General features: G+C 60.5%; 74 protein-coding genes and 5 pseudogenes. 43 read left to right on the top strand and 36 right to left on the bottom strand.

What is annotated here, in order from left to right:
- Together NKJ28_RS26275 and NKJ28_RS26270 are read left to right on the top strand one after the other, a co-directional pair.
- Positions 1-109 (top strand): annotated as a pseudogene (locus tag NKJ28_RS26275) (S-(hydroxymethyl)glutathione synthase); the annotation flags it as partial.
- A 716-nt stretch (positions 110-825) separates the two neighbouring features.
- Complete coding sequence (locus tag NKJ28_RS26270; protein WP_023679211.1) at positions 826-1,509, top strand: response regulator; 684 nt, start codon at positions 826-828, stop codon at positions 1,507-1,509.
- 278 nt (positions 1,510-1,787) lie between these two features.
- Here the strand turns inward: NKJ28_RS26270 and NKJ28_RS26265 are convergent, their stop codons facing one another.
- Both NKJ28_RS26265 and NKJ28_RS26260 read right to left on the bottom strand, forming a co-directional pair.
- The gene (locus NKJ28_RS26265) at positions 1,788-3,128 is read right to left on the bottom strand and encodes an ATP-binding response regulator (RefSeq protein ID WP_352637531.1); all 1,341 of its coding nucleotides are present in this window, start codon (positions 3,126-3,128) and stop codon (positions 1,788-1,790) included.
- A gap of 10 nt (positions 3,129-3,138) precedes the next feature.
- Complete coding sequence (locus tag NKJ28_RS26260; protein WP_352637530.1) at positions 3,139-4,278, bottom strand: FIST N-terminal domain-containing protein; 1,140 nt, start codon at positions 4,276-4,278, stop codon at positions 3,139-3,141.
- A gap of 1,512 nt (positions 4,279-5,790) precedes the next feature.
- Between NKJ28_RS26260 and NKJ28_RS26255 the strand changes: the two genes are divergently transcribed.
- Entirely contained in the window at positions 5,791-6,036 is a 246-nt protein-coding gene (locus NKJ28_RS26255) for a type II toxin-antitoxin system Phd/YefM family antitoxin (protein ID WP_352637528.1), read from the top strand.
- Positions 6,033-6,413 (top strand): type II toxin-antitoxin system VapC family toxin, encoded by a 381-nt coding sequence (locus NKJ28_RS26250; protein WP_352637527.1) that lies wholly within the window; start codon positions 6,033-6,035, stop codon positions 6,411-6,413. Before NKJ28_RS26255 ends, NKJ28_RS26250 begins: the two co-directional genes overlap by 4 nt.
- Positions 6,414-6,450: 37 nt before the next feature.
- Here NKJ28_RS26250 and NKJ28_RS26245 read toward each other — a convergent pair whose 3' ends face one another.
- The 9 genes and pseudogenes from NKJ28_RS26245 to NKJ28_RS26205 all read right to left on the bottom strand — a co-directional run bounded on the left by NKJ28_RS26245 (position 6,451) and on the right by NKJ28_RS26205 (position 15,679).
- Positions 6,451-7,281: a BtpA/SgcQ family protein gene (locus NKJ28_RS26245; RefSeq protein WP_352637525.1), complete on the bottom strand. Its 831-nt coding sequence runs from the start codon at positions 7,279-7,281 to the stop codon at positions 6,451-6,453.
- Positions 7,278-8,186, bottom strand: a complete 909-nt coding sequence (locus tag NKJ28_RS26240) for a ribokinase (RefSeq protein ID WP_352637524.1) — start codon at positions 8,184-8,186, stop codon at positions 7,278-7,280. Before NKJ28_RS26240 ends, NKJ28_RS26245 begins: the two co-directional genes overlap by 4 nt.
- Before the next feature lie 3 nt (positions 8,187-8,189).
- Positions 8,190-8,960 (bottom strand): glutamine amidotransferase, encoded by a 771-nt coding sequence (locus NKJ28_RS26235; protein ID WP_352637523.1) that lies wholly within the window; start codon positions 8,958-8,960, stop codon positions 8,190-8,192.
- A gap of 27 nt (positions 8,961-8,987) precedes the next feature.
- A complete protein-coding gene (locus NKJ28_RS26230) occupies positions 8,988-10,076 on the bottom strand; it encodes a phosphotriesterase family protein (protein ID WP_352637522.1) in 1,089 nt (362 codons plus the stop codon).
- A gap of 4 nt (positions 10,077-10,080) precedes the next feature.
- Complete coding sequence (locus tag NKJ28_RS26225) at positions 10,081-11,085, bottom strand: ABC transporter permease (protein WP_352474303.1); 1,005 nt, start codon at positions 11,083-11,085, stop codon at positions 10,081-10,083.
- Positions 11,082-11,874 (bottom strand): annotated as a pseudogene (locus NKJ28_RS26220) (ATP-binding cassette domain-containing protein). The gene NKJ28_RS26225 and the pseudogene NKJ28_RS26220 overlap by 4 nt, the downstream one beginning before the upstream one ends.
- 73 nt (positions 11,875-11,947) lie before the next feature.
- Positions 11,948-12,886: an ABC transporter substrate-binding protein gene (locus tag NKJ28_RS26215; protein ID WP_352622884.1), complete on the bottom strand. Its 939-nt coding sequence runs from the start codon at positions 12,884-12,886 to the stop codon at positions 11,948-11,950.
- A 116-nt stretch (positions 12,887-13,002) separates the two neighbouring features.
- Positions 13,003-13,614 (bottom strand): cupin domain-containing protein, encoded by a 612-nt coding sequence (locus tag NKJ28_RS26210; RefSeq protein ID WP_352458693.1) that lies wholly within the window; start codon positions 13,612-13,614, stop codon positions 13,003-13,005.
- A 1,690-nt stretch (positions 13,615-15,304) separates the two neighbouring features.
- Positions 15,305-15,679: an NAD-binding protein gene (locus tag NKJ28_RS26205; RefSeq protein ID WP_352637521.1), complete on the bottom strand. Its 375-nt coding sequence runs from the start codon at positions 15,677-15,679 to the stop codon at positions 15,305-15,307.
- 42 nt (positions 15,680-15,721) lie between these two features.
- On the opposite strand from NKJ28_RS26205, the gene NKJ28_RS26200 reads away from it, so the two are divergent.
- Positions 15,722-16,381 carry a L,D-transpeptidase gene (locus NKJ28_RS26200; protein WP_352637520.1) on the top strand — a complete coding sequence of 220 codons (660 nt, stop codon included), beginning with the start codon at positions 15,722-15,724 and terminating at the stop codon, positions 16,379-16,381.
- A 10-nt stretch (positions 16,382-16,391) separates the two neighbouring features.
- Complete coding sequence (locus NKJ28_RS26195) at positions 16,392-16,904, top strand: OmpA family protein (protein ID WP_352595029.1); 513 nt, start codon at positions 16,392-16,394, stop codon at positions 16,902-16,904.
- A 504-nt stretch (positions 16,905-17,408) separates the two neighbouring features.
- Here the strand turns inward: NKJ28_RS26195 and NKJ28_RS26190 are convergent.
- On the bottom strand, positions 17,409-19,085 hold the full coding sequence (locus tag NKJ28_RS26190) for a winged helix-turn-helix domain-containing tetratricopeptide repeat protein (protein WP_352637519.1): 1,677 nt from the start codon (positions 19,083-19,085) through the stop codon (positions 17,409-17,411).
- An 88-nt stretch (positions 19,086-19,173) separates the two neighbouring features.
- Here NKJ28_RS26190 and NKJ28_RS26185 point away from each other — a divergent pair, with 88 nt between their 5' ends.
- On the top strand, positions 19,174-19,482 hold the full coding sequence (locus NKJ28_RS26185; protein ID WP_352637518.1) for a hypothetical protein: 309 nt from the start codon (positions 19,174-19,176) through the stop codon (positions 19,480-19,482).
- Positions 19,483-19,503: 21 nt separating this feature from the next.
- Positions 19,504-19,665: pseudogene (locus NKJ28_RS33050) on the top strand (IS91 family transposase); the annotation flags it as partial.
- A 294-nt stretch (positions 19,666-19,959) separates the two neighbouring features.
- Here the strand turns inward: NKJ28_RS33050 and NKJ28_RS26180 are convergent.
- Positions 19,960-20,187 carry a hypothetical protein gene (locus NKJ28_RS26180; protein ID WP_352637517.1) on the bottom strand — a complete coding sequence of 76 codons (228 nt, stop codon included), beginning with the start codon at positions 20,185-20,187 and terminating at the stop codon, positions 19,960-19,962.
- Positions 20,188-20,411: 224 nt separating this feature from the next.
- Between NKJ28_RS26180 and NKJ28_RS26175 the strand changes: the two genes are divergently transcribed.
- On the top strand, positions 20,412-21,998 hold the full coding sequence (locus NKJ28_RS26175) for a serine hydrolase (protein WP_352637516.1): 1,587 nt from the start codon (positions 20,412-20,414) through the stop codon (positions 21,996-21,998).
- A 276-nt stretch (positions 21,999-22,274) separates the two neighbouring features.
- Here NKJ28_RS26175 and NKJ28_RS26170 read toward each other — a convergent pair whose 3' ends face one another.
- Genes NKJ28_RS26170 through NKJ28_RS26155 form a run of 4 tightly spaced genes read right to left on the bottom strand, consistent with a single transcriptional unit; the run spans position 22,275 to position 26,841 of the window.
- Positions 22,275-23,474: a mandelate racemase/muconate lactonizing enzyme family protein gene (locus NKJ28_RS26170; protein WP_352637515.1), complete on the bottom strand. Its 1,200-nt coding sequence runs from the start codon at positions 23,472-23,474 to the stop codon at positions 22,275-22,277.
- 17 nt (positions 23,475-23,491) lie between these two features.
- Positions 23,492-24,853 (bottom strand): mandelate racemase/muconate lactonizing enzyme family protein, encoded by a 1,362-nt coding sequence (locus tag NKJ28_RS26165; RefSeq protein WP_352637514.1) that lies wholly within the window; start codon positions 24,851-24,853, stop codon positions 23,492-23,494.
- A 56-nt stretch (positions 24,854-24,909) separates the two neighbouring features.
- Entirely contained in the window at positions 24,910-26,076 is a 1,167-nt protein-coding gene (locus tag NKJ28_RS26160; protein ID WP_352637513.1) for a mandelate racemase/muconate lactonizing enzyme family protein, read from the bottom strand.
- Between the two features lie 54 nt (positions 26,077-26,130).
- Positions 26,131-26,841 (bottom strand): GntR family transcriptional regulator, encoded by a 711-nt coding sequence (locus NKJ28_RS26155; RefSeq protein ID WP_352637512.1) that lies wholly within the window; start codon positions 26,839-26,841, stop codon positions 26,131-26,133.
- 208 nt (positions 26,842-27,049) lie between these two features.
- Here NKJ28_RS26155 and NKJ28_RS26150 point away from each other — a divergent pair, with 208 nt between their 5' ends.
- The 6 genes from NKJ28_RS26150 (at position 27,050) to NKJ28_RS26125 (ending at position 33,530) form a co-directional block, all read left to right on the top strand.
- Positions 27,050-28,528, top strand: a complete 1,479-nt coding sequence (locus NKJ28_RS26150; protein ID WP_352618771.1) for an ABC transporter substrate-binding protein — start codon at positions 27,050-27,052, stop codon at positions 28,526-28,528.
- Positions 28,529-28,606: 78 nt separating this feature from the next.
- Positions 28,607-29,566, top strand: coding sequence for a carbohydrate ABC transporter permease (locus tag NKJ28_RS26145; protein ID WP_352637511.1), 960 nt, complete (start codon positions 28,607-28,609; stop codon positions 29,564-29,566).
- Positions 29,563-30,453 (top strand): carbohydrate ABC transporter permease, encoded by an 891-nt coding sequence (locus tag NKJ28_RS26140; RefSeq protein WP_023679256.1) that lies wholly within the window; start codon positions 29,563-29,565, stop codon positions 30,451-30,453. Before NKJ28_RS26145 ends, NKJ28_RS26140 begins: the two co-directional genes overlap by 4 nt.
- A 10-nt stretch (positions 30,454-30,463) precedes the next feature.
- Entirely contained in the window at positions 30,464-31,561 is a 1,098-nt protein-coding gene (locus NKJ28_RS26135) for an ABC transporter ATP-binding protein (RefSeq protein WP_352637510.1), read from the top strand.
- Between the two features lie 33 nt (positions 31,562-31,594).
- Entirely contained in the window at positions 31,595-32,758 is a 1,164-nt protein-coding gene (locus NKJ28_RS26130) for a mandelate racemase/muconate lactonizing enzyme family protein (protein ID WP_352623767.1), read from the top strand.
- Between the two features lie 22 nt (positions 32,759-32,780).
- Positions 32,781-33,530: a ribonuclease activity regulator RraA gene (locus tag NKJ28_RS26125; RefSeq protein ID WP_352637508.1), complete on the top strand. Its 750-nt coding sequence runs from the start codon at positions 32,781-32,783 to the stop codon at positions 33,528-33,530.
- On the opposite strand, the gene NKJ28_RS26120 is transcribed toward NKJ28_RS26125, so the two are convergent.
- From NKJ28_RS26120 to NKJ28_RS26110, 3 genes are read right to left on the bottom strand one after another with little or no spacing between them, the layout of a single operon-like run.
- Positions 33,531-34,352 carry an alpha/beta hydrolase gene (locus NKJ28_RS26120; protein ID WP_352637507.1) on the bottom strand — a complete coding sequence of 274 codons (822 nt, stop codon included), beginning with the start codon at positions 34,350-34,352 and terminating at the stop codon, positions 33,531-33,533.
- Between the two features lie 8 nt (positions 34,353-34,360).
- Entirely contained in the window at positions 34,361-35,848 is a 1,488-nt protein-coding gene (locus tag NKJ28_RS26115) for an NAD-dependent succinate-semialdehyde dehydrogenase (protein ID WP_352637506.1), read from the bottom strand.
- A gap of 17 nt (positions 35,849-35,865) precedes the next feature.
- Positions 35,866-37,089, bottom strand: a complete 1,224-nt coding sequence (locus NKJ28_RS26110) for an iron-containing alcohol dehydrogenase (RefSeq protein WP_352637505.1) — start codon at positions 37,087-37,089, stop codon at positions 35,866-35,868.
- Positions 37,090-37,412: 323 nt separating this feature from the next.
- Here NKJ28_RS26110 and NKJ28_RS26105 point away from each other — a divergent pair, with 323 nt between their 5' ends.
- The 4 genes from NKJ28_RS26105 to NKJ28_RS26090 all read left to right on the top strand — a co-directional run bounded on the left by NKJ28_RS26105 (position 37,413) and on the right by NKJ28_RS26090 (position 39,861).
- Positions 37,413-38,114, top strand: coding sequence for a GntR family transcriptional regulator (locus tag NKJ28_RS26105; RefSeq protein ID WP_352637503.1), 702 nt, complete (start codon positions 37,413-37,415; stop codon positions 38,112-38,114).
- Positions 38,115-38,265: 151 nt separating this feature from the next.
- On the top strand, positions 38,266-38,859 hold the full coding sequence (locus tag NKJ28_RS26100) for a DJ-1/PfpI family protein (RefSeq protein ID WP_352493019.1): 594 nt from the start codon (positions 38,266-38,268) through the stop codon (positions 38,857-38,859).
- A 340-nt stretch (positions 38,860-39,199) separates the two neighbouring features.
- On the top strand, positions 39,200-39,427 hold the full coding sequence (locus NKJ28_RS26095; RefSeq protein WP_023679266.1) for a hypothetical protein: 228 nt from the start codon (positions 39,200-39,202) through the stop codon (positions 39,425-39,427).
- Positions 39,424-39,861 carry a TA system VapC family ribonuclease toxin gene (locus NKJ28_RS26090; RefSeq protein WP_352637502.1) on the top strand — a complete coding sequence of 146 codons (438 nt, stop codon included), beginning with the start codon at positions 39,424-39,426 and terminating at the stop codon, positions 39,859-39,861. The genes NKJ28_RS26095 and NKJ28_RS26090 overlap by 4 nt, the downstream gene beginning before the upstream one ends.
- A 683-nt stretch (positions 39,862-40,544) precedes the next feature.
- Here the strand turns inward: NKJ28_RS26090 and NKJ28_RS26085 are convergent.
- Positions 40,545-41,672: an NAD(P)/FAD-dependent oxidoreductase gene (locus tag NKJ28_RS26085; RefSeq protein ID WP_352637501.1), complete on the bottom strand. Its 1,128-nt coding sequence runs from the start codon at positions 41,670-41,672 to the stop codon at positions 40,545-40,547.
- Positions 41,673-41,736: 64 nt separating this feature from the next.
- Entirely contained in the window at positions 41,737-42,738 is a 1,002-nt protein-coding gene (locus NKJ28_RS26080) for an SIS domain-containing protein (RefSeq protein ID WP_352637500.1), read from the bottom strand.
- Between the two features lie 102 nt (positions 42,739-42,840).
- Here NKJ28_RS26080 and NKJ28_RS26075 point away from each other — a divergent pair, with 102 nt between their 5' ends.
- The 4 genes from NKJ28_RS26075 (at position 42,841) to NKJ28_RS26060 (ending at position 47,531) form a co-directional block, all read left to right on the top strand.
- Positions 42,841-43,707 (top strand): PfkB family carbohydrate kinase, encoded by an 867-nt coding sequence (locus NKJ28_RS26075; RefSeq protein WP_352637499.1) that lies wholly within the window; start codon positions 42,841-42,843, stop codon positions 43,705-43,707.
- Positions 43,708-43,870: 163 nt separating this feature from the next.
- A complete protein-coding gene (locus NKJ28_RS26070; RefSeq protein ID WP_352637498.1) occupies positions 43,871-44,707 on the top strand; it encodes an ABC transporter substrate-binding protein in 837 nt (278 codons plus the stop codon).
- Between the two features lie 76 nt (positions 44,708-44,783).
- Positions 44,784-46,313 carry an amino acid ABC transporter permease/ATP-binding protein gene (locus NKJ28_RS26065; RefSeq protein ID WP_352623045.1) on the top strand — a complete coding sequence of 510 codons (1,530 nt, stop codon included), beginning with the start codon at positions 44,784-44,786 and terminating at the stop codon, positions 46,311-46,313.
- Between the two features lie 108 nt (positions 46,314-46,421).
- Positions 46,422-47,531, top strand: coding sequence for a LacI family DNA-binding transcriptional regulator (locus NKJ28_RS26060; RefSeq protein WP_352569955.1), 1,110 nt, complete (start codon positions 46,422-46,424; stop codon positions 47,529-47,531).
- Positions 47,532-48,248: 717 nt separating this feature from the next.
- Here NKJ28_RS26060 and NKJ28_RS26055 read toward each other — a convergent pair.
- From NKJ28_RS26055 to NKJ28_RS26045, 3 genes and pseudogenes are all read right to left on the bottom strand, one after another.
- A pseudogene (locus NKJ28_RS26055) lies at positions 48,249-49,127 on the bottom strand (metallophosphoesterase); the annotation flags it as partial.
- Between the two features lie 245 nt (positions 49,128-49,372).
- Positions 49,373-49,771: an ISAzo13-like element transposase-related protein gene (locus NKJ28_RS26050; RefSeq protein ID WP_352637495.1), complete on the bottom strand. Its 399-nt coding sequence runs from the start codon at positions 49,769-49,771 to the stop codon at positions 49,373-49,375.
- A gap of 345 nt (positions 49,772-50,116) precedes the next feature.
- On the bottom strand, positions 50,117-51,673 hold the full coding sequence (locus tag NKJ28_RS26045; RefSeq protein WP_352637494.1) for a family 16 glycosylhydrolase: 1,557 nt from the start codon (positions 51,671-51,673) through the stop codon (positions 50,117-50,119).
- Between the two features lie 1,607 nt (positions 51,674-53,280).
- On the opposite strand from NKJ28_RS26045, the gene NKJ28_RS26040 reads away from it, so the two are divergent.
- A complete protein-coding gene (locus NKJ28_RS26040; RefSeq protein WP_352637493.1) occupies positions 53,281-54,009 on the top strand; it encodes a class I SAM-dependent methyltransferase in 729 nt (242 codons plus the stop codon).
- A 128-nt stretch (positions 54,010-54,137) separates the two neighbouring features.
- Here NKJ28_RS26040 and NKJ28_RS26035 read toward each other — a convergent pair whose 3' ends face one another.
- The 5 genes from NKJ28_RS26035 to NKJ28_RS26015 are packed head-to-tail and all read right to left on the bottom strand — an operon-like array spanning position 54,138 to position 59,616.
- Positions 54,138-55,019, bottom strand: a complete 882-nt coding sequence (locus tag NKJ28_RS26035) for an NAD-dependent epimerase/dehydratase family protein (RefSeq protein ID WP_352623047.1) — start codon at positions 55,017-55,019, stop codon at positions 54,138-54,140.
- Between the two features lie 6 nt (positions 55,020-55,025).
- Positions 55,026-56,642, bottom strand: coding sequence for a Rossmann-fold NAD(P)-binding domain-containing protein (locus NKJ28_RS26030; protein ID WP_352637492.1), 1,617 nt, complete (start codon positions 56,640-56,642; stop codon positions 55,026-55,028).
- Positions 56,643-57,821 (bottom strand): glycosyltransferase family 2 protein, encoded by a 1,179-nt coding sequence (locus tag NKJ28_RS26025; protein WP_352637490.1) that lies wholly within the window; start codon positions 57,819-57,821, stop codon positions 56,643-56,645.
- Entirely contained in the window at positions 57,809-58,330 is a 522-nt protein-coding gene (locus tag NKJ28_RS26020) for a glycosyltransferase family 2 protein (RefSeq protein WP_352637489.1), read from the bottom strand. The genes NKJ28_RS26025 and NKJ28_RS26020 overlap by 13 nt, the downstream gene beginning before the upstream one ends.
- Positions 58,327-59,616: a glycoside hydrolase 5 family protein gene (locus NKJ28_RS26015; protein WP_352637488.1), complete on the bottom strand. Its 1,290-nt coding sequence runs from the start codon at positions 59,614-59,616 to the stop codon at positions 58,327-58,329. Before NKJ28_RS26015 ends, NKJ28_RS26020 begins: the two co-directional genes overlap by 4 nt.
- A gap of 358 nt (positions 59,617-59,974) precedes the next feature.
- Here NKJ28_RS26015 and NKJ28_RS26010 point away from each other — a divergent pair, with 358 nt between their 5' ends.
- The 11 genes from NKJ28_RS26010 to NKJ28_RS25960 all read left to right on the top strand — a co-directional run bounded on the left by NKJ28_RS26010 (position 59,975) and on the right by NKJ28_RS25960 (position 72,745).
- Positions 59,975-61,612 carry a glucosamine inositolphosphorylceramide transferase family protein gene (locus NKJ28_RS26010; protein ID WP_352637486.1) on the top strand — a complete coding sequence of 546 codons (1,638 nt, stop codon included), beginning with the start codon at positions 59,975-59,977 and terminating at the stop codon, positions 61,610-61,612.
- Between the two features lie 704 nt (positions 61,613-62,316).
- Positions 62,317-63,135 (top strand): glycosyltransferase family 2 protein, encoded by an 819-nt coding sequence (locus NKJ28_RS26005; protein ID WP_352637484.1) that lies wholly within the window; start codon positions 62,317-62,319, stop codon positions 63,133-63,135.
- On the top strand, positions 63,123-64,268 hold the full coding sequence (locus tag NKJ28_RS26000) for a glycosyltransferase family 4 protein (protein WP_352637483.1): 1,146 nt from the start codon (positions 63,123-63,125) through the stop codon (positions 64,266-64,268). The genes NKJ28_RS26005 and NKJ28_RS26000 overlap by 13 nt, the downstream gene beginning before the upstream one ends.
- Entirely contained in the window at positions 64,268-66,244 is a 1,977-nt protein-coding gene (locus tag NKJ28_RS25995) for a putative glycosyltransferase family protein (RefSeq protein WP_352637482.1), read from the top strand. The genes NKJ28_RS26000 and NKJ28_RS25995 overlap by 1 nt, the downstream gene beginning before the upstream one ends.
- Positions 66,245-66,344: 100 nt before the next feature.
- Positions 66,345-66,989 (top strand): hypothetical protein, encoded by a 645-nt coding sequence (locus tag NKJ28_RS25990; protein ID WP_352569942.1) that lies wholly within the window; start codon positions 66,345-66,347, stop codon positions 66,987-66,989.
- Between the two features lie 14 nt (positions 66,990-67,003).
- Positions 67,004-68,281 carry a glycosyltransferase family 4 protein gene (locus tag NKJ28_RS25985; protein ID WP_352637481.1) on the top strand — a complete coding sequence of 426 codons (1,278 nt, stop codon included), beginning with the start codon at positions 67,004-67,006 and terminating at the stop codon, positions 68,279-68,281.
- On the top strand, positions 68,272-69,606 hold the full coding sequence (locus NKJ28_RS25980) for a lipopolysaccharide biosynthesis protein (protein ID WP_352454210.1): 1,335 nt from the start codon (positions 68,272-68,274) through the stop codon (positions 69,604-69,606). Before NKJ28_RS25985 ends, NKJ28_RS25980 begins: the two co-directional genes overlap by 10 nt.
- A gap of 13 nt (positions 69,607-69,619) precedes the next feature.
- Complete coding sequence (locus NKJ28_RS25975) at positions 69,620-69,910, top strand: hypothetical protein (protein ID WP_352637480.1); 291 nt, start codon at positions 69,620-69,622, stop codon at positions 69,908-69,910.
- A gap of 41 nt (positions 69,911-69,951) precedes the next feature.
- Positions 69,952-71,133, top strand: a complete 1,182-nt coding sequence (locus tag NKJ28_RS25970) for a GNAT family N-acetyltransferase (protein ID WP_352637479.1) — start codon at positions 69,952-69,954, stop codon at positions 71,131-71,133.
- 93 nt (positions 71,134-71,226) lie between these two features.
- A complete protein-coding gene (locus NKJ28_RS25965; protein ID WP_352637478.1) occupies positions 71,227-71,505 on the top strand; it encodes a hypothetical protein in 279 nt (92 codons plus the stop codon).
- A gap of 70 nt (positions 71,506-71,575) precedes the next feature.
- Positions 71,576-72,745, top strand: coding sequence for an FAD-dependent oxidoreductase (locus NKJ28_RS25960; RefSeq protein WP_352637477.1), 1,170 nt, complete (start codon positions 71,576-71,578; stop codon positions 72,743-72,745).
- A gap of 127 nt (positions 72,746-72,872) precedes the next feature.
- Here the strand turns inward: NKJ28_RS25960 and NKJ28_RS25955 are convergent.
- Both NKJ28_RS25955 and NKJ28_RS25950 read right to left on the bottom strand, forming a co-directional pair.
- Positions 72,873-73,109, bottom strand: a pseudogene (locus NKJ28_RS25955) (class I SAM-dependent methyltransferase); the annotation flags it as partial.
- 494 nt (positions 73,110-73,603) lie between these two features.
- On the bottom strand, positions 73,604-75,595 hold the full coding sequence (locus NKJ28_RS25950) for a polysaccharide biosynthesis/export family protein (protein WP_352637476.1): 1,992 nt from the start codon (positions 75,593-75,595) through the stop codon (positions 73,604-73,606).
- A 945-nt stretch (positions 75,596-76,540) separates the two neighbouring features.
- Here NKJ28_RS25950 and NKJ28_RS25945 point away from each other — a divergent pair.
- The gene (locus tag NKJ28_RS25945; RefSeq protein ID WP_352637474.1) at positions 76,541-77,359 is read left to right on the top strand and encodes a LuxR C-terminal-related transcriptional regulator; all 819 of its coding nucleotides are present in this window, start codon (positions 76,541-76,543) and stop codon (positions 77,357-77,359) included.
- A 336-nt stretch (positions 77,360-77,695) separates the two neighbouring features.
- A complete protein-coding gene (locus NKJ28_RS25940; protein WP_352591386.1) occupies positions 77,696-77,962 on the top strand; it encodes a hypothetical protein in 267 nt (88 codons plus the stop codon).
- Between the two features lie 114 nt (positions 77,963-78,076).
- Here NKJ28_RS25940 and NKJ28_RS25935 read toward each other — a convergent pair whose 3' ends face one another.
- The 4 genes from NKJ28_RS25935 to NKJ28_RS25920 form a co-directional block, all read right to left on the bottom strand.
- Positions 78,077-78,835 (bottom strand): LuxR C-terminal-related transcriptional regulator, encoded by a 759-nt coding sequence (locus NKJ28_RS25935; RefSeq protein WP_352623058.1) that lies wholly within the window; start codon positions 78,833-78,835, stop codon positions 78,077-78,079.
- A 546-nt stretch (positions 78,836-79,381) separates the two neighbouring features.
- Entirely contained in the window at positions 79,382-80,038 is a 657-nt protein-coding gene (locus tag NKJ28_RS25930; RefSeq protein WP_352637473.1) for a Crp/Fnr family transcriptional regulator, read from the bottom strand.
- 309 nt (positions 80,039-80,347) lie between these two features.
- Positions 80,348-81,325: an FAD-binding oxidoreductase gene (locus NKJ28_RS25925; RefSeq protein WP_352637472.1), complete on the bottom strand. Its 978-nt coding sequence runs from the start codon at positions 81,323-81,325 to the stop codon at positions 80,348-80,350.
- A 190-nt stretch (positions 81,326-81,515) separates the two neighbouring features.
- A complete protein-coding gene (locus NKJ28_RS25920; protein WP_352637471.1) occupies positions 81,516-82,373 on the bottom strand; it encodes a LysR family transcriptional regulator in 858 nt (285 codons plus the stop codon).
- A 133-nt stretch (positions 82,374-82,506) separates the two neighbouring features.
- On the opposite strand from NKJ28_RS25920, the gene NKJ28_RS25915 reads away from it, so the two are divergent.
- The 6 genes from NKJ28_RS25915 (at position 82,507) to NKJ28_RS25890 (ending at position 89,321) form a co-directional block, all read left to right on the top strand.
- Complete coding sequence (locus NKJ28_RS25915; protein ID WP_352637470.1) at positions 82,507-83,589, top strand: amidohydrolase family protein; 1,083 nt, start codon at positions 82,507-82,509, stop codon at positions 83,587-83,589.
- An 11-nt stretch (positions 83,590-83,600) separates the two neighbouring features.
- Positions 83,601-83,954: a Rieske (2Fe-2S) protein gene (locus tag NKJ28_RS25910; protein WP_352637469.1), complete on the top strand. Its 354-nt coding sequence runs from the start codon at positions 83,601-83,603 to the stop codon at positions 83,952-83,954.
- Between the two features lie 113 nt (positions 83,955-84,067).
- Complete coding sequence (locus NKJ28_RS25905; RefSeq protein ID WP_352637467.1) at positions 84,068-85,675, top strand: ABC transporter substrate-binding protein; 1,608 nt, start codon at positions 84,068-84,070, stop codon at positions 85,673-85,675.
- A 100-nt stretch (positions 85,676-85,775) separates the two neighbouring features.
- Positions 85,776-86,822, top strand: coding sequence for an ABC transporter permease (locus NKJ28_RS25900; RefSeq protein ID WP_352637466.1), 1,047 nt, complete (start codon positions 85,776-85,778; stop codon positions 86,820-86,822).
- Positions 86,819-87,703 (top strand): ABC transporter permease, encoded by an 885-nt coding sequence (locus NKJ28_RS25895; RefSeq protein WP_352449149.1) that lies wholly within the window; start codon positions 86,819-86,821, stop codon positions 87,701-87,703. The genes NKJ28_RS25900 and NKJ28_RS25895 overlap by 4 nt, the downstream gene beginning before the upstream one ends.
- Complete coding sequence (locus NKJ28_RS25890) at positions 87,693-89,321, top strand: ABC transporter ATP-binding protein (RefSeq protein WP_352637463.1); 1,629 nt, start codon at positions 87,693-87,695, stop codon at positions 89,319-89,321. Before NKJ28_RS25895 ends, NKJ28_RS25890 begins: the two co-directional genes overlap by 11 nt.
- Positions 89,322-89,555 lie beyond the last annotated feature (234 nt).

Below are 89,555 nucleotides of genomic sequence, written 5' to 3'. Positions count from 1 at the left end.
GTCACAGCTGAAGTCGATCGGGCTCGAACCTTATGATTGCCTCAATCCAGGACTGATGGACTATATCGCCACCTGGACGGCCAAGAGATCCGGCGCGTTGCCGGCCTAACGACTGATCAGACACTATCCTTTGGGGCCGGACGAAATCGCCCGGTCCCAGGCGTTGGAACGAACGCAGGCGAGCGCGTAGACGGACACGCTTCGTAAGTCATTGCCGACGTGCTGTCAGCCTCGGGGGGCGTTGGGCCCAACGGGAATACGCTGAAATTGGTCCAACCGGATCGCATAGCTTCAAGATCAGCGACTGCGATCAGTTGGTTCTGGCTTGGCGCGGCCCAGATCGTGGACTAGCTTGGATATGGCGGGCAAAGTCGCGCCCAAAGCGCGATGGCGGCAAGGTGTTACCAGTACGGCATCGAGCGCCTTGAACGGCAGCACCATCAGCTTGCTGCGTTTGTCCAGGAAACCAGCCCGTATACCAGCGCGACCCCAGACCAGCCGATACCATCGGTGCGGCCGCGAACAAGGCGGGCGTCGGGGAAGCGTCGTGTGGCGGCCGGCAACAATGCGAAAGCCGGCGGTCACTAGCTGTCACGCGAAGCCGGAAGTCGGTCACGACCTGTCTCTGTTTCAATGGATCTGTCGCTGGCACATTCGGCCGATTTGCCACCGGGCAAGACATTGCATTTCAGAACGGCCACATCTGCCGCATGGCGCCGCGGAAATCATGGGCACATTCTGCTTTAGCCGGCCAAGATGGCAATGTACTATTTGCCAATAAGCTGGCCATGGTTGCAGGACTATTCTCGGCCAGACCAAACCGAAATGAAGCTGATGACCGATCGCGCCAGGTTCCTGATCATTGACGACCATCCGCTGTTTCGCGAGGCGCTGCATAGCGCCGTGCAGATGGCCTATCCGGAGGTCGACACGGTGGAGGCGCGCTCGATTGCCGAGGCGCTCGAGCTTCTGACGGATGCCAAGCCGTTCGACTTGGCGCTGCTCGATCTCAGCATGCCCGACGTGCATGGGTTTGACGGGCTGCTGCAGCTCAGGACGCGTTATCCGCGCCTGCCGGTGGTCATCGTCTCCGGCTATGAGGAACCGAAGATCATTTCCGAGGCGCTGTCCTACGGTGCGGCCGGCTTCATCCCGAAATCGGCGCGCAAGAGCGACCTTGCCGCCGCCATCCGCTCGGTGATGGAAGGCGCGATCTATGTTCCCGAGACTTATGAAGGCCGGCCGCGCGACGCCGACAGCACCGACCGCGCCGAGATGGTGCAGCGCCTGGCTACGCTGACGCCGCAGCAGCTCAAAGTGCTGCAGATGCTGCGCCAGGGCCTGCTCAACAAGCAGATCGCCTACGAGCTGCAGGTCGGCGAGACCACGGTCAAGGCGCACGTCTCCGAAATCCTGCGCAAGCTCAACGTCTACAGCCGCACCCAGGCGGTGATCGAGGTCTCAAAGCTCGACAATGCCGAGCTGTTTCGCGATCCGGCGGGGTTTTGAGAGGGCTCGCTAAAAAGCGCACTGTCACCGTAGTCGACCGCACTCGTGTCACCGCAATCGGACTAGTCTAGCGACGGCTCTCACGTTCCTGACACCAGCTAAGCAATCCGCGCCTCTCTAGTCAGATCAAATTCACGCGGCGATTGCTCTGCAGCAGTTAGCCGCTTTCCCTCGTCTACTTTAGCGCGAAGAAGTGAATCTGCTTCATATGAATTACCGCCTAGGCACAAGTAATGGCTGGAATTCGGTGACCCGTGTGCTGGGAAGATACGACCAGTTCAAGCCAGCAGATGCGCCAGCAGCGCCCTTAGCTGCGCTGGCTTCAACGGTTTGCGCATCAGTTCGATGCCGGCAGCGCGGGCGGCGTTGGCGACTGTCTCCGAACCATCGGCGGTGACGATCAGCGCCGGCACGGCGCGGCCGAGATAATCACGGACCTCGGCGATTGTGGTGGTGCCGAGGTCGCCGCCGTCGAGATGCTGGTCGGCTATGACAATATCTGGCAACCAGTCGGTATCGCCAAGCATGTCGAGCGCGTCACCGGTCGAGGTGGCGGGGCGCACCAGGCATTGCCAGCGCTCGAGCAGGGAGGTCATCGCCTGCAGCACGTCGATGTCGTTCTCGACCAGCAGCACCCTTGTGCCGAACAGACCGTAGCCGCGCGGCCGCTCCATGTCGACGGTGCTGGCGATTGGATCGGCCGTGTCGCCGATCCCGACCGGAACGTCGATATGGAAAATCGTGCCATGTCCGACCTTCGACGAAAACGTGACGGGATGGCCGAGTGCCGCGGCGATGCGGCGCACGATGGCCAGCCCCAACCCCAGCCCGCCGGCGGCAAGCCCGGCATCCGTCGGGATCACGCCCCGATGGAATTCCTCGAATACCGCCTCGCGCTGGTCGTCGGGGATGCCGCAGCCGGTATCGGCGACGTCGATACGGATCGTGTCGCCGCGATGCCTGGTGCCGACCAACACGCCGCCCGAGCGGGTATAGCGCAGTGCATTGGACAGGATGTTCTGCAGGATGCGGCGCAGCAAGGTTCGGTCCGAACGAACGAGCGCATTGACCGGCCGGAACTTCAGCGTCAGCCCCTTCATCTCCGCGACCGGCTGAAAATCCGAGCGCAGAGACGAAAACAGCGTCTCCAGGCTGACATCGGTGATGTCGGGCTGCACGACGCCGGCATCGAGCTTGGAAATGTCGAGCAAGGTGCGGAGCAGGTCCTCCATCGTCTCCAGCGATCGCTCGACCTGGCGGACCAGCTTTCTGCCTTCCTCGCTGGTCTGTACTTCGGCTAGCGCCGAGACCGACAGATGCGCGGCGTTCAGCGGCTGCAGCACGTCATGGCTGGCGGCCGCCAGGAACCTGGTCTTGGATAGGTTCGCCAGCTCGGCGTTTTCCTTGGCCGCGTTCAAGTCTATGTTCGACTGCTCCAGCCGGCGCAAGGTCGAATGCAGCTCTTCGGTGCGGCTGCGCACCCGGCTCTCGAGCGAAATGGCGGTCTGGAACAGCGAAAACGCATTGCCTTGCTGGTCCATGGAACGCTCTACGCGGCTGATCAGCGCGGCGTTGATCTTCTTCAGCCTTTCCAGGTCGTCGATGTTCCTGAGCGGCATCCCGGATTTCCTACTCCGCCGCTTCGGCCGCATTGCGTTCACCGAAGGCGATGCCGGTGAAGGTCTGGTTCAGATGCATCGAACGGTACTGTTCGCCATAGGTGCCGAAGCCGAGGACGTTGTTGACCTTGTAGAGTTCCGAAATCTCGCGATAGACCTGCCGATTGCGCGCGTCGAGCCGGCGCAGCACGCAGTCGAAACCGAGTATCAGGTCAATGCCGCCAAGCCTTTCGCTGACGTCGCTGAGCGCGGCGCGGGTCGCCTCGACCATGTCCTTAGGCTGGGCGACGGCAAGCACGACACCATCGTCGATGGCGCAGAAGAACGACAGCGAGCCGTCCGCGTGCATCTTCTGGATTGAACGGCAGTAAAATTCGCCGCCGACTTTCACCACCACCGGGTGCGAGGCAAAACTCAGTGGCGTCAGCATCTGCGCGACGACGCCGACCGAGGCGGCATATTCCTCGGCGGCAATGGTGGCGTTGAATTCGCGCACGATGCGGTGGTCGGGATCTGATGCCGTAACCACCAGCTTCTCGTCGGTGGGAACGAAATTGTCGGTCTTGAACACGTGGAAAGGAATTTCCGTGGTGATCAGCACGATGATGGCGCTGTCGGAGGTCACTTTGCCGTTCGAGATCAGCCGCGTTGTCTCGAATTTCAAATCATCGCCAGCCGACCCGCCGATCAGTGGGATGTCGTCGAGCCCCCAATGGATGGCGGAGGTCACCGCTTCTTCGGCATAAGACAGGCCGTCGATCAAGCAGAGCGCGAAAGTGGTGTCGGCTCGCTCGTGCCCGAGGCGCTCGTGTAACGAACGCCTCAGCGCCTCGACTTCGCCGGTAATCCCGTCCATGCCCGATGAGGACAGATTTTCGACCATGGTGCTGGCTGCCGAAAACGATGCGGAGGGAAGCAGCATAGCCAGGATCTGGCCTTCCTCCAGCCCTTTGGGCGTTATCTCACCGGCCGTCGAGCAGCCGGCATAGTGGAGCGCCGGCGCGTGGGTCTTCAGCGCTTCCGACAGGGCGACGGCCTCTATGAGGCTCTGCGAGAAAAACAGGAGGGCAAACCCGGCGTCAATGGCCGCTGCTTCCGCTGCCACCGCCCGGGCGAACGCATCCGCGTCAGATTCGTCGGTCGTGAGCACCGAAAGGCCGCATGCATAGCGCGTCCGTGACTTGGCCAGCGGCTTCCTCCTCCATTTCCTCCGACGCTTTTTTTGTGCGCGTCTGGCGCGCTGGCGTCGAGGTCATTGTTGTTGTGAAGCGGTGCTTTGGCAATGAGCCAACACGATGGATTTGAAGTTTCTGCCGTTTGACGGCGTCCGCGCAGCCGCTCACAGACGGAAGGCCGCATCGCACCGCCATCGCGCTCGCTTCGTTACGCCGTTTCCTGCCTTTGCGTGACAACTGGCTCATCCAGCGGGCAGTGCAAGTAAAGCGCCACATCACGACTGAATCCCTCAAAGAGGTGCGAAACTTCGTAGGAGCAAGGTCTTCGCGAGTGCCGAGCAGGGGATATTTGTCACCACCGCCTCTCGTTCTCGAAAGTAGCGCGAGCGCTACCGAGGAAGGCCCGAGAGACGAAGTCAAAGCTGCACACCTGGAGCTGATCGACGGAGAGCAGTTGCTTGAGATGCTTTACACAACCAACGCGCTGAAGCCTGCCCTGCCTCCGCCGCAGGTCAAACTCGACCAGGAATGGCGGGACGTCCATGGCCCGGGCCATTCTCGCACTCCACTTTTTACTGATTACATGAGCGGATAACCCCGTGGGGGGAGCCGCAGACGCGCTCGGCCGAAAGTGTCTAGCATTTGGTCTGAGATCGATCGGGTCGAAGCCAATTTCCGCCTACCGCGCTTCACGCTATTGCAAGACATTCAAATTTGAGCTTCCGCACTCATGCTTTGTCGAGAGTATCTCCGTAGGTTTTAGTCGTTCTGAATCGCCATCGGCGACGATGACGACGAAATAGGAGAACGCAATGGCTCGCAATCACGTTGAACGTCTTGGAGAGTTTAGGGAAATCTTGGTCGCGACTCGACGCGAAGGAGTCCGTAACGTGCACCATACTCGCGACGCAATGCGGGCAAGTGGCTTTCAGATCGGGGACAGCGACGGCTCCAGCTACGGAGCCCAGCTGAAGGTGCTCCAAGAGGAAATTGAGGCAGTCGATCGCGCCATCGAAGACGAGAAGCGGTTGGCCCTGGCACTCGAGAGCGCGGCTCAATCCCGCCGACCGACTAAACCGAGAATCGTGAAGGGAACATAGAGTCCGGCAAGGCCCTTGGCGCCCGTCGCGTCGATCGCCTTCGCTACAGTGTCGGGCTCGTTGCCGCCGTGGTCCAGCGCCCTAAAAGCGGACGTTTCGCTTTCGTGCCCTAGCGCAACGTAGAGCATTTGCTCGGTAAAAATCGCTCCTGTGAACTCCGACGTCGCATGACGGACCAACAGGTTCGGCCAACATCGGGTGAGACGCAGTCCCAACAAACATGCAGTTCAGACAATCGATTACGCGTTTTTGTTGAAGTCGTGCCATGCGGCCGATCCGAAAGGATCAGCCGCATCCGGCATCCTTCACCTTCACTGACTGAAACACGCTTGAAAATCGGGGGCCCCATGTAGACTAAGTTGCATGGACTAAGTCATGAGGCCCGCAATGCGCACCGTCAATATCCACGAGGCCAAGACGCATCTGTCGCGTCTTGTCGACAGGGCGGCCAAAGGCGAATCTTTCATTATTGCCAAATTCGGCAAGCCGATGGTCAAGGTCGTTGCCATAGACGCACCTGCCGCCGGCGAAATGCGTCGGGTGGGGTTTATGGCCGGGCAGTTTTCAGTTCCGGACGATTTTGATCGCATGGCCGATGACGAAATCGAGAAGCTGTTTGGCGGCGATGCATGAAACTTCTTCTCGATACCCATCTTCTGCTCTGGGCGGCGGGCGAGCCCGAAAGGCTCCCGCCCGCAGCCCTCGCTGAGATCGAGAATGCCGATAACCACTTGACGTTCAGCGCCGCAACTCCCTGGGAGATTGCCATTAAACGCGGTCTGGGCCGCCTTGACTTGAAGGTCGATGCGTCTTTCCGTCGGGGCATGATCGACAATGGCTATGATAAGCTGCCAATCACCGGCGAGCATGCCATTGCAGTGGACGGGCTTCCACCCATCCACAAGGACCCCTTCGATCGGATCCTCATTGCTCAATCGATTGTGGAAGGCATTACTTTGACCGTCGACGATCGGGTCGCGCGGTATCCTGCGCCCGTCCGTCGTCTCTGATCAAGCTGGACCGCAAGCCCCTTGGTAGGGTAGTCAGCTATCGCTTCAGACCACCCATGAAAGCCTTTACTCGAGCAGAGTCGACTTGGTTCCACCAGACGCCGTCCTGCTTCAGCGCGCTGGCGATGATGACCCCGTCAACAATGGCAAGGATATCATTGGCGTTATCCGGGGTGACACCGCTGCCGACCAGCGTCGGCAGGCCGGCGGCCTGCTTGATCATACTTATGTAGCCCAAATCCGCGGCGTGACCGGTGCGCTGGCCAGTGGCGATGATGGCGTCGGCGTCGAAGAAGACCAGGTCCTTGACCAATTCCTCCACCGGGCGGTCGGCGACGATGGCGTGTGCGCCGTGCTTGACGTGGGCATCGGCGAAAATGCGGATGCCGTTGGCGCGCAGCCTGGCGCGGTAGCGCGCCGCGCGGCCCGACTCGCCTTCGACAAAACCCTCATTGGCGACATAGGCGTTCGCCCATTGATTGACGCGGACGAAACCGGCGCCGGCAGCGCTGGCGATCGCCAACGCCGGGATCGCGGCATTGGCCAGCACATTGATGCCGATCGGCCTGCCGAGTTCGCGGCGGATGCGGTCGGAAACGACCGCCATATAGGCCGCCGTCTCCGGCCCGATATCATCAGGCTTGGCGAAGGGGATGTCGCCATGGTTCTCGACGATGACGCCGTCGCAGCCGCCGTCGAGATAGGCCTTGGCGTCATCGAGCCCGCGCTGGTAGATCGCCTCGATAGCCTCGCCGTCATAGCGCGGCGCGCCGGGCAGCGGCGCCAGATGAACGACGCCGATCACCACCTTTGTGCGGCCGAAAAGGTCCACGAGCGCGTCGCCGCCAGATTGGCCGAGCTGGGTCATGAGAGCTCCATTTGATCGATGAGCGCCGCCATCTCGGAGGCGGAAGGACAGGATGCCAGCGTGCCCGGCCGTGTCACGGCGATTGCGGCGGCGGCGAGCGCCAGCTTCAGCGCCGAGATGACCGGCATGCCCCGGGCAAGCCCACCGGCCAGACAGCCGCAGAACACATCGCCCGCGCCGCTGGTGTCGAGCGCTTCGACTCGCGGCGCGGGCAAGCGAAGCGGTTCCGTCCGGCCCGGGCCAAGCAAGAGACAGCCTCCGGCACCGAGGGTGATTACGACGGTGCCTGCGCCTTTGGCCACCAGCGCGCCAGCGGCTGCTGTTATGTCATCCCGGCCGGTCAATATTTGCGCTTCGGATTGGTTGACGACCAGAATCTCCGCCAGGCCGAGATCGGGCAGCGAGGCCGTGTCGATCGGGCTGGCGTTGAGAACGGTGCGCGCACCGTTTCCCTTTGCTGCTCTGAGGCAGGAATTGGTCACGGCAGTCCGTAAATTTCCCTGGCAGACGAGGATGTCGCCGGGAGCTATCCAGCGGACAAGTGCTGTCTGCGCCACCGGATCGAAGGCTTCGCTGCAGGCGACGCCGCTGACGATGAAATTCTCTCCGCCTTTATCGACGACGATGGTCGAGCGGTCGCTCGGCAGCTCGAATTCGCTCACCTCAAGGTCTGACAGCTCGCTGTCGAGGCGGCTCCTCATCCACGCGCCAGCGGGGTCCTTGCCGAGCGCCGTCCAGAACGTCACCTCTGCACCAGTCCGTGCTGCTGCGACCGCCTGGTTGGCGCCCTTGCCGCCGAGCCCGTCGGCATAGCTCACGGCATTCAAAGTCTCGCCCGCGTCAGGGAAGCGGCCGACGCGAAACACGGTATCGACGCAGGCATTGCCGACGACGTGGACATGCATGGCTCAGCTCTCACCTGTCGCCCAGCCCAGCATCTGTTCGAACAGGGTCTTGTAGCTTGGCCAGGCGATGAATTGCGGCGGCAGCCAATGCGGCCCGACATCGGATGTCCAGGCCACGGTGCGGCCCTTGCCGTAACCGCCGGTGACAAGCAGCGGCAGCGAGCCATAATCCGACGACACGCTGGCCAGGACCTCGGCCCCATCCTTCAGCGTCACCTCGTTAAAACCGAGCAGGATCGGCCAGTCCGAACCGAGACCCCTGAGGATGGGATGGCTCGACCCTGGTTTCGGCACCGGCGCAAAGCCTTCGGGAACCTCGACGCGGTCGTCGTAGGCCAGGCAATTCACCGGCAGCACGTCCTCGACCGGCGTCTTGCGGTAGCGCGCGCCGCCATTGATGCCCTGGAAGCTGTAGTAACCGCCGAACATCAATAGACCGCCGCCGCCGCTGACGTAATCGCGGAGCAGGCGCAGGCGGTTCGGCGTCGGCTTGGAGTGGACCCAGGTGTCGGGATGCAGCAGCAGCGTGTTGGCGCCGATGTCGGAGAGCACGACCGCGTCATAGGCCGACAGCGCCTCCATGGTCTGTGGAAAGCCGCGCTGCGCCTCATGCGCCGGCATGAACGTGACGTCGAAGTCGGTCGCCTTCAATGCGCCCAGCAACTCGTCTGCGCCGGTGTGGTAGGTAACGGTCGGAAACTGGTCGAAACCCTTGATATGGGTCGCGGTCGACACCCAGGATTCGCCGGCAAGCAGGATCTTCTTCTTGGACATTTGAACTCCAGTGTAATTCCAGGCCGCTTAGAGCCGCGCGAATACGCTTTTCGGATTGGCGATCAGCATGCGGTCGATGGCCGGCTGCTCGACGCCGTGGCGTTTTAGGCGCGGTATAAAATGCTTCAGGATATAGCCATAGCCGAAGCCGCCGAAGCGCGTCAGCATGATCTTGAGGAACACATCCTGCGACAACAGCAGGCGGTCGCCGAAGCCCGCCTCGACAAGGGCGGCGATGGCGCGTGCATTCTCCTCGTCGGAGGGCGATTGCGCGTCCTGGTCGGCGTAATAATAGTCCATGCCGATCATGTCGTATTCGAGGAACGCGCCGCGCCGGGCGAGGCTTTTCTGGTAGTCGGGATCGTCGTGGCTCGGGTTCATGTGGCAGAGCACGGTGTGGCGAAGATCGGCGCCTTCGGCCTCGACGATATCGAGCACCTCGTGCGCCAGCCGCTCCCAGCCAGGCAGATGGATCGACAGCGGCACGCCGGTGATGCGCGAGGCGCGCGCCGAAGCTCGCAGCGACTTGCGTTCCTCGGCGGTGAAATCCTTGCTGACGCCGACTTCGCCGATCAGCCCGGCCATGATCGGCGGCTGCGTCTCGCCGCCGCCGACATCGTTGACGATGAACTCGGTCACGGCGTCCACATCCATCGCCTTCAGCCATTCGGGATGGGTGTGCTCGAGATAGAAGCCGGTGCCCATGACGATCTTCAGGCCGGACATGCGGCTGATGCGAGCGAGCTTTTCGGGGGCGCGGCCGATGCCGATATTGGTGGCATCGACGACGGTGTGGCCGCCCAACGCGCGATAGCGCTGCAGCTCAGACAGCGCCAGGTCGGCGTCGTCGAGCGAGACGTTGTCGCGGTTGACGTATGGGTTCATGCGCAACTCGCCGATGATCTCGATGTTCACCGGCTGCTCGGCGATCGCCATGTCATCGGGATGGCAGGGGCATTTCCAGCTGCGCGCGCCGTCGAGCAAGATGTGCTCGTGCATCAGCGTAATGCCCATCTCCTCGACCGGAACCGGGCCGAGCACGGTCATCACATGGCCGGTTTCGACCCCGATCGCCAGCCGCTGGCCGGGCCCTGCGTTATCGAACAGACCGCTCATCGGCTCAACGGCTCCGCACGGCGCCGCGGAACAGGCGGAAGTTCAGCCAGATGGCGATCAGGATGATCGTTCCGGTGACAATCGGCGTCAGGAAAGGCGACAGATGCGCCAGGATCAGGCCGTTGCCGATGACGGCCACGGTCAGCGCGCCGAGCACCGTGCCGATGATCGTTCCGCGGCCGCCGAACAGGCTGGTGCCGCCGAGCACGACGGCGGCAATGACTTCCAGCTCGAAACCCTGTCCGGCATTCGAAGATCCCGATCCAAGCCGGGCGGCAATGATGATCCCGGCGAGGGCGGCCGCGGTGGCGGAAATCACATAGACGAAGAGCGTCGTCTGCCGCGTGTTGACGCCGGCGCGCCGCACCGCCTCAGCGTTGGCGCCAATGCCGGTGACATAGCGGCCGAATGGCGTCTCGTTGAAGGCGAGATAGGCGATGGCCAGGATCGCCAGCGCGATGAGCGCCGGCACCGGCACGCCAAGAAACCAGGCGCGGCCCAGCACGGTGAAAGCGCTTCCGGGCTCGATGGGGATGGAATAGCCGCCGGTGATCAGCAGCGCCACGCCACGGATCACCGAAAGCCCGGCAAGCGTGACGATGAAGGACGGGATGCCCTCATAGGCAATGAAATAGCCCTGTACCGCCCCAAGCAGGGCACCGAGCGCCAACATGGCGAGGATAACGACTGGCCACGGCAGGCCAAACTGCAAAAGCGTCGCCGACAGCGTCGCCACCAGCGCCAGCACGGAGCCGACCGAAAGATCGATGCCGCCAGTGGTGATGACGAAAGTCATTGCCGCGGCGACGATCAGCAGCGGTGCCGACTGCCGCAGGATGTTCAACAGATTGGGCGATGTCAGAAACGCGTCGGTCGCAACCGAGAAGATGATGCAGACGACCAGAAAGAACAGCGCGATCGAGACGACGCTGCCATTGGCGAGCAGCGCATCGCGCCAGGTGCCCCTGCGTACTCGTGAGGGCTGGGCGGTGTGGATCGCGTCGCTCATGCCGGCGCTCCACCGCGATAGCCATTGGTGGCGGAACGCGCACTGAACTTGCGGCCGACGATCAGATTGACCACGTCTTCGATATTAGTGTCGCCGATCAGCCGCTCGGCGACATTGCGCCCTTCATACATGACCTGAATGCGGTCGCAGACGAGGAAGAGATCCTGCAGCCGGTGGGTGATCAGAATGACGCTGACACCGCGCGCACTGACCGCGCGGATCAGTTCGAGCACCGCCTCGACTTCGGCCACGGCAAGCGCTGCCGTCGGCTCGTCCATGATCAGCACCGCCGGCTCGAACGAGGCGGTCGATCGCGATCGACTGGCGCTGCCCGCCTGAGAGGTTTTCAACCTTGAGCCGCGTGTCTGCAATGACGATACCGAGCCGATCGAGCATCTGGCGCGTCTCGTCGTGCATGCGCTTCTTGTCGAGAAAGGAAATGCCTGCGATGCGGCGGCGCGGCTCGCGGCCGAGAAACAGATTGCCGGCAACATCGACCGTGTCGCACAGCGACAGGTCCTGGTAGACCATCTCGACGCGCGCCGCACGTGCGTCCGCCGGCGAGCTGAAGATCACCGGCTCGCCGTCGATCTCGATGGTGCCGGCGTCTGGAACCACTGCCCCCGACAGCACCTTGCTCAATGTCGACTTGCCGGCGCCATTGTCGCCGACCAGCCCCAGCACCTCGCCCGGCTTCAGCGTCAGCGACACGTCATCGAGCGTCTGGATGGCGTTGTAGCGCTTTGAGATGCCGCTCATCCGCACCCGATAGGTCTGGCCACTGCTCATCTGGGATTCCACGCGATTGCAGTCATCCGCGGCGCAGCCTCAGACGGCGCCGCGGCTCGGTCGCCGACGCAGTTTACTTGAACATCGTGCGGTATTGATCGACATTCTTCTTGGTCACGATCGTCACCGGGATGTTGATGATCGGATCGATTTTCTCGCCCTTCTTGAGCTTGCCCAGCGCTTCGACCGCGGCCTTGCCTTCGCCGGCCGGATCCTGCTGCACGACCGCCACCACCCAGCCGTCGTCGATGCCCTGAACGGCCTGCTTGGTCAGATCCCAGCCAAACACCTTGACGTCGCCGGTGCGGCCCTGGCTGGTCACCGCCGAAACGGCGCCGAGCAAGGCCGGCTCTCCGGTCGCATAGAGCGAGTTCATGTCCGGATTGGCGGTCATCAGGTTTTCCGAAGCGCTCAAGGCGGTCTCCTGAACGTTCTGGCCGTCGACTGTGTCGAGGAAGGTGACGGCCTGGCCGCTTTCGGTCACCGCCTTCTTGAAGCCGTCGAGGCGCTGGTTCTGGATGAATGAATTGAGTGCGCCGACGATACCGATCTTGGCCTTGCCGGCCATATCGGTCTTCACATAGTCGGCGTAGAATTTGCCGATGTCCTCGCCGGCCTTGGTGTTGTCGACGCCGATGAACGAAATATTGTCGCCGTCGGGGATCTGCGCGTCGATGGCTATGACGGGAATGCCGGCCGCCTTGGCTGCAGTAATCGCAGGCTTGACGCCGTTGACGTCGATGGCGACCAGAATGATGCCGTCGACTTTCTGCGTGATGTAGTTCTCGATCGCGTCGTTCTGCGCGCTCGGCACATTGTTGGCGTTGAAAATGACCAGCTTGGCGCCAGCGGCGTCGGCTGCCTTTTGCGCGCCCTCGTTGATCTGGTTGAAGAACAGGGCCTGCTGGTTGATGTTGACGAGAGCGAACGTATCGGCAAGCGCCGATCCCATGGCTGCCGAGCCCATGGCAATGGCGGCGGCACAGCCGGCGAGAAGTTTGAACAGACGCATTTCGGTTCCCCTTGCTTGCGGACCAGACCTCGGCTGGTCCCGTTGGTGCTACAGGCACGAGGCAAGCATTCAAGAGACTTGAATGCTTGTCAATCCAAATGAACGCAGAGCGTTGCTCAGAAAGTCGCCGGCGTGTTGACCCAGAAAATGCTAGCGCGTTCCTCGCCGATGTTGCGGTAATGATGCGGCAGCTCCGACCTGAACACGAAGGCATCACCCGTGGCGAGAGCATGGCTCTTGCCGTCGACGATCAGTTCGACCCGCCCGGCGAGCACGTAGCCGACTTCCTCGCCGGCATGCTGGATCGGACCTTCGCTCGAGCCCTCTGCCTCGATGTGATGGATGTTGCATTGTAAGAGGTGGCCGGGCGAATACGGAATGATCCGTTCGAGCGAAATGCCCTCGCCGCGCCGTAGCGCGTCGAGCGCGATCAAAGGCCTTGCGCCCGCCCGGAATACGATCGCCTCGTCGTCGTCGACTTGCTCGAACATCCAGCCGATATTGGTGTCGAGAACCTCGACCAGACGGTGAAGCATGGGCAGGGACGGCGAAGCCTTGCCGTTCTCGATCTTGGACAGCAGGCTTTCCGAGCAATTCGCAGCCGCGGCCAGCGTCTTCAGCGTCATGCCGCGTGTCTGGCGGGCGAGGCGCAGCCGAGTTCCAAGTCTTGCGGCATTTACGGTGGCGTCGGTTTCTGACTCTGGCCGCCGTCGATCGATTTTGTTCATCTGTTCGCCAACCATTCAACGGTCAAGGGCAACTATCGCGCGAGCAAAAGACCTCGGCTGACGATTTGCAAGTGCTGATGCGTCAAATTCGAGACTGCAGCCGCAGCTACCTCATCCGGCGAATGCCGCTCCCGCATGAACCGTGCTGATGATCCCGCGCCAGTTATCCCCTATCGCTTGGCTGTCCATCGTGGTCGAAATCGCCAGCCGTTACCGCGTTTGCGTCACGTGGCGATTGGACTTGGAACGACAATGCGGGCAAGGCGGGCCACGCAGCCAATCTACACAACCACGGCCGCGCCGACACGATAAAATCTGGACTGTCACCGAATTGCGGAGCGCGCCCAGAAGTCACCCGCGGCAGCGCCCCATGGAGTTACGCCCAGGGCGCGCAGGCTCGATAGCCGCGACGTATCCAATGAAATCCCTGGCGCAGTCGCGCACCGCTTGAGCTTCGGCAATTTTGAGAAAGTCGAATAGAATTAATGGACTAGCACCTTGCTGATGTAAGTTGCGGAAGCGACGCGTGGTTAATGCTTTAGAAGTATAGACACATCGACACGAGGTGCGAAGAAGCAACGCCAATACAGCTGGTTGGTTACAACGTATTTATTTTCGCAGATATGGTATTGCCCGTCCGGGGATTCCTGTACACGATCCCGTGGGATGGTGAAATTATGCGGCAAATAAGTGTACCCGCCGTCTACCCTGGACCGCACCGAAGAGCGAGGTATGGCGCGGCAATCTGAACCGCCGCAGCACTTGAATTTGGTCTGTGGGTCAATCTTATCTTCGTACCAATCATGGGCGTTAGCGGCTGTTGCGGCGGCGATACACATCGCCGTGAAGATGAGCCTTCGCATGGCATTCCTCAGGTATCTGGCAGGCGCTGCTCGTTGGGGTTTCCATGTATATTAGCGTTCCATTGAAAATACCATTGGCCTCCCGACCGACTTAACGCAGCTCCAGCAAGCGACGCTCGCAACGGAAGACCGCATTGGGTCACGTCAGGACGACACTTTCGCCGACCAAGGTCCGGTCTTGTCGCTCCGGGTTGGAAACCCGACCGTCTGCTCTGCGCCTAAACTCAGAAATAGAGCGGGCCATTGCGACATCCCATAAGCGGACACCGGCTGCCGTGATGACAGTCAGCGTGTGATGGATCGGACAGACAACTAAACAAAATCAAAGAGTTATGGGCGCGCGCATGCAAAGCCTGCACACGAAAGTTCTGCTTTCTTTTCCACTTTCGTTCCTGCGACGGCGTCACCGTTTGGCCTTTTCAAACGCTTCTTTGCTGGCGGCCATCGCCGATCCCGCGAGTCTCCGCTCCGGGATATCCACGTTTCGTAGAATGCCAGCACCATGGCCGTCGAAGGAAACGGCAGGTCAGCGGCTTACGAGGAGTGCACTCCGGAGGCGTTAGCTATTCGGCTCATCCGCCAGCCGCCGAGAGCGGCGGAGTTCCCGATTGCATGGGGCGGGTACAGATCACCGCGAGCGGTAAATGCCAAGCACACAGGCTCGGAGAAGGCCGGATCCGCTTGGGGACGTGGGGTAAGAACGCCTGCGGACGGTCCTGATGGCCGCATCCACATCCGTTTTGCTGTCCCCGAGTTCTTGAAGGACAGCTGCATCCAAGAGAAGGCTGGATTCCGTCGTTTCGGGCATTACGGCTGTCGCGCCTTTCTCAAGCAGCTCTTGCACATGCACGTGCCAGGACAATCACCGGGAGGTCGGGCAGTTTGCGTCTCAGCGCCGCAAGAACCGATTTGGCTGCCTCGGGGTCGTCCAGAGTGATCACCAGGGCCTTTGCGCTGTCAATTTTCGCGGCGGCCACCATCTCCTCCTGCGAAGCGTTGCCGAAAAAGACCGGTAGACGTTCTTTCCGGGACCGCTCTACATTCTTGGCGTCGAGGTCGACTGCAACCCACCTGTATCCGCGCTCGTCGAGCAATCTGCCGATCACCCGGCCTACCCGCCCGAACCCGGCAATGACGAATGTCCGGACACGGCCGACTGAAACAACGCAGCATTTTCCACTTTGAGGCGAAATAATTCTCAACTATGGTCCGCCAGGCTTTTGGCATGAGGGGGAATATTGCCGATGGTTTTATCACGCAGGGGTGTCGTGCTCGGCGGCCTGGCGCTGGTCGCGGTGGGTGCAACCAGCAATATTGCTCAAGCCGCGGCTGCAAAATCCTTTTTCGCCGGTATCGCCAGCGACAACAATTTTGTCTATCGCAAGACCAACTTCGCCAAGATCGACAAGAGATGGCATCGCCAGATCGTCAAGTATTTCAGCAGCGAGCCGGTCGGCACCGTCGTGGTCGATACCCGCCACCATTTCCTCTACGTCATCATGGAAAACAAGACCGCCATCCGCTACGGCGTCGGCGTCGGCAAGGACGGCTTCAAATGGTACGGCCGCGCGACGATCGACCGCCGCGCGCTGTGGCCGCAATGGGTCCCGCCCCCCGAAATGCGTAAGCGCAAGCCGGACCTACCGCCCATGGTCGCAGGCGGCGCGTCCAACAATCCGCTCGGGCCGCGCGCGCTCTATCTGCACCGCAACGGCGCCGACACCGGCTACCGCCTGCATGGCACGCTGGAGCCATGGAGCATCGGCACCGACGCTTCCAGCGGCTGCATCCGCATGTTCCCGGAAGACATCATCGACCTCTACCAGCGCTGCCCGATCGGCACCGCGGTGCAGGTCTTGCCGCACATCGCCGACCAGGCGCCCGCTTCCACCACTGTCGAATGATTGGCGCCTCATGAACCGCATGATTGAAAACACGCGCCGGCTGCTCGCCGCCGGCCTGCTGGTGCTGGCCGCATCCTGCTCGACCAGCAACACGCTGGCCCCTTCCACGCCCGACGTCACCAACACCGAGGTTGCCGGCTTCCAGAACGTGCAGCCGGGCAGTGAGGAGGATTTTATCCTCAATGTCGGCCGCCGCACCTATTTCACGCAAGGTTCGGCCGCGCTCGATTCTGTCGCCAAGGCCACCCTCGACACCCAGATCGCCTGGTTAGCAAAGCATCCGCGCTGGCTGCTCAAGCTGCAGGGTTTCGCCGACGATCCCGGCGCAAGTGAAATGGCGCTGTCGCAGCAGCGCGCCGATGCGGTGATGGACTACCTCGCCGCCGGCGGCATAGACCGCAACCGCATGTGGGCCAAGGGCTACGGCAAGGACAGGCTCGTCCGCGAGTGCCCCGATACCGCCTGCAGGTCGCAGAACCGCCGCGTTGTGTCTAATTTGCGCGATGTGAGGGACGAGCCGTAGGGGGCTGCTGTTCTGCTTGTGACCCGAAGCAGAGTCTCACACGCGACGACGGCATGGCTGCTTTGCGCCCAATGTCGGTCATCTGGCTCGCGTTCTTTGATTCCCCGAAGCGGACGCAGCGGCATGCGTCGCCAGGACAGTAATTGCGGACGCAGCTGTCACTGGTTCAGGCAAGGCGGCAAGTACACGACCAAGGTCAGTCCGGAATACCGGCACGGCGCAGGAGCGTGACAATCTTATCGAGCACCTCCGCCTCCCTGTAGGGTTCCTAGCGACGAAAGACTTTGAGTGTGAAGCGCGGATGGGCCTGGGGCATTACCGCGATCGTCTCCGCGGCCATCAGGCTGGCCATCGGCCAGCCTGGCAAGTCGCAACATAAAAATGAGGAAATGAAGGTGCTTGGTACGCATCGGCGCCCTGAGCGTGAGGGCCACCAGCGCTCGTGGCCCAGTTCAAGGGTCGTTTGCAGCCCATGACTTCTGCTGGGCCGCATACGGTCGGCCGTCACTCCGGCAACCCCGCGAACCGCATCTGCTTGATCCAGCGGTCGAGGCTTCCGGTTGCGGTCCAAATCTTGTCCCACTCCCTGCGTTCTTTACTGATGGATTCACTGGGAGTGTTCTGGAGGAAAACCGCAAGCGCTTCCTTTGCCTCTCGCTTGTTTCCTAGACAAGCGTGGATCCCCGCAAGCATGCGCTGTGCGCCGCTCGGGATCCTGGACATTTTCCGCATCGCAGCCAGCGCCGCTTCACAATCATTCTTTTCCCAGAGCGCCCAGCCCATCTGCCAGTGGAACCAGTCAGGGTGGAAGGGATCGATGCCTTTGGCTTGCTCGATCCGATCGATCGCTTCGTCGGCGCGGCCAACATACAGCAGCACGTTCGTACTCATGACGAGGATATGCGACTCGCTCGGGTTCAAGGCGATCGCCTGATCGTACTGGGCAAGGGCCTGCTCCACCTCTCCGCCTTCGGTGTGGGTGCTGGCGCGGACCTCATGCGCTTCAGCGTCATCAGGAGCGAGCAGGATGGCCTTGTCGGCGTATTCGGCAGCGAGTTTCAACGCCTCGTTCCGGTTGTGTTCCTGTGAGTGCCACCCGAATACCGCGTCATTGCGATAGTACCAGGCCAGCCCGATATGGCCGAACTGGGAGTTCGGATCCGCTTCGATCGCCTTGAGGCTGAACTGCCTTAACAGCTCGTTCCCCTCGGCTGAGATATCCTCTCCGATCTTGGCCCTCCCCATCAGGTAATAGCGGAGCGCGCTGACCTGCGCGGCATCGCTCTGTGGCAAGGGTCGCTCGATCCTTACTCCGACCCGATCCGCAAGCGTGCGGATGATTTCCTCCTGGACGACGAAAAGATGGCCAATCTCCCGGTTGTAGGAGTTGGCCCAGACATGTGATCCGTCATGCGCATTCAGCAACTGGGCGGACACTTTCAGCCGGTCTCCGATCTTCTGCTGGCTGCCTTCGAGCAGGTAGTCGACGCCGAGTTCATCTCCAATCTGTCTGGCGTCGATCAGCTTACCGCGGTACCTGAAGCTCGAGTTCCGGGCGATAACGGCATAAGTCTTGCTCCGCGCCAGCTCGGTGATGATCCCCTCGGCAACGGCATCGCTGAGATATCCCTTGTCCGCACCGGCACTCATGTCGTCGAAGGGAAGGATCGCAATCCTGGGCATGCCGCTCGAACGAACGGGAGCGGCTCGCCATGCTTCCGCGCCGTAGTATGCGCCGATCGCTGCCGCAAGGAGAGCGAGTGCAGCAAGAATGAAGCCGCGCTGCGATAATCGTGTCCTGGCACGTTCCGTGCCGGCTGCGGCGTTTGGGTCCGCCGCGTCCGATAGATCGGCGTTCAGTCGGTAGCCTCTCTTTGGGACGGTTTCCACCATCACGTGCGCGTCGTCCCCCAACGCGCGGCGGATATCGGCAATGCATTGAGTGAGGCTGTCGTCGGTCACGAAGGTCTCGGGCCAAACCGCCTGCATCAGCGCATCCTTGGAGACGATTTCGCCGGGTCGCGCCGCGAGCACCGAGAGCACCTCGGCGGACTGGCTGCGAAGATTGACCGCTTTGCCTTCGACGGTTCGGAGTTCTTTGCTTTTGGTCAGGAAGACAAAACCGCGGAACGTGATCGTTTCAGCAGATTTCAGGTCAATTTCAGGGGCCGTTCGGGACATTTCACCTTCCTGGCGCGCTTCCTAGTCTAGCCCATTCGGCCTTCGCCTCCAAGCGATCCCAGCAGCACCGGATGAAACGGAGGACGACATGAATCGCACCAAGCTCATCATCGCTCTGGCTCTTCTCTTGGCAGTGCCAACGGCTGCGAAAGCAGATCCTCAATCTCTAAATGCAACCGCGCATGTAATTTCTCTCGTATTTGTCCATGGCCGCATCGATGAACGCCGAGAACAAAAATCTTTCGATTCGATCAAAACCTGCCTCGCATGGAAGCATCAGGGGGAATTTCTTCCGCCGCAACCGGGTTCTTTTGCTTCTTTCACGTACTGTGAGCTAACTAACGTTGGTCCTACTCGGACGGCCAGTATCTTCCAACTTACCCAGGAGGGTCAGTGAGGGCGATCCTCGACCGCCCCTGCCGCGCCGCCCGACGACGGCGACCCCGACGAACCGGACGACTCCCGCCCGCCGTGCCCGTGCTGCGGCGGCCGCATGATCGTCATCGAGCTGTTTGAACGGTGGAGGCAACCGCGCGGACCACCACACGGCTCCCGGTCGACCGGGAGCAGCACGCCATGACCCGGCATGGAATGGTTCAGCCTTCAGCTGCAGGCACTCAGCCTCCGGCAACGGATCGACGCACGTCCATGATGATCCTCGATGCTGAAGAGGTCGCGTCCAGCTGCCGACCAAGCCGACAACACCGCGCGGGGGCGCAACGAAGCGGTCTGTCCGCATTCACCCCAGCGCTTCCCGACGGCGGTCACGCCATCGCCGACGTCTGCCGAAATCCGAAATCCCCATAGCCATCGTCTGCGGCCCGCGGGTTCCTTCCTCGGGGACTTTCGTACGCCTGCCGGCGCCCGAAACTCTTCACGTGAGCCGAACGGCGGCTTTAACTCGTCCCGCGGCAATAACCGGACGGACAGCAAACGGCCCCGTGCCGCAGGCAAGATCGGTGAAGACGAAGCGTCCCGGCCCCTCGGCCATCGGACTCCATGCAGCAGGCCATAGGGCCCCGCGATGGGCCATATAGCTGGCTTCGATGACTTTCTGGTTGGCCGCCAGCCCGTTGGCGAACAACTCGTGATCGGATGCCATTTGCCGCTCGGGCTTGGAAAGTTGACGTTCTCCCGCCCAATCCCATCCAATTGCCGGGCGCGTAGGTAACACGGATACTTCACCACTCCGAAATCACATGACACGCAGCCGCCGTCTCTGTCTGATCTTTGAACTTAAACATTTCATTGGAAAATAGCCGCAACCATCTTTCATCTTGCCGCGTATGGTCCGATCATCTGCCGGTGCAAGTTTGAGGACATGCAATGAAGAAGGTCGCTGCTCTCCTGGTACTTTCCCTCGTTACCATGCTGCCCGCCGTCGCAGCCGCGCAGTCCTACGTGCCGGAGCTTGGGCCATCGCCGCCGCAGGATGCTATGCAGCTGTATCCCGGCGGTGTCGAGAAGGCGCTGGCCGCGCTGCCGGACATCGTCAAGAAAGTCAAGGAAGCATCCGACGTTCCCGGCTTCGCCGTGGCGGTAGTGCATGGCGGCAAAATGGTCTTTGACGAGGGGTATGGCCTTCGCGACAACCGGGACGACACTTCTAAGGTCAGCAGCACCACCATTTTCCAGGTCGCCTCGGTGTCGAAGTCGATCTCGGCCACGGTGGCCGCGATCGCCATGACGAAGGACCACAGCTTCGACTGGGATACCCCGGTCGGCAAGGTCTGGGACGGCTTTCGCCTCAATCTCGACTATGTCTCGGGCAACGCCACCATCGGCGATTTCTTCGCCCATCGCTCGGGCCTGCCGATGGCGGCGGGCGACGAACTCGAGGATCTCGGCTTCCAGCGCAAGCAGATCGTCGGGAGCCTGTGGATGGTGCCGCTCGATCCCTTCCGCATCTCCTATCACTACGCCAATTTCGGCACGACGATCGGCGCCGAGGCAGTGGCCCACGCCGAGAAACAGCCTTGGGAGCCGCTGGCCAAGAGCCTGTTGTTCGATCCGCTCGGCATGCGCTCGAGCAGCTATCGGCACGAGGACTTCATTGCCGCCGGCAAGAACCGCGCCCTGCTGCATGCGAGCGTGGCGGAGAATGTGTTCGAGCCGCTCTATGACCGCGACCCCGACCAGCAGGCGCCGGCGGGCGGCGTCTCCTCCAGCGCCCAGGATCTTGCCAAGTGGATGATCCTGCTGCTTGGCGACGGCACCTATAACGGCCAGCCCATGATCGACCCGAAGATCCTGCAGCCCGCCATCACACCGCAGAGCGTGACCTACCGCGGCGAGACGCCCGATACGCGGGCCAGCTCCTATGGATATGGCTTCAATGTGGGGGTGAACGCCAATGGGCGCACCACCATGGGCCATTCCGGCGCCTTCCTGCTCGGCGCCGGCACCACCTTCCAGATCTTGCCCTCGGCCGATGTCGGCATCGTCGTGCTCACCAACGGCTCCCCCGTCGGCGCCGCCGAGGCGGTCGCCGCCAGCTTCATGGACATCGTGCAATATGGCCAGGTCACTCGCGACTGGTATCCCTACATCAAGCCGCGGTTCATGGCCTACTACAAGCCGGTGGGCGACCTCGCCGGCAAGGACAAGCCGACGAACCCCGCCAAGGCGCGCAGTCCATCCTTCTACGAGGGCCAATATACGAGCAACTATTTCGACACCGCCACCGTGCGGGCCGATGGCGACAAGCTGATGCTCGAACTCGGCCCCAAGCCCATGCAGTTCACGCTCGAGCACTGGGACGGCGACACCTACGCCCTCACGCCCCGCGGAGAGAACGCGCCGACCGGCTCGCTGTCATCGGTGAAGTTCGTTGGTTCCCCCGGCGGCATTCGCGCGCGGGTGATGACGGTGGACTATCTCAATGAGAACGGGTTGGGGCATTTTCAGAGGTAGGGGTGGGGGCGTCGGGTGCTCCATACACCCTATGCCGTCGAAAAGGCGAACCGGCCGTCTGCAAGGTGATGCCTGAGATGGCGGATTTGTGACGGTTCGCTTCCGGGCATGGAAATCAGGAAGCCGGCATTTGCTCGGGAGCTTCCGACAAGCTATGTCCGCTTTGGCCAGCCGCTGATCCGAAGCAGCCGACGGCTCCCGGCCCGAAACGGTCATTCCGGATGACAGGTTGCGTGAAGCGGTCCGCGTGGTGCTGGGTGGCGCAAGAAGGATGGTTCAGTCGAAGAAGCCTGCATCCTCTTCCCGGAGATACTTCCTGGCTGCTTCGGCGTCGATGTCGAGGCCCAGCCCCGGCGCTTCCAGCAAGTCCACCATGCTGTCCTTCACGATCTGCGACGGCAGGCCGATTACGAGGTCCTCCCACCAGGGGTCGGAGGCGCTCGGGTATTCGAAGGCAATGAAGTTGGCGGGCAGGGTGGCGCAGACATTGATCAGCGCGCCGAGGCCGAGAAGTCCGTTCGCGGTGCCGTGCGGTGCCATCAGGATCGAGTGCATACAGGCGTGCTCGGCGACCCATTTGAGCTCGGCAATGCCGCCAATATCGGCCGGATCGGGGCCGATGACGCGCACCGCCTGCGTTTCGATCAGCTCCTTGAAATTGTGCCGCAGGTAGATCTGCTCGCCGGTATGGATTGGCGTCGAGGTGGCGGTGGTTAGCTCCCGATAGGCCTGCGGATTGACCCACGGCACATAGTCGCCGGTCAGCATGTCCTCGAGCCACATCAAATTGTACTTCTCGACCGCGCGAGCGAACTTGATCGCATCGGGCAGCATCCAGCCGGGGCCGCAGTCTAGCGCCAGGCTGACCCTGTCGCCCAGCACTTCCTTCATCGCGATTACGCAGTCGAGCATGTGGTTGAAACCGCGCTCGCTGATGACGCCCTGATCCATGGCACCGTGATAGCCGGCCTTCTTCTGCGTCACGCCGTAGTGAAAGCCCTCGATGGTGTCCTTCATGTTGGAGTGGAACGAGATTCCCTGCTTGATCATGAAGAAGTTCTGCGGCTGCTCCATCATCCATTTGACGTCAGCGGCGTAATCCTCCGGCCGGTCGCCGGTGCGTTTCTGGCGGATCGAGCCGTTATAGACGCGCACCTTGTCACGCACCTTGCCGCCGAGCAGTTTGTAGGCCGGCACGCCTGCGGCCTTGCCGGCTATGTCCCACAGCGCATGCTCGATAGCGCTTACCGCCGCGCCATAGGGCTTGAAAGAGCCGCGTTGGCGGATCTTCAGCATCACCCGCTCGACGTCGGTCGGGTCCTCGCCGATCAGCGCCTCGCGGAAATGCAGCACCCAAGGCTTGAGATAGGTCTTGGTGAACTCGACTTCGCCAAGGCCATAGAGGCCCTCGTCGGTAACGATGCGGACGATGGGATGTTTGCCGATGACGGCGCAGCGGAGATCGGTGATCTTCATCTTCGGTTCTTTTCGCCTCAGCTCCAGATACGGTCCCAGGAATACTCGTTGTCCCAGTGATCCGTGGGCTGCCAGATGCCGGTGACACCCGGCTGCAGATGCTGCGAGATCACCTCGTCGACGACGTCGTCAATTCCCAGGCCAGGTTTGTCCGGAACAGTGATAAAGCCGTCCTTCACGAGCGGCTTGGGAACGCCGGTGACGATATCGTCCCACCAGTCGACATCGGCAGAGTGGTATTCGAGCGCCATGAAGTTTTCGGTCGCGGTCGCGACATGTGCCGCGGCCATTGCGGCGATTGGACTTTCGGCCATATGGATGGCCATTGCGACGCCGTGGTCCTGGGCCATGTCGCCGATCTTCTTGGTCTCGAGGATGCCCCCGCTGGTGAGCAGGTCCGGGTGGATAATGGAGAGGCCGCCGCTCTTGAGCAGAGGCTCGAAGCCTTCCTTAAGGTAGATGTCCTCGCCGGTGCAGATCGGCACCGTAGTGGCGGCCTGCAGTTGTCGGTACTGCTCGGTGTACTGCCATGGGATCACATCCTCGAGCCAGGCCGGCACGTATTTTTCAATCCGCCTGGCGAGCCGAATGCCGTTCTGCAGCGAGATGTGGCCGACATGGTCAATGGCGAGCGGAATATCCATGCCGATAACATCGCGAACCTCGGCAATATACTGTTCAAGCAGGTCGAGGCCCTTGTCGGAAAAGTGGAGGCCGGTAAACGGGTGGGGGACGTTATGCAAATCGTAGGCGGCATTGCGGGCGCGCCGCTCCGCCATGGTCTTGACCGGGCCGCGGCCGGGATGGATGCGGTACCCTTCAAGTGAACCGGCAGGGGAGACGACCGCACCGGGTACATCCGCGATCTGCATCAGCCCCAGATCCATCTTGAGGAAGGTGAAGCCGAGCGCCATGCGGTGCTTGAGGCGCTTGCCGGTCTCGGTGCCGCTCGGCACGGTAGCGTCGGTGTCGCAATAGACGCGCACCTTCTCCCGAAACCGGCCGCCGAGCATCTGGTAGATGGGAACGCCATAGGCCTTGCCGGCGAGATCCCACAACGCGATCTCGACCGCCGAGACGCCGCCGCCTTGCCGGCCGTGGCCACCGAACTGCTTGATCCGGCGAAACAGGCGGTCGATGTCGCAAGGGTTCTCGCCAAGCAGCCGGCTCTTCAGCATCAGCGCGTAGGTGGCACTGGCGCCGTCGCGCACCTCGCCAAGCCCGACGATGCCCTGGTTGGTGTAAATCTTGAGCAGGGTTGAGGTGAACGGCGCGCCGACGATTTCGGCTACCCGCATGTCGGTGATGCGAAGCTGGGATGGCTTGGAGTTCGCGTTCACCCGATTGAGCGCTTCGTCGGCGCCACCTGTCTTTGCCATGACTTATCCTCGTTTTCGGCTTGTCGTCCCGCACCCTGGGCCGGCATAGAGTGTTGCTAGCCCAGCTCAATCTCGTGGGCCTGCAGGTAGTCGCGGTCCATCTCAATACCGAGACCAGGCTTCGACATCAGCTTGAGGCTGCCGTTCGAAATGTCGAGTGGTCTGTCGATCAGGTGATCGTATTTGCCCAGGTTCCACTCCGATGTTTCGAGTTTGTAGAAATTGGGAACGGTCATCATCACCTGCGCTCCCGCAACCACGTTGATCGGTCCCGCGGCGTCATGTGGCGAGACCGGCACGTAGTAGGCTTCGCATAGCGCAGCAATCTTCTTGAGTTCGGTAATGCCGCCGGTCCAGGTAACGTCGGGCATGATGTAATCAGCGAGCCTGTTCTCGAGTACCGGCACGAAATCCCACTTCGTGTGGCCGCGCTCGCCCCACGAGATGGCGGTATTGACCTTCTCACGCACCTGCTTGAGGGCGTTAAGGCTCTCGGGCGGGCAGGGCTCCTCAAACCAGTCGATCTGGCCGGCCTCCTCGAGGCTCCGACAGAGGCGAATGGCGGTGGGGACGTCGAAGCGGCCGTGCGCATCGATGAGAATGTCGACATCGGGTCCTGCCGTTTCGCGGATCAGAGCCGTGAGTTCGGCGGCTTCGCGCTCGTCCTTGCGGGTCATGCTGCCATCGAGGTAGCCGTCTCGCTGTTCGCGGGGCAGGCCATCGGCGCTGCGGCCCTGGTGGGGGTAGGGATCGAACTTGAGCGCAGTGTGTCCGGACTCGACAATGTCTAGAATTTCGCGGACCACAGCCTCCTTGCTGGTGAATTTGGCCTGGTTGGGATGGGTGTAGAGCGCGATTTCATCGCGTACCGGCCCGCCAAGCAGCTCGTAAATCGGCTTGCCGAGGACTTTGCCCCGGATGTCCCAGAGGGCAATATCGATGGCGCTCACGCATTCGACGGCGGCGCCGCGGCTTCCCATGTAGGTGAAGCTGCGGAAGATCTTGTGCCAGAGATGCTCGATACGCGCCGGATCCTGGCCTGTCACGGCGACGCCGATCTGCCGCAGGATCGTGCAGAGAGCGCGGTTGGCGAGCCTTGTCGTGGTGGTGATCTCTCCCCAGCCACTCACTCCCTCGTCGGTCGTCACCTCGACGAACAGGAACTCTCCCCAGTAGGAAGCATCGGACTTGATCAGCCACGGCCGAATGCTCGTGATTTTCATCTCAACTACCTTTGCCTGAAAATGGTCAGCTAACGATGTTCTGGACTGGACATTCTATCCGGCCCGAGCGGCGTTGCGCGCTCGCATCTGTTCGAGAATATGCCGGCCCGAACCCTCGACATGGCGGGAAACGAGTTCGGCCGCCTTGTCGGCCTCTCCCGCCTTCACAAGCGCGATGAGTTCGCGGTGCTCGCGCATGATCGCGGCACGTCGCGCCAGCGTGAAATTGAAACGACGGCTCACGGCTCGCAGCACTTCGCGATGCTTCCACCAAAGCTCGGCTGCGTGGCGGTTGTAGTGCCGCTGGTACATCACGGTGTGGAAAGCGGTATCCAGCTCACTATGCCTGAATGTGTCGGCGAAATTGTTCTCTTCGATCAGGCTTTGGAGACGTTCGAGTTCGGCGATGTCCTCGCCGGTAGCCATATTCACAAACCATCGTGTCAGGGCCGGCTCGATCAGAACACCGATCTCGTAGATATCCCGGACAAAATCCTGATCAATGGGTCGGACGCGCGCCCCGCGGTTGGCGACAAAGGTGACAAACCCTTCGCCGCGCAACAACTGCAGCGCCTCGCGCACAGGATTGGTCGAAGTGCCGTGACGCCGGGCGAGATCGGTGACGACAAGCCGTTCGTTGGCAGCGAGCCGTCCCTCGATGATATCTTCCCTGATCAATTCATAAAGCGAGGCGCCCTCGCTGGAGGCTCCGATGGGATCGGTCCCCACCGGTGGCATCGCTTTGAAATCGCTTATTTCGGCCAAGGCCGGCTCCCCAATTTAATACATACCTTGCCCGATATCACACACGGCTTTCGCAAACAATGTACGATTCTGCGCGTTGACAGGCAATCCATGATCTGAAAACGTACCAAGCGATCGAGAGGATACACTGAGCTGACAGAAGCATCCTCGCGATCGAAACGAGCAAGGACCGCTTTAGGGCGGCATGGGAGAACCAGGGAGGATACCTATGACGAGAATTGCGCTCGGCAGTGCCGTCCTGCGCGGCACTGTCGCCACTGCTTTGATGGCATCCCTGACGTCTACATCGGCGCTGGGTGCACCGCCGGTCGACCTGAGCAAGTGGTCGCCGGAATATGTGCGCTCGATTGCGGGCACACAGGATTTTGACACGGCGGCCGATTGTGCCAAGGTCACACCGCTCGACTACAAGGGGCGACTGACTTTCTGGTATCAGGGCGTGTTCGAAGGCGACCCCGACCTCCTGCGCCAGTACTACAAGGATTTCTTCGAGACCTTCCGCAAAACCTATCCGAACATCCAGCTCGAGGAACAAGCCCTCACCTATAACGACCTTCTCGACAAGTTCCGCACCGCGCTCCTGGGCAATGCCGCGCCGATGGCGGTCCGCCTGCAAATCCTGGGTGGTACCGAGTTCGCCTCAAAGGGCTATCTGCAGCCGCTCAAGCCCGAGGATGTGGGGTATTCGACCGAGGATTTCTGGCCCGGCGCCATGAAGGCAGTGACCTGGGAGGGCGTGACCTACGGCATTCCGACCAACAATGAGACGATGGCGTTCATCTGGAACGCCGACATCTTCAAGCGTGCGGGCCTCGATCCGGACAAGGCTCCGGCAACCTGGGAAGATGTCGTCAAATATTCCAAGCAGATCCACGACAAGCTCGGCATTGCCGGCTACGGCCTCGTGGCGCGCAAGAATGCCGGCAATACGCCGTACCGTTTCATGCCACAGCTGTGGGCCTATGGCGGCGGCGTCTTCGACGAAGCCACCGCGAATCCGACCTATGAGCAGGTCCAGCTCGATAGTCCACAGAGCAAGGCGGCGCTGCAAGCCTCCTACGACATGTATGTTCGCGACAAGTCGGTTCCGGTTTCGGCGCTCACCAACCAGCAGGCCGATAACCAGCCCCTGTTCGTCGCCGGCCAGCTCGGCATGATGATCTCGCACCCGTCCGATTACAACGTCATGCTCGACCTGCAGAAAAAGGCGACGGGCACCGACAAGGACAAGGCGCAGACGGTCATCGACAACATGCGCTACGGCCTGATTCCAACTGGCCCCGACGGCAAGCGCGCCGTCGTGTTCGGCGGCTCGAACATTCACATCCTGAAGCCCGAATATGTCGAAGGCGGCAAGGTAGACGAGCCTGCTGCAAAGGCTATCATCTGCATGTGGACGAGCCCTGAGTGGTCGCTGAAGATGGCCTACGCCGGATCAAACCCAGGCAACCTCAACGGCTTCAAAACCAAGTGGATGAAGGAACGTCTGGACAACATCAAGTTCCTCGATGTCACGACCTCGATGCTGCCATACGGCATTCCGTTCCCAGCGCTGCCGCAGGCCCCCGAGATCATGAACATCATCATCCCGGACATGCTGCAGAATGCCCTGACCGGAGCGATGACCGTCGACGAGGCAGCGGACGACGCGGCCAAGAAGGTAAAAGACGTGATGGGCGGACTCTAGTCCAAGCCTGACCTACGACCTGACCGGCTGCGCCGCTGGCGCAGCCGCCTCGTTCCGAAGAATAAGGGCACGCCACAAGTGACGATCGTGACCGGCAAGGCCGAGGCTCGCCGAAGATTGCAACCCGGTTGGTCCGGCACGCTGCGGAAGATCTGGGAGCATCGCGCGGACTACGCGTATGTGCTCCCGGCGATCGCCGTGATGCTCATCGTCATCGCCTATCCGATCTACTACACGGTCGAGCTGTCGTTCTTTAAGACACCGCCTGGTCTGCAGCTCCGCGACAAGACCTTCATCGGCTTCGACAACTACACGACGATCCTCACCAGTCAGGTGTTCTGGAAGGTCACCTGGAACACACTGATCTGGACGCTGGGGTCCACTTTCATCTCCTTTGTCCTGGGGTTTGCAACGGCGCTGGCGCTCCACCGCGACTTCATCGGCCGTGGTGTCTTGCGCGCTATCCTGATCATCCCTTGGGTCATCAGCGCAGTGGCCGCCTCCTACATCTGGAAGTGGATCTACCATTCGGACTTCGGGATCATCGGCGCGGTGCTGGTCGGCCTCGGATTGGCCGACCAGCCGCCGAATTTCATCGACAATGTCAGCACGGTGCTGCCCTCCCTGATCGTCGTCAATATCTGGCGCGAGTTTCCGTTTGCCATGATCATGATGATGGCCGGCCTGCAGACAGTCCCCGACCAATTGCTGCGTGCCGCAAAAGTCGACGGTGCCAATGCATGGCAGCGCTTTTGGCACGTCACTTTCCCGCACTTGCGCAACGTCTCGGTGGTGACGATGCTGCTGCTCGCGGTGGCCAACTTCAATTCCTTCATCATCCCCTGGATCATGACCGGCGGCGGGCCGTCGAACGCATCGCATATCTGGATAACCCACATTTATGAGCTCGCCTTCGGACGGCAGCGCTGGGGCGTGGCATCGGCTTATTCGGTGCTCCTGTTCCTCACGCTGATGACGCTGGGCTACTTCTACGTCCGTGCGTTAAGCGGCAACGAGCGGAAAGAGGGGAGCGCATGAGCACGATTGCCGAGACAGCCCCTCGAGCCCAGACCCGTCGCCGCATGCGCGTCGACGGATGGCGGTGGGCCGGGCGCATATTCCTCGTGTTCATGCTGCTTTATACCGCGTTGCCGATGATCTGGATGCTGATCACCTCGATCAAGTCCGGATTCGCGGCGACGCAATTCCCGCCGCAATGGTGGCCGGACGAACCTACCCTCGCCAGCTATCAGAAACTGCTCGATCCGCAGAACAGCGTCGGCCAGGACTTCCTCCGCTTCTTCTGGAACAGCCTTTTCGTGTCGACCGTCACGACAATCCTTTCCGTGATCGTGGCTGTCCCAGCGGCCTACGCGTTTTCGCGCTTCAGTTTCCCCGGCCGGAATTTCCTGTTCTTTGCCGTGCTGCTGCGCAATATGTTCCCGGCGGTGATCTTTCTCGTGCCACTCTTCATCCTGATGCGCGCCATCGGTCTGATAAACACGCATGGCTCACTGATACTCACCTATCTCACCTTTGGCCTGCCGCTGGCGATCTGGCTGCTCAAGGGCTTTTACGACAATATCCCGGTGCAGCTTGAGCAGGCGGCGCGCATCGATGGCGCAACACGGTTCCAGGCCTTCATCATGATCGTGATGCCGCTCTCGACGCCGGGGATCATCGCCACCGCAATCTATTCCTTCATCGGCGCGTGGAACGAGTACATCTACGCCTACACCTTCCTCTCCAAGAACGAGCAGTTGACCCTGCCGGTCGGCATCCAACGCTTCTTCTCGGAAAATACGACGGACTTTCCGGGCCTGATGGCGGCCAGCTTCATGATGAGTGTGCCCGTCGTGGTGCTGTTCCTGGTCCTGCAACGATACTTTGTACGCGCCCTTACGGAAGGCGCGGTCAAGCACTAGGGAGTTGCCGATGGCCCACGTGGTCCTCCAAGATCTCGTCAAGAGCTATGGCAGCTTCAAAGCTGTCAACCACGTTTCGCTGACGGTCAATAACGGCGAGTTCGTTGCGCTCGTCGGCCCTTCAGGCTGCGGCAAGACAACCACGCTCAATCTCGTCGCCGGGCTGACCCCGATCACATCGGGCGACATCATCATCGGCGAGCGGGTGGTCAACGACCTCGACCCCAAGGACCGGGACATCGCAATGGTGTTCCAGAACTACGCGCTCTACCCGCAGAAATCGGTCTACAAGAACCTGGCGTTCCCGCTTCAGATGCGCAAACTCCCCAGGGACGAGATCGACAAGAAGGTCAAGGAAGCGGCGCGAGTGCTCGACATGACGCATCTGCTCGAGCGCAAGCCGCGCGAACTCTCGGGCGGGCAGCAGCAGCGTGTGGCCCTTGGCCGTGCCCTCGTTCGCGACCCTGCCGTGTTCCTCATGGACGAGCCACTGTCTAACCTCGATGCCAAACTGCGCGTGCAGATGCGGTCGGAGATCAAGCGTTTCCACCAGGACCTCAAGGCGACGATTATCTATGTGACGCACGACCAGCTCGAAGCCGTGACCATGGCTGACAAGATGGCGGTGATGAATGGCGGCTACCTGCAGCAATACGATTCACCGGCGCAGGTGTTCGCCCATCCGGTGAACATGTTCGTGGCCAGCTTCATCGGCAGCCCGGCGATGAGCCTTATTCCGTTAGAGGCATCGACGACAAACGGCAACACGGTGTTGACCGGCGCCGAGGGCTGGCGCCTTGAGCTCTCACCGCGCAATGCCCAGAAGGTGGCGAAAGCGACGACCAGGAAAGTCGTGCTCGGCGCACGTCACTCGACGATCAAGCTCCACAAGAGTGCGGTCCCTGGTTCCATTCCGGCCAAGGCCTACACGGTGGAACCGACCGGCGACGTCACCTTCGTCCAGGCGTTCCTGTCCGGCGCCATCGTCAACGTCAGCGTGCCGCCGAACATTGCCGTCGCGCCCGACGAGCAGATCTGGCTCGAGTTCGACGAGGAGCGGATGCATCTGTTCGATGGCGAAACTGAAATGGCCCTCAACGCCAACTGAGATAGGGCGAATGCGCGTGAAACGTGGGCGTGGATGACTGAGAAACTTAAGATCACCGCGATCAAGCCCTATCCGGTGTGGGTAGGAACGCGCAACCAGATGCTCGTCAAGGTCGAGACCGACCAGGGCATCTTCGGTTGGGGCGAGAGCGGCTTGAGCGGTCGCGAGAGGGCCGTGGCCGGCGCGGTCGAGCACTATCGCGAGTTTCTCATCGGCCGCGACCCGATGCAGATCGGGCGGATCTGGCAGGAGGTTTACCGCAGCCAGTACTTCGAAGGCGGGCGAGTCCTTCAGGCGGCGATTTCCGCCATCGACATCGCCCTTCACGATATCAAGGGTAAGGCGCTGGGCGTGCCGGTCTACGAGCTGCTGGGCGGCAAGCAGCGCGACCGCATTCCCACTTTTGCCTCGACCGGCGACGAGGCCGAGGGCGACGTTGCCATCGAACGGGCCCGCGAACTTCGCGCGCAGGGGTGGCAGGCGATCCGCTTCTTCCCCTTCGGGCAAAACAGCAAGGACATCTTCGAGCCGCGCGAGTCCATCGGCGCTACCGCGGGTATGCTGAACAAGGCGCGCGAGGCGCTGGGCAGCGACGTGGTCCTCGGCCTCGACTATCATCATCGGCTGTCGGTGGCAGAGGCGGCGAGCTTCTGCAACAAGCTCGGCCGCGGCGTGCTTGATTTCCTCGAGGAGCCGATACGGGCCGAGACGCCGGAGGCCTATGAATCGCTGCGCACGATGACCGAAATCCCCTTTGCCATAGGCGAGGAATTTGCCAGCAAGTGGCAGTTCCTGCCCTACATCGAGCGCGGCATCCATCAGTTCAACCGGATCGATGTTTGCAATGTCGGCGGGCTCACCGAGGCGATGAAAATCGCTGGCTGGAGCGAGGCGCATTATGTGGACCTGATGCCGCACAATCCCCTTGGTCCAGTGTGCACGGCCGCGACCGTGCATCTCGCTGCCGCGGTACCCAACTTCGCGTGGCTCGAGACCAGGGCACCCGAAACAAAGCTGGGCTTCGACAATTCCGACTTCTTCCCCGTGCAACCACGGCTCGACGGGACCGATTACCCGGTCGGCGATCTGCCGGGACTCGGCGTCGAGGTCAACGAAGTTGCGGTCCAGGCGCAGAGTTTGCGTTTCTGGGAAGCGCCTCACCTTAAGCGCCGCGATGGTTCTGTTACGAACTGGTAGTTCCATTCAATCGGAGTCCACAATGACGCATACTTCCGACATCATGCGGCCGCCTAAAGACCTGATCGACGCGCTAAGGGAGATCGGCGCCGCGACGGTAGCCGGCACGCTTGGCCACATGGGCTTCCGCAATCCGCACATGGTTGGTCCGGTGGCGCAAAACCACGGGAAGTCGATCGTCGGGCCGGCGTTGACGCTGCAGTTCCTGCCGCAGCGGCCGGACCTCTTCACCGAAGGAGAATATGCCGATCCGGAGACACAGCTGCACCGGCACGTGCTCTATCACGCGCAGGAGGGCGATGTGGTCGTGGTCGACGCGCGCGGCGACATGAGCTCGGGCGTCTTCGGCGATATGATGTCGACGTATTTCAAGGGCAGGGGCGGGGCGGGTATCGTCATCGATGGGTGCATGCGCGACCGGCCCAATGTCGAAAAGCTCGACCTGCCCCTATGGCTGCGCGGCTGGACGCCAAACTATCATGTGCAAACCAGCATCTATCCCAATGCCGTCAACGTTCCGATTGCCTGCGGCGGTGTCACGGTGATCCCCGGCGATATCATTGTCGCCGACGACGACGGGGTGGTGGTGCTTCCCGTCGTAATGGCCCCGAAGGTGATCGAAGAATCACAAAAGCATCATGATTGGGAGGAATTCTCACGAGTGAAGCTCATGGAGGGCGGCCCGTTGCAACGCTACTATCCGCTGCATGACGATGCACGCGGGGAGTACGAGGAGTGGCGCAAAGCAAATCGCCTGGAGAACCCGAGTTAGTCAGCAGGCCTTGGCGATCAGTTTTGCCAGGCAATCGGCAGCCCCGGTCCCCGGCACGCCGAGATCTCTGACACTGTCCATGTGGTTGCGGTTCGGGAGCACATGCGACGTTACCAACGATCCTTGCCGCAGCAAGCTTGCTTTGAATCGATCGGCTTGCTGGTGGAAGGGTGGCGTCTCATTGGCTCCGACCAGAACCGCCGCCTTGGTTTGAGGATCATGCCGACAGGCGAGCGGCGTGAACATGGCGACTTCCTCGTCGGTTATTCCAATCTCGTTGGCGAGAAAGGAATCCTGGAGCGGCTTCAAATCGTAGAGCCCGCTCAACAGAAGGGCTGCCCTTACATTCGAGGGGGTGTGCGCCCCATCGAACAGGAACGTTGCAAGATGGGCTCCAGCCGAATGACCACTGACGGTCAGGGCCGCCGGGCTTCCGCCATGATCGGCGATGTTGGCCAGGACCCAGTGCTTGGCCCGGCGCACCTGGTCGACGATCCTCGCCATTCGGACCTTGGGCATCAGAGCATAATCAAGGATGACGGCAATGGCCCCGGCCTGGGTAATCGTCGTCGCCATATATGAATAGTCGCGCTTGGAGAACATTCTCCAGTAGCCGCCATGGACAAAGATGTGCACCGGAAGCGCCGTTCTTTTGCCCGCGGGAAAGAACAGGTCCATGGTCTCGGTCGGATCCGGTCCGTAGGCCACGTCAGCGGTCATCGCAATGGTGGCGCGGGCGACCTCGCTGCGATCAACGAAGTCCTGCACGATTTCGTCAAAATCCGCGACGTGGTCGCGGATGCGAAAGGGATCGCCTTGCATTCTTCTGCTCACATGCTGATGGCGAGGTATTTCGCCTCCATGAATTCCGCAATGCCGTGATGCTGCCCTCCCTCGCGGCCGAGCCCGCTCTGCTTGACGCCGCCGAAGGGGGCTGCCGGATCGGACATCAGCCCGCGGTTGAGAGCAATCATCCCGGCCTCAATCCGGGAGGCCACCCGCATGCCGCGCGCCAGATCGCGCGTGTAGATGTAGGCAGCAAGCCCATATTCGGTGTCATTGGCGCGCGCGATGACCTCGGCCTCCGTTTCGAAGCTGGAGATTGGCGCCACCGGCCCGAATATCTCCTCATGCGCCATCTTTGCGTCGCCCGGCACGTCGCGAAGCACTGTCGGAGGGTAGAAGAAACCACGTCCGGACAGGACTGAGCCGCCGCACAAGACCCGCGCGCCGCGTGTGACCGCGTCGACGACAAGGCGGTCTATCTTCTCGATCGCCTTTTTCGTGATCATAGGCCCGCATTCCGTGTCCGGGTCGGTGCCGGCGCCGACCTTGAGCGACGACATCCGCTTCTCGAGGCCCTCGCAGAAGGCTTCGTAGATGCCAGATTGGACGTAGAGGCGGTTTGCGGCCGTGCAGGCCTCGCCGGCGTTGCGCATCTTGGCCACCATTGCGCCATCGAGCGCCGCTTCGAGATCGGCGTCGTCGAACACAATGAACGGTGCGTTGCCGCCGAGTTCCATGGAACACGAGATCACATGCTTGGCGGCTTCGGCGAGCAGAACGCGCCCGACATCTGTCGAGCCGGTGAACGAGAGTTTCCGCACTCGCGGATCGGCCAGCATCGCTGCGGTCAATAGGCCAGGGTTAGACGTCGTCAGCACATTGACGACGCCTGGCGGAAGCCCTGCTTCTTCATAGAGCGCGGCGAGCGCATAGGCGGTGAGGGGTGTCTCACTGGCCGGCTTCAGGATCACCGTGCATCCAGCGGCAAGTGCCGGCGCGATCTTGCGCGTCGCCATCGCGGCAGGAAAATTCCAGGGCGTGATCAGGATGCAGATGCCGACGGGTTCGTAGTCGACCACAATGCGATTGGTGCCGGAAGGCGCAGTACCGAATTCACCGGTAATGCGAACGGCCTCCTCGGCATTCCAACGGAAAAATTCCGCGGCATAAGCGATCTCGCCGCGGGCATCCCGCAGGGCCTTGCCGTTTTCCAATGCGATGAGAGTCGCCAGTGCCTCCGATCGGTCCGTCATCAGTTCGAAGCAGCGTCGGAGGATCTCGGACCGCTTTCGCGGCGGCGTTGTTCGCCAGCCATGGGCTGCCTTGGCAGCGGCTTCAACGGCAGTGGCGGCGTCGTCCACGGTCGCATCCGGCACAGCGGCGATGACAGCCTCGGTCGAAGGATCGACGACCGGAATCACCCTGCCATCCGCGGATTGGCGCCATTGGCCGCCAATATACAGCCCGTGCGAGATTGTGTGGAAGTCGCTGATGCCCTGATCGTCAGCCAGAACCTGTGAAAACGTGTTCATCTCGATATTCCCGATTGTTACATGATGCTGGCGAGGTCGCCATCAAAGGCGGCCTGGACCAGGTGTCGCATGGTCCGCAAATCGAATGGACGCGGGTTGTTCTTGATGAGGCGTTCGATACCGATCGCTTGTTCCGCCGTCCAATCGAGCCTATCGGCGGGCAGCCCCAGCTCGGCTAACGAGGAGGTGATCCCGATTGCCCCAAACAGCCGGCTGACTTCGGCAACGGTCGCGTCGGCCAACTCGTCGGGCGTCCGGCCTTTACCATCGAGGCAGAGCGCGTTGGCGATCTCGGCCATCTCGGTCGCTGCGGCTGTTTTGTTGTACTTCATGACGTATGGCAACATGGTGGCAACGCCCAATCCGTGAGCGGTGTGGGTTATCGCGCCGACCGGATATTGCACGGCGTGCGCTGCCGCTGTGCCGGCCGTTCCGAACGCACAGCCGGCGGCCAGTGCACCCATCATGACGTCGGCCCGGGCGTCCTCGTCAGAGGGCCGGCGGTATGCCGTTTCAAGGCTTCGGCCAAGCAGCTTGATCGCCAGCAGGGCGAAGTGATCGGTCAAGGCGGTTTTGCCGATAAAGACATGGTTCTGCGGAAGGCCGGGATCGGTCCCACGCCTGCCGGCGGTGAAGGCCTCGATTGCATGCGTCAGCGCATCGGCGCCTGCCATTGCCGTCAATCCCGGCGGGCATGTCATCGTCAACTCAGGGTCGCAGATAGCCGCGGCCGCGATCAGATACGGGCTGGAGATGCCGACCTTCAGCGTGCGATCCGGATCCGAGATCACGGCAACCGGGGTAACTTCAGAGCCGGTGCCGGCTGTCGTCGGCACCGCGATCAGCGGCAGCGTCGGGCCGGGCACCTTGAACTCGCCGTAGTAATCCTGCAGCTGACCGCCGTGACTGATGAGCAGCGCGGCGCATTTGGCCATGTCGAGACAGCTGCCGCCGCCAATGCCGATCACCATGTCGGGCGCGAACTTCCGTGCTTCCTCGACGCAGACGACAACGGTGCCCCGAGGAACGTCGGGTAGCACACGGTCATGCACCAGTACGTCTATCGAGGCGGCTCGCAGCGCCGCGATAATCTCTGCGAACGGGCCCGTTGCGGCAAAACGTTCATCGGTGCAGACGAGCGCGCGACGTCCGAGCCTGGCCGCGACAACCGGGATGACGTGGCGTTGGCCCTTCCCGAAGAGGATTTCGCGCGGCAGCCTTATCGCAGCGAAAAGGCTCATGACCTGCATCCTGTGATGATGTCTGGATTGGAATGCGAGATGGCGTTCAACTCGGCCCAAAGGCCGGGTTCGATGTAAAACCCGTCTCGCAACGCGGTCGCGTATCGACGTGCCGAACCATCGCCCGCAACGCTGGCGGTCCGTTCAGCAGGTGAGGAAGCACGGGCTGCCAGGGCGGCACGCTGTTCCAGCAGGGCCACTGCAAATTCGATTGCTTTGTCTCCTAGCTGCCGCAAATGATATCCTCTATAAAATCGTATAGGATATAGGATTGCATTGGCCGGAGCATCGTGTTAGCAACTCAATGTGTCAAGAGGCAATACATGCAGGCCATGAACTTACCCAGTCTAGACGAAGCGAACCTCGCCGGCGGGCGTATCCAGCGCTCCAGCAGCCTGGTTGAGGACGTCTACGAAGCGATCTTTGCGCAACTCATGTCCCTGAAGATTGCGCCGGCCTCGCGCATCACCGTCGACAGCCTGGTCAAGGAATTCAACGTATCCCACACGCCGATCCGCGAGGCGCTCGGCCGGCTCGAAGGCGAAGGCCTGGTGCTGAAGACGCATCTGATCGGTTACCGCGCTGCGCCGCAGATTACGAAAAGGCGGTTCGATGAACTCTACGAGCTTCGCCTGCTACTCGAGCCTCATGGTGCAGCCAAGGCAGCGGTGCTCATGGACGAGGTAAAGCTCGCACAGCTTCAGACATCGGCCGGCGTCATGGCGCGCCGTGAGGGCAAGGACGAGCGCCTGCGGTATTCCAACTTCGCCCGCCAGGATGCCATTTTCCATGACAAGGTCATGGAATTCGCCAACAACGAACTCGTGCGCGAGACACTGGCGCACCAGCATACCCACTTCCACATATTCCGCCTGATGTTCCATTCGCGCGTCACCGAGGAGGCGCTTGACGAGCATGAGGCCATCCTGGCCGCTTTCGCTGCGGCCGATCCTGCCGCTGCCGAGCAGGCGATGCGTCGCCATATCGAGCATTCCCGCGACCGTTTGTTGTTGGCGTTCGACTGAGACTGTCCCGATGTCCCCGTACCCGCCGTTGACGGTCATCATGCAGGCCAGTGCCAACGAAGACTACTTCCCCGATTCACCCTTCTAGAAACTCAAACCTACCAGGCGAGTACAGGTCTCGCCCGGCCGTTGTCACAGGAAAGGAAGTACCATGCCAGGCAAAAAGATCCTGATGCTGACCGGTGAATTCACCGAGGAATACGAAATCTTCGTCTACCAGCAGGCGATGGAAGCGGTGGGCCACACCGTCCACGTCGTGTGCCCAGACAAAAGCGCCGGAGACCTGATCAAAACATCGCTGCACGATTTCGAGGGCGATCAAACCTACACCGAAAAGCTCGGCCACTATGCGCTGATCAACAAGACCTTCTCCGACGCTGAGAAGCAGCTGGAGCAATACCACGCCGTTTACTGCGCGGGCGGTCGTGGCCCCGAATACATCCGCACCGACAAGCGCGTGCAGGCGATGGTGCGCCACTTCCACGAAACCAAGAAGCCGATTTTCACGATCTGCCACGGCGTGCAGATCCTGATTGCGGTAGACGGGGTCGTGCGTGGCAAGAAGGTCGGCGCGCTGGCGGCGTGCGAGCCCGAAGTGACGCTTGCGGGCGGCACCTATATCGACCTGTCTCCAACGGAGGCATATGTGGATGGGACGATGGTTTCGGCAAAAGGCTGGACGGCGCTTGCTGCGTTCATCCGCGAATGCCTGAAGGTGCTGGGAACGGAAATCCGCCACGCGTAGACCTTTGCTCCGACGCATCCAAAAGGGTGCGTCGGTCCTTGCTGCAGCCTCCGTAGCTTCTGCCGATAGTCTCCCGAGCTGATAAGCTTCCGGAAGGCACGTCCCTTAGGTAGCGCGGCCACGGTCCCCTCGGCCCTGCGCAACTTTGTCGGTAGTCAAAGGGTGAGGGAAACCAAACTCGCTTACGAGTGATCGGACAACTCGTGTGCTACCTAATCCGGACAACTCATCTGCTTACGACGCTGCGAAGTCGCACCGCTGTCGGAAGTCGCACCGCTTGAGTACCCGACGTTGCTGCTCTATATGATGCGTGATGATTGATGCGCACCAGGAGGGCGACATGAGAACCACACTGGCGATCGATGACGACGTCCTGGTCGCGGCCAAGGCCATCGCCCGGCAGCAGGATCGCAGCCTCGGCGAGGTCATCACCGATCTCGCCCGGCGCTCGCTGCGCCGGCCTCAAGCCGGCGGCGAGCGCAACGGGATTCCTCTGCTGTCGCCTCGGCCGGATGCACCTCCTGTCACGCTTGAGACGGTCAATGCCCTGCGAGACGAACTGCCTTGACGTTCCTGCTCGATGTCAATGTGCTGATCGCAATGATCGATCCTGGCCACGTCGCCCATGACGACGCGCATGACTGGTTCGAACAGGCCGGCAACGCCGCATGGGCTACGTGTCCCATCACCGAAAACGGCGTCCTGCGCATCGTCGGCAACCAAAGATATCCCAATTCTCCCGGCTCGCCCGCCGTCGTTGCGCAAATCGTTACCAAGTTGCGGGCTCTGCACGGGCACAGCTTCTGGCCCGACGATGTGAGCCTGGTTGGCTCAGGCGACATCGATGCAGCGAAAATCCTGACCTCGGCACAGGTCACGGATACGTATCTTCTCGCGCTCGCCAAGGCGCGTGGCGGCCAACTTGCGAGCTTTGACCGCAAGCTGTCAGTCGCGGCCGTGAAGGGCGGGAAGTCTGCACTGCACCTGATTCCCACAAGGTAGACCGGCCGGGCTCTTTTTGTCTGTTCTGCATCGCCGAACCGCGCAGGTTGAGATAGGCGTAGCCGCGCAGCACCATCAGGCCGGTGCGCTCAGGCGCAATGCGCTACCGTTCGTCCAAGGCCACGAGTGTCTCAACATGCCGCCCCTCTTGGATGGTTCGTCCTCCAGCTTCCAGTCAAGGTCGGGCTTGAACCGTTGCGCGGCTGCCTGCGACTGGTACAATGCGTCGGCTTACGAAGCGAAGCTGTTGTTTCTTGGCGACGAATGTTTGCTGGGTGATCCATTGCAAGACATCGGTGCTCAGGGGCGCTGGCGGTGTAGTCGCCAATACTTTCGAGACTGGCGCCGGACAGACGCGCCGCACGTTCGTGTCCCACCTTACAACCTCTAGGACCTCGCGACATCGAGCCTATCCGGAGTGGTTCTACCCGCTGGTCGAAGATAAGCCGTTTCTGACCTTCGGCATGCCGCGGGACGTGTTCATCTCGATGGCTGGCGCGGCCGAGTTCACGCTCGGATTCGGGTTGGAGATGCTCCTCCGGGCACCTCAGCTTCTTGGCCTTGACCACCCTCGGTCCAACGTTGAAGCTGCAAGAGGCAGAAATTCGCTGTTTAGCGACCTTGCCAGGATTCCCCAGGCCCGCGGCCCATCTGGCCAGTTCGACCTCGGCCGCGATGCCCTGTCAGCTGAAACGGTTGGCGCGGAAGGTTGCAAGCATCGGGTGCGGATTGCCGGAGGCGATTTCTTTGGCAAGCAATTCGCCGACGATCAGTCCAAGCGTGGCGCCGCTGTGGCTAAAGGCGACGTGAAGACCGGCGACGGTCTCGACTGAGCCAAGCACCGGCTCGCCGTCGCCGGGGATAGGCTTCGGGCCGACAGCATAGGTAGCGAGTTGGAGCCGCGGATTGCCGTCGAGCACGGCACTGGCCTCGTCGAGCAGTCCTTTGATGGTCTTGTCGTGCACGGTATAGGTGCCGTCCGGGTTGACCACGACTTCTTCCTCCGACCATGCCGAATCCAAAACAAATGCGCCATCCGGCGTCGGGCGCACCGCCACGCGCGGCGTATTCAGCACGGCACGGAGCTCGGTCTTGGTCGGCTTGGTCTTCAAAAGAAGTGAAATCGGCGTGGCGTCGGGGACATGGGCGCCGATCTCCGCAAGCATGACAGGCGTCGCTGGCCCAACGGCAAGGACCATTGCATCCGCCTTTATCGGCGCACCATCGGCAGTGACGACGCCACGCGCGCGACCACCTGTGGCATCTATCCGCACGCGTCCAGCGTCCTGGATAAGCTTGCCGCCGCGGGAGCGGAATTCATTGAGCAGCAGATCGATCAGGCAGGGCAGGTCGACCCATCCTTCGCCAGGATTGAAGATTGCGCCCTGCGGGGTGATTGCATTGGCATTGACGCCGGGCGTCATTGCACCAACTTCGGCAGGGCCGAGCAGAAGCGCGTCATAACCAATTTCCTGCTCCAGCTGGCAGATGGACGCGATCTGGTTCGCCTCATCATCCGCATCCCAGGTGAGGCCGCCGTCAAAGCGAAGCCACGACGCGGTTTCCGGCCTTGTGGCCGCCAGGGTCCGATAACGGTCGATGCCTGCAAGCCTCAAGCGGTGATAGGCAGTGTCGGCACGTCGCGCTGAGTTCAGCCAGGAAAGTGAACGGCCGGATGCACCGTTGGCCGGCGCGCCGTCATTGACAATGGTTACATCAAAGCCAAGACGAGCGAGGTGCAGCGCGGAAGAGGTGCCGAAGATGCCTGCGCCGACAACGACGACTTGGCGCGGTTTTGCAGATGCAGTCATAGGGAAATCCTTTTACGCAGAAGCGGGGCTGGGAGTTGTTGGATCGCTGCAGAGCGCGGCGGAACTAGTAGTCCGTTAGCTTCTTCATGTAGCGCCGGCCATCGAGCATCGACCGGCCACGCAGGCCGGCCAGCTCATAGGCAAAACGCCATAGAGTGTCGAAAAAGACCAAGGGCACGAGATAGGGTTTGATGTCATCGGACATACCGCTGAGGTCGAGTTCCGCTCCATCTAGCACCAGGATGTTTTCCCGGCTTCCATGTTTGAAAAGGAAGTCGCGGGCGCGTTCGGATAGGCTCCGCGTTTCGTCCAAACCCAGCAAGACCACGAAGCAAGCATCCCGGTCCACCACCTCAAATGGGCCGTGAAAGAACTCGTTGGCGTGTATGGCCTGCGAGTCGTACCACTGCATCTCCATCAACACGCAGATGGCGTAGGAATACGCCGCACCATAGCTGGCACCGCTGGCCAGTGTGTAGATCGCATTGCGCGGCGCGAAACGGGGGGCGAAGGCCTTAAACCGGTCGGCATAGGTCCGGTGCGCACGTTCGATCGCCGGCTGAAGATGGCTCAGGCTCATCAGCAGATCGGCGGTCAGCCCGGCATCCTCCCGAGCATCGATTAGGCCGGCGAGCAACATATAGAGCACGCCGTAGTTGCTGCAGGCTGAATCGATTGCTTTGCCCGTCGTGTAGGAGGCCTGGTAGGCGACGGCGTGGTCGACCGCCCGCGCGAGGGGCGATATCTGGTCGAGCGTCATGCCGATTGTCGTTGCGCCTCGATCCTTTGCATGATTGGCCGCTCGCACAGTTTCGTGGGTGGTGCCGGTCTGCGAGCAAAGGACAACGAGCGCGTCGGGTCCCAGCCGTCGCGGGTCTCGGCAGACGAACTCATCCGCGTTGTAGATGTCGCAGGCGAATGTGCCGCTGTGACGGTCGACGAAGTATTTGCCTGCCATCATGATCGAGAGCGAGCCGCCGCACGCCACGAGGAATAGGTGCGAAAACTGCCTGCCCGCCGTAGCGGTCAGGGCGCGTTCCACGTCGGCGGGCAGGGCGGAAATCATGAGCTTCCTCGTCTCGTTGGCAGAGCTGCGGGCCGGCGCACAATTGACAGATGGCAGCCATTGTGCGAACGTTATCACATCCTTTAAACTGAAAGTCCTGCAATGGTCAAGATTGCCGCGATAGGCGATAACGTGGTCGATTGTTATCTTGCTCGCGGCGAGATGTATCCTGGTGGAAATTGCCTCAATGTCTCGGTCTATGTCAGCCGCTTCGGCGGGCGATCGGCCTATGTCGGAGCGATCGGCAAAGACCGGGCGGGGGACCTTATCTGCACTGCACTGGCGTCGGAGCGCGTGGACATCACCCGATTACGGCGCCTCGAGGGGCCGACCGCTTACTGCCTCATAGGTCACCGCAACGCCGATCGGATTTTCCTGGACTTCGATCTCGGAGTTTCGGTGTTTACGCCGACGCAAGAAGATCTGGATTTTCTCTCGGGCTTTCAGGCCGTCCACATCGGCCAGTCCAGCGGGTTAGACCCGTGCGTTGCCGCTGTATCGAGTAAGTCCCTGCTGTCTTACGACTTTTCTACGCGGCGGGAACCGGGACATCGACGCGAGATTGGGCCCTATTGCTATCTGGCTTCCGTCTCGGGTGACGGTCTCGACGACAACGAATTGGCCGCAATCGCAGCCGAACTCCTTGGATATGGTTCAAAGTGGGTCCTTGTGACTCGTGGCCGAGCCGGCGCGGTGCTTCACGCCGACACAGTCTCTTACCGCACCCAGGCGCGGCTGGTCGAACCGGTCGACACCCTGGGCGCGGGCGACACCTTCATCGCCAGAACGCTATTCGGCCTGCTTAAGGAAGAGGCGCCTCAAGACATTCTCGGCCATGCCGCGGAGGCGGCGGCCGCTACCTGCCGGTACTACGGGGCGATTGGCCATGCGACAGCAATCGAGTTAGGAAAGATGACGCCGGAGATCCTTCGCGGAGCTCGGCACGCTCAAGACTGGAAAACCGTCTAGCAGCGAAATTCTCCGAAGCAATTGACGCGAGAAATGGACAATGCTAGAGGAAATGATAACGTTCTCACCTGTCTGGCCAAAACGCCACCTAAGAGCGTTTTGATGGATGAGACGTCGAGTGGGATCGCAGGGCCGAGTTCGGCCAATCGTAAGAGGAGAAGACATGCACACGAATTCGAGCAGGCGCCAACTTGTGAAATCCGGTCTGGCGCTGACGATCGCGCTGTTGACAGGACTTGGCACGTTGGCCTCGTCAACGCAGGCAAACGCGGCCGACAACCCCTACAACCTCATCGACCCGACGGTGATCAGCGTCGGAACCATGGGCGATGCGAAACCCTATGTCTTCACCGACGCCAACGGTAACTTCACTGGCTTCGACGCTGAACTCTTCCGCGATGTGGCGCGCCGGCTCGGGTTCAAGGAGGAACAGGTCGTTTTCACCGGCCAGGAATTCTCGGCGCTGCTGCCGTCGGTTGCCAACGGCCGGTTCGACGTCGCTGTCGCCGCCATCGGCACGACCGCGGAGCGCAAGAAGACCGTGGATTTTGGCGACGGCTATCTCGCCGGCTACCTGTCGATCATTTCGGCTGATCCGGCACTGACGAGCAATGAGAGCACCGCCGGAAAGCGCATCGGCGTGATCCAGGGAACGCTGCAGGAAATCTATGCCGAGAAGAATCTGAAGGGCGACATTGTCAAATTCCCCGACAACAACACTGCAGTGGCGGCGCTGAATAACGGGACGATCGATGGCCATTTCACTGACTATGAGTCGGCCAAGCAGTATGTGGAGCGCTACAAGAACCTGAAGATAACAATGAATGTGCCGTCCTTCGATGCGCCGGCCGGGTTCGTGGTCAAGAAAGGCAACGATGCCTTCCGCGAGGCGCTCAACAAGGCGCTGCGCCAGGCCATGGACGATGGCACCTGGAAACGGCTGCATGAGAAGTGGTTCCCGGGCACTCCGATGCCGGATCAATATCTGCCCAAGAAGTAAATTCGCGCGTATTCATTTTCGTTTCCGGCCGGGCCCGTGAGCAACGGTGCCCGGCCGAGTTATAGATGGACTTGATATGAGCTGGTTCGATACCTTCGCCCGCAGCTTCCTTGATTTCCAGGCGATGGCAGAAGTTCTGCCAAACATGGTGATGGTCGGCCTCAAGAACACTTTGATCCTGGCCCTTGCCTCGACGTTTTTCGGCACGCTGATCGGTATCGTCCTCGCAGTCATGGGGATTTCAGAGAACCGGCCGCTGAAACTCCTTGCCCGAGTCTACACCGATATCTTCCGCGGGCTTCCTGCTATTGTCACGATCCTGATCATTGGCCAAGGCTTCGCGCGGTTGGGCCGAGATCTGTTCGGTCCATCGCCTTATCCGCTGGGCATTCTGGCGCTCAGCCTGATCGCCGGCGCCTATATCGGGGAGATTTTCCGCGCCGGCATTCAGAGCGTCGAGCGTGGTCAGATCGACGCCACGCGCACTCTCGGCATGACATATGGCCAAGGCATGCGCCTGGTGGTGATCCCGCAAGGCATCCGCCGCGTCCTGCCTGCACTGGTCAACCAGTTCATCGGCAACGTCAAAGACTCCAGCTTGGTCTATTTTCTTGGTCTGCTCGCCTCCGAACGCGAATTGTTCCGCGTCGGCCAGGACCAGGCCGTGCTGACCGGCAACTTGTCGCCGCTGTTGCTGGCCGGCGTGTTCTATCTCGTGATCACGGTGCCGCTGACCCATCTCGTCAATTACATCGACGCGCGCATGCGCGTCGGCAAACGTATCACCGCTGTGCAAAGTGGCCTCAAGGAAGTCGCCGAGCTTGCCGAAGCGGTCGTGCCGGGCACAGAGACGTTGCCTGCAGCAGCGCCCACACGCTTCAAGGGTGGCGGTATTGAGGTCAAGAATATCGACATGGCCTATGGTGTCGTCCAGGTCCTCCATGACGTCAGTCTGAAAGTGGAGCCGGGGACCGTCACCTGCCTCATCGGTCCGTCGGGCTCGGGCAAGTCGACCTTGCTGCGTTGCCTCAACCGCCTCGTAGAGTGTCGAGCCGGTGACATTCTGCTCGATGGCGAAAGCATCTACAAACAGACCCCTGACCAACTCCGGCGGCGCGTCGGCATGGTTTTCCAGCAGTTCAATCTGTTCCCCGACCGCAGCGCGCTCGCCAACATCACCTTGGCGCTTCGCAAAGTTAAACGCATGTCGCGCGAGGAGGCTGAGGGCGCGGCCTTGGCGAGGCTGAATGAAGTCGGACTGCTGGAGCGTAAGGACCATCGGCCGGCCAATCTCTCGGGCGGGCAACAGCAGCGGGTGGCCATCGCGCGCGCCCTGGCCCTCGAACCCGAGATTATGCTGTTCGACGAAGTCACCAGCGCGCTCGATCCGGAATTGGTCAAAGGCGTCCTGAACTTGATGGCCGATCTTGGTCGGGGCGGGATGACGATGGTGGTCGTTACACACGAGATGAACTTCGCTCGCAAGGTCGCGAACCAGGTCGTATTTATGGACGAGGGGCGGATTGTCGAGGCAGGTCGACCAGAGGACCTATTCGATAACCCGCAAAGCCCGCGTCTTCGGCGCTTTTTGTCCGAGGTGCTGTGATTGCAATGGTGTGCGCAACGGGGGCTGTTGCGGTGTTCGCCCTTGCGGACGGGCTTAACTGCCGCTAGGTCGCCGGCACAACGCGCGCATGGGCGCTAGGTTTGCCGAGTGACTCAAAGATCACCCAAAAACGCAACTATCATAGAGGTCGCTCGCCGGGCCGGGGTGAGTTCCGCCACGGCCGGGCGTGTTCTTGGTGACTACGGCTACAGCAGCCCCGAGGTTCAGGAGAAGGTGCGCGCCGCAGCAGTTGAGCTGGGCTACCGCCCCAATCGCCTTGCCAAAGGTCTGATCACCGGTAAAACGCAGACTATCGGCGTAGTGGTTGGCGACATCGAAAGCCCATTCTACGCCAGCGTGCTGCGCGGAATAGGGGATGTCGCGCGCCGTGGCGGCTTCGGGGTTATCGTTACGAACAGTGATGAAAATGCCGAACTCGAGCAAGAGGCGGTGCAACTGCTGCTGGAAAAGCAGGTCGACGGTTTAATTGTCTCATCGACCTTCGTGGACGAGCCGGATCACCTTCGTGAAGCAGTCGCGGCTCGCTGTCCCGTCGTGCAGTTCGACCGCATGGTGGCGGGCCTGGAAACCGATTCAGTCGTGGTCGACAACGTTTCTGTAACGCATAGCAGCATCGCGGCGATGATAGCGGCCGGACACAGCCGCATCGGAATATTGGCGGAACTCGGGCCGGGCCAACGCGACGATGTTGGCTCGTTTGTGGCAAACGTTGATCTCTCCAGCGCTGATCTTCGCTACCATCATCCAAGCTGGCAGAGGCTATTGGGTTATCTCGAAGCCCATCGCGCCGCGGGCATTACGCCGGATCCGCAATTGATCCGTCGCGTGGCGCTCTATTCTAGCGAGGCAGCCCGCAAGGAGGCGCTCGATCTGCTGACAATGCGCAATGCACCGTCCGCTCTGTTTACGGCCGATGGTGTGATGTCGACAGGGGTTCTGGAGGCCATTTCCGCATTGAAGCTTGCGATTCCAGGAGACGTTTCGCTGCTCTGCTTCGACGATCTCGACTGGATGCAGTTCGTGGCCCAGGGTATCACAGCCATCGCGCAGCCGGCACATTTGATTGGAGCGGCGGCAGCGGAGCTTCTCTTGAAGAGGCTGGCGGAGGCCACGTTACCTTTCGAGCACCGTGTCCTTGCGGCCCGCTTGGTGGAGCGCAATTCAATTGCGGTTTATCTCACCCGCGAGCCCGTCTGATCCGGCCGCAACGGTCTATAGCTGAGGCTGAATTGCAGCCCCTCTCTATATCGAGGTCGATGCCATACAGGGATATTGACCTGCCGTATGTTTCTTCGCTTGCCTACACGCCATCGGCCATCTGCGGCTCGGCTCGGCTGAATGACAGCCCACCACGGAACGCTGGATTTCAAAGAGCAATGTGTTCGGCGTGGTTCGGCCGACTATGTCCAGGATCACGGTTTTGATCCGCTATTGCGTGCAACAGTCCTAGCATGCTGCCGGGCGCAGGCCCCTTCAGGAATTTGAGTAGTCCTGAAACGCTGGTTCGCGCCGCCTCATCCAATAGGAGTATGCTCGCCGATGGCCCAAAGGAGATCTCGTGCAACCAGGGCCATTTGCATGCTCCAAGATGCGTTCTGCTCGGGCGCCAACAACAAGGATGGGGCTACAAGATGCCGTACCCATTCAGGTTTTCCCTTCCCCGAGAATGTGTCGAAGAAAGGTGTTTCGGGACGCCTGGCTCAGCTTCTTAAAGGCATTCTAGTGGATCGAGAGCTATCCGCCGACTCCGCCCGTCGGAGAAAGGGATGATAGACTGTGCCGCGTTCGTCTTGGATGCGATGGGAATACGGCATGTACACAACCATCAATACCCTCGTGCGAACGATCAACGGCGGACAGCAGGTCTCGTGATACAGCAGATGGTTCGTCTACAGGACGAGAGGACGTTTTGGGGCCGATATCGACGACCATGATCTCCGGCGACACGCCGAAGCGCACCGGCAGCCATGATACGCCCAAACCCCCGGATACGATCATGTGCCTCCCACCCTCGACGACATGCCCATAAGCGAAGCGCTGTCCGTAGGCTGAATTGATGATGGGGGGGCCAACGAATGGCAAGCGCACCTGTCCGCCATGTGTATGGCCGCATAACGTCAGGCTGACACGGTCAGGGACAGTAATGAAGATGTCCGGTTCATGCGCAAGGAGCAATATCGGATTGCCGTCGTTGGGTATTCCGGCCATTGTTCCAGGCAGATCGTCGACGCCCTTGTACACGCCGCGAGAAAACTGCATGGCCCACTGGTCGCCAAGACCCGCGAGCCAGAATGCTGGGCCATCCTGCTGACGGATAAGCGTGGCGGTGTTCTCGAGGACCGGAATGCCATTGTCGACGAGGGCTGCGCGGACACTATCGACACCGTGCCACCAGTCGTGGTTGCCGAGAATGGCGTGGCAGCCGAGTGGCGCCGAAAGTTTCGAAAGAGAATTCCCCCAAACAGTGTCGGGCACGATCCCAGTGGCATAGCGTGGCAGCACGCCCATCACGTAGTCGCCAAGGAGAAGGATGATGTCGGGCTGCAGGCTATTCGAAACACCAACGATCTCGTCGATCCTGGAAACCGGCATCCAAGGCTCGCAGGCATGGATGTCAGCGACCACGACGATGCGCAGGGGCTTGGCAGTGGTCGGCCAGCGCGGCGGAAGGAGCTTGTAGTGCGTGACACTCAGTCGAAACCGAGGCTCAATCGCGATGGCATAACTCGCCAGACCGAATGCCGCGAGCGACACGGCGCCAAAGAGCTTCAGGAATGAGCGCCGCGACGTCAGCACTTGTGTTTTCCAGCAGAACTAGGTTGGTACTAGAGATCGCTGCGTATTCAGCTGCGGCAGCCTGGACCACATCAACCGCGTGAGAGGCCTCGCTGGTCAATAGTTTCCCAAATTGGCGTCACCTGCAAGCATTGGTCTTTATTGCGCAGGGAAGGGAGCTCGGGCTAGGACCAGTCAACTGCTCCGAATTGCCACTGATCTCGGGCGGATGGTGCAGTTCCATTCCGGATGAATGCGTCGCCTTAGATGGCGAGCGCCTCCATCTCGACATCGTTCATTTGATCCCGTTTTTCGTCGGCCGCGGAATCGACCGCGCGCCCGCTTCGGGTCCGCTTGGTTGTCGTGACTGCGATCAGCTCGACCAGGGCCACGCGATTGAGGAGGCGCCGTCCGCGCCAGCTTTGCGTGATGCGGCAGAACAGGGGTGTTCGATGTTGCGCCATGTCGATGTGCCCGTCGGATGGTGATGCAATGTGGAGCGCAAGGCCTGTCTCGCGAGTGAGTTGTTGCAGTTCGACCTTCCACAACCGGCTATGGTCATCCAGCTTCGAGCCGACCGCTTCCCGCCTTTGACCTATCGCCTCGACAAGATTGCGGCGCTCTCGAGTTGAAGCCGGAGGGCGAACTTTCGTCGGCTGCAAACCGGCTTCTTACCGCTCTCGCAGTGTTTCCTGCTTGTATCGCATCATTGGCGAGAGAAAGTAGCTGATGATGCTGCGCATGCCAGTCTGGGATGTTCATTCGGACCCGAAGCTTGGTAACTCCAGTCTCCTCGGTTCGGTCCGAATGGACAACCTGCGCAAAGCTCACAACTAGAGCGGTTCCATCCCGATGGCATCGGGATGGAACCCCATCTCTTTTGCTTGAGCAGATCATCGCCGAAAACCGGGCTCCCGCCTTTGGTACGCTGACTTCAGTTCGGCACCATGGCTTTGAAGTGCTGTTCATCCAGTCCTTATTTGGCCATGGCAGCCCCGCGTAGTCCTTCAGGTCACATAGAACGAGGCTGCGCTGAGCGACAGATGTGGGGAAAGGCTGGCGAACTGTATTTGAGATGCGCCGCCGGCCCCGTCACTGTCGAAAGAGAGCGCCCCGGTTGCACTGTCGTAGATGATGTGATCGGAGCTGTCATGCGCGGCTGCACCAATAAAGAAAGCTTTGGATGGAAGCCCTCCCGGCTGAAGCCCGGCAAAAACGGTATCGCTGAGATGGAACGTATCCTGGGAGCGCTTGAAGTCGGTGATCTTGTCGACATTACCGGCTCCAAGAGCAGTATTGAACGAGAAGGCATCGTGGCCTCCGTAGCCGGTCAAGACGTCGGCGCCGAGGCCGCCGTTAATGACATTGTTGCCGGCATTGCCCTGGATGGTCTGGGCGAACTCGTTGCCGGCGAGGGTCATTGCTTTCGTGCCTGACGCGTTATTGGTAGCGAGGAGCTCGATCTCCGAGCCGGCGGAAAGCGCATAGCTCACCGAGGCGAGCACACTGTCGTTGCCGCCGCCCACCGCCTCAACCACCTTCTCGTTGGCATTATCGACATAATAGGTGTCGTTGCCGCCATAGCCAATCATCGTGTGGCCGCTGGTTCCGTGTAATACATCGGCGTCGCTGGTGCCGTACAAGGTGCCATCGCTGGTGCTGACGGAAGAAGGAACCGTCCCGGTGCCAGACACGGGCTCGGTCCCGGTCGAGCCAGTGATTGGGGGAGTGACGTTAGCACCCGTCACCGTGTCACCGCTGCCTGCCTTCTGGTAAAGCTGAATCTGATCGACTTGCATCTGCATCGACGAAGGAGTCGAACCATCCAGAGCCGTATGCCATCCGGTCACGTTCGAATTCGCGACCCCATTGTTCATGATCAATTCCATCGGTTCATCCGGGATCGGCGTCTGTGCGCTGGTCACTTGCGCCATCTGATGCCCGTCGAGATACCAGGTGATCGATTGACCGGGCACCCAGTTGATGCCGTACGTGTGGAAGCCGGCCGTGAGGTCGGTCCCCGTATCAATGCTGTTTCCTACCCACCCTGACGGCGAGTGGAGGTGCCAGGAGAACATCTGGTCCGCCGGCCCCGAACCGGTAAATCCGCCCTCCTGCATGTCGATCTCGAAATTGTCGCCGCTGCTGCCGGCGCCATGGCCGGGCAACAGCCAAAGGGCCGGCCATGCGCCATCGCCGCTTGGCGCCTTCATGCTGATCTGAAGGTAGCCGCCATTGAATTCGAAGTTGCCGTAGCTGCTGACCGCGCCGGACGTGACCGGGTATGTCTGTGTGGTCCCCTGATTTATGCCGCTGATGGGCTGCTTGATCGCCGTGAGATCCAAGGCCCCGTTGCTCACGGAGACTTGGCTCGGCACATCGTAGTCGGCATAATATTGCGAGCCTGCGTTGCTTCCTCCTGATCCATTACTATTCCATGGCCAGCCATTGGCGGCATTGCTGGTGATGTAGGTATGCCAGTCGCTGTCGAGCGCCGTACCGGAGAAGTTTTCCTCGAAGACGAGATCGCTAGAGGCAAAGCCTGCGGGGGCGGAAAGAGTCATTCAGTGATCCTCTTTGGTGTTGAAAACAGGGAATTCCACTGCCGCGCATCGCCAAGGCGCGCGGCAGATCGCATGCTCGCAGTTGGGCACTGCGAACGGAGTTTCAAAATAGCGGAGATTTGGAAGTCCTCGCCCAGACATTATTGTCGAGCAAGCTGAACGTTGAACTCGCCATCCGAAGACGAATTTTGTCGAGGGTGCTGCCGCGCACGCAAGCTGTTCGGCGGTTCCAGCCGCAGCCAAATTGAAGTCGAGCGCAGCTCTTCCGGCACCGCCGAGCTGTTTAGTAAAAACACGGTGTATCCTTGGTTACTTGTGTTTTTTTGTTGTAATTACGCCTGCGCCCTAAGTAAAACGCAGGCATTTCCGCTCGTTTGACTTATCCCGCCTACCGTCTTATACTATCGAGAAGTGATTAATCAGAGGACGATGTATCGAGCTAACACGAGCTTACTGCCATTTGCGGCGAGAATGAGGCTCAGTGAGAACTTATTAACACATTCTAATGTAGGACGTGTGTCGAACGGCCGCACCGAAGCGCCCTTCCGGACGTCCTACCAAAACCGTGTCCGTCGGCTGAAATGTTGCGCCGGTTTGAGCGCATGTGTTCGCGGGGTCGTTCGCATGTGAGGTCGTCGACAAGGATGGCCGGGATGTCTTCCGAGTTGCGTGGCGGACGAGCCGTCGAACCTATGGCTGGCGCTGCCGCTCCGAAGTTCGACGGTGCCGTTTGCGCGGCCGATGCAGTCTCTACACGTATTGCTGAGGGATCTCGCCAGCGCCACGGCGGCGATGTCCCACATGATCCGCCTTCAATGATCGAAGGTGAGAGCTGGCCCTGCTATCGAGTGCAGGCCCTACAGCGCCGACAGGCCGTTCAATCGAAACGCCAGCGTGCCTGCATGTAACGCGCCGAACCTGCAACCGCATCCAGGGGAAGTGCGATCGCTTAAGCGGCTTGTTGAAGTGGCTGATACTTGACCCCTATGGCGCGGCGCGTTCTCGCCGCGTGGCGCCTGCCGCGAGTCTGAACCGCGCAGCCAGTGGCCAAAGCTCCACCTGGGGCACAGTCGATTAGCGTGCTCTTTTGCTGCATGGTCGTCTATGCAGGTTGACCGTCGTTCAGAACGTAAAGCCGACAATGCGGCATCGCTTGTCCCTGATCGGCGAAAATTTCTGCCAGTCAGCCTCGCTGTGGAACGAGAGGAGTTGGATTCCCATGAGCTACCTCAGATGGGCCGCGTGCCTTACGGGACCTCCCCGGAAGCTTCGCCGCCGGCGGCTTGACGCCATCGAGAGTGTCGTTACATTTGTAATGGCTAGGTTTTGCTTATCCCGTTGCGCCACTGAGATGCGCGGTTCGCATGTAGCGTGTAGCCCGAGGCAACGGAGGAACTCTGAGCGACCTCAAGACCGGTGCGGCTGCCTAACATTCGTCCATTCCCGAAATGTGAAATGCGATCGACAGGACGACTTAGGATCCCCTTCTGGACCTGGCCTTGTGGCCATGCAGCGACCTCGATCGCTGGTCGATGTCAAGCCAAAAGAAACTATTAGTAACACCGAAATATTTGAAGAGGCAACTTAATCTGGCTCGACCACAAAAGATGGCAGAGATGATGTCAAGTAATGACCTCTATACCGGAATAGATTATGCCGCTGCTAATCCGACTTGGCATGACGAAGATGGCGGTGTTAAGGCCGCGAACATCGCCAAGATCGTGCGCGCCAACAACATCAGTTGCCAGAAAATCGTCGATACAGGTTGTGGGACGGGAGGCGTTCTGGATGCTCTTCTTCGGCATGATATCTTCCGTGATTCAACAGCCATCGGCTACGATATCGCTCCCTACGCTATAAATTTGGCCAAACACCGAGAAAAAAACAACCTCAAATTTCACTGCGGCGACTTCTTTCAGACCGGCGAGAATTGCGATCTTCTTTTGTGCATCGATGTTTTCGAGCACGTTGATGATTATATTGGCTTCCTTCGAAGACTAAGAGGACGATCAAGATACTATGCGTTCCATATTCCACTTGACATGAATGTCGTCGGACTTCTACGTGGTCAGCATCTTAAGCAACGCAAGGAGGTTGGTCACCTGCATTACTTTGATCAGGCAACGGCGCTAGCGACTCTGCGCGACACAGATTTTAAAATTATTGACGCACAGTACACTAGGACCGCGGAAGATATTCTGCAGATCCATCCCGAATGGAGAACCACTACAGCCATCCTCGGTAATGCCGCCCGAGGCATTGTCCGGACTATGGCCGGAGAGGACCTGTCGGTGCGCTTACTCGGCGGCGCCTCGCTGATCGTCCTCACGAGCTGAGGTGGTGTTCGTGCGCGTCGAGCGCGAACCGACCTTTGTGTGCTGGAGGCTCACGAAGGTGAAAGTTGCGGTGCCCGGGAAGTGTCAAAACGCTGTCACCCGCAGGGCTGGGCAAATCTCCCATATTTTTAACGTCGATCTCCGTCCAGCGAGAAGCTTCGAAACCTGATTCCGAGCTGCTTGAGCTGCCCTACCCCGGGAACCTCTGCCGCCGGGTGCACGAGCCCCAGGATGGAGTCGGATCGGAAGGGTAGGGGGACGTGCAGGGCCTCTCCTGCCCGGAGCATGCAACTGACAAGTTGCGAGGGCACCGGGACGGCACGCAGTGTTCTGCCTTGTGACGCGGCGATCTCGTTCATGAGCCGTCGGAACGGCACCGGTTCGGGGTTGGCCAGCCCTACCGGTTCCGGCAGGGGCATGTCCGACTCGGCAATACGCACCATGGCGGCTGCCATGTCTGCCTCATGCACGGTGAACTGATGGGAGCGCGCCCCGATGAGAGGTGTAACCGGCAGTTTGGTGAGTTTGCGCAGCGCGCCGGCCATCCCGGCCCAACCGGGGCCGTAAACCAGTCCGAGGCGGGTGGAGACGCCTCCCAGACTGCTGGCTGTGCGCTCACACGCCAGCTTGGCCTGGCCGTACAACTGTCGGGTTCCCTTGTAAGCGGACATCGAGGAGATGAAAATGACCCGGCGAACCCCTGCGTCGGCGGCATTGCGGAGGAGGTGCTGCGAGCCGGACACATTGACACCCCATACATCGCCGGCACTGATGAGGCTCAGGTCCCATGCACTATGTATGAGCACATCTAGGTCGCTGAACGCGGCCCCCGACGGCGGGCGCTTAATCTCATATGGGCGCCATTCGGCGACGCCGGCCATTGCGGCGGCAGATGCGGAGGTCGCCCGGTTCGGGCGGGCGAACGCGATGACCTCATGCCCTTGCTGGGCGAAGGTAGCACGCAGGATGGACCCGACATACCCAGTCGCTCCGGTGATGCCGACCCGCATTGATGCTCACCCCGTCAGTTCCATCGCCTCGCAGGCGATGCGATGAGAATTGGCCATCACAGTCAGCGTAAAGGTAGTCGCCGGAACATTTGGGAAAACCGAACCGTCGATAATATGAATCCGGTCCCAACGCGCCAGCCGCCCGACGCGGTCCGTCGTCGCACTCCGGGCGTCCCGCTCACTAGCGTGGGGAAAGCTGCCGCCAAAGTGGTAGCTCTTGGCCCCACCCGACCACAGCATTTGCGACGTGACCGGCCACAAATCAAGGTAAGGTGCTGCCCTATAGATGCGCTTTATTACGTCAGGCAGCGTCGGAGGCACGTCTTTGCCCCTGACCCTGGTCTCGCTGAACCCCTCGGAAGTAAGGGTAATCCGGGGTAGCTCATCAGGAGCTGCGGGCACCTGGGCTGTGATCCGTATCTTGGGTGACGCCCAGGATGGCAAATAGCCGAGGCCTACCGTCAATCGGCTCAGCAGCCGATCTGTCGCGAAGGCGGCGGCGGGATGTTGGAGGAAGCCGGGCAGCGCATCGTAGTATGCGTGGTTGAACGGGTAAAAGTGAACCTGTGAGACGTCGAAGCCTTCGTCGTCCCGGCCGATGACCATGTTGAACTGGTTGAGTGTGAACTCGCGCCTTGTACGTGGGTCGGGAGTCGGCTTCACGGACATCATTGGAAGAACGAACTGAGCCGATTCCGAAAGATGGACCGGCTGGTCCGATCCGAGCGAGCCCAGGATCAGCCGAGTGGTGCCGATAGCTCCGCAACCCACGAAGACCCGGTCGGCCGCGAATCGCTGGATCCGGCCGCTGGATAGCTCCCGAGCCTCCACGACTGCCGTGTCGGCCTCCTGGCCGACTCGAACCGCGAGCAGCCCGCTGTGGTAGTCAATCCTCCCGCTGCGCCTGAAGCGGTCGAAGCTGTGCGAGGCCGAGTAGATCAGCGACCGCGGGCACCCAGTCATGCACAGGCCGCAGGGCTGGCATTCGGGCGCCGAGAAGGCGAGCCGCGCGCGCCCTATGGTTATTCCGGTGGAGCGTACACGATCGCGGTGCCGGTCGTAGTTGGCCAGCACCATCTGCGTCCGCGGTGCCAGCGGCGGAAGCGGGTGCGGAGATCCGATGAGCGGAAACCACTCATCGAGATCGTCGGACTCTCCGGCGAACGGAATGTGACCAAGGATCGTCCGATAGTGCTCTTCCATATCCGAGAAACCGAACGGCCACCTCTTGAATGTGGCAGCGCTGAAGGGCATGATCTGGGCCCCCCAGACGTTGCTGAACCCTCCGTAGGCGCATGAGATCACAGCAGAGTTGACTCTACCCTGGGAGTGGACTCCGTCGAGTTGGCCCTTGTTGACAAACGGAAAATCGGATCCGTAGCTTCTCTTTTCAGGGAGCGAATCCGACTGTACGCGCTTGGGTTGCAATCCGATCCGGCGGACGTCCTCCTCATCCCAGTCGCCGACACGCAGCTTGGACAGCCTGGAGATTACCTCTTGCGTCTGGACGTCCAGCACGGTGCCCGGATCGAACACAGTTATCTTCTCGTCAGACTTCCCGGACAGCGCCAACACGGCGGCGGCTGCAGCCGGACCCGAACCAATGATTATCGAAGAAGGCATTCACTTCTCTCGCCCATTGGCTCGCGCGGCTGTGTTAAATACCTGCCTGGTGGCCTGTCGGCGCTGCCGGCGCAATCGCCGCGCCCGCTCGACATGACCGGCGGCGTGGCCTGCCGCGGCCAGACCTATGCCAATGATTATGGCCGAGGACCGGACCAGCCCGTGGGGGTCACCCTTGGCGGCTTGCCAAATCCCTCGCGGTACGCCCTTGGTCAGCGCGTACCAGACGAAGCGGGTTTCCGCACCCAGAGTTGCGGCGTCGCCCATCTGGGCAAGAGCCTCGATCTTCCCCTTGTTGACGAAGAAGCAGCGGCGCCAGAAGTACTTCCAACTCGGCCGTGAGACGGGTACAAAGTGGCGGACGGTCGCTGCCGGTTCGTAGATGACAGCCTCACTACCCTTGATCTGCGCCACGCGGTGGCACATGTCCATGTCGTCGTGATTGTCGGAGTGGAACCCTCCCACCTGCTCAAGGAGGGTTCGCCGCACCGACATGTTGGCACCTATAAGATGAGCCAAGGGGCCTCGGCTTGTCGGAAGACCGTCATAAGCGCATCCGAACACCCAGTCGAACTGCACGGGAAACCAGGCCGGGCGGCTAGACTCGAAAACCGGTAGGGGGCGCCCGCCGACGGCGCCGATGCGCTCATCCTGGTACGGGTCTGTGAGAATCCCGAGCCAGTCCTTGTCGGCCGCTGCATCGTCATCCAAGAACGCCAGAATGTCTCCCGCAGCTGTCTCGGCTGCCGTGTTTCGGGCCGACCCCAGGTGCCCGTCGTACTTGTTCTGGATCACCCGTATCGGAGGGGTGGATGCGGCGAAGCCAGCCCAGTACGCGGCACAACGGTGAAACAGGATTTCATTGTGGTCGATGCATACGATGATCTCGCAGGGTTGCAAGGTCTGCTCCTGAACCGAGGCCACCGACTGAAGCATCAGCTCCCATCTGTCCTCGGTGTAGGCACAGATAATCACCGAGATCGTGGGGGGGCGCGGGACCTGCCGGCGTTCGCTGGTGACGCCATGCTCGGTCTGCCCGGTTTTCGATCCAGGCTGACCGGTTGTGGCAACGCCAACGTCATTACCGCGGCGGGCGAAACCGATACTTAGGTTCCGGACGTGGCCCCGCTGGCCAACGCCAATCGGCGTACAGGATTGCGCAAGCATCAGAATACGCATCTAGGAATTCTCCCGACTTGAGCTGCCAATGTCTGCCCCAAGCTCTTCGATAGACGATGCGATAAAGCCAGACTTCCACGCGCCGGATTCGGCTTACCCGGAAGCCGGCTCTCAGCATAAAGAAACCACGAGGGCCGAGGTTTGCGCCACAGAGGCTCGAGGCGGCCGCCGACGCCAAGCACGCGCGGGTCGGCGTAGGGCATCAGCAACTCGTCCAGCCAGCGCTCATCGGCGATCGCATCGTCATCGAGAAACGCCACGACCGGCGCGGGCGCCAATCCGGCTCCCGTCGTGCGACCGCCGCACAGTCCACGCACGTTGGTATCAGGTGTGACGACGACACCCTCGATCTCGCGCCGGGCGCGCTCCAAGAGCGCCTCATCGTTGTCGACGACGAGGACGATCTCGCGGGCCGGGCAGGTCTGGCGGCGCACCGACGCGATGGCCGCGTTCAAATCGTCCCAGCGATCGAGTGTGTTGGCGCAGATCACGACGGAGGCTTCGGTCATGGCAACTGCCGGCTGGTTTCTGAGGCCGGGCTGGTTTCGCGTGTCTGCGTCGCCCGAGCCGTGGCGGCTTTGAGGATGTTCCAGAGCGGACCTCCGTCGTTGTGAATATCGAACTTGTCATATTCGTCGACGGGATAGCGTCCGCTGTCCTGCCGCGACACCAGCCGCCACACCATCCAACCGGCGCAGTTGCGCTCGCGCGTCAGCGTGTCGAGCCACATCGCGTAAGCCTGGGCAAAGTTCTGATTGGAGCGGGCATAGCCGAACTCCTCCAGAAGCACCGGCTTGCCGGCGCGAACTGCCAACCGGCAGAACTCGGTGATCAAGCTGTCGAACTGCTGGACGGTGAGCTTGTAGTAGAGCGGGTAGCCGTGCCAGGTCCCGAAATCGAGAGTCGGGATCGTCAGATCCGATAGCTTCGACTCGACGTTAGCGTGCCCTGAGGTGACGAGATGGTTGGGATCGAGCGACTTCACGTAAGCCGTCATTTCGGTGGTCCAAGCCAATCGTAAGGCCTCCGGCTGCGCATTGCCTTCGTTCATTAGCTCCCAGGCCATGATGGTCGGATCATCCCGGTAGGCGAGCCCGGTGAGCGGGTTGACTCGCTGCACGACGTGGCTGACCCAGGTCCTGTAGTCGCGCTTCGTGCGCGGATCCTGGAAGAAAAACTCCGACTTCTCGTTGCTGAGGTCGGTGTCGTACTGGCTCTGCACGCCTGGGGCGTCCCGGCTCCCATACCAGGCCCGCATCTGCTGGGCGCCGCCTGTGAAGGCCCAGAAATCCAGGACGGCGATGATCAGCCTCAGGCGTCGCTTGCCGGCCTCGGCGATGAGGAAATCAACCTTCTGCATGCCGTCGGCGCCGTCATTGATCGCCATCCTGTTTTGGCTCGGGTCCCAGTAGAGCAGGTACGTGCCCTTGACCGAGAGATTGCTGGCTTCGCCTTCAAGCCGCCAATCCCAGATCGTAGGCTTGCTTCCGTCTAGCGACCCGATCACCGGCTGGAGGAAGGTGCGGACCACATTGGCGCCCATCGCCACCGCGTCATCGAGAACGCGGGTGACCTCATCCGGCGACCCGTAGGTCAGATAGTGGTTGTTTACGCCGGTCACGAAGAACGGCTTGCCGTCCAAGGTGAAGTTCGTTCCGGAAGTCTTGATAAAGGACGTTGCCGACGGGTCATCCGCGGCGCTCACGACTGCCGGAACGGACAGCAACGCGCACACCAGCACCCGCAGTCCGGCGTTGCGCAGCCTATTTCTCACTCGTTGCCAGCCAACAATCACCCGGCCATGTGGCTCTCGCCGGGCGCCGAGTGCAACAGCCCCGAAGGATTACCTCCTCTGACCTCGCACAGCCCGGGCGTCGTTCGGGCATAGTGGTGCTTGGCCGATTCCGGTCGCTCGAGTATGGACCCGTGCTGTCAGACATCGCTCCCAACCAAGAGTTCGGCTCCTCTTATTGGCGAGTCCCCGCGGTAGTAATAGGTGGGAAATATTCTCGCGCTGTGACACGCGCCATCGCTTTCCATCTACCTCCCTGGCCCGCGGGCCCGCGGCGGAGTCTTGGTAAGGCGGATCGCCGCAGGCGGTTCTCGTCAAGCTGTGAGTCGGCGTCCTTTTGAAATCCGCGGTCAGAACAACAATGCGCATTTGCCTGAGTCTCGATCCATCGCGGCTACTTCGGTGGCACCTCTGGCTGGCAGAAGCGCTTGCTGAAGTGCCCGGCAACGAGGTCTCCTGCGCTTTGGCGGCCGGTCGCCGCCCGCTGCCGTTGACCTGCCGTCTGCTGCTCGAACTCGAACGACTGGTCTATGGCTTTCGCGGGAACGGCGCCACTGACTCCGTCGAGGTGGCGCTGCGGTCCCTGCCGCCGCCTCCGTCCGACCAAGTGGACGTGGTGATCGATTTGAGCGGAGAGGAGACGCGCCCGGCGGGGCTGCGGGTGCTGACGCCGCTCTTCAACGGCGTACCCGGCGAGATCGGCGTTATGGCGGCCGTGGCGAATGATCAGGACCTTCTCGTCGACCTGCACGACACGGCGCGCCCGTTGCGGCCGTGGATGGCCCGTCCGGCCAGTGTAGACCGTGGAGTGTTCTCAGCGAGTCTCGACAGCGTCCTCTCCTGCGCTGTGCTGCTGATCCTCAAAGCCTTGCGCGAGCAAACCGGTTCAGCTGCGTCCGGTGTCCCCGGTTCACGGACGGCCGTGCCTTCACTTGGCGCATCCTTGGCCCTTGCAAGGGCGACCGGCACGGTGGCATCGAAAGCGATCAGGTTTTTGGACGTCCTGGCAAGAGGCGGCAGGATGTGGGGGGTTGGCTGGCGCTTCGATGAATCGGCGAGCCTGCTCGACAAAGGCGAAGCAACCTTCTCGGTGCTCACCGGAAGCACCGACAGCTACCTTGCCGACCCGTTCCCGTTCCGGCGCCAGGGGCAGGATTTCATTTTTGTCGAACAGTACCTCTACTCGAAGAACCGGGGGTGCATTGCGGTCGTGACACTGAACCGGGACGGGAGAGCCAGCGCATCCCGGATCGTCGTGGAGGAACCGCATCACCTCTCGTACCCGTTCGTGTTCGAGCAGGATGGGCAGATCTGGATGATCCCCGAATCGGGGGCGGCCAGAAATGTCATTCTCTATAGGGCAGTGGAATTCCCTTACCGGTGGACGCGGGAGGCCTGCCTCATGGAAGGCATTGAGGGCTACGATACCACGCCGCTCTGGCATGCGGGCGGCTTTTGGTTTTTCGTCAGCCCAAGGCGGTGGAGGTCTACGTCTTGGGATGTCCTCAGCCTCTACCGTGCCGAGAGCCTGACCGGGTCTTGGACGCCCCATGCCGCCAACCCGGTCCTGATCGATGCCAGGCTCAGCCGCCCCGCAGGCGCCGTCATCCGACACGGCGGACGCACGCTACGCCCGGTCCAAGACTGCGCGCGCGGCTATGGCAGCGCGGTGACGTTCTGCCAGATCGATGCGCTCGGGGCGTCGGAGTTTGCCCAGAGCCCGGTCGGTCGCATTTGGTCCGGAGCGTTGGGGTGTCACACCTACAACCGCCGGTCTGGCTTGGAGGTGATCGACCTGTTCGGGCATATCCGGGGTTTGCGAGAGGTCACGACCTCCTATCGTTTGCTGGTACCCGACGCGCCGGTCTCGGGACCGCGTGGGCAGTCCCTCTCTTGGGCGGTCTCGTCCGGGTCAGCCACCCGTAGCCAGGTGGTCGAGCGCAAGGTACCCCGCCTGAGAAGGGCCGGGCGCGCCCGACCCTTCTCGGGCACAGAATAAGCTCGGAAATCACGGCCGAGTGAAGGAGCGAGCCCACCTGCACATTGCAGCTTCTGGCCAGTGGCAATGTCAGCGTTGTCTGGACGTTCATTTCTTCGCGCCGACGACCTTCGCTGCCTTCTGCACGGCTCGCTCAGTAGAAATTGTCGCTTGTGAGCTAGTGCCGGCCGCGGGTCGATGGATGTCCTCGCTGGCGTTGAAGGTGGCCCCAGAGGTCTAAACGGGTTTGGCAATGCTGCCAACACAGCTGCTGAAGATGATCGGTGCCGCTGCCGCACTATCCGCGCAGGTGGTATGGGCTGGAAAATACCTGAAGGGATACCCCAAAAGAGCTAATCATCTATTGTCTTTTCCTAACCATCCATCGTCCTTCCATTTCAGATCTTCATCAGTAATGCTCGCATACAAACTAAGATTAGGGGCTTCAGATTAGGGGGCTTCAACCGATCTTCTTTCATCTCATCTTCATTTCTTCATTCCACTATGGCCGGGAGCCCGCATATGATTGGATCAAGCACATCCGTGGATGTGGCGGTCATTGGAGCTGGCCCGCACGGCTTGTCGCTGGCCGCGCATTTGCGCGCGCGCGATGTGGAGCACCGGACGTATCACCCGGCCCATCATCTCGCCCGATACCTATCGGCAGTCCTGGCGCGCTTTCAGCCCGCCCCCTGGGTTCCATCGTACGACCTTAAAGCGCTGCCATGAACGCCCGTCTTTCCAGCATTGTCGCCCCCATCGGTGCCGCATCGCCGCCTGACTCGATCAATTTCGCGCTGCGGCGATCGTTGATTCTGCCTCGAGTCAGCTTTGTCGTCCCGACGCTCAATGAAGCCGAGAACCTCCCTTGGCTTCTGCCGCGCATCCCCAACTGGGCGCATGAGATCATTATCGTGGATGGCCGTTCCACCGACGACACGGTTGCGGTCGCGCGCCGCCTGCGCGAGGACGTGAAGGTTGTCATGGAGCCCCGCCGGGGCAAGGGCGCTGCACTGCAAGCGGGATTCCTGGCCGCCACAGGCGACATCATCGTCATGCTGGACGCCGACGGCTCCATGGTCCCGGAGGAGGCGATCGTGTTTGTCAGTGCGCTGATGGCCGGCGCGGATCTCGTTAAGGGTTCACGATTTATCCAGGGCGCCGGCACCGGTGACATGTCGCTGTTCCGGATGTTCGGCAACACGGGCCTGACCCTGTTCGTGCGGCTGCTCTATGGCGGTTGGTTCTCCGATCTATGCTACGGATACATAGCCTTCTGGACCAAGCACGTCGCCACGCTGAACTGCGATTGCGACGGGTTCGAGATCGAGACCCTCATCAACGTGCGAGCTTTGAAGAACCACCTCAATATCGTTGAGGTGGCAAGTTTCGAGGCTCGGCGCATCAGCGGTGTGAGCCACCTGCGCCCCATCCCGGACGGCTGGCGCGTCCTCAAAACCATCCTGCGCGAGAGGCTGCACCAACAGCACAGGCGGAGCGCCACAGCCTATGATGACGGTGGACAACCCCGATGCGAATCCTGATGGTTGCCGCTCGCTGCTACCCCTTCATGGGCGGCATCGAAACTCACATCCAGGAGGTCGGCCCTCGCTTGGCTGCGCGTGGCCACGCGGTTGACGTGCTCACTACCGATCCTTCGGGGGAGCTGCCGGTTGAGGAGGCGGTGCCCGGCATGCGCGTGCAGCGCGTGCCGGCCTGGCCGAGGGAGCTGGACCTCTACGTGGCGCCCCGCATTTATACCGCCATCCGGCGCGGGGTTTGGGATCTGATCCATTTCCAAGGTTACAACAGTTTCGTGGCGCCGATCGGGCTGCTGGCGGCCGTCCGCGGGGACCTTCCGTTCATCCTGACCTTCCACAGCGGCGGGCATTCCTCCCGGCTGCGCAACGCCATGCGCGGCACGCAGCACGCGCTGCTCCGGCCGCTAGTGGCCCGGGCCGCGCGGCTGATTGGCGTCTCCGAATTCGAAGCCAGCTTCTTCAGCGCGAGGATGGGCGTGCCGCGGGAACGGTTTGTGGTCATCCCGAACGGTGCCGCGATGCCGGTTGCGAGCCCCAGCGTCAAGGTCGATCCGCACCTGATCGTCTCGGGCGGCAGGTTGGAGCGTTACAAGGGCCATCACCGGGCGATTGCGGCCTTGCCCGAACTCATCCGCCGGGTACCGGATGCCCGACTGCACATCGTCGGAAGAGGCCCGTACGAGGGAGAATTACGACGCCTCGTCGCGACGCTCGGCCTCGAAAAGCGGGTCACCATTGCGGGAATCCCCGGATCCGAGCGGCAGAAAATGGCAGACCTCCTGGCGAGCGCCGCGCTCTTCATACTGTTCAGCGAATACGAAGCCCATCCGGTCGCCGTGATGGAAGCCCTTTCACTTCGCCGTCCGGTCCTCGTCAGCGACACGTCCGGTCTGCGGGAGCTGGCCACCAATGGCCTGTGCCGGGCGATCCCGTGCAACGCCGGTCCGGGAGAGCTGGCCGCCGCCATGGCCGAGGAACTCGAGTCCCGTCGCGAGGTCCCGGATTTGGCGCTGCCCGACTGGGATGCTTGCGCGCACGCGCTTAGCGACGTCTATTATGACGTCCTCGGCAACCGATCCACTGTCCCCTTGCCCCCCGGTGGCCTGACATCCTGGTCTCCTGCGAGGAGAGTATGATGCTGATGTTGCCAGCTCATTTCACCGCAGGAACCAGGATCAACCCGCTCCAGGTCGGGATCCGATTCGTCTCGGCCGTTGTCGGTCCCGACCTTCGCGACGGCAGCGCCGATGCCCCATCGCAACGCGCCAGTTCCGGATGGATCGCGGCTCTATGCCTAACGATCGCCGCGGCTCTTCTCCTGGTCGTGGCCGGGCACGCAGCCGGGCGCCGGGACTATGACGTGGCGGCGCCGCTCTTCTGGTCCGGTATCGTTCTCCTGGTCGCTCCGATCAGCCTTCGCATCGCCTGGCCGACAACAGCCAGGGGTGAGCGCCTGGTGCTCCTGTTCCTGCTTGCCGAAGCCCTGTTCTACTGCAAGGTAGTCTATTCCCCGACAAGCTTCAGCGGTTACGACGAGGTTTTGCACTGGATCGCGGCCGAGGATCTCATCACGGCCCGGCGGCTGTTCCTGTCCAACCCGCTTTTTCCTATCGGGTCAAGCTACCCCGGCCTGGAAATCCTGACGACCGCGATCGTCGATTTGACGGGACTGCCCTTGTTTGTGGCGGGAGCGCTCTTGTTGGTCATCCTTAAGGGCACGTTCATCGGTGCACTGTTTCTGTTCCTTGAAAGCATCGCCGGATCGCCGCGTATCTCGGCCGTCGCCTGTCTGGCCTATATGGGTTGCTCAACCTTCTTCCTGTTCGACTCGATGTTCTCTTACGAGAGCCTCGGCATGGTGCTGTGCCTGCTGACTTTCGCGGTTGAAGCAGCGTCCAAGGATCTCGTCGGGCAACCGAGGCTGAAGTCGCTCGGGTTGATTGCATTGCTGTTGGCAAGCCTCGCGGTCACGCATCACCTCTCGGCCGCCTTCGCCGCCATCTATTTCGGAGCGCTAGCGGCCCTCGAGGCTTTGCGCCGGCAAGACTCCCTTCGGATCAAGACCAGCATTGCCGTGGGTCTCGCCGCCATCCTCGCCATAGCCCTGCCGATCCTGTGGGTGCAGGCCCGTGACGTCCCTCTCACAGGCTATCTCGGTCCGGTGATCGAGTCCGGCTTCGACACATTGCTCGGGAAGATCCGAGGCGCGCCCACCCCGCCGTCGGAGCACCTCGGAGCGCCGGACAAGGCCCTCTACATGCGGCTCACCACTTTGCTGGCGCTCCTGCTGGTGGCGCTCGGACTGGCAACGGGATTCTTTCGGTCGCTGGCCCTGGCAGCGCCGAGCGGTGCGCGATCCGGTTGGCGTCCCATCCACGGCATTCTCAAACGCCGCTGGCGCGACAGCCGCCTCGTGCTGCTCAGCTTGCTGGCCTTCGGCCTCCCAGTCTCGGTGGCCTTCCGACTGACCGTCGCCGGCTGGGAAATCGGCAACCGCATGGGAACGTTCGTGTTCATCGGCGTTGGACTGGTCGTCGCGGTGAGCATCGTCCATTTCTGGCAGGGTCGCGCGCCACGCGGGTGGCGCCGCATCGCGCCTGCCGTTGCCTTGGTGATCATGGTCCTAGGCGGCGTGACGAGTTCTTCGATTAATCCGATCCATGGGCGCTACAGGGTGGGTGCAGATCAGGAATCGATCGAGCCGATGGGGATCGAAACGGCACTCTGGGCCAGGGAATGGCTCGGTGCCGGCAACCGGTTCACCACCGACCGTATCAACCGTCTTCTGCTTGCGGGTTACGGCCGGCAGGACGTCAGAGTCACCATCATCAAAGGGATCGATCCCGCGCGCATATTCGATGCCGAGACATTGGGGCCCGACGAGTTTTGGGCGTTGGCGCGAAGCGACATCGATTTCCTGCTCATTGATCTTCGCCTGACCACGGCTCCGCCGGTGCTCGGCTTTTACTTTCAGCCGTGGCAAGCCCAGCAGGGAACTCCGCTCTCGGGCGCAGCGCTGCTCAAGTTCAATGACGTCAAGGGCGTCACCCGCATCTACGACAACGGCTGGATCGTCATCTACGATGTGAGAGGATTGCATGAGAATTGGTAGCAAGTGGGACCTTCTGGCCGCGTGCCTGTGGGCGGGGGCCGCAGTGGCTGCCGTTTCGGTTAGCGACAGCTTGCTCCTGCGTACTGCCCTGGGCGCGCCCATGGTGTTTTTCGTCTCGGGCCACGTGGTGCTGCGGGCCATGGGTGTCAGGACCACCTCCGCCTTGCAACACCTGGTCTACGCGGTCGGAGCAAGCCTCGCCGCCGGCATTGCCGGGGGCTTTGCCCTGAACGCCGCAGGCTTCCTTACACCGCTCGGGTGGGCGCTTTGGTTCTGGGCCGTGACGGCCGCCGCGGCGCTGCTGGCGGCCGGGCGCCGCGACACTCCCGATCTGCCAGCCTGGCCGGCACCAGCGCGGATCCGGTTCTGGCAGGGGGCCGCGCTCATGCTAGCGCTGCTTGTGGCGACCGGAGCCTACGCGGTTGCTGTCCGGGACGAAGCGGCCTACCGGGAATTCAAATACACCGCGTTCTGGTTGTTGCCGTCGGCCAGTGGCGAGTCCGGCCAGATCACCGTCGGCATCAGGAGCGCCGAGACCCAACCTCAACGATTCGACCTGGAAATCACCCTTGATGGGCAGCCGTTCGCCATCTTCCGATCGCTCACCATCGCGCCGGGCGACACCTGGACACGGAAAATCCCGGTGCCCGTCTTGGGAACTCGCCAGACGGCCGAGGCGCGGCTCTATCGACCGGAAGACAACCGGCTCTATCGCAGCGTTTCGACGATGGTGCCGCGCATCTAGAACGAGGCTGGACCATGCGCATCCTGCTGCTATCACAGTTCTATCCTCCGGTGATCGGGGGAGAGGAGCGGCACGTCCGCAATCTCGGCGCGGCGCTGGCGCAGCGGGGCCATCATGTCAGCGTCGGGACTTTGATGCATCCTGGATCGCCTGAAACCGAGCTGGACGGCGCGGTCCGCGTGCACCGCCTGCAGGGAACGCTCCAGCGCCTGTCGGGCCTTCACACCGATCCCGAGCGGCGCCATGCACCGCCCTTTCCAGATCCCGAATTGGTGCTTGCCCTGAGGCGGCTGGTCGCTCGGGAGGAGCCGGACATAGTCCACGCCCATAACTGGATCTACGCGTCCTTCCTGCTGCTCAAAGGTTGGAGTAGGGCGCGCCTCGTGGTTACGCTCCACGATTACGGCCTTGTCTGCGCCAAGAAGAACTTCATGCATTTGGGCGCCCGTCTCTGCAGTGGCCCAGCGCCGGCCAAGTGCCTGCCCTGCGCCGCAGGACATTACGGGGCGGTGAAGGCAGTCGCGACCACTTTGGGCAACTGGGCGTCGAGTTTTGCCGCTCGGCGCGCGGTGGACCGTTTCATCGCGGTGAGCCACGCGGTGGCGCGCCACACCGGACTGACCGAAGGCCGCGCCCCCTACGAGATCATCCCCAACTTTGTGCCCGATGATGTTGCGATGCTTGGCCCGGAACATCCCTGTCTGCGTGAACTACCCCGGGGTGAATTCATCCTGTTCGTCGGTGATATGATGCGCCTCAAGGGCATTGACGTTCTCCTGCAAGCCTATGCCGGCCTGGAACGGGCGCCGCAGCTGGTCCTGATCGGGCGCCGGGTCGCCGATACGCCAACAGAGTTTCCGCCGAGCGTTCGCGTCTTCAATGCATGGCCGCATTCCGCCATCATGCATGCGTGGCGGCGCTCACTGTTCGGGGTGCTGCCGTCGGTCGGGCCCGAAGCCTGCGCGACGGTCATCATGGAAGCGATGGCTTCCGGCAAGGCGGTCGTCGCAACCGGCGTGGGCGGCATGCCGGATCTCGTCGATCATGGCGAAACCGGGCTTCTCGTGCCGCCCGGTGATGCGCCCGTCCTTGCCCACGCAATGCAGACCCTTCTGCAGGACCGCGCCTTGCTCGCTCGCCTGGAGGCGACAAGCCTCGCCCGAGTCGGGCGCCTCAAGGCAGGAGCGGTCGTGACTCGGATCGAGCAGGTCTACCGGGACGTCGTGTGCCCAGCCGCTAGCAGGTCAGCCGTAGCGGCGCAGCAAGGTTCGGGGGAGCCATCATGCCAATAGGTCTCGTGGGGACAGCCATTATTCGCGTCCGGCGAGAGCTTCAAAAGAGCGCCGCGCTCGTTCTGAATTCCGGCGCTGTGGCGATCGGAACGATTGCAACGGCCGGTCTTGGGTTTGTCTATTGGTGGCTCGCGGCCCGGCTGTTTCCGCCGGAGGTGATCGGCAAGGCCTCCGCCCTCCTGTCCGTGATGGCGCTCGTCGGCCTGCTGGGCGAAGCCGGGCTCGGGACCCTGCTGATGGGTGAAATCGTACGGCATCCCGGCAAGGGGCGCGGCCTCGTGGCCGCTGCAGCATCCGTCGGGGTGGCGCTGGCGGTCGGCCTGGCCTTGTTGTTTGTCTTCGGGGAGGCGTACCTCAACAGCTCGACCGGGCCGATCGGCGGCTGGTTCGAGGGTGTTACGTTCGTCCTCGGCTGCTGCCTGACCGTACTCTGCGCGATGGTCGATCTGGCGCTCGTCGGCAACCTGCGCAGCACCGGCAGGATGATCCGGCAGGTACTGTTCTCCACGTTCAAGCTGATGCTGATCGCCGTCGCCGCTGCCGCTGGCTACACCTCCAATGCCGCGCTTCTTCTGAGCTGGGTGGCCAGCCTGGTGGCGTCCTGTATCGGCGTCGATCTCTTGACCCGGGGCGGTGCGCGTCGCCTCGTTGGGCCTCCCGATTTCCATCTGCTCCATACGCTCCGAAGCAAGGTCTTCGACCACTACGCGCTCGATGTCGCCTCGCAGGCACCAGTCGTCATCATGCCCTACCTTGTGCTGGTTCTCCTGTCGCCGATCACAAATGCCGCCCTCATGCCGTTGTGGATGCTGGTCTTCACGGCCTCGTTGATTCCAGCAGCCATGGCCACGATCCTGTTCCCTGTGATCAGAACAAGCCCGAAACAATCCAGACACGACATCCTTGTGTCGCTGTCGGCGTCATTGCTCTTCTCACTGGCCTGTGCCGTCTTCGTCTTTACCTATTCGCAGGAGATCCTTGCGGTCTTCAATCCGGTCTATCCTGAGATCGCCGGTTCGAGCCTACACTTCCTCGGCTTCAGCCTGTTGGGATCAACGCTCAAATTTCATGCCTGTACGCTGGCGCGGTTGGGCGACAGGATGCGCAAGGCATCTCGCTGGTTCGCGCTTGGCGGATTGCTGGAGCTGTGCTTCGTGGTCGCGGGGGCGAAGCTTGATGGACTTCAAGGCCTGGTCCTAGGCTGGACGCTCGCGGTCAGCATCGAGGGTGCATGTGCCGCCCTGATTTTGGCCTTCGCGATGAAACTGGATTCTGCGGCCGGCCCCGCGCACGACCGACCGACCGCGTCGCCGCTCCAGACTTGAGGAGACACCGATTATGGCGCTGGATTGTCGACTGCAATTGGATGGCCCGTGGGCCATCGCGATCGGACTCGTCGGCGTCGGGCACTTCGGCTGGCCGTGGATCAAAACGCACTTCCGCATCGGGGCGGGAGCGCTGCGGGTCCAACTGTTCTTCATTTTGAGTGGCTTCCTGATCACGCGCAACTTGCTGTTCAGACTGGAGCAGCCTGCGGGCGAAGTCATCCGCAAGTTCTTCCCTATAATTCGATCGGCGACCCGGACAAGGCACGCTACCTTTTGGGATTTCAAGCAGAACATTCTCTAGCAGCAGGACTGGCTAAAACCTTTGTTACATAGGCACACCCAATGACGACGGCGAATATTGCTCTGCAAATTTTCACCGATATGGACGCGGTGGAAGCTCAATGGAGAACATTAGAGCAGCATGCGGATTGTACCGTATTCCAATTGTTTGATTGGCAGATGGAATGGTATCACCACATCGGCTCCAAAGAGAGACTGATCCCGGTGATCGTGCTGGGTCTCGACGATACCGGCGTGGCGGTTTTTATTCTGCCATTGGCGATCGAACGCCATAGTCTGATCCGCCGGCTGGTCTGGTTTGGATCGGAATTGTGCGATTATAATTCGCCCATTCTGGCGACAAATTTTAGCGATCACGTGAAACCTGGGCGATTCGGCCGCCTGTGGAAAGACATAATTCGGGCGATTCAAGACTATCCTCGACTTCGTTTCGACACTGTTGAATTTTGCAATATGCCCAGTGTTGTCGGCTCTCAACCTAATCCCTTTCTCGAGTTGCCGGTCTTGCTGGCTAATTGCGCCGGACATGTCGCAACCCTCCCGGAAGCGAACTGGAATCGGTTTTATGTGTCAAAGTTTTCGAATTCGACGCTGCATACCCACCGGCGCAAGGCCAAAAACCTCGCCAAGCAAGGTGGCGGCGCGATTCGCTTTGTAGACGTGCAAGATCAGGCCGAGATCGAGTGCACCATTGCAAAGCTGATCGAACAAAAACGGAGCAGCTATGCCCGAATGGGTGTTCATGATATGTTCGAACGTCCGGGTTTTCGCGAATTTTATTTGGCGATTGTCGCCAATCCTCGGTTGCGCGAGGTCATCCATGTCACGCGGCTGGATGTGGATGGGATTCCGGTGGCGACGGGTCTGGGTCTCCGGTTCAATTCCAGTTATTCACTGGTGATGTCGAGTTATCTGGAGGAGTTTGCCAAATACAGTCCCGGGCGTCAGCATATTGAGGAAATGATGCAATATGCCATTGGCCGGAAGATTCAGAAATTCGATTTCACGATCGGCGACGAGCCTTATAAGCTTTCGTGGTCCGATATCAATTTGCTTCTGTTTTTCCATTTTGATAGCAGAACTTTGCTCGGTCGTATTGTCGTTGCGGTGCGAATGGCGATCTATTATATAGATACATGGTATGCCAAAACTCCGTTAGTAAAGCCGCCGCTGCGGCAGGTTTTTCGCAAGACAAGAAGATCCTTGCATCGCATGTTTCTCTGACTGGACGATTGTGAGATTGAACTCGGTGTTGGATATATCATAGCGCTTCGCGAAAAAGTATGGTATAATGCAATTTATCTGCGGGAGACGATGATGTATAGTGCAGATATTTGGATTGTAGGAGGCGCGTCTGGGGCGGCTCTATCGCCGCCGCGACGCTCGGGCGAGCCGAATTTCGATCGTCCTGATCCCTGTGCGGAGGATTTTTGCTGCGAGAAAATTGAGGAGAAGCACTTCAAGTTGCTTCGCGAGACTGGCGGGTCGATGGAGGGGATTGCGTCAAAGCTGTTTACCGAGCTGTGGATTGCGCGGTTTGGTCGCGTGATAAACAAGCGCGCTAGTTTGGTTTTGCAGCAAAAGACGGAGTCTTGAATTTTCTTCGACACCGTTTGGTGCCGTCATGATCGTGCTGTCAATGCAGTGGTGAGCGGAGGAGCGGGAATTGAATAATATTGATGTAGCGGTCCTCGGGGGTGGTACCGCCGGCTCGTTAGCCGCTGCGATGCTTGGCCGGATGGAGATTTCGACCGTCCTTGTTGATATCCATCAAGTCTATCCAGTGGAGTTTCGCTGCGAAAAACTCGATGACGATCAAGTCGACTTGCTCAAAAAAACCGGGCTGGCGGATGCCGTATTGGCGGCTGCGACACCGATGACTGAGATATCGGTGGCCCGTCACGGTTATGTCATCGGTAAAAAGCATGGGAAACACGGCGAGCCTTGCGAATATGGGATGGCTTATCAGGATTTGGTAAATGTTATTCGCCGCCAGATTCCAGATAGTGTCCAATTCATCTGCGCTAAAGTGACCAAAATAACGACGAGCTCCGACCTGCAGAAAGTTACCCTGTCAAATGGTGACACATGGTCGACCCGATTGATTGTGGTGGCGACCGGCTTAAACAATGTCGTCCGGGGTGCGATCACGCGATCCGAGATCAGTAAATGCCACTCGATCAGTGTTGGTTTTGATCTCACCTCTAGAGCTGGTTTCAAATTTCAAGCTTTAACGTATTTTGCGGAAAAGCCAGGGCCCATGGGTTATGTGAGCATGTTTCCGATTGGTTCAAGAATGCGCGCCAATGTGTTCGTCTACCATGGTGATATACGCCATCCGTGGTGTCAGGAAGTGCGCACATCGCCGTTATCTGCATTGTATGCGGTAATGCCCCGATTGAAGCGTCTCCTTGGTGATGCTGTCGTGTCAAGCGATATTCAGATTCGACCCGTTGATCTTTACGCCGCGCAGAATCACGAACAGCAACCCGGTCTGGTATTGGCTGGTGACAGTTTTGCTACCAGCGATCCGGCGGCGGGTACCGGTCTCAATAAAGTGCTAACCGACGTTGATCGGTTACGCCATCATATTCCGATATGGTTAGCCACACCCGGAATGGGGGTCGAGAAAATCCGGACATACTACAATGACCCCGTCAAAGTTGCCTGTGATGAATGGTCGCTTGCTGAAGCATCTTACAACCGATCACTGGCGTCCGATACAACGCTTTTATGGCGTATTCGTCGGATGGGCAGGATTGGTCTCGACATGATGGGAATCTCGATCCCACAACTTCGCTTGGCGGCAAGCGCAGTTCGTTGGGGAGCAGGCTGAACTTGGCGGTATCGACAGCGTTGTTGGCAGCAACGAGCTCATTAACGCCCCATGGCCGAACAGCACAGCCTGCTTTCGAGGCCAATCCCCGTACACGCGCGTGACAGCTCACGATAGCTATATTCCTTCAGGTGGAATCCATATGCAACTTTGTCAAAGTATACCGAATGTCGTGAGGACCCGTGACCGCGTGTGTAGTGATGCAGTAGTAGGCACCGCCAGGTACAAGAACACGGTATAGCTGCGAAAGCTGCCTTACTGCGTCGTCGGGGTGGAGGTGCTCCATCAACCGATCACTAAACACAAAATCAAGACTATTATCGGCGAAAGGTAGATGGATACCATCGATCTTGGCAAATTGAAAATTGGCAGGCTTCTCCCAGGTGGCGGTAACGCGTCAGTTACGTCGATTGCATCTGATGAGCAATTATTGCACATGCGAAGGCTAAGCTTACAATAACGTTCCCCAATTCGCCGAAACCCGCGCCTTTCTGGACAAAAAAGCTTGCTGTACACTTTAGCATGGAGGCTGAGCCGAGCGTCTTGATCTGAATTCAGCAGCTGAGTAGCCAGTGCGCAAATTTCGCTCGGGCGTACGCGCGTCGTGACAAAGTTCCGAGATCTTTGACCAATCCCCTTGATTGGCACCTGCATCCCGTTCGATGTCATCTCACTGCAACCTTTGTCAGTGATCCGAACTCCTGAGCGGAGGCGGACATGCAAGCGGAGGCGGACATGCTCGATCATGAATCGGTTCAAGCTGTCGGCGACGGCGAGTGGTCGGTTCGCGCTTCCCACTTGGTGCCGACGAGTTCATCCACGCAGACCAGCCATGCAGACCAATGTCCTTGCCGGGCGTCAATTCGGACCGATCCTCTCCTCCCTCACCACGCGGGCAGGCTCGACATCGTTGGGATTGCACGCTGCCGGCAAGCTCTCGCAGCTCGGCGACACGGTTGTGACCGACGAACCGGCCGGCTCTCTTGGCTCGCTTTCGCCTATGATGATGTTGACGAGGTCGCCTGGCTGTAACAGGGTCATCCCAACGGTCTCGATGCTGACCGGCCCGGCAGCCGATTGCCGCACGATTTGATAAGTTGCGCTGTTTGCGTCCTTTGCAAACTGGGCGCGGGTCACCGGCAACGTGTACAGGACGCCTTCGCTGGCGTTCAACTCGCGCTGATTGGCCGCGATCTGACTCTCCATGGTCTCGATCTCGACCTCCAGATCGATCCTGAGGTCGGCCCTGGTCCGCAACACCTCAGATTCCAGCGAAGCGAGGCGCTGCTTGGCGGCCGCGTACTGGTTGAGGGCGTCCTGCCGGCGCTGTTCCGCGTCGGACAATTCGCCCTGGACTTGATCCATCACGGTCATGCTGACAACTTTGCGGTCCACGAGCGTGCGCATGCTGTTGACGCGCTCCTGGCGCAGCTTGATGAGTTCGTTGAGCGACTCCATGCGCCCATACGCGACAACGTCCTGCTTGGCCGCGTCCAGCGCACGCAGGGTCGCGCGCTCACGATCCTTGCGGGCCGTGGCGACGGCCTTGCGCCGGTCGCTCTGCTCGTTGACGAGTTTGGCAGCTTCGGTCGCGCCGGCCAGCTCCAGCAACTGGCGCGGGATTGTGGGTCTCGTACCGTCGCGCTCGGCCTTCAGCACGGCCGCGCGCGCGAGCAACTTCAACATGGCGTCGATTGCCCCGCTCCGCTTCTGGATCTCGCGTACGGCTTCGATCTTCTGCCACGGCTCGCCCTCGGCCCGGTCCAGTCCGCCTGCTAGCGCGATCGCGTGCAGGACGGTCATGCCGGCCGCGTACTTGAACGAGCCTGGATTCTTGACCGGCCCCAGCACGTAGATGGGCGGGCGTTCCAGCGGAAGGACGTTGACCAGTCCCTCGCGGCCCAGCAGTTGATTGAAGGTTTCCACCAGGTCGGCCTGTACCTGTTGCGTAGACCTGTTGGCGACCGGAATGGAGCCAAGCAAGGGCACAGAAATCGTGCCGTCCTCTTGGATAATATATTCGCCGCTCAGTTCCGGACGCTGCAGGATGCCGCGCAAGGCCGAGGGCGCGCGCCCCCACTTGTCTTCCTCGACCTCGACGCGCTCGTAGAACGCGACCTTGAGGCGATCGCCGACGCCAAACAGGTATCCGGTTGGCACGCTTGGTGCCTTGCTGCGGGTTTTGGGGGGTTCGGCATTGGTTTCGACACTCCGTTCGACTGACGCCACGCCCGCCGCATTTGGTCCTGACGCGATCGCACGGGAGGGTTCGGCCATGGCTTGAACCGGTTGTTCTTGCCAGCCATTGATGACAGCAGATACCTTCTGCATCACGGCTCCCGCGGCTCCGGAGACATCCTCGGCCTTCTGCATCACGGCTCCGGAAACATCGTCGGCCGTCTCCATCATGGCCCCGGAGACATCCTCGACCCTCTGCACAACGGTTGCGGAGACTTCCTCAACCTTCTGCGCCGCGGCTGCGGAGGCAGCCTCGACGTTTTGTACCACGGCTGCGGAGGCAGCCTCGACGTTTTGTACCACGGCTGCGGAGGCAGCCTCGACCTTCTGCGCCATGGCTGCGGAGGCCGCCTCGACGTTTTGTATCACGGCTGCGGAGGCATCTTCGACCTTCTGTCTCACGGGCTGCATCACGGGTCGGGAGACTTCCTTGACCTGTGCCACGGCTCTGGAAACAATCTCTAGTGCCCCTAAGTTTTTGGCCGCGGCCCCGCCCAAGGCGGCGACCCCGGAGAGCCCGAAGACAAGCAGGATGGCCTTCAATCCCCTGCGCTGGGCCGCCTGTGACGAGGGAGCGACGGGCTCGCAATTGAATTCTGTATTAACGGCCATGGCGTGTGGCTTTCTCTTTCGATGGTGGCCATCCCGCCCGATGCGTCCGATCCGGTCGAGCAGGGCTCGACCGGATCGTGACCCTTCACCGCCGGCAGCACAACTGTCCCTTTGTGGGCACTCCATTCGGATAAAGGAGAATCTGGGGCAAACTCGTCCAACCGGATTGCTGCGCTCCAGGAGAGCTTCCTCGATTGTGACAGGACAAACGCGATCGAACGAAACGGGGGGCCGGAAACTTGGTTTGCCGACGTGCGTCTGTGTGGCTCCGACATGCATTGGCAGGATAGCTGGGCCGTTTCCCACTATGTTGTCCGGGCCCAGAAGAACGACGCGACGAAGCCGTCAGTCTTGGCAATCCTGTCGGGTAATCATAGCGAAACTGGCCGCATCGCGTTTCTTTCGTCGGCTCTCACGTCTGGCTAGAATTCCGGCCCCGACAAGCAAGATCCCTTGCAGCGTTACCCGGCCGCGGCAGGCATTGCCTCAGCTGCTGAAGCTCGGCGTGTGCGTGTGCTCAGATCAGCGTGCCCGCGTCAGTGTCGGCTTCACCCGGCCCTGCGCGACATCCCCGAGTGGTCGATTGCCGCGGGGCGGCTCGCCTGAGCCCGCCGCTCGCCGCATAAACCGCGACGCTCTCCCGCCAGATCGGGGGCACCACCACGCCCACCGGAAAACAAGCCCTGGCAATCCTCACGGCCGCGCAGTCCTTTGCTACGATGGCCGCCTCCCTGAGCTGCTGAAACCAAGAGCTCGTGCCCTTGACCAAAAGCCCCAGGTTGAAGAATTCGGATACGCCTCGATGATGCTGCCCTACGCCTAAAGATGGTATTTGGGTGTAAGGGTTTCCGAGCGTAACATTAAGAACACAAGAAACTGTGCGGCTGGCGCTTTGGAGCATCCCAATCGAGATGTGTATCCCAATCGCGCCGAGCGAGAGCGATGATGACAAGAAAATCTTTCATAACGGTGCTTGTCGAGCCGAGCGAGTTGCTTCGAGAAGCGCTTAGTCGAACCCTGAATGCGGCAAATTTTCGTATTCTTTTCTCCGCGGCGACTGTTCACGATCTTCTGCAGAAGCCGCTACCCCAGCACCGTTCCATCTTGCTCATCATAGATGTCGGCGATACTGACGCGGATGCTGAGTTCGCACAAATTGCAGACTTTAAGGCGATCTACCCGACCAGCCATGTCGTTGCGCTAGCCGATCACTGTCGAACGACCAATATAATCTCAGCTTTTCGTGCCGGGGCTAACGGGTATCTGACAAAGGTCGCTGCTTACGACACGTTCATTAAAGCTCTCGAATTGGTTACGCTAGGGCAAATCGTGTTGCCTACGGAAACTTCGATGGTAATTGAAGATATCAGACAAGGGTTGAGAAATGATGCTGTAGCTGCTGAGTTACCGAGCGCTGCAGTTAAAGTGGAGATTGAAGGTGAAGAACTAGAGATTTTGTCAAATCGGGAGAAGTCCATTCTGCGTCGCTTGATCGGAGGGGAATCCAACAAAGTCATCGCGCGCGAGATTAATATCGCCGAGGCTACAGTGAAGGTACACGTCAAGGCCATCCTTCGAAAGATTCGGGTTCGCAACCGAACACAGGCCGCAGTTTGGGCAATGAAGCATGGTATGCTTACTCCAGCGTCTGGCGACGGCCCGACGGGGAACGACACGATAGAACCTCAGTCAGCTCACCATCCGCATGACCTGCCTGAAGCACAAAACGGATACCTCTTTCTCGATGATGATCGTCCAATATGACCTGCGATAGATCTTCGTTCGGGCTGGCGCATCCATGTGCCAGACTTCGTTGCCGATCAACAAGGCATAGGGCTCAAATCGTTCCCGGGCTGGGCGAAGGAGCGCCGTGGAGACCGCAGGCATCATGTGGACGGCGCCGATGTGACCACGACCCGGCCCTTTGTATTGGCGGCGGTCGTCTCAGATCCGGTTTCCTTACGCGTTGTCGCCTGTACTCAATAGCGTCGATTGCCGAATTAGATCGCCTCAAACGGCTCGAACTCACTGCGTGATTTGATAACAAATTGCAAAGCTCACGGATTTTATTGCCATTTTGAATCTGAGGAATTCATCAAAATGGGCGAAGCGAAGACTGTTTCTGGATTGTCATTCAGCGAAGTCCGGATCGGAACGGTTGAAGGCGGAGAATCCGGGGTGCTGGTGTGGAAACGCGACCAATTGGTGGCGGTCCTTACCCAAATCGACGAGGAAGCATATTCCACGAAAGGCAAATGGTTCCTCGAAACGGGATTCGGGCTGCTGAGCGGGCAGCACAAGAATTTCGATACGATCGAGGAGGCCATAGGATGGGTAGGAAGACACACCTTCCCCGAGCCTGCTTAGACAGCCGATTAGCCGCCGATTCCGCCCTTCGACTTTCACAATACATGTTTGATAGGGCGAATAGCCGAACATGGCCACAGGATTCACCCAAGGTGGGCAGTGTTATGCTTGGGCTCACTCTTCAGGCAGAGTTCCTTCTGAGAGAAGATCGTTGACCTTGCAGGCGACTTCCGTGCGGTTGGTCGCCTTTAGCTTCTTCATGATATTGCGGATGTGGACCTTCACCGTGCTTTCGCGCAAATTCAGTTCGTAGGCGATGATCTTGTTCGCCTTGCCGCGCCGGAGCGCTAGCGCAACCTCGGCCTGCCTAAGCGTGAAAATGCCCGCCAAAGGCTCCGTGTCGCGGCGGCCCGACTCTATCAGGTGCCGCATAGCAAGGACACTGCTCGCCGGCACGAAGATGCCTCCCGCTGCCGCGAGGTTGATTGCCTCGACACAGACATCGATTCCAACAGAGGTCGGAATGTAGCCGCGTGCACCGCATTCGAGAGCGGTCAGTATCTGGGCAAGGTCTTCTGTCTCGGCCAGGACGACCACAGGGACCGATTTGAACTCGGATGAAATGTGCCTGATCTCGTCAGCGAGGCCATAATCTGTAACCTTCCGACTGCCAAGGTTGAAGAGTATGGCTGCAAGGGGAGGGGCAGAGCTCTTTCCGACGCGCCATTCCTCGACGGAACGCCACGCGGTGACATCCATACCGAGTTCGTGGTCCACGAGAGCCGATGCGAGACACTCGCGGTCTAGTGCCCTTCCGTCCAGAATGAGGAGGCATTCCCTGCCTGTCTGCCCGCGGACGGTTTCCGTTCCACCGGACGGGACTCCGGATCGATTTGCCGAAGTGTAATTGTGCAGTCCTGCTGTGGAGCCCATATCAATACCCGTTCTTCCACACAAGCCGCCTTGCGCCGGCCGATATGGTTTCCGCATTCTCTGGCATTGAAAAACTTGGTATTGCGCCTTATGAAACCTCGAGGCTCGATTACTCCATTTGCGTCCTGTTTAGTTCCCGACCCAGCAGACACCCAACTTGGGTAAGTGTAGGGTTTATTTATAAGCAGTCTCTAACATAGGTTGCTTTTTTCATAATTTTCAGGGAACCGGCGCCAAGCCGGACCAAAAGGGCTGCAATCCGCCTGAAGACGCATGCACAGGACCACTTGGCCATCTCACCTAGCAGGCAGCCGAATGTTGATCGGCTGGTACCTGCGGCGATTCCCGCGGTAGACCAGAACTCCTGAAGGTGCCGGTGACATGGTTAGCGCACAGCGCTGATAGCCATGGCTCAACAATTTAGCTTGACCCACCCGTGGATCTGCCGCCAAAAGGGGCTCGGCGCATATTTCAGCAACACACCGGCCTCGGGGCGACAGGCCGAGTTGCCGCCCGTCATGATAATCTCTTCAAGAGAGATAGCCGCTACCTGAGATACTCGCTGTCGAATCCGGCTGTTTCGACCAGCTTCTTGCGATTGATCACCTCTACATGCCCTGACTTGAAAGAGACGAGATCGGCCTTGCGGAGCTCCCTTAACGTTCGGTTGACGTGAACCGTGGTCATGCCGAGTATGTCGGCCAGTTCATGCTGGGCAAGAGGACACTCATACCTTCCATGCGCCGACAGCCCAACCCTGGAGAGCCTCACCTCCAACTCTAGCAGGAAGTGGGCGGTACGCCTCATCGCGTTCCGCCGCCCGGTATTCATGAGATGTTCGGCAAGGATGGCGTTCAGGCGCGCCAGGGAGCAGGCGATCTTCTTCCCGATTCGGCCTTCCGACAGGATGGCCTCGACCAGTTCCTTACTGGAAATTTCATAAACAGCTAGTTCGGTTATGGACGCCAGCGACGCAAGACGGGGTCCGTCCAAGCCACGGAAACCGACGAAATCCCCCTTGAGGGGAGTGTCTATGATCTGCCGCTCTCCGTCCGGCAGTGCCTGATAAAGTATGCCCCAGCCCGATTTTACAATGAATATCTCACTGTTGTCGTCCTCCTGCCGGCATATCACCGAATGGGGTTTATAGATTTTTGCGGTAACACCGAGAAAATCGTTGTTCCCCCACTCGTCCTTCGACAACGTTCCCCCTATGGGATGCGAGCACATGAACTCCAATAGTGTCGGCATGAAGAATCGCGAACTTGCTTCTGGTTCCACACGACTTGCAATAGTTTCTCCCGAACAAATCGACAGAACGACCTCTTACCCTAGGGGCGGGGTTGCATACTGTCCTCGTCTGTTTGAATGAGGTAAACTGCAATTAATTTCAGCGGCGGTGAACTCTCCCGTGCAGCCGGACAACAGGCTCCGAAACGCTAATCACATTGCGGTCGCAACACTATGGCTTCGCTATGGAACGCAAAAGCTGACCCGCGATGCGGATGGCAATTACAGGTCAAGCAAAACGTCGCCTTGCGGGCGGCTGCAGCACGCCAGGACGTAGCCTGCCGATTTGTCGTCCAATGTCAGCCCGCCCAGGTCATCCATGACGACTTCGCCGGACAGCTTGGCGATCCGGCACGTACCGCAAATTCCCTGCTGGCAAGCGGTGGGGACGTAAACGCCACATTGGCGCGCAGCTTCCAGCAGGGTCTCTCCGGTCGCGCAGTGATGCGCAATGCCTGAGCGGGCGAAGCGGACCGAAGACGAAACCTTTGAATCCGATACCGAGCGTGAAACGTTGCCGCCTCCGAAGCTCTCCTCATGATACTGTGAAGCGGCGAGGCCGATTGCGTCGAGGCAGCCGCGCGCCGCCTTCATGTACGATTCCGGCCCACAGGCAAAAACCGTGCGGCCGTGGAGATCGGGAACCAAGGTCAGGAGCATCTCACTATTAATTCGCCCGGTTGGACCCCTCCATGCCGGGTCTTCGTGACTGCAAACGCAAGTCACTTGAACATTGGGAAAGCGAGCGGCAAGTGCGTCCAGTTCGAGCCGAAAGATGATGTCGTCCGGCGTTCTAGCACTGTGAATGAAGCGGATATCCTGGTCGGCTGCGCGGTCGGTAAGTGCGCGCAGCATTGACATGACGGGAGTTATCCCGCTGCCACCCGAAAGGAAGAGGGATTTTGCATGCGGCACATCGTCGAGATTGAACGAGCCGAGCGGCCCTTCGATCTCGATCCCATCACCCGGCTTCAAATTGTCATGGAGCCAATTCGAAACGAGCCCGCCCGGCGTCCGTTTCACGGTGATCTGCAGGTCGAGCGGCCGCGTCGGTGGTGACGAAACGGAGTAGGAGCGCGTCACAGCGGCCCCCTCGATCCTCAGGTGCACAAGAATATACTGGCCAGCGCTGAAGCAGAACATCCGATCTGAAGCGGGTGTGAGAACGAATGTTTTCACATCGTGCGTTTCGTCGATCACGCGCCGGCAGAGCACAAGCTGCAGCGCGCTCTGGGCCCACTGCCGATGACGCTTGGTCGGGACGAAGCCGGAAGACCCAAAGGCCGCGTGTGCATTCATCATTCAACTCGGGTTTGAAGTCGAGCCAAGATGCCATTTCAAAACCCGATGAACAGCCGCGCAATCCTGCCTTTATGATCGGCAATTTCGATTAAACTTCCAGGGACATTACGGCCACCTGGAGAGCTCGGATACCTTTGCGAATAATGGGTTCGTGTTTGCGGCGCGCAAGTATCGCGGTGTGGACTGGCTGGTGCAGCGTCGGCGCTCCCTCGACGAGGAACGATGGGAGCTCGGCAGTGAACCTGCGCGCATCGTCGCTACGCATATAGCAGGTGCCGCCCGTTCGCCGCAGCATGATCTCCGCCAGAGTTTCCGATCCCGTCGAAAGCCGACAGATCGCGAGCTCGGCCAGCAACTCTGCGTGCGTCTTTTCCAGCACGGCGGTATAGCCCGGCCGAATGTAGGTTTCAGGGTCGACGTCGGACAGCGTTCTGGCAGCTGTCGAAACCATCACATATTCCTCGACCATCAGATGTTCGTACGCGATCTCAGGCAGGTAGCGAGGCGCATAAAGCACGGCGATATCAAGATTTCCCATGCTTAGGTCGCTGACCATCTGGTTCGAATAATCCGACTCCACATGGATCGAGGATTTGGGAAGCGCCTGGCACAGTGTCTCGACCCATCCCGGCAGCACCGAGCGAGTCATGCCCACCTGTGCGGCGATGCGCAACGTGCCCTCGAAACGGTTGAACGCTCGCACATCGTGTCGAGCTTGCGACCAGGTCGACAGCAAGGATCTGGCATAGGCTTCGAACCGCCGTCCTGCGGCTGTCGGCTCAGCACCGGCACGCCCGCGCTGAAAGAGCTCGGACCCGATCGCGGTCTCCAAATTCTTGATCCGGGTGCTGATCGTCGACTGGGTCAACCCCAACCGATCCGCAGTGCGATTGAAATTTCGCGACTCGATGATGTCGAGAAAGGTTTCGATGTGATCTAGCTGCACGTGACCTCCGATCGAAAAAACCGATCATATTGCGCAGGATCATAAGCTTGATCAAACAATACTCAAGGCGGAAGCTGCACTCGGTGAAATCGGCCGGCAAATCGACCAGGCTGAAGCTGCGGAGCTGAGCAACGTGTTCATAGTCGACTGCGATTGTCACAATTACTGGTCAAGCGCGACCGTATTGGAGCCTTACCTTTCCGGCCTATGGAAGGACATGTTCGTTGAAGGCGAGAAGACAGGTCCCGTTGGCGCCTTCCCGCATGGCCATCGTCCCTGGTTTCATCCGCAGGACTTCTCCCGCAAGGACGTCCGTCCGAAAACGGAAGCCGACAACTATCTCATCATGAAAGAGAAGCACCTCGACAAGTACAAGGTCGATGTGGCGATCCTTACCGGCGATGAGCCGATCGAGGCTTCCACCCTGGCCAATCCCTATTATGCCAGCGCGCTCGTCAGCGCCTATAATGACTACCAGATCGACCAGTGGCTGCCGAAGGACGATCGCTTCATGGGCTCGATCATCATCGCGCCACAGGATCCGAAGCTTGCGGCCGCCGAGATACGCCGCATGGGCAATCACCCGCGCATGGTTCAGGTTCTTGCCTCGCAAGGCTCCGTCAAGCCCTATGGCGACCCGTTTTACCATCCGATCTATGAAGCTTGCGCCGAAGTGGGGCTGCCCTTTGCCATACATCTGGGCGGCCATGGCGGCGTGAATTCGACTGCAATTGCTCCGGCTCCAACGACGTTCTTCTGGGAGACGCATGCCATCCTGCACATGTCGGCGATTTCGCATGTCGCAAGCATGATTGCGCATGGCGTCTTCGAAAAATGGCCGGACCTCTACTTCGTGGTCATCGAGTGCGGCGTCGCCTGGGTGCCCTCGGTACTGTGGCGCCTGGACGCGGATTACAAAGCCTTACGCAAAGAGACGCCATGGCTGAAGATGCTGCCGTCCGAATATTGCCGGCGCAACATCCGCTTTTCCACGCAGCCGCTGGAGCAGCCCGCAAATATTCAGCATCTCTGGTCCACTCTCGAGGCAATGGACGGCGAAAATACGCTGATGTTTGCCTCTGACTATCCGCATTGGGATTACGACGATGCCAACACGCTGCAAATCCCTCCTGCCTGGAAGAGCAAGATCATGGGGCTGAACGCGCTGGAGGTCTACAAACGCATCCCCCGCGCGCAAACGGCGAATGCCGCCTGAGGAAGCAGACGATGCCCGAGAAGACATACATCTGCAGAGTCGACGAGATCGAAACCGGATCTCCCTTCATCGCCAAGATCCGCAGCCTTTCGGTCGGCGTTTTTCGCGTCGGAGATTCATTCCACGCGCTGCTGAATGTTTGTCCGCACCGCGGCGCTCCGCTTTGCGAGGGGCCGCAATGCGGAACAACTGCACCGGTCGAAGAGGCGCAATTCATCTATCACCGCCAAAACGAGATCGTGCGCTGCGCCTGGCATGGCTGGGAATTCGACATCAAATCAGGCGCGGCCCTGGTCGATCCGTCCGTTCGCGCGCGCACATTTCCAGTCACCGTCGAGGCGGGCAGCATCTATGTGACAGCCTGATCGAGGTGCGGATTTGAACAGTCAGAAGAAAGGGTGATCGCGGCTAACGAGCAGATTTCTTCACAGGGTGCGTGACGAACAATAACGCGGAAAATCCGCAATGGGAGAGTCAAATGTCAGAATCTGAATACAAGCTTGCTATCGCTCAAAGCCTGATTGGTCGCGGCAAGATTTCTCGTCGCGACTTCATTCATCTTGGGCTGGCCGCGGGGCTGAGCGTCGCAGCTGCGGACAAGCTCTTCGTCAGCACGGCACGGGCCGAACCGCTGCAGGGCGGCTTCGCCAAGCTCGGCATGGCACATGGCGCAACAACGGATTCGATCGATCCGGCCGGCTACCCGGATACGTTCACACAAACCGCGTTCTCGGGCTCGATGTCCAACAGCCTCACCGAGGTCGACGCGAAAGGCAACGTCCAACCGGACCTTGCCGAGAGCTTTGAATCATCGGACGGGGCCAAAACCTGGGTCTTCAAGCTGCGCAAGGGCGCAACCTTCCACAACGGCAAGAATGTCACGGCGGACGACGTCGTGGCTTCGCTGCGCTATCATATGGGCGACGAAACCAAATCGGCGGCGAAGCCGCTGCTTGAACCCGTAGCCAGCATCAAGGCGGACGGCCCGGAGACGGTTGTCTTCACGCTCAAGAGCGGCAATGCCGACTTCCCCTACATCATGAGTGACTACCATCTGGTCATCATGCCGGCCAAGGACGGCAAGGCGGATTGGGGATCGGGCGTTCGCACCGGTGCTTTCGTGCTCGAGAACTTCCAGCCCGGAGTTTCGGCCAAGCTCAAGCGCAATCCGAACTACTTCAAGAACGGCAAACCCTATCTCGACGAGGTGGAGTTCATCGCCATCACCGATCTCGCCGCTCGCATGGCCGCGTTATCGACAGGGGAGGTGGACTATATTGGCCGCGCCGACCTCAAGACCCTCGGCATGTTGAAACGCAATCCCAAGGTGGAGATCGTCGAGGTCACCGGCTATGGCCACTATACCTTGCCGATGAATGTCACGATGGCGCCGTTCGACAATCCGGACGTCCGAATGGCTTTGAAATGGGCGATCAACCGTCAGGAGATCGTCGACAAGATCTTTCTCGGCCATGCCACCGTGGCCAACGACAACCCGATCGCGCCGGCAATCAAATTCGCCACGAATCCGCAGCCGCAACACAGTTTCGATCCGGGGAAAGCCAAGCATTATCTGAAAAAGGCCGGGATGGAAAAACTGAAAGTGGACCTCTCGGTTGCGGATGCCGCTTTTGCAGGCGCTGTGGACGCGGCTGCGCTCATCCGCGAGACGGCCGCCCAGTGCGGCATCGACGTAAACGTGGTGCGCGAGGCCGAGGACGCCTATTGGGACAATGTCTGGCTCAAGAAACCTTGGTGCGCTTCTTATTGGAGCGGTCGCGCGACGGCCGACTGGATGTTCACGCAAGCCTTCGCTGCGGATTCCAGCTGGAACGAGTCGTTCTGGAAAAATCCCCGCTTCAACGAGTTGCTTGTCCAGGCGCGCGCCGAGACCGACGAGGCCAAGCGGGCGGCAATGTATGCCGAGATGCAGCAACTGACCCATGATGATGGCGGCAGCATCGTACTGGTCTTCAACAATTTCGTCAGCGCCAAATCCAATAAGCTCGCACATGGCGAAGTGGCGCCGAACTGGGAGAACGATGGACTGAAGATGGCCGAACGCTGGTGGATCGCCACTGCGTGAGAGTGCGGGCCGGACCCGCGATGGTTGCGAGGGTCCGGTTGGCCCCGGTGTGCCCTGCCGGATGTGGCAGGGCAGCGGCCGCAACGGGAAACGCGTGCAAATGAACCCCGTCGCAAGAACGGTTCTGCAGCGCCTTGGCCTCGGCCTGGTCACGCTGTTCATCGTGTCGATCATTATCTTCTCGGCGATCGCAATGCTGCCGGGCGACTTCGCCAAGGCGACGCTCGGGCAATCCGCGACACCCGAAACGGTCGCCGCCTTCCAGCGAGAAATTGGTGTCGACCGTCCGCCTGTCGAGCGCTACTTCGTCTGGGTCGGGCAAATGCTCCACGGTGATTTCGGCTCTTCGTTCGCGAGCCGCACCGGGTACCGGCGAACCGTGGCTGAGATAATCGCGCCACGCCTCTACAATACGATGTTCCTTGCATCGATGACCGCGCTGATAGCAGTTCCGCTGGCCCTGGGACTTGGCATCCTTGCTGCGCTCTACCGCAATGGCTGGTTCGACCGGCTGGTGAACGCAGTGACGCTGACAACCATTTCGTTCCCGGAGTTTTTCGTCGCCTACATGCTTGCCTACCTCGTCATCTCGCGCGACACGTTCATCGGATCCGAGTTCGCACAATCCCTGCCGCACTGGCTCGCAGTGTCACTGAACTGGATGCTCAACGCATTTCCCAAGTTCCCGACATTGTCGAATGTGAACGACCAGACGCCGTTCTGGGAGCATGTCTGGAGAGTAGCCTTGCCGGCGATTACGCTTACGCTCGTCATTGTTGCCCACATGATGAGAATGACACGAGCGGCGATCATCAACATGCTGGCAAGCCCCTATATCGACATGGCGCGTCTGAAGGGAATGTCGCCCATGGCCATTGTACTCAGGCATGCGTTGCCCAACGCATGGGCTCCGATCGTCACGGTGGTAGCGTTCAATCTCGCTTATCTCGTCGTCGGAGTGGTCGTGGTCGAGGTGGTGTTCGTCTATCCCGGCATTGGTCAGCTGATGGTTGATGCGGTCAAATCCAGGGATGTTCCGGTTGTCCAGGCCTGCGCCCTGATTTTCGCGGCGACCTACATCCTGCTCAATCTGACCGCCGACATCATTTCGATCGCCACCAATCCAAGGCTCTTGCATCCACGATGACCAGCTACGAACCCATCGCTCAGGTTCACAGGCTGAGGCGCTCGCGCGCCACCCGGGCCAAAACGGCGCTGAAGAAGGCACCCTTCAGTGCCTGGTTCGGCATCCTCGTCATCATCGGCTATGTCATCGTTGCGGTGTTCGCGCACTGGATCGCCCCATACGGCGAAACGCAGGTCTTCAGCGAAGCCTTCGCACCGTGGAGCCAGCAGTTCAAACTGGGAACCGACCAGCTCGGCCGCGATATGCTCACACGCTTGATTTACGGTGCGCGCAACACCATCGGTATCGCCGTCGCGACCACACTGCTGTCCTTCGCAGTCGGCGTCTCGCTAGGCCTTCTAGCCGCATTGTACAGAGGATGGCTCGACCAGATACTGTCGCGTGCGGTTGACGTGTTGATGTCGATCCCAAGCCTGATCTTCGCCCTGGTGCTGCTTTCGATATTCGGCTCGTCGATCACCAGCCTGATAATCATCATTGCGCTGCTCGATTCTACCCGTGTCTTTCGGCTCGCACGCGCCGTCGGGCTTAACGTGGCAGTGATGGAATATGTCGAAGTGGCGCGATTGCGCGGCGAAGGCCCGAAATGGATCATCGCCAAGGAAATCCTTCCCAACGTGATGCCGCCGCTGGTCGCGGAGTTCGGGTTGCGATTTTGCTTCGTATTCCTCACGATCGCGGCACTGTCCTTCCTGGGCGTCGGTATTCAGCCGCCGACCGCCGATTGGGGGTCGATGGTGCGCGAGAATGCGACCCTGATCACCTACGGCGATGTCACGCCGCTGCTGCCGGCCGGCGCGATTGCCCTCCTCACGGTATCCGTGAATTTCGTCGTCGACTGGTTCCTGCACGCAACAAGCGGGTTGCGGGATGAAAGGTAGCGGTCCGGCCTCGCGCGAAAAAGGCAAGGATCTACTGCAGATCCGCAATCTCCATGTGGAGGGCTTCTCGGACGAGCGATGGCATCCCATTGTCCGCGGAGTCGATCTGGCGCTGAAGCGGGGGGAGGTTCTTGGCCTGATCGGCGAGTCAGGCGCCGGCAAATCCACCATTGGCCTCGCCGCGATGGGTTACGCCAAGCCGGGCTGCCGTATTACACAGGGCTCGATCCTGTTCGACGGGCTCGATCTTCTGTCACTCAGCGAAACAGGGCGGCGTCGCCTCAGAGGCTCCCGTATTGCCTATGTCGCGCAAAGCGCCGCGGCCTCTTTCAATCCGGCCCACCGGCTCCTCGACCAGACTGTCGAAACTGTGGTGGCGCATGGGATTGCCAGCCGAGAGAAAGCGAACCGGAGTGCCGTCGATCTTTATCGGCGTCTTCAGCTTCCAGACCCGGAGACCATCGGCTTTCGCTATCCTCATCAGGTTTCCGGCGGACAGTTGCAACGGGCAATGACCGCGATGGCGATGGCCTGTCGTCCGGACCTCATCGTCTTCGACGAGCCAACGACGGCGCTCGATGTGACGACGCAGGTCGAAGTTCTCGCCTCCATTCGCAATATCGTGGAGGAATTCAACACGGCTGCAATCTATGTGACGCATGATCTGGCGGTGGTGGCGCAAATGGCGGACCGCATCATGGTTTTGCGCGATGGACTTACCGTGGAGGAGGCTGAAACACGCCAGATGCTCGCCTCGCCCAGCCAGGAATATACCAAAACGCTCTGGGCCGTGCGCAAGCTCGCCAAGCCCGAAGTTCCGGCCGATGAATATCTGCTTACGATAGACAACGTCACCGCGGCTTACGCGCGGAGCGTCAAGGTGCTCCAGGATGTCTCCATCAAAGTTCCACGTGGACGAACAGTGGCTGTGGTCGGCGAATCCGGTTCCGGGAAATCGACGCTCGCTCGCGTCGTTACCGGCCTGTTGCCGCCGGTTTCGGGGTCGATTTCCTTTGCCGGCCAGGCCCTTTCCAAGACCCTGGAGACCCGCCCAAAAGAGATTCTGCGTCGCATACAGATGATTTATCAAATGCCCGACAACGCGCTAAATCCGCGCCAGACGGTCGAAGAAGTCATAGCTCGGCCGCTTGAATTCTATCTTGGCCTCAAGGGAGCGCAGCGGGATCGGCGGATCGGCGAACTCATTCACATGGTCGAGATGAGCGAAACTTACCTGGACCGTCTGCCGGCCGAACTGTCAGGGGGCCAGAAGCAGCGCGTTTGCATCGCCCGAGCGTTGGCCGCCGATCCAGAACTCATCATCTGCGACGAAATCACATCCGCCCTCGACCAGATTGTGCAGGAGGAAATCCTGAAGCTCTTGATGCGGCTTCAGCGCGAGCTCGCCATGAGCTACATTTTCATCACCCATGACATTGCCACCGTGCGAGCGATCGCCGACGAAATTGTGGTCATGCACCAGGGGAAAGTCGTTGAGCAGGGATTGAAGAGCGAAATTCTCACGCCGCCGCATGCCCCCTATACCGAACGGCTTTTATCCTCGGTGCCAGAAATGGATCCGGACTGGCTCACAAGGCTGCTGGCCAGCCGGGGCTGAGGACGCATTGTTATTCAACGCGAATGAACGCAAGCTGCGGATCGGGCGGCATGACAGGTCCACCGAAACGCCCTCATTGAATCGGCCTGCTCGGTCTTCCGCCGTGCCGCCTTGACGCTGACGGATGCGCGACCAGCGGACTTCCGCTTCAGTTGTGTGCGTCAAGTTCTGCAAAATGGCGTGGCATTGCGGTGACGTCGGCGTGTCCGCCGCGCAGCCCCCGTGTTTAGCGGA

The sequence above is a fragment of the Mesorhizobium sp. M0145 genome (assembly GCF_040322355.1).
GTDB lineage: Bacteria > Pseudomonadota > Alphaproteobacteria > Rhizobiales > Rhizobiaceae > Mesorhizobium.
The sequence above is the reverse complement of the archived record's forward strand: the minus strand, read 5'-3'. Positions and strand labels throughout refer to the sequence as shown.

Bases quoted from the DNA above. Each gene is read 5' to 3' on its own strand.
- NKJ28_RS25910 (WP_352637469.1), top strand. From the start codon at position 83,601: ATGCCCGAGAAGACATACATCTGCAGAGTCGACGAGATCGAAACCGGA.
- NKJ28_RS26245 (WP_352637525.1), bottom strand. From the start codon at position 7,281: ATGACCCAGCTCGGCCAATCTGGCGGCGACGCGCTCGTGGACCTTTTC.
- NKJ28_RS26180 (WP_352637517.1), bottom strand. From the start codon at position 20,187: ATGGCATCCGATCACGAGTTGTTCGCCAACGGGCTGGCGGCCAACCAG.
- NKJ28_RS26175 (WP_352637516.1), top strand. From the start codon at position 20,412: ATGAAGAAGGTCGCTGCTCTCCTGGTACTTTCCCTCGTTACCATGCTG.
- NKJ28_RS26160 (WP_352637513.1), bottom strand. From the start codon at position 26,076: ATGAAAATCACGAGCATTCGGCCGTGGCTGATCAAGTCCGATGCTTCC.
- NKJ28_RS25945 (WP_352637474.1), top strand. From the start codon at position 76,541: ATGACAAGAAAATCTTTCATAACGGTGCTTGTCGAGCCGAGCGAGTTG.
- NKJ28_RS26170 (WP_352637515.1), bottom strand. From the start codon at position 23,474: ATGAAGATCACCGATCTCCGCTGCGCCGTCATCGGCAAACATCCCATC.
- NKJ28_RS26120 (WP_352637507.1), bottom strand. From the start codon at position 34,352: ATGCAAGGCGATCCCTTTCGCATCCGCGACCACGTCGCGGATTTTGAC.
- NKJ28_RS26030 (WP_352637492.1), bottom strand. From the start codon at position 56,642: ATGCCTTCTTCGATAATCATTGGTTCGGGTCCGGCTGCAGCCGCCGCC.
- NKJ28_RS26230 (WP_352637522.1), bottom strand. From the start codon at position 10,076: ATGAGCGGTCTGTTCGATAACGCAGGGCCCGGCCAGCGGCTGGCGATC.
- NKJ28_RS26125 (WP_352637508.1), top strand. From the start codon at position 32,781: ATGACGCATACTTCCGACATCATGCGGCCGCCTAAAGACCTGATCGAC.
- NKJ28_RS25905 (WP_352637467.1), top strand. From the start codon at position 84,068: ATGTCAGAATCTGAATACAAGCTTGCTATCGCTCAAAGCCTGATTGGT.
- NKJ28_RS26075 (WP_352637499.1), top strand. From the start codon at position 42,841: ATGGTCAAGATTGCCGCGATAGGCGATAACGTGGTCGATTGTTATCTT.
- NKJ28_RS26270 (WP_023679211.1), top strand. From the start codon at position 826: ATGAAGCTGATGACCGATCGCGCCAGGTTCCTGATCATTGACGACCAT.
- NKJ28_RS26235 (WP_352637523.1), bottom strand. From the start codon at position 8,960: ATGTCCAAGAAGAAGATCCTGCTTGCCGGCGAATCCTGGGTGTCGACC.
- NKJ28_RS26010 (WP_352637486.1), top strand. From the start codon at position 59,975: ATGCGCATTTGCCTGAGTCTCGATCCATCGCGGCTACTTCGGTGGCAC.
- NKJ28_RS26100 (WP_352493019.1), top strand. From the start codon at position 38,266: ATGCCAGGCAAAAAGATCCTGATGCTGACCGGTGAATTCACCGAGGAA.
- NKJ28_RS26200 (WP_352637520.1), top strand. From the start codon at position 15,722: ATGGTTTTATCACGCAGGGGTGTCGTGCTCGGCGGCCTGGCGCTGGTC.
- NKJ28_RS26165 (WP_352637514.1), bottom strand. From the start codon at position 24,853: ATGGCAAAGACAGGTGGCGCCGACGAAGCGCTCAATCGGGTGAACGCG.
- NKJ28_RS25940 (WP_352591386.1), top strand. From the start codon at position 77,696: ATGGGCGAAGCGAAGACTGTTTCTGGATTGTCATTCAGCGAAGTCCGG.
- NKJ28_RS26130 (WP_352623767.1), top strand. From the start codon at position 31,595: ATGACTGAGAAACTTAAGATCACCGCGATCAAGCCCTATCCGGTGTGG.
- NKJ28_RS26105 (WP_352637503.1), top strand. From the start codon at position 37,413: ATGCAGGCCATGAACTTACCCAGTCTAGACGAAGCGAACCTCGCCGGC.
- NKJ28_RS25890 (WP_352637463.1), top strand. From the start codon at position 87,693: ATGAAAGGTAGCGGTCCGGCCTCGCGCGAAAAAGGCAAGGATCTACTG.
- NKJ28_RS25900 (WP_352637466.1), top strand. From the start codon at position 85,776: ATGAACCCCGTCGCAAGAACGGTTCTGCAGCGCCTTGGCCTCGGCCTG.
- NKJ28_RS26185 (WP_352637518.1), top strand. From the start codon at position 19,174: ATGAATCGCACCAAGCTCATCATCGCTCTGGCTCTTCTCTTGGCAGTG.
- NKJ28_RS26080 (WP_352637500.1), bottom strand. From the start codon at position 42,738: ATGATTTCCGCCCTGCCCGCCGACGTGGAACGCGCCCTGACCGCTACG.
- NKJ28_RS25965 (WP_352637478.1), top strand. From the start codon at position 71,227: ATGTATAGTGCAGATATTTGGATTGTAGGAGGCGCGTCTGGGGCGGCT.
- NKJ28_RS26215 (WP_352622884.1), bottom strand. From the start codon at position 12,886: ATGCGTCTGTTCAAACTTCTCGCCGGCTGTGCCGCCGCCATTGCCATG.
- NKJ28_RS26190 (WP_352637519.1), bottom strand. From the start codon at position 19,085: ATGTCCCGAACGGCCCCTGAAATTGACCTGAAATCTGCTGAAACGATC.
- NKJ28_RS25995 (WP_352637482.1), top strand. From the start codon at position 64,268: ATGCTGATGTTGCCAGCTCATTTCACCGCAGGAACCAGGATCAACCCG.
- NKJ28_RS26250 (WP_352637527.1), top strand. From the start codon at position 6,033: ATGAAACTTCTTCTCGATACCCATCTTCTGCTCTGGGCGGCGGGCGAG.
- NKJ28_RS26255 (WP_352637528.1), top strand. From the start codon at position 5,791: ATGCGCACCGTCAATATCCACGAGGCCAAGACGCATCTGTCGCGTCTT.
- NKJ28_RS26065 (WP_352623045.1), top strand. From the start codon at position 44,784: ATGAGCTGGTTCGATACCTTCGCCCGCAGCTTCCTTGATTTCCAGGCG.
- NKJ28_RS25970 (WP_352637479.1), top strand. From the start codon at position 69,952: ATGACGACGGCGAATATTGCTCTGCAAATTTTCACCGATATGGACGCG.
- NKJ28_RS26150 (WP_352618771.1), top strand. From the start codon at position 27,050: ATGACGAGAATTGCGCTCGGCAGTGCCGTCCTGCGCGGCACTGTCGCC.
- NKJ28_RS26225 (WP_352474303.1), bottom strand. From the start codon at position 11,085: ATGAGCGACGCGATCCACACCGCCCAGCCCTCACGAGTACGCAGGGGC.
- NKJ28_RS26005 (WP_352637484.1), top strand. From the start codon at position 62,317: ATGAACGCCCGTCTTTCCAGCATTGTCGCCCCCATCGGTGCCGCATCG.
- NKJ28_RS26095 (WP_023679266.1), top strand. From the start codon at position 39,200: ATGAGAACCACACTGGCGATCGATGACGACGTCCTGGTCGCGGCCAAG.
- NKJ28_RS26070 (WP_352637498.1), top strand. From the start codon at position 43,871: ATGCACACGAATTCGAGCAGGCGCCAACTTGTGAAATCCGGTCTGGCG.
- NKJ28_RS26085 (WP_352637501.1), bottom strand. From the start codon at position 41,672: ATGACTGCATCTGCAAAACCGCGCCAAGTCGTCGTTGTCGGCGCAGGC.
- NKJ28_RS26045 (WP_352637494.1), bottom strand. From the start codon at position 51,673: ATGACTCTTTCCGCCCCCGCAGGCTTTGCCTCTAGCGATCTCGTCTTC.
- NKJ28_RS25895 (WP_352449149.1), top strand. From the start codon at position 86,819: ATGACCAGCTACGAACCCATCGCTCAGGTTCACAGGCTGAGGCGCTCG.
- NKJ28_RS26020 (WP_352637489.1), bottom strand. From the start codon at position 58,330: ATGACCGAAGCCTCCGTCGTGATCTGCGCCAACACACTCGATCGCTGG.
- NKJ28_RS25980 (WP_352454210.1), top strand. From the start codon at position 68,272: ATGCCAATAGGTCTCGTGGGGACAGCCATTATTCGCGTCCGGCGAGAG.
- NKJ28_RS25990 (WP_352569942.1), top strand. From the start codon at position 66,345: ATGGTGTTTTTCGTCTCGGGCCACGTGGTGCTGCGGGCCATGGGTGTC.
- NKJ28_RS26115 (WP_352637506.1), bottom strand. From the start codon at position 35,848: ATGAACACGTTTTCACAGGTTCTGGCTGACGATCAGGGCATCAGCGAC.
- NKJ28_RS26025 (WP_352637490.1), bottom strand. From the start codon at position 57,821: ATGCGTATTCTGATGCTTGCGCAATCCTGTACGCCGATTGGCGTTGGC.
- NKJ28_RS25985 (WP_352637481.1), top strand. From the start codon at position 67,004: ATGCGCATCCTGCTGCTATCACAGTTCTATCCTCCGGTGATCGGGGGA.
- NKJ28_RS25950 (WP_352637476.1), bottom strand. From the start codon at position 75,595: ATGGCCGTTAATACAGAATTCAATTGCGAGCCCGTCGCTCCCTCGTCA.
- NKJ28_RS26000 (WP_352637483.1), top strand. From the start codon at position 63,123: ATGCGAATCCTGATGGTTGCCGCTCGCTGCTACCCCTTCATGGGCGGC.
- NKJ28_RS26110 (WP_352637505.1), bottom strand. From the start codon at position 37,089: ATGAGCCTTTTCGCTGCGATAAGGCTGCCGCGCGAAATCCTCTTCGGG.
- NKJ28_RS26265 (WP_352637531.1), bottom strand. From the start codon at position 3,128: ATGCCGCTCAGGAACATCGACGACCTGGAAAGGCTGAAGAAGATCAAC.
- NKJ28_RS26240 (WP_352637524.1), bottom strand. From the start codon at position 8,186: ATGCATGTCCACGTCGTCGGCAATGCCTGCGTCGATACCGTGTTTCGC.
- NKJ28_RS26140 (WP_023679256.1), top strand. From the start codon at position 29,563: ATGAGCACGATTGCCGAGACAGCCCCTCGAGCCCAGACCCGTCGCCGC.
- NKJ28_RS25975 (WP_352637480.1), top strand. From the start codon at position 69,620: ATGGCGCTGGATTGTCGACTGCAATTGGATGGCCCGTGGGCCATCGCG.
- NKJ28_RS26195 (WP_352595029.1), top strand. From the start codon at position 16,392: ATGAACCGCATGATTGAAAACACGCGCCGGCTGCTCGCCGCCGGCCTG.
- NKJ28_RS26040 (WP_352637493.1), top strand. From the start codon at position 53,281: ATGGCAGAGATGATGTCAAGTAATGACCTCTATACCGGAATAGATTAT.
- NKJ28_RS25935 (WP_352623058.1), bottom strand. From the start codon at position 78,835: ATGGGCTCCACAGCAGGACTGCACAATTACACTTCGGCAAATCGATCC.
- NKJ28_RS26135 (WP_352637510.1), top strand. From the start codon at position 30,464: ATGGCCCACGTGGTCCTCCAAGATCTCGTCAAGAGCTATGGCAGCTTC.
- NKJ28_RS26035 (WP_352623047.1), bottom strand. From the start codon at position 55,019: ATGCGGGTCGGCATCACCGGAGCGACTGGGTATGTCGGGTCCATCCTG.
- NKJ28_RS26210 (WP_352458693.1), bottom strand. From the start codon at position 13,614: ATGAACAAAATCGATCGACGGCGGCCAGAGTCAGAAACCGACGCCACC.